This window comes from Aromatoleum evansii (genome assembly GCF_012910805.1).
GTDB lineage: Bacteria > Pseudomonadota > Gammaproteobacteria > Burkholderiales > Rhodocyclaceae > Aromatoleum > Aromatoleum evansii.
The window spans coordinates 1-111,659 of the sequence record NZ_WTVK01000001.1 but is presented as its reverse complement, the minus strand read 5'-3'; the positions used below and the strand labels follow the sequence as shown (position 1 = coordinate 111,659).

General features: G+C 65.3%; 112 protein-coding genes, 3 tRNA genes and 1 pseudogene (1 of these 116 running past the window's edge). 41 read left to right on the top strand and 75 right to left on the bottom strand.

Annotation, left to right across the window (positions count from 1 at the left end; translation table 11 throughout):
• Positions 1–1,390 carry the 5' portion of a mannose-1-phosphate guanylyltransferase/mannose-6-phosphate isomerase gene (locus GO615_RS00580; protein WP_169125097.1) on the bottom strand. 56 nt of this gene lie to the left of the window's left edge, so the window shows 1,390 of its 1,446 coding nt (coding positions 1–1,390); its start codon is at positions 1,388–1,390; its stop codon lies beyond the left edge, outside the window.
• A 234-nt stretch (positions 1,391–1,624) separates the two neighbouring features.
• Between GO615_RS00580 and GO615_RS00575 the strand changes: the two genes are divergently transcribed.
• The 6 genes and pseudogenes from GO615_RS00575 (at position 1,625) to GO615_RS00550 (ending at position 4,840) form a co-directional block, all read left to right on the top strand.
• Positions 1,625–2,845 (top strand): lytic murein transglycosylase, encoded by a 1,221-nt coding sequence (locus GO615_RS00575; protein WP_169125195.1) that lies wholly within the window; start codon positions 1,625–1,627, stop codon positions 2,843–2,845.
• Between the two features lie 22 nt (positions 2,846–2,867).
• Positions 2,868–3,704: an SIR2 family NAD-dependent protein deacylase gene (locus tag GO615_RS00570; protein WP_169125096.1), complete on the top strand. Its 837-nt coding sequence runs from the start codon at positions 2,868–2,870 to the stop codon at positions 3,702–3,704.
• A 43-nt stretch (positions 3,705–3,747) separates the two neighbouring features.
• On the top strand, positions 3,748–3,993 hold the full coding sequence (locus GO615_RS29490; RefSeq protein WP_369333961.1) for a carbonic anhydrase: 246 nt from the start codon (positions 3,748–3,750) through the stop codon (positions 3,991–3,993).
• A pseudogene (locus tag GO615_RS29155) lies at positions 3,960–4,235 on the top strand (carbonic anhydrase); the annotation flags it as partial. The gene GO615_RS29490 and the pseudogene GO615_RS29155, both read left to right, overlap by 34 nt.
• A gap of 14 nt (positions 4,236–4,249) precedes the next feature.
• Positions 4,250–4,444, top strand: coding sequence for a hypothetical protein (locus GO615_RS00555; protein WP_169125094.1), 195 nt, complete (start codon positions 4,250–4,252; stop codon positions 4,442–4,444).
• 189 nt (positions 4,445–4,633) lie between these two features.
• Positions 4,634–4,840, top strand: coding sequence for a hypothetical protein (locus GO615_RS00550; protein ID WP_169125093.1), 207 nt, complete (start codon positions 4,634–4,636; stop codon positions 4,838–4,840).
• Between the two features lie 107 nt (positions 4,841–4,947).
• Here the strand turns inward: GO615_RS00550 and GO615_RS00545 are convergent.
• The 4 genes from GO615_RS00545 to GO615_RS00530 form a co-directional block, all read right to left on the bottom strand.
• Positions 4,948–5,024, bottom strand: a tRNA-Arg gene (locus GO615_RS00545).
• 120 nt (positions 5,025–5,144) lie between these two features.
• Positions 5,145–5,221: transfer RNA gene (locus GO615_RS00540), tRNA-Arg, on the bottom strand.
• 38 nt (positions 5,222–5,259) lie between these two features.
• A tRNA-Ser gene (locus GO615_RS00535) sits at positions 5,260–5,349 on the bottom strand.
• Positions 5,350–5,451: 102 nt separating this feature from the next.
• Positions 5,452–5,817, bottom strand: a complete 366-nt coding sequence (locus GO615_RS00530) for a carboxymuconolactone decarboxylase family protein (RefSeq protein ID WP_169125092.1) — start codon at positions 5,815–5,817, stop codon at positions 5,452–5,454.
• A gap of 162 nt (positions 5,818–5,979) precedes the next feature.
• Between GO615_RS00530 and mltF the strand changes: the two genes are divergently transcribed.
• Positions 5,980–7,407 (top strand): membrane-bound lytic murein transglycosylase MltF, encoded by a 1,428-nt coding sequence (mltF, locus tag GO615_RS00525; protein ID WP_169125091.1) that lies wholly within the window; start codon positions 5,980–5,982, stop codon positions 7,405–7,407.
• Here the strand turns inward: mltF and serS are convergent.
• Entirely contained in the window at positions 7,404–8,687 is a 1,284-nt protein-coding gene (serS, locus tag GO615_RS00520; RefSeq protein WP_169125090.1) for a serine--tRNA ligase, read from the bottom strand. The two genes, mltF and serS, sit on opposite strands and share 4 nt — an antisense overlap.
• 265 nt (positions 8,688–8,952) lie before the next feature.
• Here serS and GO615_RS00515 point away from each other — a divergent pair, with 265 nt between their 5' ends.
• Positions 8,953–9,216 (top strand): hypothetical protein, encoded by a 264-nt coding sequence (locus GO615_RS00515; RefSeq protein WP_076601214.1) that lies wholly within the window; start codon positions 8,953–8,955, stop codon positions 9,214–9,216.
• 15 nt (positions 9,217–9,231) lie between these two features.
• Here GO615_RS00515 and GO615_RS00510 read toward each other — a convergent pair whose 3' ends face one another.
• From GO615_RS00510 to GO615_RS00495, 4 genes are all read right to left on the bottom strand, one after another.
• Entirely contained in the window at positions 9,232–10,575 is a 1,344-nt protein-coding gene (locus GO615_RS00510) for a replication-associated recombination protein A (protein WP_169125089.1), read from the bottom strand.
• 14 nt (positions 10,576–10,589) lie between these two features.
• Entirely contained in the window at positions 10,590–11,231 is a 642-nt protein-coding gene (lolA, locus tag GO615_RS00505) for an outer membrane lipoprotein periplasmic chaperone LolA (protein WP_479686201.1), read from the bottom strand.
• Positions 11,228–13,543, bottom strand: a complete 2,316-nt coding sequence (locus GO615_RS00500; RefSeq protein ID WP_169125088.1) for a DNA translocase FtsK — start codon at positions 13,541–13,543, stop codon at positions 11,228–11,230. The genes lolA and GO615_RS00500 overlap by 4 nt, the downstream gene beginning before the upstream one ends.
• 114 nt (positions 13,544–13,657) lie before the next feature.
• Positions 13,658–14,329, bottom strand: coding sequence for a Crp/Fnr family transcriptional regulator (locus GO615_RS00495; protein WP_169125087.1), 672 nt, complete (start codon positions 14,327–14,329; stop codon positions 13,658–13,660).
• A gap of 227 nt (positions 14,330–14,556) precedes the next feature.
• Between GO615_RS00495 and trxB the strand changes: the two genes are divergently transcribed.
• Together trxB and GO615_RS00485 are read left to right on the top strand one after the other, a co-directional pair.
• Positions 14,557–15,510, top strand: a complete 954-nt coding sequence (gene trxB, locus GO615_RS00490; protein ID WP_169125086.1) for a thioredoxin-disulfide reductase — start codon at positions 14,557–14,559, stop codon at positions 15,508–15,510.
• Between the two features lie 88 nt (positions 15,511–15,598).
• Complete coding sequence (locus GO615_RS00485; protein ID WP_169125085.1) at positions 15,599–16,582, top strand: Smr/MutS family protein; 984 nt, start codon at positions 15,599–15,601, stop codon at positions 16,580–16,582.
• 12 nt (positions 16,583–16,594) lie between these two features.
• Here GO615_RS00485 and GO615_RS00480 read toward each other — a convergent pair whose 3' ends face one another.
• Positions 16,595–16,933 (bottom strand): P-II family nitrogen regulator, encoded by a 339-nt coding sequence (locus GO615_RS00480; RefSeq protein ID WP_169125084.1) that lies wholly within the window; start codon positions 16,931–16,933, stop codon positions 16,595–16,597.
• 51 nt (positions 16,934–16,984) lie between these two features.
• Positions 16,985–18,610 carry an NAD+ synthase gene (locus GO615_RS00475; protein WP_169125083.1) on the bottom strand — a complete coding sequence of 542 codons (1,626 nt, stop codon included), beginning with the start codon at positions 18,608–18,610 and terminating at the stop codon, positions 16,985–16,987.
• A gap of 166 nt (positions 18,611–18,776) precedes the next feature.
• On the opposite strand from GO615_RS00475, the gene GO615_RS00470 reads away from it, so the two are divergent.
• Positions 18,777–19,175: an MliC family protein gene (locus GO615_RS00470; RefSeq protein WP_169125082.1), complete on the top strand. Its 399-nt coding sequence runs from the start codon at positions 18,777–18,779 to the stop codon at positions 19,173–19,175.
• Between the two features lie 75 nt (positions 19,176–19,250).
• Here the strand turns inward: GO615_RS00470 and ppa are convergent, their stop codons facing one another.
• Positions 19,251–19,781, bottom strand: coding sequence for an inorganic diphosphatase (ppa, locus tag GO615_RS00465; RefSeq protein ID WP_169125081.1), 531 nt, complete (start codon positions 19,779–19,781; stop codon positions 19,251–19,253).
• 166 nt (positions 19,782–19,947) lie between these two features.
• On the opposite strand from ppa, the gene GO615_RS00460 reads away from it, so the two are divergent.
• Positions 19,948–20,766, top strand: coding sequence for an energy transducer TonB (locus GO615_RS00460; RefSeq protein WP_169125080.1), 819 nt, complete (start codon positions 19,948–19,950; stop codon positions 20,764–20,766).
• 16 nt (positions 20,767–20,782) lie between these two features.
• Here the strand turns inward: GO615_RS00460 and GO615_RS00455 are convergent, their stop codons facing one another.
• The gene (locus tag GO615_RS00455) at positions 20,783–20,992 is read right to left on the bottom strand and encodes a heavy-metal-associated domain-containing protein (protein ID WP_169125079.1); all 210 of its coding nucleotides are present in this window, start codon (positions 20,990–20,992) and stop codon (positions 20,783–20,785) included.
• Between the two features lie 24 nt (positions 20,993–21,016).
• Complete coding sequence (locus GO615_RS00450) at positions 21,017–23,398, bottom strand: heavy metal translocating P-type ATPase (protein ID WP_211166892.1); 2,382 nt, start codon at positions 23,396–23,398, stop codon at positions 21,017–21,019.
• Positions 23,399–23,541: 143 nt separating this feature from the next.
• Here GO615_RS00450 and GO615_RS00445 point away from each other — a divergent pair, with 143 nt between their 5' ends.
• The gene (locus tag GO615_RS00445) at positions 23,542–23,970 is read left to right on the top strand and encodes a MerR family transcriptional regulator (RefSeq protein WP_211166884.1); all 429 of its coding nucleotides are present in this window, start codon (positions 23,542–23,544) and stop codon (positions 23,968–23,970) included.
• A gap of 42 nt (positions 23,971–24,012) precedes the next feature.
• On the opposite strand, the gene GO615_RS00440 is transcribed toward GO615_RS00445, so the two are convergent.
• Complete coding sequence (locus tag GO615_RS00440; RefSeq protein ID WP_169125077.1) at positions 24,013–24,720, bottom strand: sulfite exporter TauE/SafE family protein; 708 nt, start codon at positions 24,718–24,720, stop codon at positions 24,013–24,015.
• Between the two features lie 128 nt (positions 24,721–24,848).
• Positions 24,849–26,240, bottom strand: coding sequence for an oxygen-independent coproporphyrinogen III oxidase (gene hemN, locus GO615_RS00435; RefSeq protein WP_169125076.1), 1,392 nt, complete (start codon positions 26,238–26,240; stop codon positions 24,849–24,851).
• A gap of 133 nt (positions 26,241–26,373) precedes the next feature.
• Here hemN and fnr point away from each other — a divergent pair, with 133 nt between their 5' ends.
• On the top strand, positions 26,374–27,114 hold the full coding sequence (gene fnr / locus GO615_RS00430; protein WP_169125191.1) for a fumarate/nitrate reduction transcriptional regulator Fnr: 741 nt from the start codon (positions 26,374–26,376) through the stop codon (positions 27,112–27,114).
• A 39-nt stretch (positions 27,115–27,153) separates the two neighbouring features.
• Here fnr and GO615_RS00425 read toward each other — a convergent pair whose 3' ends face one another.
• Genes GO615_RS00425 through GO615_RS00415 form a run of 3 tightly spaced genes read right to left on the bottom strand, consistent with a single transcriptional unit; the run spans position 27,154 to position 29,271 of the window.
• Complete coding sequence (locus GO615_RS00425; protein ID WP_169125075.1) at positions 27,154–27,684, bottom strand: hemerythrin domain-containing protein; 531 nt, start codon at positions 27,682–27,684, stop codon at positions 27,154–27,156.
• Positions 27,681–28,079, bottom strand: coding sequence for a SirB2 family protein (locus GO615_RS00420; RefSeq protein ID WP_169125074.1), 399 nt, complete (start codon positions 28,077–28,079; stop codon positions 27,681–27,683). Before GO615_RS00420 ends, GO615_RS00425 begins: the two co-directional genes overlap by 4 nt.
• A 4-nt stretch (positions 28,080–28,083) precedes the next feature.
• A complete protein-coding gene (locus GO615_RS00415) occupies positions 28,084–29,271 on the bottom strand; it encodes an NnrS family protein (RefSeq protein ID WP_169125190.1) in 1,188 nt (395 codons plus the stop codon).
• Between the two features lie 139 nt (positions 29,272–29,410).
• Between GO615_RS00415 and GO615_RS00410 the strand changes: the two genes are divergently transcribed.
• On the top strand, positions 29,411–30,097 hold the full coding sequence (locus GO615_RS00410; RefSeq protein ID WP_169125073.1) for a Crp/Fnr family transcriptional regulator: 687 nt from the start codon (positions 29,411–29,413) through the stop codon (positions 30,095–30,097).
• Positions 30,098–30,211: 114 nt separating this feature from the next.
• Here the strand turns inward: GO615_RS00410 and GO615_RS00405 are convergent, their stop codons facing one another.
• Complete coding sequence (locus tag GO615_RS00405; RefSeq protein WP_169125072.1) at positions 30,212–31,849, bottom strand: PHA/PHB synthase family protein; 1,638 nt, start codon at positions 31,847–31,849, stop codon at positions 30,212–30,214.
• Positions 31,850–31,994: 145 nt separating this feature from the next.
• Positions 31,995–33,404 (bottom strand): MBL fold metallo-hydrolase RNA specificity domain-containing protein, encoded by a 1,410-nt coding sequence (locus GO615_RS00400; RefSeq protein ID WP_169125071.1) that lies wholly within the window; start codon positions 33,402–33,404, stop codon positions 31,995–31,997.
• A 144-nt stretch (positions 33,405–33,548) separates the two neighbouring features.
• Between GO615_RS00400 and GO615_RS00395 the strand changes: the two genes are divergently transcribed.
• Positions 33,549–33,992 carry a universal stress protein gene (locus GO615_RS00395; protein ID WP_169125070.1) on the top strand — a complete coding sequence of 148 codons (444 nt, stop codon included), beginning with the start codon at positions 33,549–33,551 and terminating at the stop codon, positions 33,990–33,992.
• 63 nt (positions 33,993–34,055) lie between these two features.
• Here the strand turns inward: GO615_RS00395 and GO615_RS00390 are convergent, their stop codons facing one another.
• From GO615_RS00390 to GO615_RS00325, 14 genes are all read right to left on the bottom strand, one after another.
• Positions 34,056–34,292, bottom strand: coding sequence for a hypothetical protein (locus tag GO615_RS00390; RefSeq protein WP_169125069.1), 237 nt, complete (start codon positions 34,290–34,292; stop codon positions 34,056–34,058).
• Positions 34,293–34,315: 23 nt separating this feature from the next.
• Positions 34,316–34,831, bottom strand: a complete 516-nt coding sequence (locus GO615_RS00385; protein WP_169125068.1) for a FixH family protein — start codon at positions 34,829–34,831, stop codon at positions 34,316–34,318.
• A 14-nt stretch (positions 34,832–34,845) separates the two neighbouring features.
• Positions 34,846–36,276, bottom strand: coding sequence for a cytochrome c oxidase accessory protein CcoG (gene ccoG, locus GO615_RS00380; protein ID WP_169125067.1), 1,431 nt, complete (start codon positions 36,274–36,276; stop codon positions 34,846–34,848).
• 98 nt (positions 36,277–36,374) lie between these two features.
• Entirely contained in the window at positions 36,375–37,280 is a 906-nt protein-coding gene (gene ccoP, locus GO615_RS00375; protein WP_169125066.1) for a cytochrome-c oxidase, cbb3-type subunit III, read from the bottom strand.
• Between the two features lie 2 nt (positions 37,281–37,282).
• Positions 37,283–37,462 (bottom strand): cbb3-type cytochrome oxidase subunit 3, encoded by a 180-nt coding sequence (locus GO615_RS00370; RefSeq protein ID WP_169125065.1) that lies wholly within the window; start codon positions 37,460–37,462, stop codon positions 37,283–37,285.
• Between the two features lie 17 nt (positions 37,463–37,479).
• Positions 37,480–38,112: a cytochrome-c oxidase, cbb3-type subunit II gene (ccoO, locus tag GO615_RS00365; protein WP_169125064.1), complete on the bottom strand. Its 633-nt coding sequence runs from the start codon at positions 38,110–38,112 to the stop codon at positions 37,480–37,482.
• 15 nt (positions 38,113–38,127) lie between these two features.
• Entirely contained in the window at positions 38,128–39,552 is a 1,425-nt protein-coding gene (ccoN, locus tag GO615_RS00360) for a cytochrome-c oxidase, cbb3-type subunit I (RefSeq protein ID WP_169125063.1), read from the bottom strand.
• 91 nt (positions 39,553–39,643) lie between these two features.
• Positions 39,644–39,973 carry a hypothetical protein gene (locus GO615_RS00355; protein WP_169125062.1) on the bottom strand — a complete coding sequence of 110 codons (330 nt, stop codon included), beginning with the start codon at positions 39,971–39,973 and terminating at the stop codon, positions 39,644–39,646.
• Positions 39,942–40,145, bottom strand: a complete 204-nt coding sequence (gene ccoS / locus GO615_RS00350; protein ID WP_169125061.1) for a cbb3-type cytochrome oxidase assembly protein CcoS — start codon at positions 40,143–40,145, stop codon at positions 39,942–39,944. The genes GO615_RS00355 and ccoS overlap by 32 nt, the downstream gene beginning before the upstream one ends.
• 6 nt (positions 40,146–40,151) lie before the next feature.
• The gene (locus GO615_RS00345; protein WP_169125060.1) at positions 40,152–42,632 is read right to left on the bottom strand and encodes a heavy metal translocating P-type ATPase; all 2,481 of its coding nucleotides are present in this window, start codon (positions 42,630–42,632) and stop codon (positions 40,152–40,154) included.
• A 181-nt stretch (positions 42,633–42,813) separates the two neighbouring features.
• Positions 42,814–43,581 (bottom strand): 3-hydroxyacyl-CoA dehydrogenase, encoded by a 768-nt coding sequence (locus GO615_RS00340; RefSeq protein WP_169125059.1) that lies wholly within the window; start codon positions 43,579–43,581, stop codon positions 42,814–42,816.
• A 94-nt stretch (positions 43,582–43,675) separates the two neighbouring features.
• Entirely contained in the window at positions 43,676–44,215 is a 540-nt protein-coding gene (locus GO615_RS00335; RefSeq protein ID WP_339380015.1) for a CoA pyrophosphatase, read from the bottom strand.
• A 90-nt stretch (positions 44,216–44,305) separates the two neighbouring features.
• The gene (locus GO615_RS00330; RefSeq protein WP_169125058.1) at positions 44,306–44,965 is read right to left on the bottom strand and encodes a retropepsin-like aspartic protease family protein; all 660 of its coding nucleotides are present in this window, start codon (positions 44,963–44,965) and stop codon (positions 44,306–44,308) included.
• A 102-nt stretch (positions 44,966–45,067) separates the two neighbouring features.
• On the bottom strand, positions 45,068–46,099 hold the full coding sequence (locus GO615_RS00325; RefSeq protein ID WP_169125057.1) for a sensor histidine kinase: 1,032 nt from the start codon (positions 46,097–46,099) through the stop codon (positions 45,068–45,070).
• A 234-nt stretch (positions 46,100–46,333) separates the two neighbouring features.
• On the opposite strand from GO615_RS00325, the gene GO615_RS29150 reads away from it, so the two are divergent.
• From GO615_RS29150 to GO615_RS00295, 6 genes are read left to right on the top strand one after another with little or no spacing between them, the layout of a single operon-like run.
• Positions 46,334–46,786, top strand: a complete 453-nt coding sequence (locus GO615_RS29150) for a type IV pilin protein (protein WP_169125056.1) — start codon at positions 46,334–46,336, stop codon at positions 46,784–46,786.
• Positions 46,787–46,788: 2 nt separating this feature from the next.
• The gene (locus tag GO615_RS29145) at positions 46,789–47,274 is read left to right on the top strand and encodes a GspH/FimT family pseudopilin (protein ID WP_169125188.1); all 486 of its coding nucleotides are present in this window, start codon (positions 46,789–46,791) and stop codon (positions 47,272–47,274) included.
• Positions 47,271–47,864, top strand: a complete 594-nt coding sequence (pilV, locus tag GO615_RS00310) for a type IV pilus modification protein PilV (protein ID WP_169125055.1) — start codon at positions 47,271–47,273, stop codon at positions 47,862–47,864. Before GO615_RS29145 ends, pilV begins: the two co-directional genes overlap by 4 nt.
• 6 nt (positions 47,865–47,870) lie before the next feature.
• Positions 47,871–48,887 carry a PilW family protein gene (locus tag GO615_RS00305; RefSeq protein WP_281358684.1) on the top strand — a complete coding sequence of 339 codons (1,017 nt, stop codon included), beginning with the start codon at positions 47,871–47,873 and terminating at the stop codon, positions 48,885–48,887.
• Positions 48,884–49,492, top strand: a complete 609-nt coding sequence (locus GO615_RS00300) for a hypothetical protein (protein ID WP_169125054.1) — start codon at positions 48,884–48,886, stop codon at positions 49,490–49,492. The genes GO615_RS00305 and GO615_RS00300 overlap by 4 nt, the downstream gene beginning before the upstream one ends.
• Positions 49,493–49,530: 38 nt before the next feature.
• Positions 49,531–52,914, top strand: coding sequence for a pilus assembly protein (locus GO615_RS00295; RefSeq protein ID WP_169125053.1), 3,384 nt, complete (start codon positions 49,531–49,533; stop codon positions 52,912–52,914).
• 100 nt (positions 52,915–53,014) lie between these two features.
• On the opposite strand, the gene GO615_RS00290 is transcribed toward GO615_RS00295, so the two are convergent.
• The 8 genes from GO615_RS00290 to GO615_RS00255 form a co-directional block, all read right to left on the bottom strand.
• Positions 53,015–53,611, bottom strand: a complete 597-nt coding sequence (locus tag GO615_RS00290) for a GspH/FimT family pseudopilin (RefSeq protein ID WP_169125052.1) — start codon at positions 53,609–53,611, stop codon at positions 53,015–53,017.
• A gap of 359 nt (positions 53,612–53,970) precedes the next feature.
• Positions 53,971–54,168 carry a YjfB family protein gene (locus GO615_RS00285; RefSeq protein ID WP_169125051.1) on the bottom strand — a complete coding sequence of 66 codons (198 nt, stop codon included), beginning with the start codon at positions 54,166–54,168 and terminating at the stop codon, positions 53,971–53,973.
• Positions 54,169–54,185: 17 nt separating this feature from the next.
• On the bottom strand, positions 54,186–54,671 hold the full coding sequence (locus GO615_RS00280; RefSeq protein WP_169125050.1) for a YajQ family cyclic di-GMP-binding protein: 486 nt from the start codon (positions 54,669–54,671) through the stop codon (positions 54,186–54,188).
• A 21-nt stretch (positions 54,672–54,692) separates the two neighbouring features.
• Positions 54,693–55,016, bottom strand: coding sequence for a pyrimidine/purine nucleoside phosphorylase (ppnP, locus tag GO615_RS00275; protein WP_169125049.1), 324 nt, complete (start codon positions 55,014–55,016; stop codon positions 54,693–54,695).
• Between the two features lie 14 nt (positions 55,017–55,030).
• Positions 55,031–55,261, bottom strand: a complete 231-nt coding sequence (locus GO615_RS00270) for a DUF2788 domain-containing protein (RefSeq protein ID WP_050416734.1) — start codon at positions 55,259–55,261, stop codon at positions 55,031–55,033.
• A gap of 12 nt (positions 55,262–55,273) precedes the next feature.
• Positions 55,274–56,503 carry an argininosuccinate synthase gene (locus GO615_RS00265; RefSeq protein ID WP_169125048.1) on the bottom strand — a complete coding sequence of 410 codons (1,230 nt, stop codon included), beginning with the start codon at positions 56,501–56,503 and terminating at the stop codon, positions 55,274–55,276.
• 142 nt (positions 56,504–56,645) lie between these two features.
• Positions 56,646–57,569: an ornithine carbamoyltransferase gene (gene argF / locus GO615_RS00260; RefSeq protein ID WP_169125047.1), complete on the bottom strand. Its 924-nt coding sequence runs from the start codon at positions 57,567–57,569 to the stop codon at positions 56,646–56,648.
• Between the two features lie 11 nt (positions 57,570–57,580).
• A complete protein-coding gene (locus GO615_RS00255; protein WP_169125046.1) occupies positions 57,581–58,753 on the bottom strand; it encodes an aspartate aminotransferase family protein in 1,173 nt (390 codons plus the stop codon).
• Positions 58,754–59,038: 285 nt separating this feature from the next.
• Here GO615_RS00255 and GO615_RS00250 point away from each other — a divergent pair, with 285 nt between their 5' ends.
• Positions 59,039–59,335, top strand: a complete 297-nt coding sequence (locus GO615_RS00250; RefSeq protein WP_169125045.1) for a DUF3579 domain-containing protein — start codon at positions 59,039–59,041, stop codon at positions 59,333–59,335.
• A gap of 92 nt (positions 59,336–59,427) precedes the next feature.
• Here the strand turns inward: GO615_RS00250 and rpsT are convergent, their stop codons facing one another.
• Positions 59,428–59,694, bottom strand: coding sequence for a 30S ribosomal protein S20 (rpsT, locus tag GO615_RS00245; protein ID WP_121427787.1), 267 nt, complete (start codon positions 59,692–59,694; stop codon positions 59,428–59,430).
• A 123-nt stretch (positions 59,695–59,817) separates the two neighbouring features.
• On the opposite strand from rpsT, the gene murJ reads away from it, so the two are divergent.
• Positions 59,818–61,353 (top strand): murein biosynthesis integral membrane protein MurJ, encoded by a 1,536-nt coding sequence (murJ, locus tag GO615_RS00240; protein ID WP_169125044.1) that lies wholly within the window; start codon positions 59,818–59,820, stop codon positions 61,351–61,353.
• A gap of 107 nt (positions 61,354–61,460) precedes the next feature.
• Complete coding sequence (locus tag GO615_RS00235; protein WP_169125043.1) at positions 61,461–62,090, top strand: YbhB/YbcL family Raf kinase inhibitor-like protein; 630 nt, start codon at positions 61,461–61,463, stop codon at positions 62,088–62,090.
• A gap of 42 nt (positions 62,091–62,132) precedes the next feature.
• On the opposite strand, the gene ggt is transcribed toward GO615_RS00235, so the two are convergent.
• From ggt to GO615_RS00195, 8 genes are all read right to left on the bottom strand, one after another.
• Positions 62,133–63,878: a gamma-glutamyltransferase gene (ggt, locus tag GO615_RS00230; protein WP_169125042.1), complete on the bottom strand. Its 1,746-nt coding sequence runs from the start codon at positions 63,876–63,878 to the stop codon at positions 62,133–62,135.
• A 95-nt stretch (positions 63,879–63,973) separates the two neighbouring features.
• Positions 63,974–65,230, bottom strand: a complete 1,257-nt coding sequence (locus GO615_RS00225) for a 6-phosphofructokinase (RefSeq protein ID WP_169125041.1) — start codon at positions 65,228–65,230, stop codon at positions 63,974–63,976.
• Between the two features lie 181 nt (positions 65,231–65,411).
• Positions 65,412–66,065, bottom strand: coding sequence for an adenylate kinase (gene adk / locus GO615_RS00220; RefSeq protein ID WP_169125040.1), 654 nt, complete (start codon positions 66,063–66,065; stop codon positions 65,412–65,414).
• Positions 66,066–66,133: 68 nt separating this feature from the next.
• Positions 66,134–66,910, bottom strand: a complete 777-nt coding sequence (gene kdsB / locus GO615_RS00215; RefSeq protein WP_169125039.1) for a 3-deoxy-manno-octulosonate cytidylyltransferase — start codon at positions 66,908–66,910, stop codon at positions 66,134–66,136.
• Positions 66,911–66,912: 2 nt separating this feature from the next.
• Positions 66,913–67,104, bottom strand: coding sequence for a Trm112 family protein (locus GO615_RS00210; RefSeq protein WP_169125038.1), 192 nt, complete (start codon positions 67,102–67,104; stop codon positions 66,913–66,915).
• Positions 67,085–68,098: a tetraacyldisaccharide 4'-kinase gene (lpxK, locus tag GO615_RS00205; RefSeq protein ID WP_169125037.1), complete on the bottom strand. Its 1,014-nt coding sequence runs from the start codon at positions 68,096–68,098 to the stop codon at positions 67,085–67,087. Before lpxK ends, GO615_RS00210 begins: the two co-directional genes overlap by 20 nt.
• Before the next feature lie 59 nt (positions 68,099–68,157).
• Entirely contained in the window at positions 68,158–68,577 is a 420-nt protein-coding gene (locus GO615_RS00200; RefSeq protein ID WP_169125036.1) for an ExbD/TolR family protein, read from the bottom strand.
• A 15-nt stretch (positions 68,578–68,592) separates the two neighbouring features.
• Positions 68,593–69,201 (bottom strand): MotA/TolQ/ExbB proton channel family protein, encoded by a 609-nt coding sequence (locus GO615_RS00195; RefSeq protein WP_169125035.1) that lies wholly within the window; start codon positions 69,199–69,201, stop codon positions 68,593–68,595.
• Between the two features lie 304 nt (positions 69,202–69,505).
• On the opposite strand from GO615_RS00195, the gene xseA reads away from it, so the two are divergent.
• The 11 genes from xseA to tal all read left to right on the top strand — a co-directional run bounded on the left by xseA (position 69,506) and on the right by tal (position 80,494).
• Positions 69,506–70,882 (top strand): exodeoxyribonuclease VII large subunit, encoded by a 1,377-nt coding sequence (gene xseA, locus GO615_RS00190; protein WP_169125034.1) that lies wholly within the window; start codon positions 69,506–69,508, stop codon positions 70,880–70,882.
• 139 nt (positions 70,883–71,021) lie between these two features.
• Positions 71,022–71,606, top strand: a complete 585-nt coding sequence (locus tag GO615_RS00185; protein ID WP_169125033.1) for a superoxide dismutase — start codon at positions 71,022–71,024, stop codon at positions 71,604–71,606.
• A gap of 173 nt (positions 71,607–71,779) precedes the next feature.
• Positions 71,780–72,790 carry a sulfate ABC transporter substrate-binding protein gene (locus GO615_RS00180; protein WP_169125032.1) on the top strand — a complete coding sequence of 337 codons (1,011 nt, stop codon included), beginning with the start codon at positions 71,780–71,782 and terminating at the stop codon, positions 72,788–72,790.
• 31 nt (positions 72,791–72,821) lie between these two features.
• Complete coding sequence (locus GO615_RS00175) at positions 72,822–73,523, top strand: RBBP9/YdeN family alpha/beta hydrolase (RefSeq protein ID WP_169125031.1); 702 nt, start codon at positions 72,822–72,824, stop codon at positions 73,521–73,523.
• A 167-nt stretch (positions 73,524–73,690) separates the two neighbouring features.
• Positions 73,691–74,527: a sulfate ABC transporter permease subunit CysT gene (gene cysT / locus GO615_RS00170; protein WP_169125030.1), complete on the top strand. Its 837-nt coding sequence runs from the start codon at positions 73,691–73,693 to the stop codon at positions 74,525–74,527.
• Positions 74,527–75,447 carry a sulfate ABC transporter permease subunit CysW gene (gene cysW, locus GO615_RS00165; RefSeq protein WP_169125029.1) on the top strand — a complete coding sequence of 307 codons (921 nt, stop codon included), beginning with the start codon at positions 74,527–74,529 and terminating at the stop codon, positions 75,445–75,447. The genes cysT and cysW overlap by 1 nt, the downstream gene beginning before the upstream one ends.
• The gene (locus GO615_RS00160) at positions 75,444–76,532 is read left to right on the top strand and encodes a sulfate/molybdate ABC transporter ATP-binding protein (RefSeq protein WP_169125028.1); all 1,089 of its coding nucleotides are present in this window, start codon (positions 75,444–75,446) and stop codon (positions 76,530–76,532) included. Before cysW ends, GO615_RS00160 begins: the two co-directional genes overlap by 4 nt.
• The gene (locus tag GO615_RS00155; RefSeq protein ID WP_169125027.1) at positions 76,529–77,473 is read left to right on the top strand and encodes a CysB family HTH-type transcriptional regulator; all 945 of its coding nucleotides are present in this window, start codon (positions 76,529–76,531) and stop codon (positions 77,471–77,473) included. Before GO615_RS00160 ends, GO615_RS00155 begins: the two co-directional genes overlap by 4 nt.
• A 60-nt stretch (positions 77,474–77,533) precedes the next feature.
• On the top strand, positions 77,534–78,511 hold the full coding sequence (gene cysK, locus GO615_RS00150) for a cysteine synthase A (protein ID WP_169125026.1): 978 nt from the start codon (positions 77,534–77,536) through the stop codon (positions 78,509–78,511).
• On the top strand, positions 78,508–79,305 hold the full coding sequence (locus GO615_RS00145; RefSeq protein ID WP_211166883.1) for a pseudouridine synthase: 798 nt from the start codon (positions 78,508–78,510) through the stop codon (positions 79,303–79,305). The genes cysK and GO615_RS00145 overlap by 4 nt, the downstream gene beginning before the upstream one ends.
• A 112-nt stretch (positions 79,306–79,417) precedes the next feature.
• Positions 79,418–80,494 (top strand): transaldolase, encoded by a 1,077-nt coding sequence (gene tal, locus GO615_RS00140; protein WP_169125025.1) that lies wholly within the window; start codon positions 79,418–79,420, stop codon positions 80,492–80,494.
• An 82-nt stretch (positions 80,495–80,576) separates the two neighbouring features.
• On the opposite strand, the gene GO615_RS00135 is transcribed toward tal, so the two are convergent.
• The 12 genes from GO615_RS00135 to GO615_RS00080 all read right to left on the bottom strand — a co-directional run bounded on the left by GO615_RS00135 (position 80,577) and on the right by GO615_RS00080 (position 93,067).
• Positions 80,577–82,460 (bottom strand): chemotaxis protein CheA, encoded by a 1,884-nt coding sequence (locus GO615_RS00135; protein ID WP_211166882.1) that lies wholly within the window; start codon positions 82,458–82,460, stop codon positions 80,577–80,579.
• A gap of 97 nt (positions 82,461–82,557) precedes the next feature.
• Positions 82,558–83,436, bottom strand: a complete 879-nt coding sequence (gene cheZ / locus GO615_RS00130; RefSeq protein ID WP_169125024.1) for a protein phosphatase CheZ — start codon at positions 83,434–83,436, stop codon at positions 82,558–82,560.
• Between the two features lie 34 nt (positions 83,437–83,470).
• Positions 83,471–83,872 (bottom strand): chemotaxis response regulator CheY, encoded by a 402-nt coding sequence (gene cheY, locus GO615_RS00125; RefSeq protein WP_018991156.1) that lies wholly within the window; start codon positions 83,870–83,872, stop codon positions 83,471–83,473.
• Between the two features lie 34 nt (positions 83,873–83,906).
• Positions 83,907–84,863 carry a chemotaxis protein gene (locus tag GO615_RS00120; RefSeq protein ID WP_169125023.1) on the bottom strand — a complete coding sequence of 319 codons (957 nt, stop codon included), beginning with the start codon at positions 84,861–84,863 and terminating at the stop codon, positions 83,907–83,909.
• Positions 84,864–84,875: 12 nt separating this feature from the next.
• A complete protein-coding gene (locus GO615_RS00115) occupies positions 84,876–85,844 on the bottom strand; it encodes a chemotaxis protein (RefSeq protein WP_169125022.1) in 969 nt (322 codons plus the stop codon).
• Between the two features lie 196 nt (positions 85,845–86,040).
• On the bottom strand, positions 86,041–86,673 hold the full coding sequence (locus tag GO615_RS00110; RefSeq protein WP_211166881.1) for a chemotaxis protein CheB: 633 nt from the start codon (positions 86,671–86,673) through the stop codon (positions 86,041–86,043).
• Positions 86,657–87,649: a CheR family methyltransferase gene (locus GO615_RS00105; protein ID WP_246262089.1), complete on the bottom strand. Its 993-nt coding sequence runs from the start codon at positions 87,647–87,649 to the stop codon at positions 86,657–86,659. The genes GO615_RS00110 and GO615_RS00105 overlap by 17 nt, the downstream gene beginning before the upstream one ends.
• Positions 87,650–87,706: 57 nt before the next feature.
• Positions 87,707–88,747 (bottom strand): flagellar motor protein MotB, encoded by a 1,041-nt coding sequence (gene motB / locus GO615_RS00100; protein WP_169125021.1) that lies wholly within the window; start codon positions 88,745–88,747, stop codon positions 87,707–87,709.
• 67 nt (positions 88,748–88,814) lie between these two features.
• Positions 88,815–89,669 carry a flagellar motor stator protein MotA gene (motA, locus tag GO615_RS00095; protein ID WP_169125020.1) on the bottom strand — a complete coding sequence of 285 codons (855 nt, stop codon included), beginning with the start codon at positions 89,667–89,669 and terminating at the stop codon, positions 88,815–88,817.
• A gap of 155 nt (positions 89,670–89,824) precedes the next feature.
• Positions 89,825–90,427: a flagellar transcriptional regulator FlhC gene (gene flhC, locus GO615_RS00090; protein WP_169125019.1), complete on the bottom strand. Its 603-nt coding sequence runs from the start codon at positions 90,425–90,427 to the stop codon at positions 89,825–89,827.
• Between the two features lie 112 nt (positions 90,428–90,539).
• Positions 90,540–90,854, bottom strand: a complete 315-nt coding sequence (gene flhD / locus GO615_RS00085) for a flagellar transcriptional regulator FlhD (protein ID WP_076603648.1) — start codon at positions 90,852–90,854, stop codon at positions 90,540–90,542.
• 176 nt (positions 90,855–91,030) lie between these two features.
• The gene (locus tag GO615_RS00080) at positions 91,031–93,067 is read right to left on the bottom strand and encodes a GGDEF domain-containing response regulator (protein ID WP_169125018.1); all 2,037 of its coding nucleotides are present in this window, start codon (positions 93,065–93,067) and stop codon (positions 91,031–91,033) included.
• A 190-nt stretch (positions 93,068–93,257) separates the two neighbouring features.
• Between GO615_RS00080 and GO615_RS00075 the strand changes: the two genes are divergently transcribed.
• Both GO615_RS00075 and guaD read left to right on the top strand, forming a co-directional pair.
• The gene (locus tag GO615_RS00075) at positions 93,258–93,809 is read left to right on the top strand and encodes an NUDIX hydrolase (RefSeq protein ID WP_169125017.1); all 552 of its coding nucleotides are present in this window, start codon (positions 93,258–93,260) and stop codon (positions 93,807–93,809) included.
• Positions 93,810–93,819: 10 nt separating this feature from the next.
• A complete protein-coding gene (gene guaD, locus GO615_RS00070) occupies positions 93,820–95,112 on the top strand; it encodes a guanine deaminase (protein ID WP_169125016.1) in 1,293 nt (430 codons plus the stop codon).
• Positions 95,113–95,380: 268 nt separating this feature from the next.
• On the opposite strand, the gene GO615_RS00065 is transcribed toward guaD, so the two are convergent.
• The 6 genes from GO615_RS00065 to GO615_RS00040 form a co-directional block, all read right to left on the bottom strand.
• Positions 95,381–97,381, bottom strand: coding sequence for an acetoacetate--CoA ligase (locus tag GO615_RS00065; RefSeq protein ID WP_169125015.1), 2,001 nt, complete (start codon positions 97,379–97,381; stop codon positions 95,381–95,383).
• A gap of 19 nt (positions 97,382–97,400) precedes the next feature.
• Positions 97,401–98,075: a glutathione S-transferase family protein gene (locus tag GO615_RS00060; RefSeq protein ID WP_169125014.1), complete on the bottom strand. Its 675-nt coding sequence runs from the start codon at positions 98,073–98,075 to the stop codon at positions 97,401–97,403.
• Positions 98,076–98,090: 15 nt separating this feature from the next.
• The gene (locus GO615_RS00055; RefSeq protein WP_169125013.1) at positions 98,091–99,779 is read right to left on the bottom strand and encodes an AMP-binding protein; all 1,689 of its coding nucleotides are present in this window, start codon (positions 99,777–99,779) and stop codon (positions 98,091–98,093) included.
• 191 nt (positions 99,780–99,970) lie between these two features.
• Positions 99,971–101,977: an acetyl/propionyl/methylcrotonyl-CoA carboxylase subunit alpha gene (locus GO615_RS00050; protein ID WP_169125012.1), complete on the bottom strand. Its 2,007-nt coding sequence runs from the start codon at positions 101,975–101,977 to the stop codon at positions 99,971–99,973.
• Positions 101,978–101,990: 13 nt separating this feature from the next.
• Positions 101,991–103,598 (bottom strand): carboxyl transferase domain-containing protein, encoded by a 1,608-nt coding sequence (locus tag GO615_RS00045; RefSeq protein ID WP_169125011.1) that lies wholly within the window; start codon positions 103,596–103,598, stop codon positions 101,991–101,993.
• Positions 103,598–104,770: an isovaleryl-CoA dehydrogenase gene (locus tag GO615_RS00040; RefSeq protein ID WP_169125010.1), complete on the bottom strand. Its 1,173-nt coding sequence runs from the start codon at positions 104,768–104,770 to the stop codon at positions 103,598–103,600. Before GO615_RS00040 ends, GO615_RS00045 begins: the two co-directional genes overlap by 1 nt.
• A gap of 164 nt (positions 104,771–104,934) precedes the next feature.
• Here GO615_RS00040 and GO615_RS00035 point away from each other — a divergent pair, with 164 nt between their 5' ends.
• Entirely contained in the window at positions 104,935–106,017 is a 1,083-nt protein-coding gene (locus GO615_RS00035; protein ID WP_169125009.1) for an AraC family transcriptional regulator, read from the top strand.
• A gap of 127 nt (positions 106,018–106,144) precedes the next feature.
• Here the strand turns inward: GO615_RS00035 and GO615_RS00030 are convergent, their stop codons facing one another.
• Both GO615_RS00030 and GO615_RS00025 read right to left on the bottom strand, forming a co-directional pair.
• Positions 106,145–107,479, bottom strand: a complete 1,335-nt coding sequence (locus tag GO615_RS00030; RefSeq protein WP_169125008.1) for a DUF3422 family protein — start codon at positions 107,477–107,479, stop codon at positions 106,145–106,147.
• A gap of 83 nt (positions 107,480–107,562) precedes the next feature.
• Positions 107,563–107,751, bottom strand: coding sequence for a hypothetical protein (locus GO615_RS00025; protein WP_169125007.1), 189 nt, complete (start codon positions 107,749–107,751; stop codon positions 107,563–107,565).
• 201 nt (positions 107,752–107,952) lie between these two features.
• Here GO615_RS00025 and gcvA point away from each other — a divergent pair, with 201 nt between their 5' ends.
• Entirely contained in the window at positions 107,953–108,879 is a 927-nt protein-coding gene (gcvA, locus tag GO615_RS00020) for a transcriptional regulator GcvA (protein WP_169125006.1), read from the top strand.
• A 119-nt stretch (positions 108,880–108,998) separates the two neighbouring features.
• Here the strand turns inward: gcvA and ocd are convergent, their stop codons facing one another.
• Positions 108,999–110,075, bottom strand: a complete 1,077-nt coding sequence (gene ocd / locus GO615_RS00015) for an ornithine cyclodeaminase (protein WP_169125005.1) — start codon at positions 110,073–110,075, stop codon at positions 108,999–109,001.
• Between the two features lie 136 nt (positions 110,076–110,211).
• Here ocd and GO615_RS00010 point away from each other — a divergent pair, with 136 nt between their 5' ends.
• A complete protein-coding gene (locus GO615_RS00010; RefSeq protein ID WP_169125004.1) occupies positions 110,212–110,643 on the top strand; it encodes an Lrp/AsnC family transcriptional regulator in 432 nt (143 codons plus the stop codon).
• A gap of 76 nt (positions 110,644–110,719) precedes the next feature.
• Here GO615_RS00010 and GO615_RS00005 read toward each other — a convergent pair whose 3' ends face one another.
• Complete coding sequence (locus tag GO615_RS00005; RefSeq protein ID WP_169125003.1) at positions 110,720–111,328, bottom strand: HutD/Ves family protein; 609 nt, start codon at positions 111,326–111,328, stop codon at positions 110,720–110,722.
• Positions 111,329–111,659: the final 331 nt, after the last annotated feature.

Genomic DNA, 111,659 nt, shown 5'->3' with positions numbered 1-111,659 from the left:
TCCCCGACTGGACCTCGATCATCTCGAGCATCAGCTTTCCGGGATTTTCTAGACGATGGGTAACGCCCAGCGGAATGTAGGTCGACTGGTTTTCGGTGAGCAGGAAGGTTTCGTCGCCGCGGGTGACCTTCGCTGTGCCGCTCACGACGATCCAGTGTTCGGCACGGTGGTGGTGCATCTGAAGACTGAGCGCCGCCCCGGGCTTGACCTGGATGTGCTTGACCTGGAAGCGCTGACCGTTGTCGATCGAATCGTAGCAGCCCCACGGCCTGTGAATTTTCCGATGGGCGTAGACCTGGCTGCGCTTGTCTGCCTTGAGGCGGGCAACGATCCTCTTGACGTCCTGCGTGCGGTCCTTGTGCGCGACCATGACAGCATCGGGCGTTTCGACGACGACGAGCCCATCCACACCGACGCAGGCGACCATGCGGCTGGTGGCATGAACAAGGCTGTCCGTGGTGTCCTCGAACACGACATCGCCGCGTGCAGCATTGCCGGTGCCGTCCTTCTCGGCAAGCGCCCATAGCGCATCCCAGGCGCCGACGTCGGACCAGCCGACGGACATCGGCACGACACGCGGCGCGATGCCCAGTTCGGGCGTTCCAGCAAGTTTCTCCATGACCGCATAGTCGATCGAATCGGACGGGCACGCCTCAAACGCGCCGCGCCCGATCCGCACGAAATCGATATCCCGGACGGCCGCATCCAGGCTCGCCTCGCAGGCGGCCAGCATGGCCGGATTGAAGTGGCCGATCGCCTTCAGCCATGCGCTCGCGCGCACCATGAAGAGGCCGCTGTTCCACAGATAGGCACCGCTCGCAACATACTCGGCTGCCGTTTCCGCGTCCGGCTTCTCGACGAAGGCGGCGATCTCGCACACGCCCGGACTACACTCGCTGCCGAAGCGGATGTACCCGTACCCCGTTTCCGCACGTTCGGGGACGATCCCGAAGGTGACCATAGCCCCCTCCTTCGCCGCCTCCAGCCCGACTGCCACGGAACGGTGGAAGGCCTCGCGGTCACGGACGACGTGGTCCGCGGGCATCACGAGCAGCACTCCGTCATCGCCCTCACGCACGACCGAAAGGGCGGCCAGCGTCAGCGCGGGCGCGGTGTTGCGACCGATCGGCTCGAGCAGGATGTGACGGGTCGGCCGGCCGATCGCACGCATCTGTTCGGCAGTGATGAAACGATATTCCTCGTTGCACACGACAATCGGCTCGACGGCGACGGGGAGGCTCCCCGAAAATCCGTCGAGCCGGGTCGCGGTCTGCTGCAGCATGGTATCGTCACCGATCAGCGCCAATAATTGCTTCGGATACTGCTCACGCGAAAGCGGCCACAATCGCGTACCGGAACCGCCGGAGAGGATTACGAGGTTAAGCTTCATTCGGGACCACCATGGAAGTTCAGGGGCACTGATCGGCTGCAAACGGAGCCCCGCTCCGATGCGCGACAGGAATGACCTCAGGATACGTCAAAACGTAAACTTCGGCCGTAACGCTTCGCAAGAATGGTCGGCGAACTCGCGAGGAATGCCATACGGATGCAATTCGATCGCCCCCGCAGCGCATTCTGCGCAAGCGGAGTACCATTCGCATGTTCGCTCCGAAGCCTCTCAGCAATGTTCCTCAAGCCCGCCGTCGCCTCCGGCACCCTGATTGCCACCCTGCTTTCGCTGCCCGCAGCAGCCGACGCCTCTTTCGAACGCTGCATGGGCGATCTGCGCTCGGAAGCGCAGAAACATGGCATCAAGCAGGAGACCTTCGATGCACTGACGCGCGCGCTCGAGCCTGATCGTTCAGTCCTCGGCCTCCTCGATTACCAACCGGAGTTCCAAACGCCGATCTGGGATTATCTGGCTGGACTCGTGGACGAGGAACGCGTCGCCGATGGCCGCGCGATGATGGAGCGATGGGCCGCAACCTTGCAGCAGGTCGAAACACAATACGGCGTCGACGCGGCCACCATCGTGGCTGTATGGGGAGTGGAAAGCAACTTCGGACGCAACTTCGGCAAACGGCCACTGCTGACCTCGCTCTCCACCCTGTCGTGCTTCGGTCGGCGGCAGAGTTTCTTCCGTGGCGAATTCTTCACCACGCTGAAGATCATCGAGAACGGCGATGTCGACGCTGCGCGCCTGACCGGCTCCTGGGCGGGCGCCTTCGGCCATACCCAGTTCATGCCCTCCACCTTCGCCCGCGTCGCCGTCGACTTCGATGGCGACGGGCGACGGGATCTCGTCGACAGCATTCCCGACGCCCTCGCCTCGACGGCGAACTTCCTGATCAAGGCTGGCTGGGTCAGCGGACAGCCGTGGGGTCATGAGATAACGCTGCCGGGCGACTTCGATTTTTCGCTTGCAGGCAGGCACAACAAGCGTTCGATCGCGGAATGGGTGCGGCTCGGGGTCCGGCGCATCGACGGCGTTCCGCTGGAAGCATCGACCACCGCCGCAGCCGTCCTCCTGCCCGCCGGCGAAGGCGGGCCGGCCTTCCTCGTGCAACGGAATTTCGACGCGCTGTATTCCTACAACACGGCTGAAACCTATGCCCTTGCGATCGCCCACCTGTCGGACCGCCTGCGCGGCAGCGGCGCCTTCGTCAGACCCTGGCCGACCGACGATCCGGGCCTGTCACGAGCCGAACGCCGCGAGGTGCAGTCACTGCTGGTGCGCCTCGGCTATGCGATCGGCGAGATCGACGGTCTGATCGGCAAGACCAGCCGCGAAGCCATCCAGGACGTCCAGAGAGCCAACGGACTGGAACCGGACGGGCGCGCCGGCCGCTACATGCTGGATGTGCTGCGTCGGCTCGCAGGGACGGCAGAGGGCGAAGAAAGCTGACACCAGCCCGGCGTTGCCCGCCATGAACACGGACCTCGCAGCGACACTGAAACGATGCGCGGCAGCCATTGCGGACGCCGAGGCTCTGCTCGTCACGGCCGGCGCCGGCATGGGCGTCGACTCGGGCCTACCCGACTTTCGCGGCAACGAAGGCTTCTGGAAGGCGTATCCAGCGCTCGCGCGCAGCGGCACATCGTTCACCGAAATCGCCTCGCCCGCGGCATTTCGTGCGGACGCCGCGCGCGCGTGGGGATTCTACGGACACCGATTGCGGCTGTATCGCGACACCGTCCCGCATGAGGGCTTCCGCCTCCTGCACGACTTTGCGGACGACATACCCCGCGGCGCGTTCGTCCTCACGAGCAATGTCGACGGCCAGTTCCAGAAAGCCGGGTTCGAGCCCGCGCGCGTCGCGGAGATCCATGGATCGATCCATCACCTGCAATGCCTGCAGCCGTGCCGAGATACGATCTGGGAAGCCGCCGGATTCACGCCCCGGGTCGACGAGTCTGCATGCCGCCTCGACTCGGAGCCGCCCCGCTGCCCCCACTGCGGCGGGATAGCACGCCCGAACATCTTGATGTTCGACGACTGGGACTGGATAGACACTCGCAGCGCGGCACAACGCGAAGCACTGGCGGCGTGGCTCGAACGCGTCAAACGCCTCGTCGTCATCGAGATCGGCGCCGGCGTCGACATCCCGACGATCCGCCTCTTCAGCGAGCGCATCGGGGGAAACCTGGTGCGGATCAATCCCCGTGCCCCTGACATTCCCGGCCACAAAGGCCTTTCCGTGCCCTTGGAAGGCCTCGCTGCGCTGCGCGAGATCCACAGGCACTGGAAGTTGCTGCGCGGCTGAACGTGACAGCCCGGCGCAACCGCCCATGTAGCAGCGCGCCGGCGTGATTTGCGCCGCCCCCCGCATCATTCCTCATGCCCTCACCCAGTGGGCGCCGGGCGACCTGTTCGTGATGCGCAACGTCGGCAACATGGTCCCCCTCACCGCCGCGGACAGGAGTGCAGTTCTGCCGGAGCCGGCATCGAATACGCCGCAGCGGTTCTCGGCGTCTCCGAAATCATCGTCTGCGGTCACTCGCACTGAGGCGCGTGCACCGCCCTGTACCCGGCCGAGACTCCGGAAGAACTGACGCCAACACGCAAATGGCTCGCACAGGGCGGCCGGGTGCGCGATCTCATCCTGGCGCGACGGGCACCTGGGTTATCCTCGGATCGCCCCCGTTTCGACGGCCACGCGGAAAGTGAAGATGTCATGCGCGCCACCGAAAAGGCGATGGTCGTCCGGCACCTCGCAAACCTGATGACTTATCCAGCGGTTGGGCGTCGCATCGCCGATGGCAGCCTCACTCTTCACGGCTGGTACTACGTCTGACGGTTTCGGTTCCGGTGCCGGTCGTCCTCGCCCGGATGCTCGCCGACCTGCTCGATCGCCATCCCCACCTGCAAGAGTGGGGGGCCGAACGCAACAAATGCGACAAACTCCAACGCGCCGGGGTCACCCGCCGGCGCATCGAATTCGTAGGCAACCGCGTCGTGAATGTTCCCGAGGTCTTTCAGCGCATCCAGACCGCCGCCGATTGAGCGAACATCCGAACTTCGGCGCTGTAACATCTCCTGCACAGGGGCCGCCAACTGCGTCCCCTTTCTTCCCTTCCCTACGGAGTTCCTTCGGCTCGGGAAGCCCGCAGCATGGATGTCTATACTAGAAATAGGTCGCCACCGGACGCGACCCGATACCAAGCAATAGATGTTCGGGAGGAGGAGTCCATCATGTCCGCCATCAACTACAACCCCGGCTCTGGTGCGCCGCCCGAGCTTTCCACCGAGGACCGTCGCACGCACGCGGTCGAACGTGAAGCCGCACCGAAACGGCGGCTCAACGACACCTGGTTCAACAAGGTACGGTGGCCGGCATTTCTCGTCTTCTGGTTCGTAATGGGACTCGTAGCGTTTGCGTACCTGTTCCAGGCGCTGTAACAGTAGTAGGGAAGCAATCCTGCACCGCTCGCGAGGCCGCAATTGAATGCAGAGGCGGTAAAATGCAAAAAGGCCCGTCTTTCGACAGGCCTTTTTACTTTCAAACTTGGCGCGCCCGGCAGGATTCGAACCCACGACCCCCTGGTTCGTAGCCAGGTACTCTATCCAACTGAGCTACGGGCGCTAAAGAAAAAAATTATAGCGTATTCTATAAATCAGTCAAGCTCGCAACGCGGGAGGAACTTCGCCCAAGCAGCGCCCGCAAATGAAATGGGCATCCGAAGATGCCCATTTCAATCAAACCTGGCGCGCCCGGCAGGATTCGAACCCACGACCCCCTGGTTCGTAGCCAGGTACTCTATCCAACTGAGCTACGGGCGCATTTGCTTGCACGATCCCATCGGGGACCTTGCAACGACTGGCGGAGAGGGTGGGATTCGAACCCACGGTAGGCTCGCACCTACGCCTGATTTCGAGTCAGGTACATTCGACCACTCTGCCACCTCTCCGACTCCCGCAAGGGCTAGCCTTGCGGGAGGCCGAATTATACGCAGAAAATTCCGCGCGGCAACAACAACGCAAAAATTTTTTTATGCGCGCGCTCGTCCAGGTCAGGCCGACACCTTCGCCCCCACTTCCTGAAACTCCTCGTACGCCCGCACCGCCTCCGCTGCATACATCAGGGTCGGCCCGCCGCCCATGTAGGTGCAGATCGCGAGGGTCTCCATCAACTGCTCACGGCTTACGCCGAGGCGGATCAACGCCTTGACGTGAAAGCCGATGCAGGCATCACAACGTGAGGCCACTCCGATCGCCAATGCGATCAGTTCCTTGTTCAGCGCGGAAAGCGCGCCATCGCGCAGCGCGCCGCGAGCCAATTGGCTGAATCCGCTCATTGCCTCGGGGGTTTCCGCCCGCAAGGTGTCGAGCGCCTTGGACACATCGCGCGTGATCTGGACGAAGGACTTCCCGGCCATGATGCTCTCCTGTTATTTCATCGTTTTCTAATATACCAGGATCGAACTACGCAGAAAAGCAGCGTTTCCGGAGCAAAATTCAGGACATCGGAATTTTGTCGGCATTGCCGAATCTGGCGCACTCCATCAGAATCATGCGGTTATGTCTAACGGTATGACTGCTTGCGCACCCTACTGATCATCGCCACTGCATTCCTTGTCGCCGGATGCGAGCCTGGCACAAGGCCAAAACTGGCCGACCTTCATTCACTTGCCGACTACCGGAGCGCAGGCGAACTGCGCGTCGCCACCCGAGTCGGCCCGGCGTCCTATCGCAGCGATGCCGAGGGGAAAGCCTCCGGGTTCGACCATGACCTCCTGCAAAAGCTGGGCGAGCGTCTGGGCGTTCCGGTCCGCTTCGTCCTGTTTCCCGACGCAACGCGAGCACTCGAGGCCGTCATCCGGGGACAGGTACATCTGGCCGCCGCGGGCGTCGGCCGCAATGACAGACTGCCGCTCAACTGGACCAGTCCGCTACGCGAGATCGACTACGTGCTCGTCGGCCGCTCCGACAATCCGGAATTGACGGAAGAAAAAGCCCTGGCCAGACGAATCGTGTCGGTGCGGCATGGTTCGTTGACCGCCGACTACCTGACCCAGGTTCGCAAACGGGTTCCGGACATGAACCTTCATTTCCCGTCGAACCCGGCCGATGAGCACCTGCTCAACGAACTCGCCCAAGGCCACCTGGATCTGGTTGCCACGGACCGCGTTCAATTCGCGCTGGCGGCGCAAACCTTGCCGAATCTGGCCATCATGTACGACCTGCCCGTGAGTTCGACAGTAGGCTGGGCGCTCCCCCCCGATGCGAAAGGCGGCCTGGCTGCCGAAGTCGAGGACTTCCTCGCCACCATCCGGAGCGACGACACGCTCGCTCGACTGTCCGACCGCTACTTCGGCCATATCCGCCGGCTCGACGATACAGCCGTCACCACCTTCCTCGCACGCATTCAGGCCAGGCTGCCGCGCTACCGCCTCCATTTCCTGGAAGCCCAGGCAAGGACGGGCATCGACTGGCGTTTTCTCGCCGCGCTTGCATATCAGGAATCGCACTGGGATCCGCTCGCCACCTCGTGGTCGGGCGTGCGGGGAATGATGATGCTGACTTCGGAAACGGCGGACCGATTGGGCGTGCGCGATCGTCTTGATGCGCGCGAAAGCATACTGGGCGGGGCGCGCTATTTCGCCATGCTGAAGGAACAACTGCCCGATGCGGTTCCGGAACCCGACCGATCGTGGATGGCGGCGGCAGCCTACAACCTGGGAATGGGGCACATGAACGGCGCCCGGACCATTGCGCAGCGGATGGGCAAGAACAACACCAGCTGGCTGGACATGAAGGCCGTGCTTCCCCTCATGTCGCGCCCCGAATACGCCAGCCGCCTAAAGGCCGGTGCGGCCAGGGGAGGCGAAGCCGTGATCATGGCGGAAAACATCCGCAACTACCACGACATATTGCTGCGCCTCGAAGGCGCCTACGTCCCTCCCCTTCAGCCCACGGGGCTGACGCTCGGGGCGGCCCCGAAAACGCCGCCCCCGGGCGACGGTTAGCCTCGCGGCTCGAGCACCTCGACACCGCCCATGTAGGGCACGAGTGCCTTCGGGACGACCACCGAACCATCTGCCTGCTGGTAGTTTTCCAGCACTGCCACCAGCGTACGGCCGACAGCGAGACCTGAACCATTGAGGGTATGCACGAGCTCGTTCTTGCCCTGCGCATTCTTGAACCGCGCCTGCATGCGACGCGCCTGGAAGGCCTCGAAGCAGGAGCACGACGAGATCTCGCGATAGGTGTTCTGCGCCGGCAGCCACACTTCGAGGTCGTAGGTCTTCGCCGACGAAAAGCCCATGTCGCCCGTGCATAGGACGATCTTGCGATAAGGCAGCTCCAGCTTGCGCAAGATGGCCTCCGCGTGGCCTGTCATTTCCTCCAGCGCCGCCCAGGAGTTATCCGGATGCTCGACCCGGACGAGTTCGACCTTGTCGAACTGGTGCTGCCGGATCATGCCGCGCGTATCGCGCCCGTAGCTGCCCGCCTCCGAGCGGAAACAGGGGGTGTGACTGACAAACTTGAGCGGCAAGGCGTCGCCTGCGAGCAGTTCGCCGCGAACGATGTTGGTGACCGGCACTTCGGCGGTCGGAATCAGGTAGAAGCGTCCGTCGTCCCACGGCACCGCGAACAGGTCGGCCTCGAACTTCGGCAGCTGGCCCGTCCCGAACATGCTTTCCGCATTGACGAGATACGGGACATACACTTCCGTGTAGCCGTGTTCGCGCGTATGCACGTCGAGCATCATCTGCGCCAGCGCGCGGTGCATGCGGGCCACTCCCCCGCGCATCACCGCAAAGCGCGAGCCCGTGATCTTCACCGCCGTCTCGAAATCCAGCCCCCCCAGTCCACTGCCGACGTCGACGTGGTCGCTGACCTTGAAGTCAAATTCGCGCGGAGTCCCCCAGCGGCTCACTTCGACGTTTGCAGCCTCGTCCGTGCCGACCGGCACACTCGCGTGCGGCAGGTTCGGCAAACCGGCAACCAGCGCCTCGATGCGCGCCAGCAGCGCGGAGAGAGCCAGTTCGTTGGCCTTGAGTTCGTCGCCGATACCGGTGACCTGGGCCATCACCGCCCCGGCGTCCTCCCCCTTGCCCTTCAGGATACCGATCTGCTTCGAGAGCGAATTGCGCTGCGCCTGAAGCTCCTGCGTACGGGTCTGCAGATTCTTGCGCTCGTTCTCGAGCGCCTGGAATTCCGCGGGGTCGAAACTCATGCCGCGCGCGGCCAATGCGCTGGTAACGACGTCGATCTGATTGCGTAGCAGTTGAATGTCAAGCATGGCTTTTCCGAAAGTCTTTCAATTCAATGAATAGGCGATGAATACTGCGACGGCACTTCGTGTTCCGCCGCCAACCCGTTCTGTTCCATGACATTTTAGGGCAAAATCGCCCCAATGCCGCATTGCACAATTATATTAGTAAAATCAACTATTTATCGACACATTTCGAGCAAACTCATTCTTGAATTCGGCGCCTCGTGGCTTATAGTGAATATTCGAAGGGAACGCCGCGCAGACGGTGCACCCCATATTTGAGGAGATGCCTATGCTGTCGATTCGTGACTGCCTTGATTACTGCGATTTGACCGACGACGAAGTTGCACTGATTGCCGAGCACGAGGGAATTCCAGACGGAGCCGCCGCACAGATCGTCTGCGGCATGGTCCAGACGACCGAGGGCGTTCTCGTACTTACTGGCTATATGCAGGACCTGATCGACCGGGCTACCGAACGCGGCGACCTCGCGCAGGCCGAACGCGCGAAGAGCGTCCAGGCGCGCTTCATGGCCGACCATCCCCTGCCTCACTGAGGACGCGGGAACACTTTATTCCGCTTTGCCGCGCGCGCCGGACCTTGGAACCGGCGTCGCAGCTGCCGCGTCGAGTTCGCGCAAGTGCTCCAGCTTGGCAGCAATGCGGGCTTCCATTCCGTAAGGCGTGGGACGATACCAGCCGGGCGGCGTCATGCCTTCCGGAAGGTAGGTTTCGCCCGCGGCATAGGCTTCCGGCTCATCATGGGCATAGCGGTAGGTCTTGCCGTAACCCAGTTCCTTCATCAGCCGCGTCGGCGCATTGCGCAGATGCAGCGGCACCGGGCGCGACACGTCGCTTGCCACGTGCTGCCGCGCAGCGTTGTAGGCTTTGTAGACGGCGTTCGACTTCGCGGCACAGGCGAGGAAGATCGTCGCCTGCGCGAGCGCCAGTTCGCCTTCGGGCGATCCGAGCCGCTCGTAGGTCGTGCAGGCATTCAGGGTGATTTCCAGCGCACGCGGATCGGCCAGACCGATATCCTCGACGGCCATGCGCACGAGCCGGCGGCCAAGGTATAGCGCGTCCGCACCGCCGTCGAGCATCCGGCACAGCCAGTACAGCGCGGCGTCCGGGTTGGAACCGCGCACCGACTTGTGCAGGGCCGAGATCTGATCGTAGAAAGCCTCGCCGCCCTTGTCGAAGCGCCTGAGCTTGCTCGACAAGGCCTCGTCGACGAATTCCGGCGTCACCGGATTGACGCCGGCGGTCTCGGCGGCGACCTGCACCTGCTCGATCAGGTTCATCAGCCGTCGGGCGTCCCCGTCGGCGAAGCCGATCATGCGTTCGCGCGCCGTCTCGTCGAAAACGAGTTGCGGGCATGCCATCGCCCGCCCCCGCTCGAACAATCCGCCCATCGCTTCGTTGTCCAGCGGCTCCAGCACGTACACCGCTGCACGCGACAGCAGCGCCGAGTTCACCTCGAAGGAGGGATTTTCCGTCGTCGCGCCGATGAAGGTCACCAGCCCCTGCTCGACATAGGGCAGGAAGGCATCCTGCTGCGCCTTGTTGAAGCGATGCACTTCGTCAACGAAGAGGATCGTGTGACGGCCCCGCGCCTTCGCGGCCTGCGCCTGACTGACCGCCTCGCGGATGTCCTTGACGCCGGAGAACACCGCCGACAGGGCGACGAACTCCGCATCGAAGACCTGCGCCATCAGGCGCGCGAGCGTGGTCTTGCCGACACCTGGCGGCCCCCACAGGATCATCGAATGCGGCTTGCCGGACTCGAAGGCGAGCCTTAGCGGCTTGCCCGGACCGACCAGATGGCGCTGGCCGGCGATCTCGTCGAGCCGTTTCGGTCGCATCCGCTCGGCGAGCGGCACGCGCGGCGGCTCCACCGAATCGAAGAGATCAGCCATCGCCGGCGCGAGCCTCAGTCGCCGATGACGTCGGCGCCGGGCGGCGGCACGAAACGGAACTGCGCGGCATCAGCACGTGCGCCGGCAACCAGCGAACGGAACTCGATCAGGGTCGTCTGGCCGAAGTTATCCTTCAGCTCCATGCGCTTGAGCACGCCGCCCGCGAAGCCCATGCGCATCGATTCGAAGCTGCTGTCGGCCTGGCGGGGTTTCGCGTGCACCCATTCCAGCCCGTCCGCGGCTCCGGCCTCGGCGAGCTCGAAATTGCGCTCGATTGCGTCATCCCCGGCGAGGATCGCAGCGGGCGTGCTGCCCAGCGCATCGCCGAGACGCTTCACCGTGACCTGGTTCAGATCGCGGTCCCAGGACCACAGCTTGTCGCCGTCGCTCACCAGCACCTGCGCGTACGGCTTGTCGTAGGTCCAGCGGAACTTGCCCGGGCGCGCGAAAATGAAACTGCCGCTGGCGCGCTGGGGTTTGCGTCCCGATGCGGCGAACACGGTCTGCTCGAATTCCCCCTGCGCGGTGCGTGCGCCATCGATGAACTGGCGCAACTGCGCAATTCCGCCGGCGGACGCGACAGCCGACGCACAAATCAGCATCAACGCCGCGCCGAGACGCAGCCCCGACCTGATGACACCTCCGCTACGACTCACTCGCCCTCCTTGGCCGGCACGATCACTTCACGGTTGCCATTCGTTCCCATCGCCGACACCAACCCGGCACGCTCCATCTGCTCGATTAGGCGCGCCGCACGGTTGTAGCCGATGCGCAGATGGCGCTGCACCAGCGAAATCGACGGCCGACGCGTTTTGATGACCACTTCGACTGCCTGATCGTACAAGGGATCCGCCTCGCCATCCCCCTCGCCGCCCCCGCCCGCGCCGAGAGCCGCATCAAGATCGTCGTCGGGCGAGGACAGGATCCCCTCCACGTAATCCGGCGGGCCGTTGCTGCGCTTGAGATGATCGACGACCTTGTGCACCTCCTCGTCGGCGACGAAGGCGCCGTGCACGCGCACGGGCAGGCCCGTGCCCGGGGCCAGGTACAGCATGTCGCCCATGCCCAGCAGCGTTTCCGCTCCCATCTGGTCGAGGATGGTGCGCGAATCGATCTTGCTCGAAACCTGGAAGGCGATGCGCGTCGGCACGTTGGCCTTGATCAGGCCGGTGATGACGTCGACCGAAGGACGCTGCGTCGCCAGGATCAGGTGGATGCCCGCCGCGCGCGCCTTCTGCGCGAGCCGTGCGATGAGCTCCTCGACCTTCTTGCCGACCACCATCATCATGTCGGCGAGCTCGTCGACGATCACGACGATATGCGGCAGTTGCTCAAGCGGCTCCGGATTGTCCGGATTGATCGCGAACGGGTTGGTGAGCGGCTTCTCGACCTTTTCCGCCTCGATGACGGCCTTGTTGAAACCGGCGAGGTTGCGCACGCCGACCGCCGCCATCAGCTTGTAGCGCTTGTCCATCTCGACCACGCACCAGTTGAGCGCGTTGGCGGCGTGCTTCATGTCCGTGACGACCGGAGCGAGCAGATGCGGGATGCCCTCGTAGATCGACAGCTCCAGCATCTTCGGGTCGACCATGATCATCCGGACCTTCTCCGGCCCGGCCTTGTACAGCAGCGACAGGATCATGGCATTGATCCCGACCGACTTGCCCGAACCGGTGGTACCGGCGACCAGCAGGTGCGGCATCTTGGCGAGGTCGGCGACGACCGGCTGTCCGCCGATGTCCTTGCCCAGCGCCACGGTCAGCGGCGAATGCATGTCGTGATACGCCTTCGAGCCGAGGATCTCGGACAGGCGCACGGTCTGGCGCTTCACGTTGGGGAGCTCGAGTGCCATGCAGGACTTGCCCGGCACCGTCTCGACGACGCGGATCGACACCAGCGACAGCGCGCGCGCAAGGTCCTTGCCGAGGTTCACGACCTGGCTGCCCTTCACGCCCGTCGCCGGCTCGATCTCGTAGCGCGTGACCACCGGCCCCGGGTAAGCGGCCAGTACCTTGACCTCCACACCGAAGTCACCAAGCTTGGTCTCGATCAGGCGCGACGTGAATTCCAGCGACTCGGCCGAGGGCGGCTCCACGTCGCCCGAGGGCTGGTCGAGCAGGCTCAGCGGCGGGATTGCCCCCGCCGACGTCGGCAAGTCGGCAAACAGCGACTGCTGCCGCTCCTGACGAAGCTCCTTCTCGACGCGCTCGGACTTCGGCACCTCGACGACCGCGGGCTCGATGCGCAGCTGCGGCGCGGGAGTAGCCACCGTCTTGCGGCGTTTCGTTTCGACGACCGCCTCGCGTTTCTGCGCGACCTGCTGACCGGCCTTGCGGTCCTGCCATCCGTGCCACGCGGCCTGCGTGCCTTGCCACGCCTGCTCCAGCGCCAGTCCGACACGCTCGATTACCGACAACCAGGAAATGCCCGAAAACAGGCTCAGGCCGGAGGCAAACAGCGCCAGCAGCATCAGCGTGCCGCCCGTGAAACCGAGATAGCGCTGCACCAGCTGGCCCATCTCGACGCCGACGAGTCCGCCCGGCGCCAGCGGCACACTGGCGCCGTGCGAGTAGAAGCGCAGCGACTCGAGCGCGCTGCTCGACAGCAGGACGACGAAGAAGCCCGTCAGGACGAAGAAGAAGGATCGGCGGTCCAGCCGCAGGTCATGGCGCAGGCGTCGGAAACCCCACACCAGCGCGTACCCCAGGAACACCACCCACCACCACGCGGAAAGGCCGAACAGGTAGTAGAGCAGATCGGCAAGCCAGGCACCGAAGCGCCCGCCGGGATTGCTCACGCGCGCAACTTCCGCGGCGTGCGACCAACCGGGATCGGACTTGCTGTAGCCGAGGAGGACCAGCCCGACATACAAGGACATCACGCCGAGGATCAGCCAGCGCGCTTCCTGCAGCAGGAGGGAAATCCGTTCCGGCAGAGGCTGGGAACGGGAAGACTGACGGGACGACATCGGCGCGGGAACGAGGGCCCTGGAAAATCGACAATTCGCGATTATATGCGATCAGCGACCCCGGCCGACGCGAAGCTGTTGCGAAGCGATACAGGCGCTCCCGCACCCCGCCCCTCAGACGTCGTTGAGGCGGTCGCGCAGGACGATGCCGTGATCGGTTTCCTCGATGAGCCCCTGCGCACCGAGATCCTTCATCACGCGGCTCACCATCTCGCGCGAGGCGCCGATCATCTTCGCGATGTCCTGCTTGGTGATCTTGCGCACGACGATCGCCTCGCCATCGATGTCTTCCGACATCTCCAGCAACAGCCGCGCGACCCGCCCATACACATCCATCAGCGCGAGCGACTCGATCTTGCGATCGGCATTGCGCAGCCGGTCGGCCAGGTTGCACATGATGCGCCAGGCCACCTCGAAGTTCTCCTGCATGATGCGCCGGAAGTCGTGCTTGGCGATCAGCACCAGGTCGGCCGGCGTCACCGCGACGACCGACGCCGAACGCGGCTGCTCGCCGAACATGCCCATCTCGCCGAAGAGCTCGCCCTGACCGAGGATGCTGAGGATCACTTCGCGCCCATCCTCGTCGCTGACGATCACCTTGAGACTGCCTGTGAGCACGAAATACACGAAGTCGCTGCGGTCGCCGGCGTGCAGCACGCCCTGGCCGCGCGGGATGCGCCGCATCACGGCCGAATGCGCCACCGCCAGCAAGGTCTCGTCGGACAGCCCCTGGAACAGCGGAAACGTCCTGAGTGCGGCTGTGGAAACTGCAGTAGCCTGTGTCATGGAACCTCCGGAAGCAGCAGTGCAATGAGGGTCGACGCAAGTCCGAGCGATGCGTCAAATGTTCATCGCATTATAGTGCCGACAAATACCGCCCGAATCCATACCCGGATTTGCTCGACCATCGAGATTGCGCGAACGATTGCCGGAACCTATCACGACCATTGGATCGGTCGCCCATGCCCCTCGGCTATAATTTGCGGATTGCCAACCAGAAAGAAGACATCGCCATGACGACCAAGCACGCCCGCCTGCTCATCCTCGGTTCCGGCCCGGCCGGCTACACCGCTGCCGTCTATGCTGCACGCGCGAACCTGAACCCGGTCCTCATCACTGGGCTGGCACAGGGCGGTCAGCTGATGACCACTACCGAGGTCGACAACTGGCCGGCCGATGCGGACGGCGTCATGGGGCCGGATCTGATGGCGCGCTTCCAGAAGCACGCCGAGCGCTTCAACACGGAAATGATCTTCGATCACATCCACACCGTGAAGCTCGGCGAGAAGCCGTTCCGGCTCGTCGGCGACGCCGGCGAATACACCTGCGACGCGCTGATCATTTCGACGGGCGCCACGGCCAAGTATCTTGGCCTGCCCTCGGAGGAGAAGTTCGCGGGCCGCGGCGTGTCCGCCTGCGCAACCTGCGACGGCTTCTTCTACAAGAACCAGGAAGTTGCGGTCATCGGCGGCGGCAACACGGCCGTGGAGGAGGCCCTGTACCTCGCGAACATCGCGAACAAGGTCACGGTGGTCCACCGCCGCGAGAAGTTCCGCGCCGAGAAGATCCTAATCGACAAGATGATGGAGAAGGTCGCCGCGGGCAAGATCGAACTGGTGCTGAACTCGACGCTTGATGAAGTGCTCGGCGACAATACCGGCGTGACGGGCATGCGCGTGAAGGACATCAACACCGGCGCGACGAAGGACGTCGCACTGAAGGGGGTGTTCGTCGCGATCGGCCACAAGCCGAATACCGACATCTTCGAAGGACAACTGGAGATGGAAGGCGGCTACATCGTCACCAAGGGTGGTCGCGAGGGCGACGCGACGGCGACCAGCGTGCGCGGCGTGTTCGCCGCCGGCGACGTGCAGGACCACATCTACCGTCAGGCCGTCACCTCGGCTGGCACCGGCTGCATGGCGGCCCTCGACGCCGAGCGCTACCTCGACGCCCTCGGCGGCTAATCCCGTGCCACGCCCGCCCCGCCCGGCCTCGTCCCGCCCGGCAGAACCGCGCGGGCGATCGGCCAGCCCGTTCGAGGGGCTGGCCTCCTTGCGGGGCGGGCTGCGCGAGGAGCGGGTGTTCGGTCGCCGTATCGAGCGCCCCGCCATCGCCAGCGATACGGGCAAGACTCCGGCCACCGATACGGACGCGGCGGACGCCGGCCTGCTCCGCGCAGCGCTTCAGGGCGTGACGCCGCTGCCGCAATCGGCGCGCAGGGCCGAACTGGAAACGCCGAAACCTGCCCCGGTTCGCCGGCCGCAAACTCCGGAGGCCGATGACGACTCGCCTGCAGCGGCACCGCGGCGAAGCACACCCCGTGACGACGGCGAGCTCTTCCGCTTCGCGATGGAAGACGTCATCCCGCTCGATCGCGGCAACCGTGCCGAGGTCGGCATCGATCACCGCCACGCGCGACATCGCGCCGCCCACTCTCCCTCTGCGCCGGACCTTGGCGAGCGCGATTTTCTTTTGCTGCCTGCGGATGCGGACAGCACAAATCCGGCCGACCTCTTCCGCTACGCGGTGCGCGGAGCCAGACCCGTGGACACGCGCAATCGCGCCGAGGTCGAAGCGCCCCGGCCCCAGCCCCACCCGCTGAAGCACGTCGAGGACGAGCGCGAAGCGCTGCGAGAGTCGATGGAAGCACCGATGACGCTGGAAGACCGGCTGGAAACCGGCGAAGAAGCGGCGTTCCTGCGGCCGGGACTGCCGCGCCGCGTACTCACCGACCTGCGCCGCGGCCGCTGGGTGTTGCAGGCCCAGCTGGACCTGCATGGCTGCAATCGCGACGAGGCACGGGAAGAACTCGCTCATTTTCTTGCCGCGAGCCTGCAGCAGGGCCGGCGCTGCGTGCGCGTGATCCACGGCAAGGGCCACGGCTCGCCGGGCAAGCAGTCCATCCTGAAACACCTGTCACGCGGCTGGCTCGCGCAACGCGAGGAGATCCTGGCGTTCTGCCAGGCAGGCCCCCACGACGGCGGCTCGGGGGCCCTGCTGGTGCTGCTCAGGGCAGGCAACGCGGCCCGCCCCTGATACGGGCGCCGCTCAGATCGCGGCTTCGTTGGTCTCGCCCGTGCGGATGCGCACGACCTGCTCGACGGGCATCACGAAGATCTTGCCGTCGCCGATCTTGCCCGTATGGGCGGCCTTGATGATCGCCTCGACCGCCTGATCGACCAGATCGTCGCCGATGACGATCTCGACCTTGATCTTCGGCAGGAAGTCCACGACGTACTCAGCGCCGCGATACAGCTCGGTATGCCCCTTCTGGCGGCCGAAGCCCTTCACTTCGGACACCGTCAGGCCGGCAATGCCGACTTCCGAGAGCGCCTCGCGGACTTCGTCGAGCTTGAACGGCTTGATGATGGCTTCAATCTTCTTCATTGGGATCTCCTCGGCGGGATGGCGCCACGCGGCCCACCGCCCGCGGCATGGTCAATATTCGTCCTGATAGCGCGATGTTATCGGATAACGCCAGTCTCTGCCGAATCCTCTCTTGGTTACGCGGATTCCGACCGGCGCCTGACGGCGCTTGTACTCGTTGCGCTTGAGCATCGCCACCGTGCGGCGCACATCGGCTTCCGGATAGCCCGCGGCGATGATGTCCCGCGGCGACTCGTCGCGCTCCATGTACGCTTCGATGATCGCATCGAGCACCTCATACGGCGGCAGCGAATCCTGGTCCTTCTGGTCGGGCTTGAGCTCCGCCGAAGGCGGCCGCGTGATGATGTTTTCCGGGATCACCGGGCTGACGGTGTTGCGCCAGCGCGCGAGTCTGAACACGAAGGTCTTGTAGAGATCCTTGAGCACAGCGAAGCCGCCCGCCATGTCACCGTACAGCGTCGCGTAGCCGGTCGCCATCTCGCTCTTGTTGCCGGTCGTGAGCACGATCGCGCCGGTCTTGTTCGACAGCGCCATGAGGATCATGCCGCGGATGCGGCTCTGCAGGTTCTCCTCGGTGGTGTCCGCCGCCAAGCCGCGGAACTGGTCCGCAAGCATGCCTGCGAAGGTCTCCATCGCCGGCTCGATCGGGATCTCGTCATAACGGACACCAAGGTTCGCCACCAGTTCGCGCGAGTCGTCGAGGCTCATCTGTGCGGTGTAGGGCGATTGCATCATCACCGCCCGCACCTTGTCGGCGCCGAGGGCATCGACCGCGATGCACAGCGTCAGGGCCGAATCGATACCGCCGGAGAGTCCGATCAGGGCGCCCGGAAAACCATTCTTGCCCAGATAGTCACGCACGCCCACCTTGAGCGCCTCATACACCTCGGCTTCGATCGGACGCCCATCGATCTGCTCGCCATCCACCCAGCGATCGCCCTGCAGGCGAACGATGTCGAGGCGCTCATCGAACGCGGACGTCTGCCAGGCGAGCGATCCGTCCGGATTGAGCGCAAACGAGGCGCCATCGAACACCAGTTCGTCCTGTCCGCCCACCATGTTGCAGTAAACCACCGGCAAACCGGTGCCGCCCACCCGCTCGCGCAACACCTCATAACGGCGCTGCAACTTGTTCATGTGGTAGGGAGAGGCGTTGAGACCGAGCAGCACCTGCGCCCCCTCGACGCGGGCGAGCTCAGCCGGACCGGGCTCCCACAGGTCCGCGCAGATATTCACGCCAAGCTTCACACCCTTCAGTTCGAAAACGCACGCCGCCCGTCCGTGGTCGAAATAGCGCTCCTCGTCGAACACCTCGTAGTTCGGCAGGTGATGCTTGTGATACGTGGTCAGGATCCGTCCGTCGCGAATCACCGAGGCCGCGTTGTAGCGCTTGGCCTGACGTGCCTCCGGATGGCCGAGCACGAGCGTTATGCCCTGCGTATGCTCGGCGATGCGCGCCACTTCGCGCGCGCAGGCGCGGTAGAAGTCAGGGCGGAGCAGCAGGTCCTCGGGCGGGTAGCCCGACAACGCGAGCTCTGGGGTCAGGACGAGGTCGGCGCCGAGCGTGCGGGCCTGTTCGACGGCGCGGATGATCCGGTCGGCGTTCGCCTTCAGGTCGCCCACCGTGCAATTCAGTTGGGCAACGGCGATGGAGAGCGATTGAGCATGCGGTTTCATGGGCGCAACTATACCGCGTCGGGTCGCGTCCCGGCAGCCGCCCACCTGCGCGAACAGCCCACCTTACGCGGGAAACCTTCTGTTACGCTTGACTGCCGGCAGCCGGCACGACGCCCGACAGCGGGGAACTAGAATGCAATCATCAAGTACCCCAACGGATCATTCGATGCCAGTCCGGTTCGCGCTCCTCGCTTCGCTTCTCGCCCTCGCCGCATGTTCGAGCACGCCGCCTGCGCCCTCCGCAGGCGCGGGAACGGAGCCCGGCGTCCTCGATACCCCGGCGAGCACGGATAATCAGCAGCTGGAATTCCAGCTTGCGAGCGGCACATATCGCTGCGACATGGGGCGGCGCGTCGACGTGCAGCGTACGGCCGGCAATGCCAGCCAGGTTCACATCGGCTGGAGCGGAAAACGCTACCAGCTCGCGCGCAATCCGTCGCACTCGGGGCTGCCGCGCTTCGAGGACGAACGCAGCGGCCTGGTATGGATCGACCTGCCGTGGAAGAGCATCCTGCTCGACCGCGACACGAACAAGCCGCTCGCCAGCGACTGCAAGCTCGGCTAGCGCTTTCACCTTCCCCTGAAAAGCAGATGGCCCGCGCTCTGGCGGGCCATCCTCATCCTGCAGACGGTGCCGTGATTACTTGCCGGCAGCGTTGTTCAGGCCGTCGAGGATTTCCTTCTTGGCATCTTCGACCGAACCCCAGCCCAGCACCTTGACCCACTTGCCCGGCTCGAGATCCTTGTAGTGCTCGAAGAAGTGCACGGTCTGCTTCATCAGCAGTTCGGGCAGGTCGTCGGTGGTCTGCACCTTGTCGTACAGCGGGGTCAGCTTGGAGACGGGAACCGCGACGACCTTCGCGTCCTGGCCCGACTCATCTTCCATCTTCAGCACGCCGACGGGACGGCAGCGGATCACCACGCCCGGCAGCAGCGGGAAGGGCGTCACGACCAGCACGTCGACCGGGTCGCCATCACCGGCGATCGTGTGCGGAACGTAGCCGTAGTTGATCGGGTAGCGCATCGAGGTGCCCATGAAGCGGTCGACGAACACCGCGCCGCTATCCTTGTCCACCTCGAACTTGATCGGATCGGCCTGAGCCGGAATCTCGATGATGACGTTGATATCGTTCGGCACGTCCTTGCCGGCCTTCACCTGATCGAAACCCATACTTCCCTCCCGTGAAAATTTTGTGGGGCGAATTATATGTGGAAATAACCCCTGTCGTCGGCAGCTTGAAACATTCGGCGACCAGCCGGCGAAGCAGGGCGCCCCGGGCATTCCGCCCGGCACGCTATAATCGCGCGCCCTGATTGCACGAATACGCCTGCTCCGGATGCCCGCACCGCCTCCCACGGCCTCGCCACCATCGCGCCGCCCGAAGCAAGGGCTGCGAGCGGTCCATTGGGGCTGGCTGGCCGCGGTCGCCGGCGCGCACGCGGCCGGACTGGCCGCACTCTCCGGGCTGGGAGGCGAGCCCCAGCGGGAACCGCAGCTGGCCGAAGCGGCGGCCATCAGCGTCCGCCTGCTTGCCGCAGACGCGCAGCCCCGATCGGGGACGCACCTCGCCTCGCCCGATCCGCACGCTGCGCCCGTCACGCATCTCTCGGTTCCGGCCCGGAAATTAGCCGCTCCGCCCCCCGCAAAGCCCCACGGACGCCGGGCGGACTCTGCCGCCTCCCCCCCACCCTCCGCGGAGCTGACCGCCGCTTCCGCCGGACGTGCCGAGCCTGACACACACTCGCCACAGCTGCAGGCAGAGCCGGAGCCCGGCGGAGACCCGCACACCCCCACGACCCGCAACACATCGGCGCCCGCCGGGATCACGGACGCTGCGCCGGCCCGGAGCGCGACGGCAGCCGGTGCGTCGTTCCATGCGCCGAGGTACGACGCCGCCTATCTCGAAAACCCCGCGCCCCAGTATCCGAAGCTGTCGCGGCGGCGCGGCGAACAGGGAAAGGTCACGCTGCGCGTGCGCGTGCGCCCCGACGGGCGCGCCGAAGCGGTGGAAGTCGCGCACAGCAGCGGGCATCCGAGGCTGGACGACGCCGCCCGGGAGACCGTGCAGTCATGGCGATTCGTGCCGGCTCGCCAAGGCGAAACAGCCATCGAAAGCTCGCTCCTGGTGCCCATCGTCTTCAAACTGGACGACTGAGCCCCGCAGTGCCTCGTCAGGCGGGACTGCCGAAGCCGGCATCCTCGACCGCCGCGCGCATCGCCTCGACCGACACTTTTGCCGGATCGTACTGGATCACGGCCTGGGCCGCTTCGAGCGACACCTGGGCATCGCTCACGCCCGGCAGCGCCTTGAGGACCGTCGTCACGTTGCGCACGCAGCCGCCGCAGCTCATGTCCTCGACCTTGATCGTCACTTCCGCCATATCAGTTTCTCCCGAGAAGTCGGCTCATCGGTCCGGCGCCCAACGCCGCAGCAGCAGCGAATTGGTGACTACCGAAACCGAACTCATCGCCATCGCCGCAGCGGCAATCACCGGATTGAGGAGACCCAGCGCCGCCAGCGGGATGCCCAGCACGTTGTAGATGAAGGCAAAGAACAGATTCTGCCGGATCTTGGACAGCGTCGCGCGCGACAGATCGATCGCATCCGCCACCCCGTGCAGGCTGTTCCTCACCAGCGTGATGTCCGCAGCCTCGACCGCGACGTCGGCGCCGACACCGATTGCAAACGATACGTCGGCAGCCGCTAATGCGGGGGCGTCGTTGATGCCGTCGCCCGCCATGCCGACCCGTCCGTGGCCGGCGAGGGCCTTCACCGCAGCGGCCTTATCTCCCGGCAGCACGCCCGCGCGCCAGTCCTCGATGCCCGTCTGCGCCGCAATCGCGGCGGCCGTGGCCGGGTGATCGCCGGTCAGCATCACCACCCGCAGACCGCGCGCCTTGAGGCGCGCGACCGCCGCGGCCGAATCGGCGCGGACGCGGTCCGCCACGCCGATGACACCCGCGAACACGCCATCGACGGCCACGGCCACGAGGGTCTTGCCCCCCGCCGCCATCCGCTCGCAAACCGCGGCATCCACCGAGGCCTGCCGCTCGTCGAGGAAACCCGGCGTGCCGATGAGCACCTCACGCCCCTCGACGCGCCCCGCAAGTCCCTTGCCCCCTACAGCCACCACCTCTTCCGCCGAAGCACGCTGCGCCCCGGATTCGCGCGCGGCACGGACGATCGCCGCGGCGATCGGGTGGGCGCTCGTCGCCTCCAGTGCGCCCGCGATCGCAAGCAAGTCCTCGCGACTCCACCCGGCGGCGGGAATCACGTCGCTCACCTCCGGCGCCCCCTCCGTCAGCGTGCCGGTCTTGTCCACCGCGAGCACCCTGATCCTTTCCGCCAGCTCGAGCGCCTCGGCATTTTTCACCAGCATGCCCGCACGGGCCCCTTGCCCCGTTCCGACCATGATCGCGGTGGGGGTCGCCAGCCCGAGCGCACAGGGACATGCGATCACCAACACCGCAACGGCGCTGATCAATGCCTGGGCGAAGTCCCCCGCCAGCCACCACCAGCCGACGAAAGTAAGCGCCGCTATCGCCACGACGACAGGAACGAAAACGGCCGCGATGCGGTCCGCGAGCCGCTGCACGGGCGCCTTCGAGCCCTGCGCCTGCTCGACCATGCGAATGATTCCCGCCAGCAGCGTATGCGCCCCGACACCGGTCGCCCGGCAGCGCAAGACCCCCTGTCCATTCAGGGTGGCCGCAAACACCTTGTCGCCCGGGCGCTTGTCGACCGGCATGCTTTCCCCCGTCAGCATTGCCTCGTTGATCGCCGACTCACCCGACTCGACCTCGCCATCCACCGGGATCGCATCGCCGGGGCGCACCACGAAGCGGTCTTCGGGCTGCAGGGTCTCCACGGGAACGGAAACGATCTCGCCGTCGCGCTCGACGAACGCGAGCTTGGGCTGCAGGCGCAGCAAGGCATCGAGCGCCGCCGTCGTGCGCGCCTTGGCACGCGCCTCGAGCAACTTGCCGAGCAGGATCAGCGTGATGATCGTCGCCGACGCCTCGAAATACACGTGCAGGTCGTGACGACCGAGCAGCGTCACCGCCGTGCTGTAGATCCACGCCATCGACGTTCCGAGCACCACCAGCACATCCATGTTGGCCCCGCCCCCGCGCAGGGCGGACCACGCGCCGCGGTAGAAGCGCGCGCCGATCCAGAACTGCACCGGTGTGGCGAGCAGCAGCTGCAGCCAGCGGGGAACGAGTTCGTGCGCGCCCGCCAATTGCCCGCCGAACATCAGGGGCATCTGTGCCAGCAGCGGCAAGGTGAGCAGCGCGGCGATCCAGAAGCGCCGCATGTCCGACTTCCACGCCTGCGCCTGCTGCAGGCGCTGCTGCTCGCGCGCGGCGATGCCCGTTTCCACCCCTTCGAAGCCCGCGCGACGCACGGCCTCGCGAATGGCCTCGGGAACGACAAGCCCCGGCTGGAAGCGCAGCGTCGCGCGTTCGGTCGCGAAATTCACCGCAGCATCGACGCCCGGCAGCCGGTTAAGCACCTTTTCCAACCGAGTCGCGCACGCTGCACAGGTCATGCCCGTGACGGCGAGTTCCATCGTCGCCTGCGGCACATCGAATCCGGCCTTGCGGATCGCCGCAATCACCTGCTCGGGTCCGCTGGCCGGATCGCTGAAACTCACGCGCGCCTTTTCCGCGGCGAGATTGACCGAGGCGTCCACCCCCGGCAAACGTTTCAGCACCTTTTCGATCCGCGCCGCACACGCGGCGCAGGTCATACCGGACACCGGCAACTCCAGTGTCGGGCTCTTCATTGTCGTTTCGGGAGCACTCATCTGCACCACTCCATTCGCCAGGTTCCGGATCCTCCCCGGATCCGCACGGCCCGTTCGGCGCTTGCGGAACGGAACGTCTGGTGGCAGTCTAAACCCTGTACCGAAGTACGGAGTCAACCCCCATGAACACCCCCATCAGTACCCTCACCATCGGTGCGCTGGCGAAATCCGCCGGAGTCGGCGTCGAAACCGTGCGCTATTACCAGCGTCGCGGCCTGCTCGCGGCGAACGGCGCCCACCGGGGCGCGTTCCGCGTCTACGGAATGGACGAAGTCGCTCGCCTGCGCTTCATCCGCCGTGCCCAAGCGCTCGGCTTCAGCCTCGACGAGGTCTCGGAGCTGCTCGCGCTGGACGAAGAAACAGACCGCGAACGGGCACGCGCGTTCGCCCAGGCGAAGATCGCGGATGTCGAGTCGCGCATCCGCCAGTTGGAGGAGATGCGCGGCGCGCTGCAGGGGCTCGTGTCCTGTTGCGAGCATACGGAGGCGCCCGCCCCCTGCCCGATCCTCCACGCCCTCGCGAACGCCGCCGAGCCCCCTGCACGCGAGTGAAGGCTCGCGCCCGGCCACCACACCAACGGCCTGGCTGAGCCCTCACACCTCGCACACGACGCCGCGCCAGAGCGCGCCGCCGAGGCTGGGGGCATGGAACAGCCCGAACACGCCGAAACCGAGGACGAGCATTCCGGCGACGAAACGGACGCGGCGGTTGCGCGTGATGTCGCGGAAGCGCTTGAACACCATCCCCGCAAGCATCAGGTTGGGCAGCGTACCGAGCCCGAAGGCCAGCATCAGCCCCGCCCCGCGCCCTGCCGAGCCGGTCACCAGGGCAGTCGTCAGCACGCTATAGACGAGGCCGCAGGGCAGGAATCCCCACAGCAGCCCTAGCGGCAAGGCCTGGCCGACCGAACGGGCGGGGATGAAGCGTGCAGTGAAAGGTTGCACGCGTTTCCACAGCACGAGGCCCGCGCGTTCGACGGGCGCGAGCAGGCGTGTGAAGCCGGTCAAGTACAAGCCCAGGGCGACGAGCATCAGGTTCGCGAGCACGTACAGGCCCATCTGCACCGGCAGGCTGTCCGAGAACAGCATGCCTACCGTGCCGAGGGCACCGAGGGCACCGCCCAGCGCGGTGTAGGTGGCAATCCGGCCGAGGTTGTAGGCGAGGTGCACCTGCCACTGGCGACCGGCCCGGCCGGGCATGTTCACGGTGAGCGCACCGACGATGCCGCCACACATGCTGACGCAGTGCGTGCCTCCCAGAAGGCCGGTCAGGAAGGCTGCGATGTAACCGGTTTCAGGCATGGCGACGATGGGAAAGACAGAAGAAGCCCGCGGCCGCAGCGCAAAAAGAAACGGGCGCCCGAGGACGCCCGCACTGTATCACCTTCTCCTGCCCTGCACAGCCCGCGCCCGCGGGCAGTGCGCTCGGTTCAGATGACCTTCGAATAGCGCGCGCGCTCGCGGTCTGCGCGCAGGTAGCGGTCGAACACCATTGCGATACCCCGCACCAGAAGACGCCCCGGGGGCAGCACGCTGATCCACTTGTCGCTGACCTTCAGCAGCCCGGCCTCCTCCATCGCCTTGAGATCCTCGAGCTCGTCGGCGAAATATTCGTCGAACTTGATCAAGTGCGCGATCTCTATCGAGTCGATCGACAGCTCGAAATGGCACATCAGCGCCTGGATGATCGAGCGGCGCAGCAGGTCGTCGGCAGTAAGCTCGATGCCGCGCAGGACGGGGAGTTCGTCGCGATCGAGGGCATCGTAGTACTCGTCGAGCGTCTTCACGTTCTGCGAATACACCGGACCGATCTTGCCGATCGCCGAGACGCCGAAGGCCAGCAGGTCGCACTCGGCCTGCGTCGAATAGCCCTGGAAATTCCGGTGCAGGCGCCCCTGGCGCTGCGCGATCGTCAGCTCGTCGTCCGGCTTCGCGAAGTGGTCCATGCCGATATAGACATAGCCCGCCTCGGTCAGGCGGCGGATCGCCAGCTGCAGGATCTGCAGCTTGGTGTCGGACGTCGGCATGTCGTTGATCGCGATGCGCCGCTGCGGCTTGAACAGACCCGGCAGGTGGGCGTAGCTGTACAGCGAGATGCGATCGGGCGACAGCTCCAGCACCTGCTCGAGCGTGCGGTTGAAGCTGATGATGTTCTGGCGCGGCAGGCCGTAGATCAGGTCCATGCTGATCGACTTGAAGCCGGTGGCACGGGCGGCATCGATCACGAGCTTGGTTTCGTCGTAGCTCTGGATGCGGTTGACCGCCTCCTGCACGTCCTCGTTGAAGTCCTGCACACCGACGCTCATGCGGTTGAAGCCAAGGTCGGCGAGCAGTTTGACCGTGTCGAAATCGACCTTGCGCGGATCGACTTCGATCGAGTATTCGCCGTTCGGCACCAGCGTGAAGCGTTTGCGCACCGAGTCCATGAGCTGGCGCAGCTCGTCGTGCGACAGGAAGGTCGGCGTGCCGCCGCCCAGGTGCAGCTGCGTGACCTGATGGCTTCCGCCCAGCGCGGCTGCCTGCATCTCGATTTCCTTATCGAGATATTTCAGGTACTTGGCCGAGCGCGCATGATCCTTGGTGATGATCTTGTTGCAGGCGCAGTAATAGCAGATCGTGTTACAGAAGGGGATGTGGAAGTATAATGAGAGCGGTTTACTCACGCCGCCCACACCGCGTTGCGCCAGCCAGTCCCGCAATGCACGGGCATCGAACGCTTCGACGAAGCGATCGGCCGTCGGGTAGGACGTGTAACGCGGCCCGTTGATGTCGAACCGACGAATCAACTGCTGGTCGAAAACAAGATCTTTCTGACTGGTCATGGTTGTATCGCTTGAGTGCATTCCGTACGATCTCAAAAAGCCGCAGTTTCGTGGTTGACGTGGATCAACGGTACATTCCGACAGGCGCCTGCCACTTCTCGGTCGATGTAGAAGGAACAATATTATCGTGCAAATGAAGGCGACGGTGCCGATTACAGTTGCGAGTCTGAAGGTCGCATGCTCCCAGTGCAATCTGGTCGAGCTGTGCCTGCCGTTCGGGATGTCGGAATCGGAAATCGACCGTCTCGACGAACTCGTCGGCGCACGTCGCAAGATCAAGCGCCAGCAGCACCTGTATCGCGCGGGCGATCCCTTCGAGGCAATCTACGCGATCCGCGCCGGCTCGTTCAAGACCGACGTGCTGCTTGAGGACGGGCGCGAACAGGTCACCGGCTTCCAGATGACAGGGGAGATGCTCGGACTCGACGGCATCAGCACCGAAGCCCATTCCTGCAACGCGATCGCGCTGGAAGACAGCGAGGTGTGCGTCATCGCATACAGCAAGCTCGAGGAGCTTTCGCGCGTGGTCGAGGGGCTGCAACTGCAGTTCCACAAGGTGATGAGCCGCGAAATCGTGCGCGACCATGGCGTGATGACCCTCCTCGGCTCGATGCGTGCGGAAGAGCGCCTGGCGGCCTTCCTGCTCAACATGTCCCAGCGTTTCACGGCGCGCGGCTTTTCTCCGGCGGAGTTCCACCTGCGCATGACCCGCGAGGAGATCGGCTCCTATCTCGGCCTAAAGCTGGAGACTGTGTCACGCGCCTTTTCGAAGTTCCAGGACGAAGGGCTGATCGCAGTTCAGCAGAAACACATCCGCATTCTGGACATCGTCGGCCTGAAGCGGCTGATCCAGCACCCCACGCCGCGCCCCTGAAGGGGCTTTCCCTCTTCATACGCCCGTCGCCCTCGGCCGTTATTGACGCCGTCGCGCAGTCATCGTGCCGGACAGGGCGGCGATGTCTTCTTCGGACAGCAGATTGCGCGCAATCGGCAACAGCTCGCCCTCCTCGCGCTGAATGTGGCGGCGATAGGCATCCGCGAACGCGTCGACGTCCGCCGGTGTGAGATCGGTCGCTTCTCCGGCGGCAATGCGCTCAAGACGCGTGCGCATCCGCGCCCAGCCGGCAAAGAGCTTCTGGTGATCCGCCAGGATCCAGTCGATGAGCGCGCCGAGTTCGGCACGCCGGGCCTCATCGGCACGCGCGCGCAGGACGGGGAAAAGGTCGTCCTCCTCGTCCTGATGATGCTTGACGGCAGCGACGTCGAAGTAACGCATCACGTTGGCGGCAGCCTGCTGCGCCTGCTTGTCCGGACCATGCTCCGGCAGCCATGCGGCGAGCCGTGCCAGGGTCGCAAGCTGCGCCTGCAGGCGCTCATGGCAGGCCTCGAGCATCTCGAGAGGCGTCTCGAAACCGGGCGAGGAAGGGATCAGCGAATCGGTCATTGGAACACTCCGGCATACGCGAGGAATCCTGCCGGGTGCTTGCTCAGTGCCACCGACACGATCCATGAAAAAACAAGCAGGGCCGCCAGCAGCGCCATTACCCGGACGCGCATGGTGCGTCCCCAGCGCAGCGCGGTCGCGCCAAGAAGAATATAGACGACAAGCGCGACGACCTTGGCGGTGACCCACGGCGCGACGAAGGGGTACTGGCCGCTCATCGTCGCCAGCGTGATCGCGCTGCCGAGAAACACCGTGTCGATCACATGCGGCAGAGTGCGCGTGACGCGGTGATCCACCAGGGGGCTGCGCAGCAGCATCCACATGCCCTGCAGCAGGAAGCCGCTGATGCTCAGGATCGCACACAGGATGTGCAGGTGCTTGATCGCCGGGTACATGCGCTCAACCCGGACGCCCGTCGCTGCGCGGGCGCCAGTAGATCGGCAGATAGCGCGTTGCCCAGGCGCCGAACACGCCCAGCCAACCGAGCACAGCCAGCAGCATGACGAGCGCCGACCAGCCTGCGGGGACGAGCTCAGCCGTGATCCGCACGACGACGACGAGTTCGAGACCGAGGAAAAGTCCCCAAGTCAGGCGATCTGCTGCGAGCTTGCGACCCGAATGCCCGAGGGTGACCCGCGACACCATCGCCATCAGGACGGACCCGAAGAATCCGACACCCAGCGCATGCAGCGGGGCCATGCCCAGCATGTTGTACCCGAGCAGCGAGGCCGCGCTCTGGATCGCGAAGAGGGTCAGCGCGATTCCCAGCCACAGAAAGCCGATGTGGAGCATCCCCAGCAGGGGCACCTTCATCGCCGGCACCGGCCGCCACTGCCGCGACAGCCACAGGGCCGCGACCGCGGCGGGTGCATCCGCGATCCAGCGCAGCGACAACCATCCCGCGACGTCGAACACGGCATGCATGACGCTGCCCCCGACGACCAGCACCAGAACCCACAGCGGACGCACCATGACGTAGGACGGGATCACGCCGCTGGAAAAGAAGGGCACCATGCGATGGCACACACTGAAGAACACCGGCAACAGCGAGCAGAACACCGCAAGCTCGATCGCAATACGCGCCCAGACCGGATCGCCGCTCAGCGCAAAACCGAGCCAGGCAATTACGGCAAGCATTCCGGCGATCATCGCGTAGCACACCACGCGAGCATGCAGGGCCTCCAGATCGCCATGATGCGCGACCTGCCACAGGATGCGCTGCATCCCGCCCCATCCGGCAAGCACGAGCACCAAGCCCGCCATGGCAACGCCCGGCGCGATCATCCCCACCGTAACGAGGGCCCACCCGGCCGCGAGCAGGCGCCACGACCAGAGCCAGCGTCCCGCCGCAATCTCGTCGTATCCCTGCCAGCGTGGCATGGCGGTGAGGAGAAATCCGAACATGAACAGGGGGAAGACGCCGCCCGTCACGAGCAGGGCGTGCATCCACCCCGGGGGGAACACCCAGCCGATCGCAGGCAGCAGCCCCGCGCGGGCGCCGAGCTCGATGGCCCACAGCGCAAAGCTCACGAGAAGCATCACGGCGCCGGAAAGGAACAGTGTCCTGTGCGGCGCGACAAACAGCATCAAGGAGCCCGAAGCCGGCTTTGCTCGAGCCTGCGCCTTGTCCGTTGTCGCGCCCAACGGAGACAGTCGCCGAGGCACAGGATCGCGGCCCGTATTGGGTTGCGGGTTAGAATGCACGAGTTTCCCCACGGAGTCCGAAATGCCCAACCGCCCAGTCGATATCCCCGCCGCTCTGCGCCAGGTTTCTTTCTTCGGCGAACTGACCGCAGAGGAGATCGACCGTGTCGCCCGCTTCACCCGCGAACGCCATCTCGAAAAGGGCGAAATCCTGTTCCAGCGCGGCGATCCCGTGCACGGCTTCTACTACGTCGTTTCGGGTCAGATGAAGCTCGCCGTGTCGTCCGCGCAGGGCAACGAAAAAGTTGTCGAAATCATCAGCCCCATGCACACCTTCGGCGAGGCCGTGATGTTCCTCAACCGCCCGTACCCGGTGTTCGCCGAAGCCCTCACCACGACGCAGCTGCTGCACATCGGCCAGGCGGTGGTATCGGAACTGATCGACCAGGATCCGGGATTCGCACGCAAACTCCTCGCCGGCATGGCGATCCGCCTGCACGGCATGATCCAGGACGTCGAGACCTACTCCCTGCGCTCGAGCATGCAGCGGGTGATCGGCTACCTGCTGCAGCAGGTCGACGGCGAAAGCGACGGCGCCTGCGACATCGCCCTGCCGACAAGCAAGCAGGTCATCGCCTCGCGGCTCAATCTGACGCCCGAAACGCTGTCGCGGATTTTTCACGACCTGTCCGAAGCCGGACTCATCACGGTACACGGTAAACACATCTCCCTGCTGGACCCCGCCCGCCTGGCCCGCCATCAGGGCTGACCGGCACCCGCTGGCGGGGCTTTCGGGGGATTCTCTGTGCGCAGGCCGCGAGTCACCTTGACAGGGGTCAATCGGGGGTAGCGCCCCCGGCTCAGCCGTCGAGCCAGGATCGGATCAGCGCTCGAGCACGTATTGCCCCGGAGCCCGGGCAATCTCGGGAAAGGCCGCGGACGCGGCAGGGCGGGCGTCGACAAGCTCGCCGCAGCGCGGCTTGAGCCAGGCGACCCAGTCGTTCCACCAGCTGCCCTCATGCTCCTCGGCGTGCTTGCGCCAGTCGTCCGCCTTGTCCGTGCGTCGGGCCGCCGCGACCCAGTACTTGCGCCTGGGCGGATTCACCGGCGGGTTGACGATGCCAAGGATGTGGCCCGAGCTCGACAGCACGAAACGCCGCGGCCCGGTGACGAGATTATTGACGCGATACGCCTGCGCCCACGGCGCGATGTGGTCGTCCTCGGCTCCCACGGCATATAGCGGCTGGACGATGCGGGACAGATCGATCGGCTGCCCCGAAATCGTCAGGCCATCCACCTCGATGAGGCGATTCTCGAGATAGAGCTCGCGCAGGTACCACGAATGCATCGCATAGGGCATGCGCGTGGCGTCCATGTTCCAGTACAACACGTCGAAGGGGGCGGGCGCCTCGCCGTACAGCCAGCCGTGCACGACGTAGTGCCAGATCAGGCTGTTGGAACGGAGCAGGCGGAAGGCGGAGGCCATTTCCTTGCCTTCGAGGAAGCCCTTGCGCGCCATGTTCTCGGAGAGGTAGCGGACACTCGCCTCATCGATGAATACCTCGATATCCCCGGGCCGATGGAAGTCGACCAGCGTCGTGAACAGGGTCCAGTCGGCCACCGGCACCTCGTTCGGGGGGAAGCGGCGATTCGCCCACGCCATGTACATCGCCAGCGCCGTGCCGCCGATACAGTAGCCGACCGCATGCACCTTGGCTGCGCCGGTGAAGCTGCGCGCCGTTTCGACGATCGCCTGGACGCCCTCCTCCAGATAGGCATCGAAGGTGACGTCGCGCATCGACTGATCGGGGTTCTTCCAGCTCGTGATGAACACGTCCAGGCCCTGATCCAGCAGATAGCGGACCATGCTCTTCTTCGGCGTCAGATCGAGAATGTAGAACTTGTTGATCCATGGCGTGACGATCACGACCGGCTCGGCATGCACCTTCGGCTGCGTCGGCGCATAGTGGATCACTTCGAGCAGCCGATTGCGGAACACGACCGATCCCGCGCTCGTGCCCAGCGTGACCCCCACCTTGAAATCGCCCGGACTGCTCAGGCGGATTTCACCCGCCTCGAGGTCCGCGAGCATGTTGCGTACGCCCTCGGCGAGGCTCTCGCCCTTCGTCTCCATGGCCTTGCGTATGGCGACCGGATTGGTCCAGAAGAAATTGGTCGGCGCAACCGCGTTCAACCACTTCCGCCACCAGAACGCGGCCCGACGGCGCTCCTTGCTCGACAGCCCCGGCGTGTCGAAGAGCATGTCCTGCATGTGGTGCGTGAACGCGAGGTACCACTCCTTGGTCAGATCCCAGGTTGCGGAATCGGTCCACACCGGATCGGCAAACCGCTCATCGTCAGCATTGGGAAGGACAGGATCCTTGCTGGCCAGCCCCATCGCACGGCAGGCGGAATGCCATTGCAGGCGCCACAGGTCGCTCGAGAGCTCGACCATCCGTTCGGCAAGTTCCTGGGGGTGAGCAAGCCAGGCAAGCTGTGCATGCATGATCGGAGCAGCCATCCCGAGCGGATCGAGAGTCCCTTCGACGCTGTCGTGGATATCGCGAAGTGCGCGCCGCACGGCTCGCTGAGGATCTCCCGCACCACGCTTCCTGTTCGCAGTTCCGTTCTTCATGGCCCGACGCTCCCGCACGTCGCGATGACGCTCAAGTCAGACTATAACAGTGCCCCGCGGCCGGAACCGTGACATGCGGCCAGCCGAACCGCTCATCCACTGCATCCGCCAGCGCAGTTGCCGCCTGCAGCTCGCCATGCACGACAAACGTATGGCGTGGCGGCTGCTTGAAATTCGCCAGCCATTCCAGCAACGCCGGCTGGTCGGCGTGGGCCGACAGCCCCCCTATGGTATGGACTGCGGCCCGCACCGGGATCCGCTCGCCAAACAGGGTGACCGCGCGGGCACCGTCAACCAGGCGCCTGCCCAGCGTGCCTGCCGCCTGGAAACCGCAGATCACGATGCTGCACTCGCTGCGGTCGATGTTGTAGCGCAGGTGATGCTTGATCCGCCCCGCCTCGCACATCCCGCTTGCCGAAATGATCACAAGCCCGGACCGTTCGTCATTCAGCGCCTTCGACTCTTCCACATCCTGAACGAACCTCAGGCGCATGCGCTCGCCGTGGGCACGGATCCAGCCAAGCAGCTCGCGCGTTTCGTCGTCCCACAGCTCGTCGTAACGCAGCGTGAGCTCGGTCACTGCCGCCGCCATCGGCGAATCGACGACCACATCCAGCCCGTCCAGTTTGCCCTGACGCACCAGCCCCGCCAGCACGAACAGCATTTCCTGCGTGCGCCCTACCGCAAACGCCGGGATGATGACATTGCCCTTCCGGCGCTCGAGCGTGTCCTTGAGTATGGCTACAAGCTCCCGTTCGGTTTCCGCCATCGCGCGGTGAGCGCGATTGCCGTAAGTAGACTCCACAACAAGGAAGTCCGCCTCCGGAATCGGCGTAGGGTCGCGCAACACCGGCCTCGTCGGCTGCCCGAGGTCACCGCTGAAAACCACCTTGCGCACAGCGCTGCCGGATTCGATGTCGAGCTCGATCACCGCCGATCCCAGGATGTGGCCCGCGTCATGAAAGCGGCAACGGACCCCCGGGTGCGGCGTAAACTCTTCGCCGTATGCGACCTTGCGCAGGCTCGCCAGGCTCGCTCGTGCCTGATTGACGGTATACAGCGGAGCCGCCTCGTAGCCGCGGCGCAGGTTCCGCTCGCGCTTGCCACGGTTGATCCACTCCGCCTCCTTTTCCATGATGTGCGCAGAATCGAGCAACATCACGCCGAGCAGGTCGACGGTGGCAGCCGTGGCGTAGATCTTTCCCCGGTAACCGAGCGACACCAGCCGCGGAATGAGGCCCGAATGATCGAGGTGGGCATGCGTCAGGAGTACGAAATCGATCCCGCGCAGATCGAAATCGAGGGCCCGCAGGTTCTTGCGGTCCGCGTCCCGTCCTCCCTGGAACAGGCCGCAGTCCACAAGGAACGTGCCGCCGTCGTAGCGCAGGCGTGCGCAAGAGCCGGTCACTTCCCCGGCGGCGCCGAAAAATGTCAGTTCCATGCTGCCTCCCACGTGACATTGAATATCGGGAGCGACAGCGACGAAGATTGACGGGAATCAACCACCCGCAAGCTTTATCGTCGCTTTCACACGAGCGGGGTCGCTATAATCGATCTGTCCTCGCAAAACCTTGGGAGATGCACGATGTTCAAGCACATACTGGTCCCCACGGACGGCTCCCCGCTGTCCGAGAGCACCATCGCCCGCGCCGTTTCCTTCGCCAAGGACGCCGGGGCTCGCATCACGTTCTTCTATGCGCAACCCGACTTCCCGATGCCGATTTACGGTGAGGGGGCGTTGATCGATCCCACCACTCCGGAACAGTTCGGCAAGGCGGCAGCCGACGAGGCAAAACGCATCCTCGACGCGGCGAAGAGCGCAGCGGACGGAGCCGGCGTCACCGCGGACACCGACACAATCGTCAATGAAGTCCCCTATGAAGCGATCATCGACGCGGCCGAGCGTCACGGCTGCGACCTGATCTTCATGGCGTCGCACGGGCGCCGCGGCATCGCCGGCCTGCTTCTGGGCAGCGAGACGCAAAAAGTTCTCACCCACAGCAAGACCCCCGTCCTCGTTTACCGCTGACCTGCAGCTGGTCACTTGCGCCACGCGCATCGGGCGGCGCTACTTCGCCGCCCGATGCCGATCTTACGCCTTACGGTTAAGCTCCGCGGCACCACGCTGAAAGAACAGCGTCAGCAGGCTGGACGCCGCGCCGACCAGCCAGAAACCGAAGAATCCGATCGAGTATGTGGCCGTCAGCGAGTAGTGCACCGGTTCGCCGAAGAGATAGAGCTCCTGTGGATCGATCACCGTGAAAAAGACGGCTTCGGCAAGCCCCGCCACCAGAAACGACGGCCACAACACCTGTATCCATTTCAGCATCGCGTTCCCCTGGGCGGCAGCAATCAGGACTTCGCCGGAGCGATGTGGATCACGGACTCGGCGGGAATGTTCACCGACCCGTTCATGCGCCAGTTGCGCGACTCGTCCTCCACCTGCAGCAGCCACCGTCCCGCCGACAGCGGAGACAGCGGCGCCGCAAACACGCCGCCGTCTCGGCGCTTGAGCAAGACCACCTGATCCATCCCGCCGCGCGTCGGGTGGGAAATGGTCAACACCACCGTAGGGGGCAACGGGACGTTGGCGGAGCTCGTGAGATCGAGCGTCACCTCCTCGGCGCGCAGGCGGACATCGGCCAGCAGCCCCAGTTCGGCCGCCTTGAGCGAACGCGCAATCGTTTTCTCGATCGCCTTGCCCTCCTGGTAATAGTCGTCGACGACGAGACCATCCCAGGTGCTGACGGCAAGCCACAGCGTGATCATTCCCGCAATCACGGCAACCGCAGGAATGGCGATCAGGAACCAGGGCCAGCCCTGCCGATACCAGGGCTCGAGTGTCTTGTGCATGTTTGCACTGCGCATGCGTGTACTCCTGATTAGCGCGGAAGGAGGAAAGTGGTGCGTTCCCGGACGGCAACTGCGGAGTCGCCGGGAACACCGAACTCGAAAACGATCTCGTGGCTGCCGGGCGCCGCAGCCTCGGGCGGCACCTGGACCTGCACGGTCACCGACTCGGTCATCGCCGGCTTGATCTCGAACTGCTGCGGACCTTCCAGCCGGATTCCCTCGAGCCCCGAGACACGCACGACGACCGGACGCGTGATCTCCTGCATGTTCATGATGCGCAGCTGATACACGTTCTCGATCAGCCCGCCCGCGACTTCGCGTGCCAGTGTTGCGCGGTCGCGGATCACGTCAACGCGCAGATCCGACCGCGTCGCAAGACTCCACATCGTCGCCAGCAGAATCAGAACGAGAACACCGCCGTAGATCAGCGTGCGGGGACGCATCACGTGCCGCAGGATCTCGCTCCGCCCCCAATGACGCCGCACGGCATTCTCCGTCGAATAGCGGATCAGACCGCGCGGATACCCCATCTTGTCCATCACCTGATCGCAGCCGTCGATACAGGCGCCGCATCCGATGCACTCGTACTGGAGCCCCTGGCGGATATCGATACCTGTGGGGCACACCTGAACACAGATGCCGCAGTCGATACAGTCGCCAACACCGGCACTGCGGGGCTCCACACCCTTGCGACGGCTTCCGCGCGGCTCACCCCGCTCCTCGTCATAGGTCACGACGAGCGTATCCGGATCGAACATCACGCTCTGGAAACGGGCATAGGGGCACATGTACTTGCACACCTGCTCGCGCAATACGCCCGCGAACAGGTAGGTGAAGCCGCCGTAGAACAGGATCCAGAAGATTTCCCACGGACCGAAGCCGAAGGTCGCGGCAGACTGCAACAACTCGTCTACCGGAGTGAAATAGGCGACGAGCGTGAACCCGGTCCACAGCGAGAACAGCCCCCAGACGGAAAATTTCGCCGCGCGCAGACCGATCTTCCGCGCGTCCATCGGAGCCGCCTCGAGCTTGCGGCGTTTGTTGTGGTCGCCTTCGATCTTCTCCTCGATCCACATGAAGATTTCCGTGTAGACCGTCTGCGGACAGGCGTATCCGCACCACAGGCGTCCCGCGATCGCGGTGAAGAAGAACAGGGCGTAGGCCGAGATGATGAGCAGGATCGCCAGATAGAACACGTCCTGCGGCCAGAAGACCCCGCCGAAGATGTAGAACTTGCGTTCGGTGAGATGAAACAGGACCGCCTGGCGGTCATTCCAGGTCAGCCACGGCAGTCCGTAATAGATGATCTGGGTCAGCCAGACGAGGGCCCAACGCCAGTTCGCGAAGACGCCCTTCACCGACCGGACGTGAATTTTCTGCCTGGCCGCATACAGATCGTCGCCTTGCTCGTCCCGAAGCTGCGATTTCGGGACCACGCGCACCCGTACCGGATCGCTCATTATCGCTATATCCGTATTTTCTGATTTACTGATTAGAATTTTCCCCGGGGCGAACCCCGGGGACTTGAGCAGCGGTGCAGCTAATTCAGGACTTCGACTTACTTAGCGGCAGCTTGGTTCGAGAGGCCATACACATACGAGGCCAACAGGTGGACCTTGGCCTCGCCGAGGAACTCGCCGAATCCGGGCATGCGGTTGGTGCGACCGTTTTGCACCGTTTCCGTCATGACGGCCTCGGTCGAACCATACAGCCAGTCACCGTCGGTCAGGTTCGGAGCCCCCATCGCCTGGGTACCCTTCCCCTCGGGGCCGTGGCAGGCAACGCAGTTCTGCTGGAACAGCTCCGCCCCGCGCTGGGCGCGCAGCGAATCATGCGCCAGCCCCGACAACGAACGCACGTAGTTCACCACGTCCTTGACCCCTTCGGCGCCCAGCACGGGCCCGAACGGCGGCATCATGCCCATGCGCCCGCCGGTGATCGTGGTCTTGATCGTCTCGGCCTCGCCCCCCCAGTTCCATGCCTTGTCGGTCAGGTTCGGGAAACCCTTCGCACCGCGGGCGTCCGCGCCGTGACACTGCGCACAGTAGGTCACGAACAGGCGCTTGCCCGCGCCGCGCGCCTCCTCGTCGGCGGCGACCGCCGCCACGTCCATGCCCTGGTACTTGGCAAAGATCGGGGCGTAACGCTCCTCGGCCTGGCGCATCTCGGTCTCGTACTGACCGACCGCGCTCCAGCCGAGCACGCCCTTGGTATTGCCGAAGCCCGGATACATCGCCAGATAAGCCACGGCAAAGATCAGGGTGATCCAGAAAAGGTACAACCACCAACGCGGCAGCGGGTTGTTGTACTCGGCGAGGTTTTCGTCCCAAACGTGACCGTGCAGTTCGACCGGCCCGGTTTCCCGCTTGTTGTTCGACATGAGCACGAACAGGCAGAACAGCAGGCTCAGGCCCACCAGGCCCATCACATACGCGTTCCAGAAGCCGCTAATAAAGTCAGCCATTTTTATCCTTCCTTGCTGTGCCGGCCCCCGGGGAGGGCCGGCGCATCGTCATCGGTGAAGGGAAGTCGCGCCGCCTCCTCGAAGCCAGCCCGTGCGCTCCTGCTGTATGCCCATACGCAGATGGCGACGAAACACGCCAGGCCGAGCACGGTGACCAGTGACCGGAGATCGTTGATATCCACGGCGCTTCTCCTTTTCCTTACTTGAAGTTCGACAGTGCGATGCCCAGCCCCTGGAGGTAGGCAACGATGGCGTCCATTTCCGACTTGCCCTCGAGCGCGGCGCGCGCACCGGCGATTTGCTCGGCGGTGTAGGGGTGTCCCAGCGTCTGCAGCGCGCGCATCTTGTCCTCGATGTCGTCTGCCTTGACCGGACGCTGCAGCCACGGGAATGCGGGCATGTTCGACTCCGGCACGACATCGCGCGGATTGATCAGGTGCACCCGATGCCATTCATCCGAATAACGGCCGCCGACACGCGCGAGATCCGGACCGGTGCGCTTGGAGCCCCACTGGAACGGACGGTCGTAGATGTATTCGCCCGCGACCGAGTAGTGGCCGTAACGTTCGGTTTCCGCGCGGAAGGGGCGGATCATCTGCGAATGGCAGTTGTAGCAGCCTTCGCGCACGTAGATGTCGCGTCCCACCAGGCGCAGCGGTTCGTAGGGCTTCACGTCGAGCGGCTTGCCGGTACGGTCGATCGCCGTCGTCGTGGTCTTCTGGAAGAACAGCGGAACGATCTCGACGAGACCGCCGACGCTGACCGTCAGAAGGGTCAGCACGATCAGCCAGCCGACGCTGCGCTCGATGAATTCATGTTTCGATTGAGCCATGTTCTGTCTCTCCGATTAAGCGTGAGCGGCAGCGGGGGCGACCACGGGCGCCTCGTACGCCTTCTCGCCTGCCATCGTCTTGACCATGTTGTAGAACATGATGAGCATGCCGGTCAGGAACATCACCCCGCCTGCGAGGCGGATCGCCCAGAAGGGATAGCTCGCCTTCACGCTCTCGACAAAGGAATAGGTCAGCGTGCCGTCCGGGTTCGTCGCGCGCCACATCAGCCCCTGCATCACGCCGGCGATCCACATCGAGGCGATGTAGAGAACGATGCCGATCGTCGCGATCCAGAAGTGCGTGTTGATCAGCCCGACCGAGTACATCTGGGTCTTGCCGTACATGCGCGGGATCAGGTAGTACATCGAACCGATAGAGATCATCGCGACCCAGCCGAGCGCGCCCGAATGCACGTGACCGACGGTCCAGTCGGTGTAGTGCGACAGGGCATTGACCGTCTTGATCGACATCATCGGACCTTCGAAGGTCGACATGCCGTAGAAGGACAGCGCGGTGATCAGGAACTTGAGGATCGGATCGGTACGCAGCTTGTGCCATGCGCCCGAAAGCGTCATCACGCCGTTGATCATGCCACCCCACGACGGCGCCAGCAGGATCAGCGAGAAGATCATGCCCACCGACTGGGTCCAGTCGGGCAGCGCCGTGTAGTGCAGGTGGTGCGGACCCGCCCACATGTAGGTGAAGATCAGCGCCCAGAAGTGCACCACCGACAGGCGATAGGAATACACCGGACGCTCGGCCTGCTTCGGCACGAAGTAGTACATCATGCCGAGGAAGCCCGCAGTCAGGAAGAAGCCCACTGCGTTGTGGCCGTACCACCACTGGATCATCGCGTCCTGCACGCCGGCGTAGGCCGAGTAGGACTTCGTCAGACTGACCGGCAGCGCGGCGCTATTGACGATGTGCAGCAGCGCGACCGTGAGGATGAAGCCGCCGAAGAACCAGTTCGCTACGTAGATGTGGCTGGTCTTGCGCTTGGCGATCGTGCCGAAGAACACGATTGCATACGACACCCACACCACTGCGATCAGGATGTCGATCGGCCATTCGAGCTCGGCATATTCCTTGCCGGACGTGAAGCCCAGCGGCAGGGAGATCGCCGCCAGCACGATCACCAGCTGCCAGCCCCAGAAGGTGAAGCTTGCGAGCCAGGGTGCGAACAGCGGCGTATGACAGGTCCGCTGGACCACGAAATACGAGGTCGCGAACAGCGCACAACCGCCAAATGCAAAGATCACGGCGTTCGTATGGAGCGGACGCAGCCTGCCGAAATGCAGCCACTCGCCCAGATTGAGCTCGGGCCAGACAAGCTGCGCTGCGACGATCACCCCCACCAGCATGCCCACCACGCCCCACACCACTGTCATGATGGAGAACTGGCGGACGACGTTGTAGTTATAAGTCGCCTGCGATTGCATGGAACTCCCCTTGAGATGAAGAAAACTTCAGCACCAGTCCGGGAGAGCATGTGCAACGGCTCGCCACGGGCTCGTGACAACGGCCGACATTCTATTGCACTGCAGTAGTGGGTGAAAATACCCAATTACAAAAAAAACCTGTTGCCAGCATGGTTTTAATTACTGCATCATAGCCCATGCTTTCGGGCAAAAAAAAAGGGTGCGCATCAAGCGCACCCCCAACCCCAACAGAGAGACAAAAATTCCTTACGTGATTGGCGCGATCGAATCGCGACGCGCCAATCTCGAAAACCGTTGGAAAAGTATGCCAATCCTCCTTCTCCGGGGCGTTGACGTAGGTCAACAAACCCCGCTCGATGAGCGGAGGACGTGTTTCCCCACCATGGGGATCACTGTTTTCCGACCTGCGCGGGAGGGTCATCGGACTGTTCCGGTTTACGGCCTTCGGGCTGGTCGCGGTCGTCCATGAGCATGCGATAGGCGGGGCCTTCCATGTCATCGTACTGACCCGAGCGCAACGACCACCAGAAGATTACGCCGATCACGAACACCAGCACCACCGAAAGCGGCACGAGGATGTAAAGACTTTCCATATACGTTCAATTTACCCGGCGTTGATTCTGCAGGCGCAGGGCATTTAGCACGACAAGCAGCGAACTTCCCGCCATGCCTATACCGGCCATCCAGGGCGTGACCAGGCCCGCCATCGCGAGCGGGACCGAAGTGAAATTGTAGGCAAACGACCACCACAGGTTCTGGCGGATGACCCTGAGAGTGCGCCGGGCCAGATCCACGCCACGCCCCAGCCCCGCAAGGTTCTCGCTGAGCAGCACGATGTCGCCCTGGTTGCGGGCGAGTTCGGTCCCTCCGCCCATCGCCACCGAAACATGTGCCTGCGCGAGGACCGGCGCATCATTCACGCCGTCGCCGACCATGGCGACAATGGCTGACGGATCGGCCTGCAGTCCTGCGATGAAGTCCCGCTTACCCTGAGGCGTCATCCCGCCGTGCGCTTCATCCAGCCCCAGGCGTGCGGCGACCGCGGCCGCAACGGTTTGTGTGTCGCCGCTCAGCACGGTAGTGCGGACGCCTTCCGCGGCCAGCTTCGCGCACAGCTCGCCGGCCTCCGGACGCGGAGTGTCGGCCAGACGGAAAAGCCCCAGCCAGCCCCCCCGCCCGCCGAGCGCGACGACGGAACCGCCGCGACCCGACATCGCATCGAGACTCGGAGGCAGATCGCCGCCGAGATGCGCCGCCACGTAGTCGGGACGCCCCAGCCAGAAGCGCTCGCCCTCCACCGTTCCGGTGACCCCCTGCCCCGTCTCGGAAACGAGATCCCGGGCAACGGGGAGATCCGCGTCATCGACGGGACCGCGCAACGCCCGCGCAACCGGATGCTCGGAAGACTGCTCCAGCGCCGCGGCTATGGCCAGCAGCGGCCGGGCGTCGAGCTCGGCGAGCGGCAGCGTCTCCTCAAGCGTCAGCAGGCCCAGCGTCAGGGTGCCGGTCTTGTCGAAGACGAAATGATTTGCGTTGGCAAGCGTCTCGATCGCATGGCCGCGGGTCACGAGCACCCCCATCCGCGCCAGCGCATCGGTCGCAACGGTGAGCGCAACGGGCGTTGCGAGCGACAGTGCGCACGGACATGCCACCACCAGCACCGACACGAACACCCATAGGGCACGTGACGGATCGACGAAATACCACACCACGCCGGTAATGCACGCGAGCACCAGCAAGGCGACGATGAACACGACGGCAACCCTGTCGGACTGCTGCGCGATCGCCGGCTTCTCGCTCGCAGCACGCTCCATCAGTCGCTGGATGGCCGCGAGACGGGTCGAATCGCCGGTCTGCTCCACCCGGATGGCCAGCGGGCTGGAGATGTTGATGCTCCCCCCCGTCACCTCGCTGCCGACCGACTTGAGCACCGGCAGGCTCTCCCCGGTGAGGAGCGCCTCGTTCGCATCGCTGCGGCCGTCGATCACGACACCGTCGGCAGGTACAACCTCGCCGGGACGAACGCGCAAGACGTCGCCCACCGCGAGTTGCGACACGGGAACGCGCTCGCCGGTCAGAGACGGCCAGCCGGGAAGGCGCTCGGCGAAGGCAGGCAGCACCTTCCCCAGCTCCTCCACGCCGCGCACGGCCCGCTGCCGCGCAATCATTTCGAGATAGCGCCCGCACAGCAGGAAGAACACGAACATCGTCACCGAGTCGAAATAGACTTCGCCCCCGCTGGTCAGGGTTGCCCAGACACTCGCGATGAACGCGCTGCCCACCCCCAGCGCCACCGGGACGTCCATGCCCAAACGACGCAACCTGATATCACGCAGTGCACGCCGGAAGAACGGCGCAGCCGAGTACAGGACCACAGGCAGGGTCAGCACCAGGCTCGCCCAGCGCATCAGCAATTCGATGTCGGGCGTCAGGTCGCCTTCACCGGCGATGTACGCCGGGAAGGCATACATCATCACCTGCATCATGCCAAAGCCTGCAACGAACAGGCGCCACAGCATCGAGCGGCGTTCGCGTTGCGCGATCTGCTCGGAACGCTCCGCATCATAGGGATAGGCTCGGTAACCGATCGCCTGGATCGCCGCGAGGATGTCCGACAGCCGCGTCCGGCGCTCGTCCCAGCGCACTCGCGCACGCCGCGTCGCGTAATTGATATCGACCAGCGAAACACCCGGCTGACGTGACACATGCTGCTCGTTCAGCCAGACGCAGGCTGCACAGGTGATCCCCTCGAGGATCAGCGACGCCTCACGCTCATGCTCGCCGACGGGCTCGACGAAGCTCTTCTGGAAGTCCGGATGGTCGAACAGCCCGAGCTCCTGCAATTCCGCAGGCAGCGCCTCCTTCTGCGGCTCGGGCATCGCGTCGCGGTGCCGGTAGTAGTCGCTGAGCCCGTTATCGACGATCGATCGTGCGACCGCTTCGCAGCCCACGCAACACATCCGCCGCTCGACGCCGTCGATCGCGACGTAGTGGCTGGATTGCGAGGGGACGGGCAGGCCGCAGTGGTAGCACTCCTCGACAGGAGATGCAGCAGGGAGAGCGTTTTCGGACGAAGTCATCGGGACGGGCGGAAGGGAGCCGGACAGGCAGCCGCTGCAGCGCAGCATGAAGCCGGGAGGATCGCACTTTTAGCACACTTACCCGATCCCGACCAAGACCATCCCAGTTGGCCACAAAAACGCGGGGGGCGGCCGGAATCGGCTCGCCCCCCGGCCCCGGTCGCGAGGCCGGAACGTAAAATTACTTCGCCGTCATTCGGATCGCGCCGTCCAGGCGGATCGTCTCGCCGTTCAGGTAGGCGTTCTCGACGATGTGGCGTACGAGCGCCGCATACTCCGACGGACGCCCCATGCGCGACGGGAACGGCACGGTCTTGCCGAGCGAGTCCTGCACCTCCTGCGGCATTCCCATCAGCATCGGCGTCTCCATGATGCCCGGCGCGATCGTCATCACCCGGATGCCGAATCGTGCGAGCTCGCGCGCGACCGGCAGCGTCAGCCCGACGACGCCGGCCTTGGATGCCGCATAGGCGGCCTGCCCGATCTGACCGTCGTAGGCCGCAACCGAGGCGGTGCTGACGATCACGCCACGCTCGCCCTCTTCGTTCGGAGCCGCCTTGCTCATCACGTCCGCAGCCAACCGCATCATGTTGAAGCTGCCGATCAGGTTGACGTTGATCGTACGGGCGAAGGTCTCCAGGCGGTGCGGGGCGTCGCGTCCGACCACCTTCTCTGCAGGGGCGATGCCGGCGCAATTCACGAGTCCGTGCAGCCCGCCGAACTCACCTACCGCGCGCTCGATCGCCGCCTTGGCGCTCTCCTCGCTGGTCACGTCGGTCTGCGCAAACACCACGTTTGCGCCGAGTTCCTTCGCGAGCGCTTCCCCTCCCTCGCGGTTGACGTCGGCAAGAACCACCTTGCCGCCTGCCGCCACGAGCATGCGCGCCGTTGCCGCGCCAAGACCGGAACCGCCGCCGGTCACCACGAATACGCTGTTTTCGATCTTCATGCCGAACTCCTCTCCATCGCCGTCCACATGCGGCGACACGGAGGCGCAAAATAATTGCAGTTGACGTCAACGTCAACTACCGCCGCCGGTCGCCCTACTCCCTCTCGCCCAGAAATCTGTACAGGGATACGAGGATTCCTGCCGTCGCACCCCAGATGAAGTACTCGCCATAGGGCATCGCGTAATACTCGCGCATCCTTCCCTGGTACTCCGCCCTGTGCTTCTGATGCCTGGCCGGATCGAGAAAATGTGCGAGGGGCACCTCGAACGCCTCGGCAACCTCGAAACTATCGAGCCTCAGATCAAAGGGCGGATGCACCAACCCGACCACCGGCGTGATGCGGAACCCCGTGCCGGTGCGGTATTCCGGGAGCTCCCCGAGCAACTCGACACAATCGGGGTCCAGACCGATCTCCTCCTCCGTCTCGCGTAGCGCCGTCATCACCGCCGAAACGTCGGTCTCCTCCACCCTTCCGCCGGGAAAACTGATCTGCCCGGGATGATGGTGCAGGTGATCCGTGCGGCGCGTCAGCAGCACTGTCAGGGCCTCCGCGCGCGCGACGACCGGCACGAGCACCGCCGCCGGCCTCAGGTTCGTCACCGGCGGGCTGCCATCCTCGTGCACCGGTTCGATCGGCCGCGCCTCGGTGAATTGCCGACGCAACCACTCCGCATCCCGGAATTCACCCGAACGCACGCCTTCCCTCTCTGTCACGCCCACCTCTCAGAACCGTTTGCGCAGCGTCAGGCGATCGCCTTCGCGCTGCATGTCCATGCGACTGAGGAAACTCATCCCGAGCAGCACGAACGGAAGGTCGTTCTCGTGAATCAGCCCGTCGACGCCGTGCAAGGTGACGTCGCCGACGCGCACGGTATCCAGCCTCACCTTCCACACGCGCGCCGGGCCGCTGGCCGTCTGGCTCACACCTCCCGTACCCTTGCGATAGTCGATTCCGGCACGACGCGCGTCCGATGCGCCCATCGAAACCATGCTCGCGCCCGTATCCACGAGGAAGCGGACCGATGCACCGTTGATGCTACCGCTGGAAAAATGGTGCCCACGCGCATCCGCAACGAGACTGACCGCCGCCGCACCGCTCTGGTCGCCGGCACCGCTGCGGACCGGGCCAGCGCCCAGCGCCACCCTCTGCCTCTTTCCTCCGATCTCGACGACCGCCGCACCCTCGGCCACCTCGATCAGCCGCAGTCCGTCGCGGGTCTGCTCGCCCACCGCCAGCGTACGGGGAGCACCACCATCCACGACCAGCACCGCCTTCCTGCCGAAAAGGCCGACCAGCTCCACATCCGCCGCCAGCGCCACGTGCGACGCCACAATGGCGACGACCATGAACGACATCCGAAACAACATGACCAGTCCGACCATCTTCCACCTACCGGATTTGACCCCCACCCGTGCGCCCTATTGCGCGCACGCCTCGACCGACCAGCCTACCTTTTCGCCTCCCGACTGCCAAATCGCGAAGCCTCACGCCACCTGAGCGGCTGTGCGCGCGCCCCGCAACGGCACGCACACCTTGACGACGAACAGGTTGTCGCGTGCCGAGATATGCAGGGTTCCCTCCGCATCGAAATACAGGCCGAGTCGCTCCTCGATGTTGGCAAGCGCAATCCTGTTTCCCGAAGGCACCGGCGACTCGCCGCCACAGGTCGAGTTGGTGACCTCGATGACGAGCTCGCTTGCGCCCGCACGGATCTCTACATGTACATCGCCACCGGCGGCAAATGGCTCGACGCCGTAACGGACTGCGTTCTCGAGCAGGGGTTGCAGGACCAGGATCGGGACATTCACCGACACAGGCGCATCTTCGCGGGCCCAATGCACCCGCAGGCGCTCCCCCAGCCGCAGCTGCTCGATCTGCAGATAGGCCTCGGCGAGGCGGATCTCGTCGGCGAGCGGAACGAGGGAGCGACTGTCCTTGAGCAGGGCACGGAAGAGGTCCGACATGTCGAGCAGCACCTGTTCGGCCAGACGCGGATCCTGCCTCACCAGCGAAACCGCCGTATTCAGACTGTTGAACAGGAAATGCGGCCGGATGCGCGACTGCAGCGCGATCAGGCGCGCCTTCGCGAGGGCCGGAGAGAGAACGCGCTGACGCCAGTTGAAGTAGCCCAGGATCACCCCCGCGAGAAGACCCGCGATCGCCGCAGACTTCAGCACCGCCCCCCAGGGGACCACGCCCACCCAGGCATGGAAGGCGAGGTCCAGCCCGCCGGAGACGATCGCAGTGACGGCCACGACAGCACCGACGCCACGCCGGTACGGAATTCGTGCGAGAAGGGGCGAAAACAGGAACAACAACAGCACGATCGCCAGCAGGGCCAACTCGAACGGCAGTGCCGCCCCCCCGATCCCCTTCAGAGCCTCGATCACATCCGGGGAGTGGGCCGCAAGCGCTACGAGATTTGCGGCCTCGGCAATGACGAGGATGCGCAACAGCACGCCCAGATTGCGAAAATCCGGAAGGGTCACGACGTCGTGCGATGGTGGGCTGTCCAACGAAATCAAGCTCCTCAAGAACGAAACCAGCTGCCGCCGCGTCGGCCACGCTGCCGAGTTATCGTGCCCGCGCGCTTCTCGCCACCGCCGCAAGCGATGCCTGGGGATGCTACGTCGCCACTCATACGCAGAAAACAGACGCTCATCGGACGCTACTTCTGCTTTGACCTGACTTTGACTAGCCTCTACCCAGGATGCAGTTCCGACCATACCATCCACGTACCCCTTAATGCCATGGACCTGATCGTGAACGCAAAACAACCCGCACACCAGCCGATCCGCAACGGCTTCACGCTGATCGAAGTGATGATCGTCGTCGCGATCATCGGCATTCTCGCCGCCGTTGCCTATCCCGCCTACACGTCCTACCTCGTGAGAGCGAATCGCAGCGTCACCACGGCGTACCTTCTCGACATTGCGACGCGGCAGCAGCAATACCGCCTCGACGCACGCACATTCGGCTCGCTGAGCGACATCGGCATGAGCACACCGCCGTCCGAAGTCAGCAAGCACTATGCGATCAGCCTGGACGGAGCCCCGACCGCGACCGCTTTCACCGTTCAAGCGGTACCGACGGGCGCCCAACTTGCACAGGACGCAAAATGCGGCACCCTGAGCATCAACCAGGCCGGAAACAAGGGGATTTCCGGTTCCGGTAGCGCAGCGGACTGCTGGGGCGGTCGGTAATCATGAACACGACGACTGTAAGCGGCCACCTGAAGACGCCGGCCCGCGCGACGGGTTTCTCGCTCATCGAACTGATGGTCGTCGTGGCGATACTGGGAATTGTCGCCGCGATCGGTTACCCATCGTTCCAGGAGCTGCTCGCGTCACAGCGCGTTCGCGCGGCATCGTCGGCGCTCTACGACTCGATGCTCGTCGCCCGAAGCGAAGCACTGAAGAGCAACGCGACTGCCAGTTTCGCGCTAACCGGGAGCGATCTTGCAAAGGGCTGGACGATCCAGGTCGGCGGTCAGGCCGTACATTCGCAATCGGCGCTCGCGGGGCTGAGCTTCAGTCCGGCAAACCCCACGATCGTCTTCGGCGCTACCGGCCGACTGACGAGCGGCGCAAATACCGCGATTACCGTGTCAACCAGCGGAACGAACGTAAAGCGCTGCATCCGCCTCGATACCACCGGCAGACCGCGACTGACCGAGGGAGCATGTTCATGAACCGTAGCCATCCCTACAACGGGCGGGGACATCCGCAGAAAGGTTTCAGCCTGCTCGAAGTGCTCGTTTCGATCGTAATCCTGGCAATCGGGCTTCTCGGACTCGCAGGCCTGCAGACCAAGGCGAACGAAGTCGAAATGGAGGCCTATCAGCGCTCGGTGGCGCTGATGCTGGTGCAGGACATGGCGGACCGTGTTTCCGCAGGACGCAAATACGTGGATACGTTCAAGACGCAAAGTCTGGTCACCTACGGCGTTGGCGACGGCCAGCCCACCGCGTGCGCGGACACTGCCGACGTCAGCGCGCAGCTCTGCGAATGGAGCAATGCGATGAAGGGCGCGGCAGAAGCGACAGCGAAAGGGAACATCGGAGCTCCGATCGGCATGCGTGGCTGCCTGATCTCGGTCCCGCCCACGGACGATGCACTCGGCGAATTTTTCGTTGTCGGCGTCTGGCAAGGGCTGATGCCCACGGCCTCACCACCGGCCAATACGCCTGGAGCTCAGTGCGCCGCAGACATCGACTTCGGCGCCGGCCTGCGGCGGGCAGTCGTCACGCGTGTCCTCATTCCCAAACAAGTTGCCGGGTAAGCCATCATGCACGCAGCTGGATTTCTCGCACTACCCCGCATCCGAGTTTTCCGATCGCGCGAGAGGGGCATCTCGCTCATCGAAATGATGATCGCCATGACCTTAGGGTTACTGGTGATCGGTGCGATGACGACCATCTTCATCAACAACAGCCAAGCTCGGCGTGAACTGGACAAAGCCGCCCAGCAGCTTGAGAACGGCCGCTACGCAATCCAGCTCCTGCGCGACGAGATCTCGATGGGGGGATTTTACGACGCCATCGCCAGCCTTCAGGGCACACCGGCATCCACGACTGCCAACCCGTGCTCGACCGATGTGGATGTCTGGAAAGGGTCGATGGATATCGCTGTGCAAGGTTTTACCCCGGAGACTTTCCCATGCCCGATTTCGGCAAAGAGCGGAACCGGGTTGCTGTTTGTGCAGCGTGCATCCACCGCGATTACTGCACCCGACGCGCTCAACCCGGACAACGGCTATCTGCAAGTATCCCTGTGCGGCGACGAGTATGTCAGTGCAGTGACCGACAAACCGTTCCGGGTGAAGAACGGGTCAGGCACTTTCGATCTCATGCAGATCGACTGCAAGACGACAAATCGGGCTCCGATTCGCCAGTACTTGCGCAGGGCGTTCTTCATCGCCAGCAACAACGTTGCGGGTGACAGCATCCCCACCCTGAAACGGGCCGATTTTCGTGCCGTGGCGCTCGGAAGCACCAATCCCGACGTCCAGGCCATGGTCGAAGGCATCGAGGACATCCACTTCGAATACGCGATCGATACCAGCGGAGACGGATCACCCGATCTCTTCAGCGACACCCCGACCGCGGTTCAGCTCCCCCACATCGTCGGCGTCCGCCTGTGGTTGCTCGCTCGCGCGCTCGAGCCAACTCCCGGTTACGACGCCAGCACCAAGACCTTCACGCTCGGTCCGAAGGCCCCCGTCACGTTCGCCGACAACTACAAACGGCACGTCTTCAGCACTTATGTCGAACTGATCCATCCCGTGGCGCGGAGAACGAAATGATGCATCCACGAGCGCGCGCACCGCAGCGGGGCGCGGTACTTTTCGTTGGCCTGATCATGCTCATCCTGATCACCCTGCTGGCCGTGTCGGCAATCCGCCTTGCGAACACGAACCTCCTCGTCGTGGGGAACGAGCAGTTCCAAAAGGAGGCGGAGGACGCAGCGAATTACCACCTCGACGTGGCCCTCAACTCGAATGAATTCACGGCGCGGAATGTTTCCCGCGACGTGCAGCTCCCCGCTTTTGATGGTGCGGCCGTTACACCCGAAACCAGCTACAAAGTTACCGTGCCGCCACCGACGTGCAAACGCTACCGGTACATCAAGCAAGGCGAACTGATTGCGAAGCGGACGGTGATCATCGATGGTGAAGAGAAGGAAGAGCAATATGTTCCGCCTGACAACGTCGCCTGCTTTGGCGGAAAACCGACCGACATCTTGATTATCGACCCGACAACCAACATCTCCGGCAATTCGCTGTGCGCGACATCGCTTTGGGAAATGACCGCGAACGTCGATCTTCCAGGGACCGGCGCCAAGGCGCAGGTCATTCAGGGGGTGGAGATGAGGATCGACTATGCGGAAGCCAAGGACGCCTGCGAATAACCCGCTGCGCCGAACAGAGAAGTGAACGGAGCATTAAGATGAACAGGAAACTCTCCCTCTCGATTGCACTGGCCTGCATAGGCATCAACAGCGCCATGCCGGTTTTCGGCGAGGACATCGACATTTATACGATGCCGCCAACTCCGCAGGCCGCCCCGAATGTCCTCTTGCTGCTCGACAATTCCTCGAACTGGTCGGCAGCCGACCAAGCCTGGGATAGGGAAGCGGTCAAGGCAAATTGCAATGCCAACAAGGATTGTGAGCGCTACGTAGGACTCGTCTTCGGCGACAATCTCAAGCTTGTTCAAGGCCAGGTCGAGGTTAGGGCGCTGAAGGTGGTTCTGAACGAACTCGCGTGCACGGTTACCACCGGCTATCGGCCGACGAACGTCGGTCTCATGCTGTTCAACGACGCCGGCACCGCCGACAGCACAAGCGGCGTAGCGGGATACATACGTCAACGCATTCAGCTGCTTGCCCCCTCATCCTACGGATGTACGGATCCCAAGGGAGTAATCGCAGATCTCGCGACGATCGATAGCGAACTGAGAAGCCCTGACTACAAGGTGCCCTCGTCCATCGATTACGGAAGTGCTTACTACGAGGCGTTCAAGTATTTCGGCGGCTACGCGAACACCAATGGCACTGAAGCAACCAAAATGGGGTCTCCCCCAGGGGCCACGGGCTTCGGCCCAAAGCCGTATTCGAAGCGAACCACGCTTGAAGACGTTACGGCCTTCACGTCGACAGACAAGACCGAATACGCGAGCCCGATTCCGTTGGAATCCTGCGCAAACAACTACATCGTGCTGGTGGGCAACCAATTCCCGAATCTCGAACCGAATACGGACACGAGAACCAGCCCGCCGACGCACCTAATGATGACCCGCCTCGGCTTACGCCCGACCCAACTATCAAGCGCAGCGACCTCAGGAAGGGAGATGCGCTTCGCCGATGAATGGGCGCAATTCCTCGCGCGCACCGACGTAAGTGCCGTCGCAGGTCATCAACCCGTCAAGACCTTCACGATCAATGTATTCAACCGAAAGGGCGAGGACCCCGCGCAGACCGCGCTGCTCATCAGCATGGCCACGAACGGCGGTTCTGGCGTCGGCGGTGCCTACAAGGTTAATGGCGATCTCATGGCCCTGGTCGAAGGGCTGAAGAGCATCTTTCTACAAATCAATGCCGTCAATAGTTCCTTCGCCTCCGCGTCCCTCCCGATCAGCGTCAATACGCAAGGGACGTATTTGAACCAGGTGTTCATCGGCATGTTCCGGCCCGACGTGGGGTCGCGACCGCGGTGGGCCGGCAACCTCAAGCAGTACCAATTCGCGCTGCAGCAGGTCCCCGTCGGAGAGGTCATCAAGCGTTCGCTGTTCCTCGCCGACGCAAATGGCGACCCAGCCATTGACAACGCAAACACGGGCTTCCTCCAGGCCTGCGCACGCAGTTTCTGGACGAGCGATTCAAGCAATTACTGGGAACCCATCACCGAACCGAAATCGGACACTCCGAATTTCGGCATTCCGGAAGGTAGTTGTACCAATTTCGAGGCCAACGACAGTCCTGACGGAAGAGTCGTCGAGCGCGGCGGCGCAGGACAAAAGATCCGGAAGATCTCCCCAGCAACTAGCCGACAGATTGCGACCTGCGCAGCAGCACCCAGCAATTGCACGACCAGCACCAGCTTCGCCGTATCCACCGACATGGAAAAGTGGATCCGTGGCGACAATGTCGGTGATGGGTATAACACCAAGACCGAGACTTTCTATACGAAGTATGACCCCTTCGCCGGAGCGATCAGACCAACGGCCCACGGCGGGGTGGTTCATTCCAGGCCTCTCGCCATCAATTACGGCAGCAGCGATAGCGACGACGTTGTTGTCTTCTACGGCGCAGACGACGGTCTGTTCCGAGCTATCGACGGCAGCAAGAACGAGGCGGATAGTGTCAGTGGAACGGAGCTCTGGGCATTCCTGGCACCCGAGTTCGAGGAAAGATTGACGCGCGCGCGGGACAATTACCCGTTCGTCACTTTCAAGGATGATCCGACGTCGCCAAAGGATTTCTTCTTCGACGGATCGATCGGCGCCTATATCGGCCCCAAGAACGCGGATGGCACAGGCGTACGGGTGACCTATATCCTCCCCTCGATGCGTCGGGGGGGGAAGATGATCTACGCTTTCGACGCCACGGATCACCCTGCAAAACAGGCACCGAAGCCGCTGTGGCGTTTCGGTTGCGACCAGTCCGGAAACTGCTTTGGCGGCGACAGCGCCAGGCTCGGGCAGACATGGTCAACGCCCCGAGTCGTGCGCGTCAAGAACCAGACCGCACTGTACGCAGTGTTCGGCGCCGGCTACGACGCTTGCGAAGATAGCGAACCGAGGGATTGCAGCGCGTCCACGACTGGCCGCGGCATCTTCGTCCTGGACGCCACGACCGGCGAAAGACTGCGCTATATCTCCTTCGGTGAGGCAGCCGGGCGGATTGTGGCCGACGTGGTTCCCGTGGATACCAACGATGACGGTTTCTCGGACGTCCTGTATGCCGCCGACACCTCCGGAAATCTGTGGCGCGTCAACCTGTCGAATCCCACGAAGGTGGGCACGCAATCGCCTGCCGACTGGACGGTCACCCGGGTTGCGACCATTGGTGATTGGTCCAGCGCCAATAACCGTAATCGCAAGTTCCTTTATGCACCCGATGTTGTGCGCTTCGGCATCTACAACATCATCCTGATCGGATCCGGAAATCGTGAAAAACCGCTCTATGACCCTCTTGTCGATTCGTCGAAGACATATATCGCCGCCAAGACACTGAACAGGTTCTACGGATTCTGGGACGAGTTCGCCCGCACCAGTGACTTTGTGATCATCAACGACCAGAATGATTGTGATGCCTCCGGAGACACCGCGCTAAGTACGCCGTCGTGCCAATTGATGAATACGACCGATACTACAAAAGACTACATGCCGGTGTTCCAGTCGATTGTTACTCGGCCGCGGGGATGGGTCATTGATCTCACGGATACGACAACAGCCGGCCCGAACGAACAGGTCGTGACGACACCGGCGACTGTCGGTGGGCTGGTGAATTTCAGTACATTTCAGGCAAAAAACAAGAGCAAATGCTCGTCGCTCGGAACAGCACGGGGTTACGCCGCATGCTTCCTGCATGGCGGAGCATCATGCGACACGCCGTCACCCGAAGGCACGATACGATCCGAGGAATTCGTCGGGGGTGGCCTGCCACCGTCGCCTGTGACAGGCACGGTCCTCGTTGACGGCAAGATTGTTCCCTTCATCATAGGAGGGAAGCCCGACGCCGGTGGCGGTTCCGCACTCGAAGTGAAATTGCCGCCCATCCCGATTCGCAAAGATCGCACCAAGGTGTATCGATACAAAAAGATCGACTGATCACTCGCGATGACACTTGGCGCGGGCCGTGACGATGCGGGCCGCGCCTTTCTTTTCCTGCGGGTGGCGCCGCACAGCGCGCCCCCTGTACTGGCCCTTCTCAACACGTCGCACGCGCCATGCGTGGCCGGCCAACACTGTTGATGATGATCTTGCGCGCGATACCTTCGCCGCACACAGTCAGTGTGCCAGCCTGCCAGGCGCTCGTAGCGAGTTGCTGCGAGCGTCCGGTTGCAACATAGGACACGTAGCGACCGACGCTGCCATCGCCGGTGATCCTGATTTTTCTTTGCCGCACCTCCCCGATACGCAGCAGGGCTTCGTCGGCCTCGCGCCGGCCGTTGTCGTTCGCGTCCTCGAACATGATCCATCCACGATCCCAACCTGCGACATCGGCGCAATCTTGCGCATCTTCGCTCGGACATAGGATCACCCGATGACGCCGCTTGAGCGCCTCCGAACGGGTCTGAATCACCGCGGAGAACAAATCGCTCGATGCATCGCCCACGCTCGTGTCCGTCAGGAGTCGCGCAAACGAGGGCACCGCGATCGCGGACACAATTCCAAGGATGGCCACGACCACCGCCAGTTCTACGAGCGTATATCCCCTCGATGCCCCCCGACGGCGAACCCTGAAGTCTTGCTGCACCTCCTGCCGCGTGCCCCGGGCAACGCTCATCCCCGCTTCGAAACCCATTGCGCTTCTCCCGAATTGGAATCGGCCACAATTCTATTGTCATTTTCTGAAGAAATGACAATAGAATTTACATGAATGCATTTGTCTTTCATGACAAGCTCGACGACTCAAGCAGAGAAGGAGGAGCGCAGAGGCAGGAATACGCCCCACGACTGCACGGCAGGATGCGCTGCGCGGTTGGCGCGCTACGCCAGCCAATCGTGCCCTTGGACAGGCTCGGGGCAAACGGACGCGTGCGATGCTCGATTCAAAAATTCGGGAGGAGGTGCGCAGCGTGAAGGGGTCGCAAATTCGGGCATCCGAATTTGCCCGGCCGCCACGTGACGAGCACGGCGGCCATCAACCGAGCCCGAACACGCTCAGACGAAGACGTCTATGGTGCCGCCGATGACCGCCCCCGGCGTCGGGCCGGAGGGAGGAGGAAGGGCCAGCAGGAGCTGCGCCGCATTCAGCTCCTGCAGCTCCATTGCCTTCTTGAGGACAAGCACCGAGGCCTCGGCCTTGAGGGAGGTCGATGCGTTGGCGGAAGCGATCGAAGCGACGGTCGAGATGTCCATGTCGCCTCTGACCGGCATCAATCGCGGAAGTTGCCGAACTGCAGCGGAAAGTCGGTGATGTCCTTCTTCACCAGCGCAATGGCGTCCTGCAGCACGTCGCGCTTGGCGCCTGAAACGCGAACCACGTCCCCCTGGATCGCTGCCTGGACCTTCATCTTGCTGTCCTTGAGGAGCTTGACGACCTTCTTGGCCAGATCCTGGTCGACACCGACGCGAACCTTCACTTCCTGCTTGACCTTGTTGCCCGAGATCTTCTGCACGTCACCGTAATCGAGGCAGCGCACGTCGACCTTCTTCTTGGTCATTTCGGGCAGCAGGATGGTCTTCATCTGGTCGAGCTGGAAGTCGGTGTCGCCGAACATCGTGATCAGCTTGTCGCCGAGCTCGAGCTTCGCGCTGGTGCCCTTGAAGTCGTGGCGCCCGGCAATCTTGCTGTTGGCGACATCGACGGCGTTCTTCAGCGAGGGCTGGTCGACCTCGGACATGATGTCGAAAGACGGCATGTTCGGCTCCCTGCGCGACGATCAGCCGAAGTGGCAGATGTAGTGGTAGGGCTCGCCGCTGACTTCGATATCGAAGCTCGAATTGCCCGGAACGTCGAACGACTGACCAGCGCCCCAGGTCTTCCACTCGGTCTCACCCTTCAGGCGGACGCGGCAGCTGCCACCGACACCTTCCATGATTTCGGGTGCGCCGGTATTGAAGGTCAGCGCCGCGGGCATGATGACGCCCACCGACTTGCGCGTGCCGTCGGCGAAGGTGATGGTGTGCGAGACACACTTGCCGTCGAAGTAGACGTTGGCCTTGGTCGTGACGGCGACGCCGTCGATTTTCTCGGTAGTGCTCATGAAACGAGGCTTCCTTATTCGATACCCATGAATTTCTGGATGAAGCTCTTGGCGATGAAGCCGATGAAACCGAGGCCGAGCGCGACAAATAGCCAGATCGTTCCGTAGCGCCCTGCCTTCGATTGCTTCGCGAGGTTGCCGATGATGAACAGCATGTACACGATCAGCGCGGAAACGAGGATCTTGAGCGACCAGTCCTCGAATTCCGCCACCGTCAGCCCGAATATGATCGGGTCACCCTCCATCCAGACTGCTCCTTAACCGCGCTTGTTGCGCGCGTTGGCGGCGATGCGCATGCGCAGGGCGTTGAGGCGGATGAAGCCGTGCGCATCCTTCTGGTTGTACGCACCCTGGTCGTCCTCGAAGGTCGCAATCGTCGGGTCGAACAGCGAGTCGGTCTTCGAGTCGCGGCCGGTGACGATGACGTTGCCCTTGTAGAGCTTGAGGCGGACCCAGCCGTTAACGGTCTGCTGGGTGTGGTCGATGAGCGCCTGCATGGCCTGGCGCTCGGGGCTCCACCAGTAGCCGTTGTAGATCAGGCTGGCGTAACGGGCGAGCAGATCGTCCTTGAGGTGGGCGACTTCGCGGTCGAGCGTGACGGATTCGATCGCACGATGCGCACGCAGCAGGATGGTACCCCCCGGGGTTTCATAGCAGCCGCGCGACTTCATGCCAACGTAGCGGTTCTCGACGAGGTCGAGGCGCCCGATGCCATGCTTGCCACCGAGGGCGTTCAGCTCGGCCAGCAGCTCGTGCGCCTTCATGCGCTTGCCGTTGATCGCGACGAGGTCGCCCTTCTCGAACTCGAGGTCGACGTATTCGGCGGCGTCCGGCGCGGCCTCCGGCGACACGGTCCAGCGCCACATCGACTCCTCCGCCTCGGCTGCGGGGTTCTCGAGATGGCGACCTTCGAAGGAGATGTGCAGCAGGTTGGCGTCCATCGAGTAGGGCGAGCCGCCCTGCTTGTGCTTCATCTCGATGGGAATGCCGTGCTTCTCTGCATAGGCGAGCAGCTTCTCGCGCGACAGCAGGTCCCATTCGCGCCACGGGGCGATGACCTTCACGCCGGGCATGAGCGCGTAGTAGCCGAGCTCGAAACGGACCTGGTCGTTGCCCTTGCCGGTCGCACCGTGCGACACGGCGTCGGCGCCGGTGGCGCGCGCGATCTCGATCTGGCGCTTGGCGATCAGCGGGCGGGCGATCGAGGTGCCGAGCAGGTACTCGCCTTCGTAGATGGTGTTGCAGCGGAACATCGGGAAGACGAAGTCGCGCACGAACTCTTCGCGCAGGTCGTCGATGAAGATGTTTTCCGGCTTGATGCCGAACTTCAGTGCCTTCTGGCGCGCGGGTTCAAGTTCCTCGCCCTGGCCGAGATCGGCCGTGAAGGTGACCACTTCGCACTTGTAGGTGTCCTGCAGCCACTTGAGGATGACTGAGGTATCGAGTCCGCCCGAATAGGCGAGGACAACTTTCTTGACGTCGCTCATGTGGATTTCCGCTCTTTTCTTGCCGCTTGACTGAAGGCCGTGTCGCCACGACCGCCTTTCGCTCCGTGGCCGGCGAAGCTTTCCGTCCGGCCAATCGCTGTTTGTCCTGCCGCCCTGCTCACGCGTGCGCAGGGCGATTCCGTTAGCTCTCGACCTTGCCGAGCACCAGATACTCCATCAAAGCCTTCTGCACGTGCAGGCGGTTCTCGGCCTCGTCCCACACCACGGACTGGGGGCCGTCGATCACTTCTGCCGTGACCTCCTCGCCGCGGTGCGCGGGCAGGCAGTGCATGAACAGGGCGCCGGGACCGGCCGCCGCCATCATGTCCGCATCGACACACCAGTCGGCAAAGGCCTTCATGCGCGCCTCGTTCTCGGCCTCGTAGCCCATCGACGTCCATACGTCGGTGGTAACGAGGTCGGCGCCGCGGCAGGCCTCCATCGGGTCGTCGAACACTTCGAAGTGCCTGCCCCCGGCAAGACCAGCTCGCGCGGGGTCGATCGCGTAGCCCGGCGGCGTCGACACGCGGACCTTGAAGTCTAGAACCTCCGCCGCCTGCAGCCAGGTGTAGGACATGTTGTTGGCATCCCCCACCCAGGCGACGGTCCTGCCCTGGATCGAGCCGCGATGCTCGATGAAGGTGAAGATGTCGGCCAGGATCTGGCAGGGGTGATATTCGTTGGTCAGCCCGTTGATCACCGGCACGCGCGAATTCGCCGCGAAACGGTCGATGATGTCCTGCTCGAAGGTGCGGATCATCACGACGTCGCTCATGCGCGAGATCACCTGCGCCGCATCCTCGACGGGTTCGCCGCGACCGAGCTGGGAGTCGCGCGTGTTCAGGTAGATCGCCGAGCCGCCGAGCTGCTGCATGCCGGCCTCGAAGGACAGGCGCGTGCGGGTGCTGGCCTTCTCGAAGATCATGACCAGCGTACGGTCGAACAGCGGGTGGTAGGGTTCGTAGCGCTTGAACTTGTCCTTGATCCAGCGCACACGACCGAACAGGTAGTCGTATTCCTCGCGCGTGAAGTCCTTGAACTGCAGATAGTGCCGCGGCGTGTTCATCGCGTGCCTCCTTATTGCCCGAGGAACTTGCGCACCAGTGGCGCGAGCGCCGAGACGAGGGCGCCGGCGTCCTGCTCGGTGAACACGAGCGCAGGCAGCAACCGGATGACGCGATCGGCCGTGACGTTGATCAACAGGCCCGCCTCGAGCGCCTGGCGCACGAGATCCCCGCAGGGGCGATCGAGTTCGATGCCGATCATGAGCCCGCGGCCGCGGATATCGACCACGCCGCTCACCCCGGCCAACGCTTCGCGCATGCCATTGCGGATCGCTTCGCCGACACGCACGGCATTGTCGCGCAGCGCCTTGTCCTCGATCTCGGCGATCGTCGCCAGGCCCGCGGCGCACGCGAGCGGATTGCCGCCGAAGGTCGAGCCGTGGTTGCCCGGCCCGAACAGGCCGGCCGCACGGCCCGCCGTGACGCACGCACCGATCGGCACGCCCGAGCCGAGACCTTTTGCCAGCGTCATGATGTCCGGCTTGATCCCCGATTGCTGGAAACCGAACCAGGGGCCGGTGCGCCCAATGCCGCACTGCACTTCGTCGCAGATCAGCAGCCAGCCGCGCTCGTCGCAAATGGCGCGCAGCTCGCGCTGGAAGTCGTCGTCGGCGATGTTGATGCCGCCTTCGCCCTGAACCATCTCGAGCATGACGGCCACGACGTTGTGGTTATGCTCGCCCACCGCGCGGATCGCGGAGATGTCCTTGTACGGGACGCGCACGAAGCCCGTCACCAGCGGTTCGAAGCCAGCCTGGGTCTTGCGGTTGCCGGTGGCGGAGAGGGTCGCGAGCGTGCGTCCATGGAAAGCGTTCTCCATGACGATGATCTCGGGATGATCGATGTGCTTCTTGTGCCCGTAGAAGCGCGCGAGCTTGATCGCCGCCTCGTTGGCCTCGCATCCGGAATTGCAGAAGAACACTTCGTCCATGCCGGACAGGGCGGCGATGCGGTCGCCCAGCTCCTCCTGGCGGGGAATGCGGTACAGATTGGAGGTATGCAGCACGCTCGCGGCCTGCTCGGAAATGGCGCGCACGAGCCGCGGGTGGTTGTGACCGAGCGTGGACACGGCAATGCCCGAGAGCGCGTCAAGATAGCGCTTGCCGGTCTCATCGAAGAGCCAGACGCCCTCCCCATGCGTGAAAGCAACGGGCAATCTGGCGTAGGTGTTCATGAGATGCGACATGGGGGACCCCGTTCAGGATGTAGCAGAAACGCACACGGCGGCACATGCCGCCGTGAAAAGGTTGAAGGACGATGTTAAGCGAAAACCGCGGGCCTTGTACAGGTTCGGGATCGGACACGCCAGCCCGCCCGGCGGGGTCCGCATCCCGGGATGATCCGTCGCATCGCGGGATAATGCCGGGGTTTTTCTGCTAGAATCCGCCCCGTCTTTCGCGGTGCCAGCAGTCCCGGCCACCAGCCGGCGCACCGTCCTCCGGAAATTCCCGCAGCCGCCGAATCTCACCCTATGAGCCAATCGATCGAAAGCTTCGTCATCATCGGTGTCACGCGCGAAGGGAAGACCTTCCGCCCGAGCGACTGGGCTGATCGGTTGTGCGGAATCATGTCGGCCTTCGGCGCCGACAACCGGATGATGTATTCGCCCTACGTTCGACCGGGGTGCACGCTCAAGGGCCACAAGGCCGTGCTGGTGGATGCCCGGCTTTACGACATCGAGCCGCTGGCCTACAAATTCCTGATCAATTTTGCCAAGGACAATGATCTGGTGGTCGACAACATCGACGACGAACACATGAAGATCTGAGCAACGCGCCGAAGCGCAGCTTCGCAACGGCGGCAACAGAAATGAAAACGGCGACCGAGGTCGCCGTTTTCATTATCCCGCGAACGCGAGGATCAGGCGGCCATCGCCTTGATCGCTGCGGACAGCCGGCTCTTGTGGCGGGCAGCCTTGTTCTTGTGGATGATCTTCTTGTCGGCGATGCTGTCGATGGTGCTCATCGAGGTGCGGAACACCGCCTGGGCAGCAGCCTTGTCGCCACCGACGACGGCCTTTTGCACAGCCTTGATCGCGGTACGCAGACGAGAACGGAGGCTGCCATTGTGAGCGCGGGCCACGACCGCCTGACGGGCGCGCTTGCGGGCTTGTGCCGAGTTGGCCATATCTATGTTCTTCCGTTGAGTGGTTCTTGAAAACGCGCGAGTTTAACCGTTCGACAGGCAAGGTGCAAGTGCACCGCCGGGCAACAGCGGCTATCATCGCGTCTTTTGCCACGGCAACCACCGATGAACCTGTTGCGCGCCCTTGCCACCGTCAGCAGCATGACCCTGTTGTCGCGGATCCTCGGCTTCGTCCGGGACTTCGTGATCGCGCGCACCTTCGGCGCCGGCATGGCGACCGACGCCTTCTTTGTCGCGTTCCGGCTGCCCAACCTGCTGCGACGCATGTTTGCGGAGGGTGCGTTCTCGCAGGCCTTCGTTCCCATTCTCGCCGAATACAAGAACCGCCAGGGACCTGAGGAGACGCACAAGCTGGTGGGCCGCGTGGCCACGGCCCTCGCGCTGGCGGTGGCCGTGGTGACCGCCATCGGCATCGTCGCCGCACCGCTGATCATCTGGGCATCCGCGCCGGGTTTCGCTGACGAACCGGACAAGTTCGCACTCACCGTCGAACTGACCCGCATCACCTTCCCTTACATCCTGTTCATGGCACTGGTGGCGCTTGCCGGCGGCATCCTCAACACCTGGAGCCGCTTCGCCATTCCGGCGTTCACGCCGGTACTGCTGAACCTCTCCTTCATCGGCATGGCGCTGTTCGCCGCCCCCTGGTTCGATCCGCCCGTCCTCGCGCTGGCGTGGGCGGTATTCATCGGCGGCATCCTGCAACTGGCGCTGCAATTGCGCCCGCTCGCGCGCATCGGCTTGCTACCGCGCTTCGATCTGAACCTGTCCGATCCCGGCGTGCGACGCATCGCAAAACTGATGCTGCCCGCGATGCTGGGGGTGTCGGTGAGCCAGGTGTCGCTGATCATCAACACCATCTTCGCGTCCTTCCTCGAGAGCGGCAGCGTGTCGTGGCTGTATTACGCCGATCGGCTGATGGAGTTCCCGGCAGGCCTGCTCGGCGCCGCGTTGGGGACGATCCTGCTGCCCAGCTTGTCGAAACTGCACGCGGACGAGCAGCCGGAAGCCTTCTCGTCTCTGCTCGACTGGGGGCTGCGCCTGACGCTGATGCTCACGCTGCCGGCCGCGCTCGCGCTGGCGCTGCTGGCCGTGCCGCTGCTGTCGACGCTGTTCCAGCACGGAGCCTTCACGGCGACGGACGTGCAGCAGACACGCCTCGCCCTGGTCGCCTACAGCGTCGGGCTGAGCGGCCTGATCCTGGTGAAGATCCTCGCGCCCGGGTTCTATGCGCGACAGGACATCCGCACGCCGGTCAAGATCGCCCTGATCACGCTGGTCGCGACGCAACTGATGAACCTCGCGTTCATCGTGCCGCTCAAGCATGCCGGCCTCGCGCTGTCGATCGGGCTCGCCTCGCTGCTGAATGCGGCGCTGCTGTTTCGCGGCTTGCGCCGGCGCGGAGTCTATCGGCCGCAACCGCGCTGGGGCATATTTTCGCTGCGCCTGCTGGCCGCACTGGGAGTACTGGGGGTCGCACTTTGGTTCGGCATGGGCGACGAGCAGTGGTGGTACGCGCAGGATGCAGCAACGCGTGTCCTGCGCCTGTCCGCAGTCGTACTGGGCGGAATCGGTGCGTATTTCCTCACCCTGTTCACCGTGGGAGTGCGCCCGCGGGATTTCCGCCGGCGCGCGGCATGACCGGCCGGCGCGGGCACCCCGCGCCGCAGTGCAGCGTTACGGAAGGATTCGGCGGCACTAGAATGGGACGAATGTTATCCCGATCGACATGTAAGGAGTTCCCTGGCATGAGACTCAGCAGCCAAAGCTTCGCCGACGGCGCGCGCATCCCCGGCGAATTCTCGTTCTGCATTCCGGCCGCTGAAGGCCACGTCTGCCTCGGCAGCAATCGCAACCCGCACCTGGCCTGGAGCGGGGTGCCGACGGAAACGCGCTCCTTCGTGCTGATCTGCCACGACCCGGATGTACCGAGCAGCGGTGACGACGTCAACCAGGAAGGTCGCGTTGTGCCGGCAAGCCTGCCGCGTGTGGATTTCTTCCACTGGGTCGTCATCGACCTGCCGGCGGACCTGCGGGAAATCGCGGCCGGCAGCTTTTCGGACGGCGTGACGCCGGGCGGAAAGAACGGCCCGGAAGGTCCGCTCGGCTCGCGCCAGGGCATCAACGATTACACCGCCTGGTTTGCCGGTGACGAAGCCATGCGCGGGAATTACCACGGCTACGACGGTCCCTGCCCGCCGTGGAACGACGAGCTGGTGCACCGCTACGTGTTCACGCTGTATGCGCTGGACAAGGAATGCTGCAACGTCGACGGGAGCTTCGGCGGAGCCCAGGTGCGCAACGCGATCGCGGGTCACGTGCTGGCCGAGGCGAAGCTCACCGGCACGTACACCCTGAATCCGTCACTGTCCGACTGAGCTTTCAGCAGAATCCGGAGCGCCCAGGCCGGTTCGCGCGACTCAGAATCCGGCGGCAGTGCCTTCCCGGCGCGGGTCGGCAGCGCCGACCCATTCCTTGCCTCGCCTGACGACCACACCCAACCCGCTGGTCAGGTCGCGCACTACGGTTTCGTGACCGAAGGCGGCAAGACCGTCGGCCAGCGGTCGCACGTCGCCGCGATCCTCGATCTCGGTGGGGCCATTGCGGCTGCCGACATGAGGACGGGCGAGCAAGGCGTCGGGCGGCATGTTCCAGTCGAGCAGGCCGACGAGGCTTTCGGCGACATAGTTGATGATCTGGCTGCCACCCGGCGAGCCCGTCACGGCGTGGAGTTTTCCACCCGCGTCGAACACCAGGGTCGGCGACATCGAACTGCGCGGACGCTTGCCGGGGCCGACACGGTTCGGGTGGGGACCGCGCTCGTCGGCCGGGGCAAAGGAGAAGTCGGTCAATTGGTTGTTGAGCAGGAAGCCCCGCGCCACGCGCCGGCTGCCGAAGGCATCCTCGATCGAGGCGGTCATGGAGACGGCATTGCCGGCCGGATCGACAATCGACACGTGGGAGGTCGCGGGCTGCTCGACGTTCACCGCCCGCGGCGCTGGCGCAGCGCCGGGAGTGCCGGGCCGAGCACGATCAAGACTGTCGTCGAGCCGGATCAGTTGCGCGCGCGCGCCGAGGTAGTCCCTCGCAAGCAGCCTTGAGGGCGCGAGCGGCATCGCGACGGGATCGCCATACCATGCGTCGCGATCGGCGAACGCGAGCCGCCCCGCTTCGCTGAACAGGTGGGCGGCAAACGCCGAGTCGGGCGCGATGTCGGCAAGGCGGAAACGTTCGAGGATGCCGAGCATCGCCAGCACGGTGGCCGCGCCCGAGCTGGGCGGAGGCATGCCGCAGACACGGTAGGTGCGGTAGCGTCCGCACAAGGGGGCGCGCTCGACCGCACGGTAGCCGGACAGATCCTCGAGCGAGAGCGCACCCGGGTTTGGACCGGCAGCGACCGCAGCAACGATGGCGCGCGCGATAGGCCCTGCATAGAACGCGTCAGCGCCCTGCTCCGCCACCGCAGCCAGCACCTCGGCCAGTTCGGGATTGCGCAGCGTCGCCCCCTCCGCCAACGGCCGCCCGTCGGCATCGAAGAAGAGCTGGCGCGCGGCTGGATCACGACTCAGGAAGCGGTCCTGCGCGATCAGTTTGTGCAGGCGCGGCGACACCGGAAAACCCTCGGTGGCGAGGCGGATCGCGGGCTGGAACAGGCTCGGCCAGGGCAGCCGCCCGTAACGCGCATGGACAGCGGCAAACATGCGCAGCAGCCCCGGCACTCCGACCGAGCGCCCGCCCACGACGGCGTCGTGGAAGGCCATCTTGTCGCCTTGCGGAGTGAGAAAGAGACGCTCATCCACGCCTCCCGGCGCAGTCTCGCGCCCATCCCAGGCGCTCGTCCTGCCCATTTGCGCGTCGTGATGGACGAGGAATCCACCTCCGCCAATGCCGGAGGACTGCGGTTCGACGACGTTGAGCACCAGCGCGGCGGCGATGGCGGCATCGACCGCGCTACCGCCTGCGTGCAACACCCCCACGGCTGCATCGGTCGCGTGCGGGTTGGCGGTGACGACCATCGCCCGCGATGCAACGACGGCCGGCTTCCTGCTGAAGCCTGTCGCCGCTTCAGGCTGACCGGGCGCTTGGCCAAAAGCTGGCCGGGCTGCGGGTAGCGCCGCCAGCCCGAGGATCACGATTGCGGCGAGCAGGGTCCGCGATGCATTCATATCCCCTCCCGAAGTTCACCTGCCGGCAGATTGATGTGCGGAAACGATACGCGGGCCCGCGGCATGCCGGGTCGCGCGCAGTGTATCGCAACGTTTCAGGGGACGTAGGCAGCGAGTCGACGCGCAACGGAAGCAAAGCTCGGCCGACGGTAGTCCGGGACGCCCCCGGCGTATGCGGGATATACCTCGCCTTCGATGAGCGGACGAAGGTAGCGCTTTGCCGCGTCGGTGACGTGCAGGCCGTCACCACGGATGAACCCGGCGGGCACCCGGCGCTCGAGGTTGGCGATCGCAGCCACGTCCTGGAGCACGACATCCCAGCGGTAGGGGGCGTCGGCGAGTCGCCGGATCGCCGGCATGACGCAGTCGCGCCCGGCGATGGCGGCTGCGACCGCGGCGCGACCGACGGCGCAGGCCTGGGCATGATCGACGGCCGACACGAGGTGGCCGGCAGCGCGCTGCAGGTAATCGGGAATGGCCCAGTGGTGCTTGTGACCGAGCCGCGCATGGATCAGCCGCGCGAGGCACTGGCCCGCGCCACCGAGCTGCACGTGCCCCTTGCGATCGTGATCCTGCTCCATGACGAGCGTGCCGTCGGCACGACGGATCCCCTCCGACACCGTCACGGCGCAATAACCGAGTCGCTTCACCGTGGCGTCGACGGCGCCCAGGAAGGCCTCCTCGTCGAAAGGCACCTCGGGCATCAGGATGATGTGCGGCGGTTCATCCTCCGTGCGCGCAGCGAGCGCGCTCGCCGCGGCGATCCAGCCGGCGTTGCGCCCCATCACCTCGAGCACGAAGACGCGCCCGGCGCTGCTGGCCATCGACGCGATGTCGAGGCCGGCTTCCAGCATGGCCACCGCTGCATACTTGGCAGCAGAACCGAAGCCGGGCGAACAGTCGGTGCCTTCGAGGTCGTTGTCGACCGTCTTCGGCACGCCCACGCATACCAGCGGGTAGCCGCGCACACGGGCGGCGGCCGAGATCTTGGCAACGGTATCCATCGAACCGTTGCCGCCGTTGTAGAGGAAATAACCGACGCCGTGCGCAGCGAAGACCGCGAACAGGCGGTCGTACTGGGCGGGATTCCGCTCGGGGGGATCGAGATCGAAGCGACAGGAGCCGAAGGCACCGCCCGGCAGGTGCGAGAGCGCCTCGAGATCGCCCGCGCCAAGCGTCGACGTGTCGATCAGATCCTCGCCGAGGGCGCCGAGAATGCCGTGGCGGGCGGCAAGCACGGTGCCGATGGCGTCGCTGCGTTCGCGCGACGCGGCGATGACCGCCGCCGCGGTGGCGTTGATGACCGCGGTAACGCCGCCCGACTGCGCATACAGGAGATTCGTCTTGTTCATCGCGCTCTCGTAGCGTGCTTTCAAGGCGGCAGCCCTATACCGCCGTTCCTATCGCAAGACATGGGCAGGGCTTCGCCAGGCTCAGCCCGAACGGGCATGTCGTTGCCGGCTTACCAATGCAAACGCGGCGAGAAACGGGATGGCTCCCGCCGCTCGCCGCGCCTGTGCCGGAGACGTCCGCTTACTTCAGAGCTTCGAACGCGTTCGCGGTGATCGCCTCGACCGCGCCGAGACCGGAGATCTTGCGGACTTTCGGGGCGGCAGCCGCACCGGAAGCGGCCCACTGGGAATAGTACTCGACCAGCGGCTTGGTCTGGGCGTGATAGACCTCGAGGCGCTTCTTCACGGTTTCCTCGCGATCGTCGTCGCGCTGGATGAGATCCTCGCCGGTCACGTCGTCCTTGCCCGCAACCTTGGGCGGGTTGAACTTGACGTGGTAGGTGCGGCCCGAGGCGACGTGCACACGGCGCCCGCTCATGCGCTCGACGATCTCGCTGTCGGGAACGTCGATCTCGAGGACGAAGTCGATCGGCACGCCGGCTTCCTTCATCGCGTCAGCCTGCGGAATCGTGCGCGGGAAGCCGTCGAACATGTAGCCGGCCTTGCAATCGTCCTGCTGCAGGCGGTCCTTCACCAGGCCGATGATGATGTCGTCGGAGACGAGGCCGCCCGCATCCATCACCTTCTTGGCCTCGATACCCAGCGGAGTGCCCGCCTTGACCGCGGCGCGCAGCATGTCGCCGGTGGAAATCTGCGGAATGCCGAACTTCTCCTTGATGAAGTTCGCCTGCGTGCCCTTGCCTGCGCCCGGGGGTCCCAACAGAATCAAACGCATGAATCCTCTCCTCCCTGTCATGCGGCGCCAGTCCGGCCGCATGGTTCCCAAAAAATGAAGCCCGAAACTTACTCGACTCGACCTGCGCGGTCAAACGCGGCCCGGACGCGCTCAAGGTCTTCGGGCGTATCCACGCCCGCCGCCGGCGCGCGTTCGACGGAAAGTACCCGAATGCGGTAACCGTGCCACAGCACCCGGAGCTGCTCGAGCGCCTCCCAGTTTTCCAGCGGCGACGCTGACAGCCCTGCGTAGCGGCGCAGGAAGTCGACACGATAAGCGTAGATGCCCACGTGGCGCTGCACCGGAAGGCCCGCGGGGATCGCCTCGCGGGATTTGGCGAAATCGTCGCGCGCCCAGGGAATCGGGGCACGTGAGAAATACAGCGCACGATCGTTCGCGTCGCACACGACCTTGACCACGTTCGGATTGAAGAATTCGGCGGCGTCGTGCAGCGGGTGCGCGGCCGTCGCGATGGCGGCGTCAGGCGCATCGGCCAGGGCGCGCGCGACATCGGCAATCAGGGCGGGGTCGATCAGCGGTTCGTCCCCCTGCACATTCACGACGATCTGGTCATCGCTCCAGCCACGGGCGGCGACGACCTCGGCGAGGCGGTCGGTGCCGCTGGGATGATCGGCGCGTGTCATCAGCACGTCGCCGCCGGCCGACTGCACGGCTTCGACGACGCGTGCATCGTCGGTCGCGACCCACGCGGACAGCGGCCCGGCCTTGCGTGCCTGTTCGAGCACGCGCACCACCATGGGCTTGCCGCCGATGTCAGCGAGCGGCTTGCCCGGCAGGCGCGTCGAGGCGTAGCGCGCCGGAATGACGACGTGGAAGCCGGCCATGCTCAGCGGCGCATGGCGTCGACTTCTTCGGCCGGCAGCTGGCGCGCCTCTTCCTCGAGCATCACCGGAATGCCGTCTCGGATCGGGAACGCGAGGCGGTCGGCCTTGCAGACGAGCTCCTGCTTGTCCTTGACGAAGTCGAGAGGACCCTTGCAGACGGGGCACACGAGGATTTCAAGCAGTCTGGCGTCCATGCGACAGTTTCTCCAGGATATGTTCGGCGGCGCCCGCCGGGATCTGTGCCCTGACCGGGAATTCCCAAGTGTCGGCAGACGCGAAAGCCGAGCATTTTACCGCATCCTTGCTGGTCAGGACTTTCGCCTCGCCGGGCGCGAACGCCAGGTCGGCGGCGGTGAATGGGTGATGGTCCGGAAAGGGATGGGGCACGACGTCGAGCCCCATCGCGCGCAATTGATCGAAGAAACGCTCCGGGCGACCTATGCCGGCGACCGCGTGCACACGACGCCCCATGAATGTATCGGGCCGGCATCGATGCGCCGCATCCTGGAGGGAGATGAAATCATCGCCCTCGAGTCGCATCGGGAATACCGGGGTGTCGCCGATCGCCCGCCTGACCACGGCCGAAAGGGGACCGTGGGCAATCACCATGTCGACTTCGCGCAGCCGGGTCAGCGGTTCGCGCAGAGGACCCGCGGGCAGCAGCCAGCGGTTGCCGAGCGTGCGCTCGTCCACAACCGCGAGTTCGACGTCGCGTGCGAGGCGGTAATGCTGCAAGCCGTCGTCGGAAACAATGACGTCGCACTCGGGATGCCGGGCCAGAAGCGCATTCGCCGCGGCCGGACGGTCCGCACCGACGGCGACGGGACAACCGGTCAGACGCGCGAGGAGCACGGGTTCGTCGCCGTAAAGGGACGTAGCGCCGTCGGCAGGAACCAGGGCGACGCCGCCGACATGGCCGCCATATCCGCGACTGACGACGCCGGGAGTCCAGCCCGCCGCGCGCAACTCGCGCACGAGCCAATCCACGACCGGGGTCTTGCCGCTGCCGCCGACAGCGATGTTGCCGACGATGATGACCGGGACGGGGAGGCGCTCGACGCGCCGCGGGTCACTGCGATAACGGCGACGACGCGTCGCGGCGAGGGCGCCGAACAGCGTCGACAAGGGGCGCAGCAGGTGCGCGAGGAGAGAGCGGCGGCGCCACCACTCCGGACTGCTGCGCGCCATGGATCAGGTGCACGGCATCGGCGACAGGGTCGCCGATGCCGCCCCGGCGGCAAGACCGCTCACGGGGCGGACTGGGTGGCGAAGGTGATGTGCGGCAGGCCCGCACGCTGCGCCGCCTGCATCACGTCGATGACGCTCTGGTGCGCGGCCTTGGCGTCCGCCGTGATGACCACGACCGGATCCTTGCCCCCGGCAGGAACGGCGCGACCGAGCGCCGCGGCGATCGCATTGATGCTCTTGTCGCCGACCGGCTGGCGATTGACGAGAACGTCTCCGGCGGCATTCACCGCGACAACGATCTCGTTGGGCGTGACCTCGGCGGCCTTGGTGTCGGCCGTCGGGAGGTTGATCTCGAGTCCCGATACCTTGGAGTAGGTCGTCGTGAGGACGAGGAAGATGATCAGGACCAGCAGGACATCGATCAGCGGGATCAGGTTGATGTCCGGTGCTTCGTGCTTGCGTCCGCGCTGGAAGTTCATGCGCTGCATTCCCGCTCAGGGGCGACGGTCGCCGTGCACGACCTCGACCAGCTTGATCGCCTGCTGCTCCATGTCGACGACGAAGCCATCGACGACCGCGCGGTAATGGCGCCAGAAGATGATCGAAGGAATCGCGATCATCAGGCCCAGGCCCGTGGCGTAGAGCGCGGTGGAGATACCCTGCGCGAGCTGCTGCGGGTTGGTCGTGGCCGCCCCCTGGGCGGCGAAGATGTCGATCATGCCGACGATGGTGCCGAACAGGCCCATCAGCGGGGCGATCGACGCGATGGTGCCGAGCGTGTTGAGGAAGCGCTCGAGTTCGTGCGCGACGGCGCGGCCGGTTTCCTCGATCGCCTCCTTCATGACCTCGCGCGAGCTGCTGACGTTGCGCAGGCCCGCGGCAAGGACGCGACCGAGCGGCGAATGGGCGGCGACGCGGTTGGCCATCTCGGACGTGGCGCCTTTCTGGCGCAGGTCGGAAAGCACCTTGTCGAGCAGGCCGTCGGGCACGATGCGCGAGCGACGCAGGGTGACGCCGCGTTCGATGATGAGGGCGACGGCAACGATGGATACCAGCAGGAGGGGCCAGACGGGCCAGCCCGCGGACTGGATGAGCGCGAACACGCAGGAACTCCGGAAACTCGAAAAAAGAAGAACTGTAAACCCCAGCCGCGAACACGGCAAGGGCGCACCCTTTTGTCATGGACGCAGGAAGAATCCACAAATCCTGTGGATAAGTTTGTGGATTCTTCGAGAATTAGTCGGCAAATAGCTGTCGCGACAAGCGTTTTCTTACTGCGCTGAAAAATTAAGCAACAATTTTATTGTTTAAAAACAGTGGCTTGCAAATATCCTTAAATACTTCGCGGATTCGTAGATTCACCATTGACAGAACGGGAGCCTTGTGGATTCCGTTACAATCGCGGCCATGCAAAACACCTTGATCCCTCCCTTCGGCGGCCCCGGCGACACGAATGGCGCGGGCCGGGTTCTCAGCGTTTCAGCGCTCAACCGCATGGCCCGCGAGACGCTCGAAGCCCGCTTTCCCCTGATGTGGGTGAGCGGCGAGATCTCCAATCTCACCAGGGCGCCCTCGGGCCACTTGTATTTCACCCTGAAGGACGCCGAGGCGCAGGTTCGCTGCACGATGTGGCGCAATCGCGCCCAGCTGCTGCCCTTCCGCCCGGAGAACGGGATGCGGGTGGATGCCCGCTCGCTCGTAACCCTGTACGAGGCGCGCGGCGACTTCCAGCTCAATGTCGAGGCACTGCGGCAGACCGGACAGGGGAACCTGTTCGAGGCCTTCCTGCGCCTCAAGGAAAAGCTCGCGTCAGAAGGCCTGTTCGACCCGGCCGCGAAACGGGTGCTTCCACATTACCCGCGGCGCATCGGCGTCGTGACGTCACCGACGGCCGCCGCATGGAGGGATGTGCTGGCCGCGTTGCAGCGGCGTGCCCCGCATCTCGAGGTGGTCCTCTACCCGTCGCCGGTGCAGGGCGCTGACGCCGGCGCAAGGCTCGCCGAAGCGGTGCGGACGGCGGACGCGCGCCGTGCGGAAGATGCCATCGACCTGCTCCTGGTGGTGCGCGGCGGCGGCAGCATCGAGGATCTGTGGGCCTTCAACGACGAGGCGCTGGCACGCGCGATCCGCGGGTGCCGGGTGCCGGTGGTGAGCGGCGTGGGTCACGAGACCGACTTTACGATCGCGGATTTCGCAGCCGACGTGCGCGCGGCGACGCCGACCGGTGCCGCCGAACTGGCGAGCGCGGGCTACCACGCCGCGCGGGCGCGCGTGAGCGACTTGGGACGTTTCCTGTCCGCCGGCATGGAGCGGCGTCTGCACGGGCTGGCACAAAGGCTCGACCGGGCTGCGCTGCGGCTCGTGCATCCACGCGAACGGCTCGGGCTCGCACGAGAGCGCAGCGAACGGCTCGCCACACGCCTGGGCGCGGCGATGGCGCGCCGTCTGGAACGCATGGAAGGGACACGCCGCGTCCTGGAATTGCGCCTCGTCGCCCGCAAGCCCGACCTGCGCCGGGAGATGGAGCGCTGTGCCCGCGCGGCGCAAAGGCTCGGCGCAGCAGGTGGACAGCTCATGCAGCGCCGTGCGGAACGACTCTCCGCGCTGGCGACCCACTTGCAGCATCTGGCGCCGCAGGCGGTGCTCGCGCGCGGCTACAGCATCACGCGCGACGCGGAGGGGCGAATCCTGAGGGACGCCGACGAGACGACGGCAGGCGAGAAAATCTCGGTGGAACTCGCAAACGGGCGCCTGCGTGCTATCGTGAATAGCACGGAAGCATGACGAGCGCGCCACCGCGCGTTGCAGGATCCTCCCGCGGACAGGCTGCACGGCCCGCAGGATTGCCAGCGGGGTTCAATCCCGACTAGAATAGTCAGGCTTTGACCCCGACAACCCTGAAACCAAACAGGAAGGAGAACAAATGGAACATACCCTGCCCCCCCTGCCCTACGCGAAGGACGCCCTGGCTCCGCACATTTCGGCCGAGACCATGGAGTTCCACTACGGCAAGCACCACCAGGCCTATGTGACCAACCTCAATAACCTGATCAAGGGCACCGAGTACGAGAACCTCGACCTCGAGGCGATCGTCAAGAAGGCTCCCGCCGGCGGCGTGTATAACAACGCCGCCCAGGTGTGGAACCACACCTTCTTCTGGAACGGCATGAAGCCGAACGGCGGCGGCGAGCCGACGGGCGCGCTGGCCGAAGCGATCAAGGCCAAGTGGGGCAGCTTCGAGGACTTCAAGAAGGCCTTCACGACCTCGGCCGTGGGCAACTTCGGTTCGGGCTGGACCTGGCTGGTGAAGAAGGCCGACGGCAGCGTCGACATCGTCAACATGGGCGCAGCCGGCACCCCGCTGACGACCGCCGACAAGGCCCTGCTCTGTATCGACGTGTGGGAACACGCCTACTACATCGACTACCGCAACCGTCGCCCGGACTTCGTCGCGACCTTCCTGAACAGCCTCGCCAACTGGGACTTCGCCGCGAAGAACTTCGCCTGATCCCCCTGCGGACCTTGCCGGCCCCCGCGTGAGGCCGGCCGCGTGGCCTCCCCTGTCGTGCAGGTGGAGGCCACGCCATTTCTGAATATACTTTTCTGATTTTCTTCGTTCAGGTTATAAGCGCGCGACGTTAGATTTTCTCCATCGAATTCCCTTCCACGGAGAAAATCATCATGACGGTCAACATCCTCCGGCGCAGCCTGCTGGCCCTGGCACTCACCGCAAGCCTGGTCGGCACCGCACAGGCGCAGACGACGCTGCTCAACGTTTCCTACGATCCGACGCGCGAGCTGTACCAGGCGTTCAACCCCGAATTCGCGAAGTACTGGAAGGTGAAGACCGGCCAGGACGTGACGATCAAGCAGTCGCACGGAGGCTCCGGCAAGCAGGCGCGGGCGGTGATCGACGGCCTCGAGGCGGACGTGGTGACGCTGGCGCTGGCCTATGACATCGACGTCATCGCGGCGAAGACGAACAAGTTCCCCGCCGACTGGCAGAAGCGCCTGCCGCACAACAGCTCGCCCTACACCTCGACGATCGTCTTCCTCGTGCGCAAGGGCAATCCGAAGGGGATCAAGGACTGGGGCGACCTGGTGAAGCCGGACGTCCAGGTGATCACGCCGAATCCGAAGACTTCGGGCGGCGCGCGCTGGAATTACCTTGCGGCGTGGGGCTATGCGCTGCAGCAGCCGGGCGGCAGCGAGGCGAAGGCGAAGGAGTTCGTGACCGAGCTGTTCAAGCATGTGCCGGTGCTCGATTCGGGCGCGCGCGGTGCGACCAATACCTTCGTGCAGCGCGGCATCGGCGATGTGCTGCTGGCGTGGGAGAACGAGGCCTTCCTGTCGGTGAACGAGCTGGGCCCGGACAAGTTCGAGATCGTGGTGCCGTCGGTGTCGATCCTGGCCGAACCGCCGGTGACGGTGGTCGACGGGGTCGCGGCGAAGCGGGGGACGACCGAGGTCGCAAAGGCTTACGTGGAATATCTGTACTCGCCCGCCGGGCAGAAGATCGCCGCGCAGCATTACTACCGCCCGGCGAAGCCGGAGCTGGCCGACCCGAAGGACGTGGCGCGTTTCCCGAACCTGAAGACCTTCACGATCGACGGCCTGTTCGGCGGCTGGGCGAAGACGCAGAAGGCGCACTTCGACGACGGCGGCGTGTTCGACCAGATCTTCACGCGCTGAACCGCGCGTCACGACACACGGAGCGCCGCGCATGCGACACACGAGTTTGATCGTGCCGGGCATCCACGGCAGCGGGCCGCAGCACTGGCAGACCTGGCTGGAACAGCGCCTACCGGACGCGCGGCGGGTGCGCGGGATCGACTGGGAGGCGCCCGTGCTGGCGCGCTGGGCGGCGGCGGTGCGGCGCGAGATCGACGAGTCGCCGCACGCGGTGTGGCTCGTGGCGCACAGCTTCGGCTGCCTGGCGAGCGTGGTCGCGGCGGCCGACCGCCCCGAACGGGTGGCGGGGGCGCTGTTCGTCGCGCCGGCCGATCCGGCACGCTTCGGTCCGCTCGGTCTGCTGGAGGAGGCGCCGGCGCCCGCCGACGACCTCGGCCCCTGGCTGCCCCAGCGACAGCTCGGCTTTCCCTGCGCGGTGATCGCGAGCACCAACGATCCCTGGGTGCGGCTGACCGTGGCGGCCTACTGGGCGGACCGCTGGGGTGCGCGCTTCATCAACATCGGCGCGGGGGGCCACATCAACGTCGACGCCGGCTTCGGCGCGTGGCCCTTCTGCCACGACCTGCTCGACGGCATGCAGCAGGCGCACGAGGACCTGCCGCTGGGGGCGATCTCCGGCCGGCAGGAATCGCACAAGGGGCGGCGCAGTGCGCTGGCACGCCTGCGCCATCACACCCGCAGCTCGCTCGAATTGCGGACCGGCGCTCCGGATCCGTCCCCGCGCAAGGCTTAGCTGCAGCCCCTGACGGGCACGGACTGCGGTCCGGCCGTGCACGACGGGCGCCCCCGCCCCTGACGTCCTTAGCAGGAAATCGAATAACCAGCCCGCTTTTTATTATTTAACGGGCACAAGCAGCACGCATAGACTGGAATCATGAAATGCATTGGGAACGCCAAGATATGAGCGCCAGCCGGACCTTCCGGGTGCTGCCGGGCTTCCGCCTGACGCTCGGCTACACCCTCGCCTACCTCTCGTTGATCGTGCTGCTGCCGCTCGCGGCGGTCTTCCTCAAGACGGCCAGCCTGAGCATCGCGGAATTCTGGAACGTGATCAGCGCACCGCGCGTCGTCGCAAGCTACAAGCTGTCCTTCGGCATGTCGCTCGCGGCCGCCGCCATCAACGCCATGTTCGGCCTGCTGCTGGCGTGGTCGCTCGTGCGCTACAGCTTTCCGGGCAAGCGCGTCATCGACGCACTCGTGGACCTGCCCTTCGCGCTGCCCACCGCGGTCGCCGGCATCGCGCTGACCGCGCTGTACGCGAAGAACGGCAGGATCGGACAGTACCTCGATCCGCTGGGGATCCAGGTTGCGTTCAAGCCCCTTGGCGTGCTCGTCGCGCTGGTCTTCATCGGCCTGCCCTTCGTCGTGCGGACCGTGCAGCCCATCCTCGAGGACCTCGACACCGAGTTGGAGGAAGCCGCCGCGAGCCTGGGGGCCCGGCGCTGGCAGATCTTCCGCCACGTGATCCTGCCGGTGCTGCTGCCGGCACTGCTGACGGGCTTTGCGCTGGCCTTCGCGCGCGCCGTGGGCGAATACGGCTCGGTGATCTTCATCGCCGGCAACATCCCGATGGTGTCGGAGATCACGCCGCTGATGATCATCACCAAACTCGAACAATACGATTACGCCGGCGCCACCGCGATCGCGGTGGTGATGCTGGTGGTGTCGTTCGCGCTGCTGCTGCTGATCAACGGCCTGCAGGCGTGGACGGCCAGCAGAACCGGGAGGGAGCGCTGATGGCCGGCGCGACGACACTCAACTGGGCCGGCGCCATGCAGGCCGATGCCGCGGTCCGCTTCGAGTCCCGCGAGGCCACACGCGAAGCCCCATGGGTCAAATGGACCATACTTGGAATTTCGCTCACCTTCTTCGCGGTTTTCCTGCTGTTGCCTCTGGTGGCCGTCTTCATCGAAGCGCTGCGCAAGGGCTGGGGAACCTACGGGAGCGCGCTCGTCCATGAGGATGCGCTGTGGGCAATCAAGCTCACGCTCACCGCCGCGGTGATCGCGGTGCCGCTCAACCTGGTGTTCGGCGTTTGCGCCGCGTGGGCGATCGCGAAGTTCGAGTTCCGCGGCAAGCACTTCCTCATCACGCTGATCGACCTGCCGTTCTCGGTGTCGCCCGTGATCGCCGGCCTGATCTACGTGCTGATCTTCGGCGCGCAGGGCTGGCTCGGGCCATGGCTCGCGGATCACGACATCAGGATCATCTTCGCCGTTCCCGGCATCGTGCTGGCGACGGTGTTCGTGACCTTCCCCTTCGTCGCGCGCGAGCTCATTCCGCTGATGCAGGCGCAGGGCCGGGAGGAGGAGGAAGCCGCGATCGTGCTCGGCGCCAACGGCTGGCAGACCTTCTGGTACGTGACGCTGCCGAACATCAAGTGGGGACTGCTGTATGGCGTGATCCTGTGCAATGCCCGCGCGATGGGCGAGTTCGGCGCGGTGTCGGTCGTCTCCGGCCACATCCGCGGGCAGACCAACACCCTGCCGTTGCACGTCGAGATCCTCTACAACGAGTACCAGTTCGCCGCCGCCTTCGCGGTGGCCTCGCTGCTGGCACTGCTGGCGCTCGTGACCCTGGCGATAAAGACCTGGGTCGAGCACCGCGCCGGCGGCGGGAATCGATCACGAGAAGCCCATCAGGACGCCGCATCATGAGCATTCAGGTCAGAAACATCCGCAAGACGTTCGGCGACTTCGTCGCGCTCGACGACGTCTCGCTCGACTTCCCGACCGGCGAGCTGGTGGCGCTGCTGGGCCCGTCCGGCTGCGGCAAGACCACGCTCCTGCGCATCATCGCCGGTCTTGAGCAGGCCGAATCCGGACAGGTGCTGCTGGACGGGGACGACGCCTCGGGCACCCACGTGCGCGAGCGCCAGGTCGGTTTCGTGTTCCAGCATTACGCACTGTTCCGCCACATGAGCGTGTTCGACAACGTCGCCTTCGGCATGCGCATGAAACCGCGCGGGCAACGTCCGTCGGAACGGCAGATCCGCGACAAGGTGCATGAACTCCTCGACCTCGTGCAGCTCGACTGGCTCGCCGACCGCTTCCCGGCGCAACTGTCCGGCGGCCAGCGCCAGCGCATTGCGCTCGCCCGTGCACTCGCGGTGGAGCCGCGCGTGTTGCTGCTCGACGAACCTTTCGGGGCGCTCGATGCCAAGGTGCGCAAGGAGCTGCGCCGCTGGCTGCGCAAGCTGCACGACGAACTGCATATCACCTCGATCTTTGTCACCCACGACCAGGAGGAGGCGCTCGAGGTCGCCGATCGCGTCGTGCTGATGGACCGCGGCCATGTCGAGCAGATCGGCACGCCCGAAGAGGTCTACCGCCAGCCCGCGACGCCCTTCGTGTATGGTTTCCTCGGCTCGGTGAACTTCTTCCACGGCCGAGTGGAAGACAACGCGCTGCGCGTCGGCGACGACGTGCTGCCGAGCGCGCAGCAGGAATTCGATGCAGGATCGGAAGTGATCGCGTTCGCGCGTCCGCACGAACTGGACCTGCTTGCAGACGCTCACGCCAACACTGGCGTCGCGGCACGCGTCACCCGCATCCTCGCTTTCGGCGTCACCGCCCGCATCGAGCTCGACGGGCTGAACGGCGCCAGCGGCCAGCATTTCGAGGTCGAGCTGACGCAGCAACGCGTCGCCGAGCTGAATCTCGCCGAAGGCCAGGCCGTGCGCCTGATACCCTCGCACCTCAAGGTCTTCGAGCGCAACGGCATCACTGGAGCAACTGCATGAATTTCCAGCAGCTACGCATCATCCGCGAGACGGTGCGCCGCAACTTCAATCTCACGGAGGTCGCCAACGCGCTGTTCACGTCGCAATCTGGCGTCTCCAAGCACATCAAGGACCTCGAGGACGAACTCGGCGTCGAGCTCTTCGTGCGCAAGGGCAAGCGCCTGCTGGGCCTCACCGACCCCGGCAAGGAACTGGTCGTGATGGTCGAGCGCATGCTCCTCGACGCGGGCAACATCAAGCGTCTGGCCGAGCAGTACAGCAACCGCGACGAAGGCCGCCTGACCGTCGTCACCACGCACACGCAGGCACGCTACGCCCTTCCCCGCGTCGTGACGGAGTTCAAGAAGGTCTATCCGAAGGTGTATCTCAAGCTGCACCAGGGCAGCCCCGAGGAGATCGTGTCCATGCTGCTGGACGGCCAGGCGGATATTGGCATCGCGACCGAAGCGCTCGCCGGGGTCGCCGAGCTCGCGTCATTCCCCTATTACTCCTGGCACCACTCGGTGATCGTGCCGGCCGGCCATCCGCTGGAGGCGGCCCGGCCGCTGACGCTCGAGGCGATCGCCGAATACCCGCTGATCACCTACCACGAAGGCTTCACCGGGCGCTCCCTGATCGACCGCGCGTTCGCCGCGGCGGGACTCTCGCCGGACGTCGCGATGTCGGCGATGGACGCGGACGTCATCAAGACCTACGTCGAACTGGGGCTGGGCGTCGGCATCGTCGCGTCGATGGCCTTCCAGCCCGGGCGCGAGGGCGAACTGCGCCTGCTCGACACCAGCCACCTCTTTCCGGCGAACACGACGCGCATCGCAGTGCGGCGTGGGCATTACCTGCGCGGATTCGCCTACCGCTTCATCGAAATGTGCTCGCCGACGCTCGGCGAAGCGACGGTGCGCCACAGCGTCACCCCCGCCGGCAACGGCCACGCCGAAGAATGAAGCAGCGCGCCGCGCGCCGGCGCCTGCTATTCTCCGATTTCCGCACCATGGAGCCCACAAATGTCGAATTGGTACGCTGACAACGCCGAATCCATCGGCAAGACCCCGCTGATCAAACTGAATCGCATCACCGATGGCGCCCCCGCGATCGTGCTGGGCAAGATCGAAGGCCGCAACCCAGCCTATTCGGTGAAGTGCCGCATCGGCGCGGCGATGATCTGGGACGCCGAAAAGCGCGGCCTGCTCGGCCCGGGCAAGGAGATCGTCGAGCCCACGAGCGGCAACACCGGCATCGCGCTGGCCTTCGTCGCCGCCGCACGCGGCATTCCCATCACCCTGACGATGCCCGACACGATGAGCGTCGAACGGCGCAAACTGCTGGTCGCCTACGGCGCCAAGCTGGTGCTCACCGAAGGCGCGAAAGGCATGAACGGCGCGATCGCGAAGGCGGAGGAGATCGCCGCCTCCGACCCGGACAAGTACGTGCTGCTGCAACAGTTCAAAAACCCGGCGAACCCGGCGATCCACGAGGCGACGACCGGCCCCGAGATCTGGAACGACACCGACGGCAAGATCGACATCCTCGTCTCGGGCGTCGGCACCGGCGGCACGATCACCGGCGTGTCGCGCTACATCAAGCAGACGCAGGGCAAGGCGATCCTGTCGGTGGCCGTCGAACCGGCCGCGAGCCCGGTGCTGACGCAGACCCGCGCGGGCGAACCGCTGAAACCGTCCCCGCACAAGATCCAGGGCATCGGTGCCGGCTTCGTGCCGCAGGTGCTGGACATGTCGCTGATCGACGCCGTGGAAACCGTCAGCAACGAAGACGCGATCCTTTACGCCCGTCGCCTCGCGCGCGAGGAAGGCATCCTGTCGGGCATCTCGTGCGGCGCAGCGGCGGCCGTCGCGGCACGTCTCGCGCAGCGGCCGGAGAACGCGGGAAAGACCATCGTCGCCATCCTGCCGGATTCGGGCGAGCGCTACCTCAGCTCCATCCTGTTCGAAGGTCTGTTCGACGCGACCGGCGCGGCGCTTTGAGCGGCGCCCTTGCGGCCACGAGCGCAGGGGCTAGCGCCCCCGCGGTACAGCCAACGGAAACCCTGCCCATCCTGCACCGCGACGACTTCCTCGTCGCGGTGCACAAGCCCTCCGGGCTGCTGGTCCATCGCTCCGTCCTCGACGTGCACGAGGAACGCTTCGCGGTGCAGATCCTGCGCGACCAGCTCGGCCGCCACGTGCATCCCGTGCATCGCCTCGACAAGGGCACCTCGGGCGTGCTGCTGTTCGCGCTCGACCGCGAGACGGCCGCCCTGGTGTCGTCGGCATTCGAACGGCAGGCCGTGCGCAAGACCTATCTCGCCGTCGTGCGCGGCCATCCGCCCGCGGAGGGCGTCATCGACCACCCGCTGACGCGCCGCTTCGACGACGCCGAGCGCCGCCCCGAAACCGCTGCGGAGGCCCCTGCGCAGGACGCCGTGACGCACTTCCGACGCCTTGCCATTACCGAACTACCGTATCAGGTCGACCGCTACCCGACGAGCCGCTACGCGCTGGTCGAACTCAGCCCGGACACCGGCCGCCGCCACCAGATCCGGCGCCACCTGAAACACATCTCCCATCCCATCATCGGCGACGCGACCTTCGGCAAGGGACGACACAATCGGCTGTTCGGCGAGCTCTTCGGCGTCTCGCGCCTGCTCCTCGCCTGCACCCGCATGCAGCTCGCGCATCCACACACCGGCGCAGCGCTCGACCTGGGCACGCCCCTCGCGGAAGACTTCGCCCACGTGCTCGACGCGCTGGGCTGGACCGACGCCGCGAAGGCGGCCTGAGCGGCGACGGACACGCCCGGCAACACCCTCGCGCACGCGGAGTCTTCTTGTCGTCACCGATTCGTTGCACAATGAATCTCCACGACTACAAACCTGACACCGGCTCCAGCTCATGAATCCCCTGCTCCAGGTCCGCGCCCAGGGCCAGCAAGTCTGGCTCGACAACCTCTCCCGCACCCTCCTCAACGAAGGTCAGCTCGCAAAGATGATCGCCGAGGACGGCGTTGACGGCGTCACGACGAACCCGGCCATCTTCCACAAGGCCATCGCGGGCGGGCGCTATTACGAGGACGACCTCGCAGCCCTGAAGCAGCAAGCGCTCGACGCCGAGGCACGCTATGAAGGGCTGGTCATCCCCGACGTGCAGCGCGCCTGCGACCTGCTGCGCCGTACCTGGGAGCGCAGCGGCGGCAACGCCGGCTATGTGAGCCTGGAGGTGTCGCCCGCCCTCGCCCATGACGCGGCCGGCACGCTTGCCGCCGGCCTGCGCCTGAAGCAGGCCGTGGCACGCGACAACCTGCTGATCAAGGTGCCCGCAACCACTGCGGGTCTGGATGCGATCGAACTGCTGATCGGACGCGGCGTGAGCGTCAACGTCACGCTGATGTTCTCGCTCGCCCACGTCGATGCCGTCGCCGACGCCTACATCCAGGGCCTGCAGCGCCTGCGCCAGGCCGGCGGCGACGTGCGCAAGGTGATGTCGGTCGCGAGCCTGTTCCTTTCGCGCGTCGACACCCTCATCGACAAGCAGCTCGAAGAGCTCGGCGGCGATGCGCTCGCCCTGCGCGGCAAGGCGGCGGTGGCGATGGCGAAGCTCGCCTACCAACGCTACCAGGAACGCTTCCACGGCGCGGCCTTCGCCGACCTGCGCGCCGCGGGCGCCCGCCCGCAGTACATGCTGTGGGCGAGCACCGGCACCAAGAACCCCGCCTACAGCGACCTGCTCTACGCCGAGCCGCTGATCGGTCCGGAAACCGTGAATACGCTACCCGACGCCACGCTCGCGGCGTTGCGCGACCACGGCAAGGTCGCTGCGACGCTCGCCGAGGATGTCAGCGCCGCGCGCGCGACCTTCGACGCACTGAACGACCTGGGCATCGACATGACGGCTGCAGGCGAACGCCTGCAGCGAGAAGGGCTGGCGCAATTCGAGGACGCCTTCGCGCAGCTGCTGCAGCTCACGGCCTGACGCGCGCACGCCCCGAACAAGACAAAGCCCGGCGGAGGCTGTCCCTCCCGCCGGGCTTTTCGTTTCCTGCGTCCTCCGCTGATCAGGCGGTCGCGACCTGCTTGGCCATCATCGTCATGCGACTCAGCCAGCGCTGGTCGCCGGCGCTGCCGAGCAACTCCTTCATGTCGAGGATCAGCACGATCTGGCCGTTCGACAGGGTCGTCACCCCGGCAACGCCCTTCGGGCGGAAGTCGTCGAGCGACTTGATCACCGCGTCCTCGCGGCCCGCGAAAGTGTCGATGCCGAGGATGAAGGACATCTCCGCCGTCTGCATCAGCACGCCGTAGCACGGCGCGTGCTCCAGCGGCCAGCCCAGCAGCCCCGCCAGCGGCAGGATCGGCAGCACCTCGCCACGCACGACCATCGTCGCACGCCCGCCGACTTCCTGCACCTCCTTCGCCTCGATCGGCAGGATCTCGCGCACCATCGACAGCGGCACCGCGAACGGCTGCTCGCCCAGACGCACCAGCAGCACCGGCAGGATCGCCAGCGTCAGCGGCAGGCTGATCACGAAGGTCGTGCCCTTGCCGAGTTGCGACTGGATCTCGATGCTGCCGTTGAGCTTCTGGATGTTGGTGCGCACGACGTCCATGCCGACGCCGCGGCCCGACACGTCCGACACCTGCGCCGCCATCGAGAAGCCAGGCAGGAACACCAGGTTGAAGCTCTGGCGCTCGTCCATCGCATTGGACTCTTCGTCGGTGATGAGCCCCTTCTCGACCGCCTTCGCGCGCAGCCGCTCGGCGTTCATGCCGCGGCCGTCGTCGGCGACGAGGATCACGATGTGATCGCCCTCCTGGCGCGCCTCGAGGCGGACGATGGATTTCTCCGGCTTGCCGCTTGCGATCCGCCCCGCCACATCCTCGACGCCGTGATCGACCGCGTTGCGGATCAGGTGGATGATTGGATCGGCGAGATCCTCGATCATCGTCTTGTCGATCTCGGTTTCCTCGCCCGCGAGCACCAGCTCGACGTCCTTGCCCATGTTGCGCGCGAGATCGCGCGCGATGCGCGGGTACTTCTGGAACAGGCGCCCGATCGGCTGCATGCGCGTCTTCATGACCGCGTTCTGCAGGTCCGATACGAGCAGGTCGAGCTGGCTGACCGCGATATCCAGCGAATGCAGCGTCTCGGTGTCGTTGCGACCGGAGAGGATGTCGCTGCGCAGGGCGTTGAGGCGGTTCTTCGTCAGGCCGATCTCGCCCGAGAGGTTGAGCACCTGGTCGAGGCGCGTCGTATCGACGCGGATCGAGTTGTCGCGCTGCTTCTCGCCCTCGCGACGGCCCGTGCTGATCTGCGAACCGGGTTTGTCGCTCGCGCGGCGGCCCACCGCCGCCTTGATGACTTCCTCGGGCGGAAGCGTCGGGGCGGCAGGAACGACCGCCGCCACCGGCCCGGCTTCACGCACCGGCTGCACCACACGCGCCACGCCGGTCACGACGCCATGCAGCAGCTCCCAGTCGGGCGCGCCGCCAGCGGCCAACGGGCTGGCCGCCGCAGCAGGCGCCGGCGCGGCAGGAGCAGCGGCGAGTTCACCCGCGATCGCCTGCCTGAGGCGCGCGATCAGATCCGGATCGGCCGCGGCCGGCTGCATGCCCTGCTCCAGGCTCGCGAACATGTCGCGCACCGTCGCCGTCGCGGCGAGGATCACATCCATGATCTCCGGCGTCACGGCAAGCTCGCCGTTGCGCAGGTTGTCGAACAGGTTCTCGGTCAGGTGGCACAGCGTGACCAGTTCCGTCGCGTTGAGGAAGCCGGCACCGCCCTTGATCGTATGGAAGCCGCGGAAGATCTCGTTGAGCAGGCCGCGGTCGTCGGGCGAGCGCTCGAGATCCACGAGCTTGTTGTCGACCCCGGAGAGCAAGTCTCCCGCCTCGATCAGGAAATCCTGAAGAAGGTCTTCCATTCCGGCGAAGTCACTCATCGCATTCTCGCTATCTTTGTTGCGGGCCGGCGGCCCCTTGCATTGATCGGCCCGGTCATCCGGGCTGTCCTGCCCGGCGGCCCCGGGCACCGACCGTTCAGAAGCCCAGGCTGTCGAGCAGGTCGTCCACCTGCTCCTGCGTCGTCACCACGTCGTCGCGGCCCTCGGTGCTCACGACCGGTCCGTTCATCAGCCCGCTGTGCTTCTCGCCGCGCTTTTCCGCCGGCGTCACCTCGAGCAGCACCTGCAGGAGTTCGGTCTCCAGCTTCTGCGCGAGATCGACAACTTTCTTGATCACCTGCCCGGTCAGGTCCTGGAAATCCTGCGCCATCATGATTTCCATCAGCTGCGCGTTGGTCGCGCGGCTCCCCTCCACCACCTCGCCGAGGAAGCTGCGCGTTTCAGCCGACAGCGCCTTGAACTCCTCGACCGACAGCTGGTTCGCGAACAGCCGGTCCCAACGCGAGTGCAGGTCGGAAGCACCCGACTGGATGCGATTCTGGATCGGCTGGGCAATGTCGGTCGCATTAAGCACGCGGCTCGCCGCCTGCTCGGTCATCTGCGCGATGTAGGTCAGGCGCTGGCGTGCATCCGGAATCGCCTGCACGGCATCCTGCAGGCCGTCGTCGGAGCCCAGCTCGCGCAGGGTGTTGTGCACTTGTCGTGTCATCTGTCCGATCCGCGTGAACACCGCGTCGCAACTGTGTTCGGGCTGCACGCTCGACGCAGCCGCTGCATCGGGCGCGGCAGTCTCTGCCTCGGCGCAACCGGCATCGAAGTCCGCCGCGACGGCATCGAACAGGGCCTGCAGTTCGGCATCATCGCCGCCGGAATCGCCCGCCGCAGAGGGGGCGGGAGCAGGCGCTGGCCGCACTGCCGCCGGCGCCGGCTGCGCCTGAGTGTTCGCGATGCTGTCGAACAGGGCCTGGAGTTCGTCCGAATCCCCGACCTCGTCCTGTTTCAGCTTCTTCGCCATTATCGGCCTCCCTGATCGTTTCTTTTCCCGCCCCTCAGGCGGTGGCCTTCTTGCCCATTTTTTCGAAGATCTTTTCCAGCTTTTCCGACATCGTCGCCGCAGTGAAGGGCTTGACGATGTAGCCGCTGGCGCCGGCCTGAGCCGCAGCGATGATGTTTTCCTTCTTCGCCTCGGCAGTGACCATCAGCACCGGCAGGTGGCGCAGATGCGGAGTCTGGCGGATCGTCTGCAGCAGCGTCAGCCCGTCCATGTTGGGCATGTTCCAGTCGGTCACGACGAAGTCGAACGGCGCGCTGTTGAGCTTCTGCAGCGCGACCGCGCCGTCCTCGGCCTCGTCGACGTTGGTGAAGCCCAGCTCCTTGAGCAGGTTGCGCACGATGCGGCGCATGGTCGAGAAATCGTCGACGACGAGGAATTTCATCTTGGGGTCGGACATTCTTGTATCTCCGTAATCTTGCGCACGACCCGGGTCAGCCTTGATGACCCCGGGTCAGCAGCGGACGCAGGGTGTCTGCGAGCGCATCGGCGTCGAATTTTGCCACGTAGGCGTCCACACCGACCCGCTTTCCCATCGCCCGGTTTGCTTCCGACGACAGCGAGGAGTGCATCACGACCGGGATGCCGTCGAAGCGGCTGTCGGCCTTGATGTTGCGCGTCAACACGTACCCGTCCATCTCCGGCATCTCGGCATCGACGAGGATCAGGTCGAGCTCGTCGCTCACCCGGTGGCCGATCTGCTGCGCATGGCTGGCCATGCCCTGCAGGCGCGTCCAGGCCTCCAGGCCATTGACCGCATGCTTGTGCCTGACCCCCAGCTTGTCGAGCACTTCGGCGATCTTGCGTCGCGCGACGCCCGAGTCGTCGACGTAGAAGACCTCATAGTCCTCGCCGTCCGGGATCGGCGCGATGTTGCCGACCACCGCATCGCCGAAGGTCGTCGCCAGCACCGTCTCTACATCGACGATGGACACCAGCTTGCCGTCGGGCAGCTCGGTGATCGCGGTAATGTAGTTGTGCACGTTGCTCGAGACGTTGTCCGGAGCACGCACCTTGTCCCAGTCGACGCGGATGATGCGGTCGACCCCGGCCACGAGGAAACCGAGGGTGCGCTTGCTGTATTCGGTGACCATCATCGAACCGCCGAGCGGTTCGCCCGGCCGCGCGAGACCGAGGATCTTGGCCAGCGAGAGCACCGGGATGACGTTGCCGCGCAGCGAGATCAACCCCTCCACGCCCGCCGGCATGTTGGGCGCGCGCGTGATGAAGGGCGTTGCCGATACCTCGCGCACCTTGAACACGTTGATGCCGAAGGTTTCCGTGGTTCCGAGCGAGAACAGCAGGATCTCCATGCGGTTCGAGCCGGCCAGGCTGGTGCGGCCATCGACGACGTTGAGCACGCCGTTTTCTTCGGTCTGGTAACTGGACATGGCGAGGATTCCTCAGGATGCGCGGACTTGCTGCTCGGTGCAGTTGAGCAGGCGGCGCAGCGTCTCGGCGAGACGCTGAGGTTCAAACTTGGGAACGTATTCATCGACACCGACCGACTTGCCGAGCTGCTGGTTCGACATGCCGGACAGCGACGAGTGCATGATCACGGGGATGCCCGCAAAACGCGGGTCGGACTTGATCGACTTGGTCAGGATGTAGCCGTCCATCTCGGGCATCTCGACGTCGGTGAGCACCAGGCTGACCACGTCACTGACCTTGCGCCCGGTGGATTCGGCGAAGCGTGCCGCCTTCTGCAGCTCTTCCCACGCCATGCGGCCGTTGATCGACCCCACGTAGGGCACACCCAGGACATCGAGCGTGCGTTCGATCTGACGGCGCGCCACCGAGGAGTCGTCGGCGAAATACACCGTGTGCGTACTTCCCTCGATCGGCTCGATCCCCTTGAAGAGATACTGGTCGTCCTGGGTCGTCGTCTCGGCGAGGACCTTCTCGACATCCAGCATCATGACCAGCTTGTTGTCCTTGAGCTCGGTGACCGCCGTGACCAGCCCGCCCATGTTGGCCGTGAGCATGTCCGGGGGCACGCGCATCTGCGCCCAGTCGAGGCGCAGGATCGTGTCGACTGCCTCGACCAGGAAGCCCTGCGTGTGGCCGTTGTATTCGGTGACGATCATGATGTCGCGCCGGGCGTCTGCCCCGACGCCGACGTAGCGGCCGAGATCGACGACGGGCACCAGCACGCCGCGCAGGCTGACCATCCCTTCGACCGACGACGGCATCTCCGGTGCCGCGGTGATGGCTGGCGTACGCATCACCTCGCGCACCTTGAACACGTTGATGCCGAAGGTTTCACGACGTCCCGTGCGCTGATCCACGCCGAGCGTGAACAGCAGTATCTCCAGCTTGTTCGTTCCGGCCAGGCGCGTGCGTGCCTCGATATTCTTGAACAGTTCGGACATTTCACTCTCCGCGTTACGCGGCAATATGATCGGAGCGGCGTCCCTGCGCCGTGATTACAATCAAGATAACGTCAGTGACCTGAAATACTTGAGGCGCGGCATCAGAGATTTTCCGCCGCTTTCCTGCCAGTCGCCCATTCTCGCACTATGGTCGCCGTCCCGGTGGCTCGCGTCCGCCCGCAACCCCGATTCAAGCCTAGACATCTCGCACACCCCCGGGCATCGTCTGCCGCAGTGCATGATGCGCGATTTCGTCGAGCGGGACGACCTCGCACGCGGCTCCGATCATCGCCGCCTCGCGCGGCATGCCGTACACGACGCAGGTGCCGGCATCCTGGGCGATGGTCCACGCCCCCGCTCGCCGCATCTCGAGCAGGCCCCGCGCGCCGTCCTTACCCATTCCCGTGAGCAGGACCCCCACCGCCGCCGCCCCCACCTGCGCGGCCGCCGACGAGAACAGCGCATCGACCGAAGGCCGGTGTCGATTCACGGGATCGGCGCGCGACAGCTCACACTGCAGACCGCCTGTCGGCCCGCGCCGCACCAGCAGGTGCGAATGCCCCGGCGCGATGTAGGCCGTGCCCGGCAACACCGACTCACCGTGCTCGGCCTCCTTGACCCTCACCGCGCAGAGTCCGTCGAGGCGTCGCGCAAAGGCGCCGGTGAACATTTCGGGCATGTGCTGCACGATCAGGATCGGCGGCGAATTCTGCGGCACGCCGAGCAGGACCTGCTTGATCGCCTCGGTGCCGCCGGTCGACGCCCCGATGAAGATGACGCGGCCGGAGGGCACATGCCCCGCGGACAGCGGTCTAGTTGCCGTCTGCATCGGTGCGCTGATAGACGGTGCGCCCGGTCGAACGGAACAGGTCCGCCGCATGCATGAAGCTCTCGGAATGGCCGGCGAACAGCGCGCCGTCCTTGCGCAGCAAGGGCACGAAACGCTTGAGAATGCCGTACTGGGTCGTCTTGTCGAAGTAGATCATGACGTTGCGACAGAAGATCGCATCCAGCGGCCCCTGCACCGGCCATACCGGATCGAGGAGGTTGATGCGCCTGAAACTCAACAGTCGCTTCAGCTCCGGGCGCACGCGATGCTCGCCGGCCCCTGTCCCCTGTTCGAAATAGCGCCGCAGCATGTCAGGCGCCATGCGCGCCACGCGGTCGTCGCGATAGACGCCGCGCTCGGCATGCGCGAGGACGCTGGTATCGATGTCGCTGGCGAGGATGTGCACCGGCGGATTGAGCGAATTGAACGCCTCGCACGCCGTGATCGCGAGCGAGTACGGCTCCTCGCCGGTGGACGCCGCATTGCACCAGATGCGAATCGTGCGGCGTTCGGCAATGCGCCGCATGCGCTCGGCGAGGATGTCGAAATGGTGCGACTCGCGGAAGAACGAGGTGAGATTGGTCGTCAGTGAATTGACGAAGGTCTCCCATTCGGTGCGATCGCGCTCGAGGCGGCCGATGTACTGGGCAAAGCTGCGGTCGCCGCATGCGCGCAAGCGGCGCGCGAGCCGGCTGTACACCATGTCCAGCTTCGCCGGGGACAGGACGATGCCCGCATGGTCGTAGATCAGTTTGCGGATGCGTTCGAAATCGGCCTGCGTCAGTTCGAATTCGCGCTCGCCGGCCGCCGACAAAGCCGACGCGGCGGCCGCAGCCGCCAGCGCGGCGAGCCCCGGCGCGGACATCGACGCGGACATCGTCGCAGCACTCGGCCGGACCGGACCGTCCGCCGCCGGGCGACCCGCAATGACGGGCGTTGCCGGCTTGCGGCCGAAGGGAGAGTCACCAGCAGGCATCTTCAGATCACCTCGAGGCCCGCTTCGGGGCGGCAGCGCATTGCATGAACCCTCGCATCAGGGCGACTTGACGGGCGGCAAGGGGAGCGGCAACGCACTGCGCCCCCTCGGCGGCGTCGCGGGCGCCTGGCTCCTGCTCTCGATATTCTCGCGCAACTCCGTGCCGTCGAGCGGCGCGGACGAACCGATGTCGAGCGCGCCGGCCTGGTTGCGCACGGCCTCCTCCGTCCTCTTGTTCATCACGATGATGCTTATGCGACGGTTCATTGGATGGAGCAGGTCGTCCTTGAGCAGCGGCACCATGTCTGCGAGCCCCACGACGCGGATCACCTTGCCCGCCTCGAGGCCCCCGGCGACCAGTTCGCGGCGCGAGGCATTGGCGCGGTTGCTCGACAGCTCCCAGTTCGAGAAGCCGCGCTCGCCGCCGGCGTAGCGCGCCGCATCGGTATGCCCCGAAAGGCTCAGACGGTTGGAAACATCGTTGAGCGCGCGCCCGATCGCGCGCAGCAGCTCGCGCGTGTAAGGCAACAGTTCGTCGCTCGCAGTGTTGAACATCGGGCGGTTCTGCGCATCGACGATCTGGATGCGCAGGCCTTCGGACGTGATGTCGAGCAGGATCTGGTTGCGGAAGGAGCGCAGCTTGGGATCGGCCTCGACGAGCGCCTCGATGCGCCCTTTCAGGTCCTCGAGACGGGCCCGTTCGCGCGTCGCTTCCACGCCTTCGTCGTCGCCTTCGACGCGATACACCTCGCGCCCCTTGGCCGCATCGAGGTTGATCGAGCGCCGCCCTTCGACTTCGCCGCGCTTGCGCTGCCCGAGCGAGCGGGTGAGATCCTCTCCGCCCCCCTGGATGACGCTGGAGCTGTCGCCCGCACCGCTGCCGCCCTGCAGCGACACCTTGAGCGGGTTCATGAAATGGTCGGCAATGCCCTCGAGGTCGCCCTGGGCGGTCGAGCCGAGCAGCCACATGAGCAGGAAGAAGGCCATCATCGCCGTGACGAAGTCGGCGTAGGCGATCTTCCACGCACCGCCGTGCGCCGCGGCTGCGACCTTGTTGATGCGCCGGACGACGATGGGCTGCTGGGTATCGTCGCTCATGGGCGCCCCATGCCGCGGCGGCAGTCAGCGTTGAACGTAAGCGGGGCGACGGCGATCATCGCGGGTCTCACCCCTTGCGGGCCTTGATGTCCTGCTCGAGCTCGGCGAAGGTCGGTCGCTCGCTGGAATACAGCGCCTTGCGGCCGAACTCGACGGCGACCTGGGGAGCGTAGCCGTTCATGCTGGCGAGCAGCACCAGCTTGATGCATTCGAACATCTTGCCGCTTTCCTCGACGCGCTGCTCGAGCTGGCTCGCAATCGGCTGCACGAAGCCGTACGAGAGCAGGATGCCGAGGAAGGTGCCGACCAGCGCGCCGCCGATCATCTTGCCCAGCACGGCCGGCGGCTGGCCGACCGAGCCCATGACGTTCACGACGCCCATCACCGCGACGACGATGCCGAAGGCCGGCAACGCGTCGCCGAGCTTGGCCATGACGTGCGGGGCGATGTGCGTTTCCTGGTGGTGCGTCTCGATTTCCTTGTCCATCAGGCCCTCGATCTCGAAGGCGTTGAGGTTGCCGCCGACCATCATGCGCAGGTAGTCGGTGAGGAACTCGACCGCATGATGGTGAGCCATGATGGTGGGGTACTTGGTGAAGATCGGGCTCGACTCGGGATTATCTACGTCGTTCTCGATCGACATCAGGCCTTCCTTGCGCACCTTCGCCAGCACCTCGTACAGCAGGCCGAGCAGGTCGAGATACATGGCCTTGGTGTAGGGCGAGCCCTTGAACACGCCCGGCAGGGCCTTCAAGGTCGCCCTGAAGGCCTTCGGGCCGTTGCTGCCGACGAAGCCGCCGATCATCAGGCCGACGATGGCGAGATATTCCATCGGCACCCACAGCGCCATGAGGCTGCCATGGACGGAATACGTGCCGACCGACGCTGCGAGGATGAGCAGATAACCAATGATGAGGAACACCGGGAAGCCCCCGTGGATTCGACACGCGCGACGACGCCGCCGCACGCCGGAAAAGTTATTGCGATTTTAACGTCACTCGGCGCGCAAACTTGAACCCGGAAATGAAAAGGCCGCCGGCATGTGCGGCGGCCCCTTGCGCGAACGGACGCCGCCGTTCAGTCGGCGGTGGCGAGCGCCTTGGTCTTGGCGACGCGGCGCGTGGCCGTGGCGCGCTTGGTGCCGGTGGCCCGGGCGGCCTCGGCGGCACGCTTGGTCTTGCCGGCGCGCGAGGGCATGTTGCACAGGCCGCACACGAATTCGTGCGTCGGGTCGTAGGCGTGGGCGACGAAGTGGCCGCCGCAGCTGGTGCACGAGGCCATCTGCAGGAGGTCGGCATCGAAGAAGCGCACCAGCGTCCAGGCGCGGGTGAGGCTCAGCGCCGGCTCGATCACTTCAGCCTCGATGTGGTCGAGGTAGAGGTGATAGGCCTTCAGGATCGCGTCCAGCCCCTTGAGGCCGGTGTTGTCCTGGAAGAAGCGGAAGAAATTCATGAACAGCGAGGCATGCACGTTGGGCTGCCAGGTCATGAACCAGTCGGTGGAAAACGGCAGCATGCCCTTCGGAGGCGACATGCCGCGGATTTCCTTGTAGATCTTGAGCAGACGCTCGCGACTGAGCTTGGTTTCGGCTTCCAGCATCTGCATGCGGGCACCGAGGCGGACCATTTCGGCTGCGCGCTGGATGTCCTCAGCCTCTTCGATGATGCTCTTGTTCTTCATCGTGTTCTCCTTGCCGCCCCACCCGGGGGCGCTCCGCCGCGGATCCTGCAGTGGCAGGCGGCATCCCCTGCCGCCCTTGCGCCCTGCACGTCCCGCAGCGCCGTGTCGGCGCCTATCCCGCCAACCGCTTCACCGGCTTGCCCGCGGCGAGGATCGCCGCATGCAGACTGGAACTCGTCTCGTCGCGCCCCTTGCCCGCGAGCAGCCCGGCAAGCAGCGCGTCGTCGAAGCGGAACAGCAGCATCTGGCTGCTGGCCATCTTGACGAGCTTCGCGCTCGAAAGCCCCTCGACGAGATCGGCGACGTCCTTGTCGATACCCAGGCGGAACATCGCGGTCTCCCGGTCGCTGCGCAGCATCTGCTGGGCCAGCATCAGGTACGCGAGGTTCAGTTCCTTGATTTCCGCCTGAAAATCAGGACGTTTCATTTCCGCTCCCTTTCAGGGACAAGCGCCATAAAGTTAAAGTGAATTGTGAGCAATTGCAAGAAAATAGCCCTATTGGCATGTTGCAGATAAGCCACAGGTGATATCCACAATACGCCCAATCGATTGTATTGAAAGGGAAATATGGAAGGAGCGCAGCGCTTTCGGAGATCCGGGGTTCAGTCGGCAGCGGCGTCGACGCCGCCCGCATCGCCGGTCTTCTGGACCGTCGCGACACGGTTGCGCCCCTTCTGTTTGGCAAGATAGGCGCCGAGGTCGGCCTGCTTCATCAGCGCATCGACGTCGGGCATCCAGTGTTCGCGCATTGCGACGCCGATGCTGGCGCTGATCGCCACGCGCGCATCGCCGGCCTGCAGCGACAGCTTGTCGAGCGCGTTGCGCAGGCGCTCGGCGCAGCTCAGGGCATGCGGCAGATCGGTTTCCGGGCAGATTGCAAGGAACTCGTCGCCGCCCGTGCGGCAGACGACGTCCTGGCCCCGCAGTGCGCCCCTCAGCGCGTCGGCCGCGCTGCGCAGGACTTCGTCGCCGACGTCGTGGCCGTGGGTGTCGTTGATCTGCTTGAAGTTGTCGAGATCGATGATCATGCACGACAAGGGGCGCCCCCAGCGCTGTGCGGCGGACCATTCCTGCTGGATGCGGTCGATGGCGTAACGGCGGTTGGGGAAGCCCGTCAGTGCATCGGTGAGGGCCGCCTCGTGCAGGCGGCGGTTGGTGACCGCCAGCTGCGACGCGAAATGGCGGATTTCCTCGTGCTCGCGCTCGACTTCCTGCTGCAGGCGCACGACACGCTGGCCGGCCCTGAGGCGCGCGGCGAGCACGCGCGGACGCAAGGGCTTGGCGATGAAGTCGTCGGCCCCGGCCTCGAAGGCGGCGACCAGGTGTTCGTCGTCATCGCTGCGGGTGAGCAGGATCATGTAGATCGCCTGGCCGATGCGTGTCTGGCGCAGCGCCCGGACGAGGTCCGGGCCGTCGAGTTCGGGCAGCTTCCAGTCGAGGATCATGATCTGGGGTTGCAACTCGAGGGCGAGCTCCATGCCCTCGCGGCCATCACCCGCCTCATGCACTTCGTAGTGCACCTGCTCGAGCACGGCGCGCAATCCCGCGCGGGTGCGCGGCTCGTCGTCGACGATCAGCGCGCGTTGGGGATGCGCGCCCCCTTCGCCCGACGCGGCCTCTGCCTGACTGGGCGTCACCGGCAACTGTACCGGGTTGCGCGGGCGCACCGCCGGAGCGGCGCGCGCTCCTGCCGCCGCAGCGCTTCCCGGACCGGCCTCGACCTGCTCGAACAGTTCGGCGAAGCGCGGGGCGCGCGGCTGCTGCAGCTGGAGCATGCCGCCCCATTCAACCCACAGGGAGCTGATGCGTTCGCAGTCGGCGACGATGCACTCGCGCTCGATCCCCAGGCGCGGAGCGTCGGCGAAGAGCCTGGCCGCAAGCATGGTCCGCGCAGCCTTGTCGTCGGAAACGCAGATTTCCGCCACACCCCGCGCCGCGGCGAGAACCTGGAGGATCCTTCGCGACCGTGATCCCTCGGCCAGATGGGTTCCTTCCGGATCGCGGGCCTGTGCGACGGCATCGATGAAGATCCGCGGCAGGCCCCAGTCCTCGAGCATCGCGCCGGTCAGCTCGCATTGGTCCATCGCGAACCGTTCCTGCTCCAGTTCGAGCAGCGATGCGGCGCCGGGCTTGCTTGCCGCCTCGAGCACCGCAGCGTAATCGGCGGGATAGAGCGTCGCGAGCGCGAGCTCGCCGACGCTGCCGAGCAGGCCGACGGCGAAGAGCTCATCGGCCGGGGCGGCGCGGGTGCGTTCGGCAAAGACCTGGGCGGCAAGCGCGCGGGCGAGCGAGCTGCTCCAGAAGCGGTTGTAGTCGAACGCCTGGCAGGCTCCGCGCCGGTAATGCGACAGCAGCGAGAAGCCGAGCACCATGGTGCGCACGGCAGGCAGGCCGAGGACCATGAGCGCCTCGTGCACCGAGGCGACCGGGCGCCGGTTCAAGGCGACGAGGCCGTTGGCCGCCTTGATGAGCCGGCCGACGAAGGCCGGGTCGGCACCGATCACCCGCGCGAGTTCGGCGGTGGACACGTCCTGCTGGCGCGTCAGGCGGATCACCGCGAGCGCGGTTCCCTTCGGCGAGGGGAGATCGCCGGATGCGCGGATCTGTTCGAAGCGGGTCGAATCCAACGGGGGGGACATCGGTGGCGGTATGCGGGAGGCTGGATTGTCGCCGCGGCGCAGCCTCGCTGCGGACGGCGTTCGGGTCGGGCGAACTGTACCGTGCCGGACAGGCGGCTGTCACGAAGGACGATAGGCGAGACATCGCCGGGAGGCTTCGCAGGCGGGTTAGGGGCTAGAATTTGTCCGAACGAACAGGTCGGCGAACACGATGAAATATTGCTCAGATTGCGGCGCAAGCGTCACGCTGCGCATCCCTCCCGGAGACACCCTGCCGCGCCACGTGTGTGCGAGCTGCGGGACGATCCATTACCAGAATCCGAAGATCGTCGTCGGCGCGATTCCCGAGTGGGGCGAGCGCATCCTGCTGTGTCGCCGTGCGATCGAGCCGCGCCATGGCTTCTGGACGCTCCCGGCCGGGTTCATGGAGAACGCCGAGAGCACGGCAGAGGCCGCAGCGCGCGAGACGCTCGAGGAGGCGTGCGCGCGCATCGAGGTCGGCGACCTATTCACGCTGATCAGCGTGCCGCACATCAACCAGGTGCATATCGTGTATCGCGCAACCCTGCTGGACCTCGACTTCGGGCCGGGCGAGGAGTCGCTGGAGGTGGCACTGTTCGAGGAGAAGGACATCCCCTGGGACGACATCGCCTTCCGCACGATCGCGCTGACGCTGCGCCACTATTTCGAGGACCGGCGCCGCGGCAGCTTCGGCACGCACAACGCGAGCATCGCGCTGCCGCCGGCGGCAACTGTTCCCTGAGGAGAGGCCCATGCGAGCGGTCCGCGGCGAGATCCTGCACTTCACCAGCGATCCGGCTGTTGGGGGTACGGAGGCGCTGCGGCATTTCGCGGACGGCTTGCTGATCGTGCGCGAGGGGCTGGTCGCGGAAGCCGGGCCGGCGGATGCGCTCCTCGCGAAGCTGCCCGCAGACGCCCGCGTCGAGGACCGGCGCGGACGGATGATCGTGCCGGGATTCATCGACACGCACATCCACTTCGCCCAGACGGACATCATCGCCAGCCCGGGCGGGCAGCTGCTCGAATGGCTCGAACGCTACACCTGGCCGGTCGAGCAGGCCTTCGCCGACCCCGCCCATGCCGCCACCGTGGCGGAATTCTTTTGCGACGAGCTGCTGCGGAACGGCACGACAAGCGCAGCGGTGTTCCCGACGGTGCACCGCGCCTCCGTCGACGCGCTGTTCGAGGCCGCCCTGCGGCGGCGCATGCGCATCATCTCGGGCAAGGTGCTGATGGATCGCAACTGCCCCAAATTCCTGTGTGAAAGCTGCGAGGGCGGCTACGTCGCATCGAAGGAGCTGATCGAGCGCTGGCACGGGCGCGGGCGACTGCTGTATGCGGTGACGCCCCGTTTCGCGGCGACCTCGACGCCGCAGCAGATGCGGCTCGCGGGCCGGCTGTTCGCCGAGCATCCGGGCGTCTATCTGCAGTCGCATCTTGCGGAGAATCGCGCGGAGGTCGCGTGGATCCATGAGCTGTATCCGGAAGCGCGCAGTTATCTGGACGTCTATGAGCGCTTCGGGCAACTCGGGCCGCGCAGCGTGTTCGCGCACTGCGTGTGGCTGGACGATGCGGACCGCGCGCGCATGGCGGCGACCGGGGCGGCGATCAGTTTCTGCCCGACCTCGAACCTGTTCCTGGGGTCGGGGCTGTTCGACCTCGCCAAGGCGGACGCCGCGGGACTGCGGGTGGGCATCGGCACCGATGTGGGCGCCGGGACGAGCTTCTCGATGCTGCAGACGCTGGGCGAGGCGTACAAGGTGCTGCAGCTGAACGGGCAGTCGCTGTCGCCGGAACGGGCCTTCTATCTGGCGACCTTGGGCGGGGCGCGCAGCCTGTATCTCGACGATCGGATCGGAAGTTTCGCGCCAGGGTGCGAGGGGGATTTCGTCGTGCTGGATCCGGCGGCAACGCCCCTGCTCGCGCGGCGCAGCGCGGCGTGCACGACGCTCGCGGAGCGGCTCTTCGTGTTGATGATGCTGGGCGACGACCGGGCTGTAGCCGAGACCTGGGTGATGGGCGAGCCGGCTTGGCGCCGGCCGTGAAGCGCGGCTCCCGGGCAAACGGGGCATATGGTGGAAGCCCTCGCGGGCGATGGGTGGCTCGCGCGGCCGAATGCGCTCCGCATGCCGGCCCCTGCCTGCAGTGGGAGCGGCTTCAGCCGCGAATGGGCGCCGATTCGCGGCTGAAGCCGCTCCCACTCACCAGATCCCACTCACCAGATCCCACTCACCAGATCCCACTCACCAGATCCCACTCACCAGATCCCACTCATCCGCCCCCGCGCTCCGCGGCCGTGGGGCGGCGTACTCGTCAGCCTGCGAGCTCCGGGCGGTTGTCGAACTGGGCGAGCGCTTCCGGGTTCGCCAGCGCCTCGATGTTCTTCACCGCGCGGTGATGCACGACGTTGCGTACCGCGAGCTCGACCAACTTGCCGCTCTTGGTGCGCGGCACGTCGTTGACCTGGACGATCTTCGCGGGCACGTGGCGCGGCGTGGCGTTGTCGCGGATTGCCTGCTTGATCCGCGCGACGAGTGGGTCATCGAGCACGAGGCCTTCGCGCAGGCGCACGAAGAGCACGACGCGCACGTCGGTCGGGTCCTGCGGCGGCCAGTCCTGGCCGATCACGATGGATTCGAGGATCTCGGGCAGCTTCTCGACTTGGCGGTAGATCTCGGCAGTGCCAATACGCACGCCACCAGGGTTGAGCGTCGCGTCCGAGCGGCCGTGGATAACGAGCCCCCCGTGCGCGGTGACCTCGCAGAAGTCACCGTGGCACCACACGTTGTCGAAGCGCTCGAAGTAGGCCGCGCGGTATTTCGCGCCGTCGGGGTCGTTCCAGAAGCCGATCGGCATCGAGGGAAAGGGTTTCGTGCACACCAGTTCGCCCTTCTCGCCGGCCATCGGGCGGCCCTCGTCGTCCCATACCTCGACCGCCATGCCGAGGCCGCGACACTGGATCTCGCCGCGCCACACCGGCAGGGTCGGGCTGCCGAGGACGAAGCAGGAGACGATGTCGGTGCCGCCGGAGATCGACGCGAGCTGCACGTCGCGCTTGATCGAATCGTAGACGAAGTCGAAGCCCTGCGGCGCGAGCGGGCTGCCGGTGGACAGCACGACGCGCAGCGCAGAGAGGTCGTACGATTCGGCCGGGCGCAGCGCGCTCTTGCCGAGGGTCTCGATGTACTTCGCGGAGGTGCCGAAGTGGGTGATGCGCTCCTGCTCGGCGTAGTCCCACAGGACCGCGCCCTCGGTTCCGTTAACTGCCACGAAGGGATTGCCGTCGTAGAGCATCAGCGTCGCACCGGCGGCGAGGCCGGACACGAGCCAGTTCCACATCATCCAGCCGCAGGTGGTGAAGTAGAACAGGCGGTCGCCTTCGCGCACGTCGGCGTGCAGCTTGTGTTCCTTGAGGTGCTGCAGCAGCGTGCCGCCCGCGCCGTGCACGATGCACTTGGGCACACCGGTGGTGCCGGACGAGTACATCACGTAGAGCGGGTGGTTGAACGGCAGGCGCTCGTATTGCGGTTCGGTTGCCTCCGCGTGCGGCGCGAGGAAGTCGGCGTAGGTCACGGCACCCGGCACGGCCGAGAGGTCGGGCACCGCCTCACCTGCGAGGTAGGGCACGACGACCACCCGATGCGCGGACGGCAGCTGGCGCACGATGTCGCCGAGCTTGCCGAGGACGTCGATGGGCTTGCCGTTGTACCAGTAGCCGTCGCAGGCAATCAGCACCTTGGGCTCGGTCTGGCCGAAGCGGTCGAGCACGCCCTGCACGCCGAAGTCGGGCGAAGCGGACGTGAAGGTGGCGCCGAGGCTCGCCGTCGCGAGCATCGCGACCAGCGTTTCGGGCAGATTCGGCATGTAGGCCGCGACGCGGTCATGCGGGCGCACGCCGGCTTCGCGCAGTGCGGCGGCGAAGCGCGCGACTTCGGCGCTGAGCTCCGCACGGGTCATCGTGCGCTTGACCTTGTCTTCGCCCCAGAACACCAGCGCCTTTTCGTTGCTGCTATCGCGCAGCAGGTTCTCGGCGAAGTTCAAACGTGCATCCGGAAACCATTGCGCCCCCGGCATGCGCGAGCCGTCGATCAGCTCACGCGCGCCGCGCTCGCCGATCACGCCGCCGAAATCCCAGATTTCACGCCAGAAATCGGTCGAATGACGCACCGACCAGTCGTGCAAGGCGTCGTAGTCGGCAAGCTGCAGGCCCGAGGCGCTGCGGATGCGCTGGGTGAAGGCGGCCATGCCGGTCGCCGCGATCTGTTCGGGTCGCGGGGTCCACAGGGGGCGAGCGTCGAAATCCTTGTTCGTCATTTCTTGTGTGTCTCCTCGTTCAGAACGGGCCGGTGGCAAAGGCGACCGAGTGCGGCGGCACGCCCTGCTCCACCGCGGCGCGCTGTTGCGCCGCAAGCGCCCGCTGATAACCTTCACGTTGCTGCAGACGCTGCCAGTAGGCGAGCACCGCCGGCTTGAAGCGCTCCCTGAGCCCGATGTCGTCGGCGAGCATCAGCGCGTAGCCGACCGACACGTCGGCGGCCGTGAAACGCCCGGCGCAGATGAAGTCCTGCTTTTCCAGCAGCGGTTCGAGGGTACGCAGGCGCGACAGGAACCAGCGCGCGTAGTCCTCGGCGACCTGGGGCTGGCGCCGCTCGGCCGGCTCGAAGCGCGAATAGCGCAGGACCAGCGTCTGCGGGAAGGTCAGCGTCGCCTCGCCGAAGTGCAGGAAGTTGAGGTAGGCGCCGAAATCGGGCTCATCGGTCTCGACATTGAGCGTGCGGGGCGAGTGCCGGGCGGCAAGGTAGTGGCAGATCGCCGCGGACTCGGTCATGCGCGTCGCGCCGTCGTGGAACGCGGGGATCGTGCCGAGGGGATTGATCTCCAGGTACTGCGGCGCGTCGAGGCGCGGCGGGAACGGCAGCACTTTCAGCGCGTAGGGCAGACCGAGCTCCTCAAGCATCCACAGCGGCCGGAACGAGCGCGCGTTGACGCAGTGGTACAGGGTGATCATGTGCCCTCCCCGCACTCAGGCGGTCTTCGCTTCGGCCAGCCCCAGTTCACGCTTCATCTGCTCGCGGATCTGGAATTTCTGGATCTTGCCGGTAACCGTCATCGGGAAGCTGTCGACGAAGCGGATGTAGCGCGGCACCTTGTAGTGGGCGATCTGGCCCTGGCAGAAGTCGCGCACCTCAGCTTCGGTGAGCGTCTGGCCTTCGCGCACGATGACCCACGCGCACAGTTCCTCGCCGTATTTCTGGTCGGGGACGCCGACGACCTGCACGTCGAGGATCTTCGGGTGGCGGTAGAGGAATTCCTCGATCTCGCGCGGGTAGAGGTTCTCGCCGCCGCGGATGACCATGTCCTTGATGCGGCCGACGATGTTGCAGAAGCCTTCGTCGTCGATCGTCGCCAGGTCGCCGGTGTGCATCCAGCCGCCGGCGTCGATCGCTTCGCGCGTCTTGGCCTCGTCTTCCCAGTAGCCGAGCATCACCGAGTAGCCGCGCGTGCACAGTTCGCCCGGCGTCCCGCGCGGGACGATGCGGCCTTCGTTGTCGACGATCTTCACTTCGAGGTGCGGCTGGATACGGCCGACGGTGGAGACGCGGCGGTCGAGCGGATCGTCGGTGCCACTCTGGAAGCTGACCGGCGAGGTCTCGGTCATGCCGTAGGCGATGGTGACTTCGCGCATGTTCATCTTGTCGATGACGCGCTTCATCACTTCGATCGGGCACGGGCTGCCGGCCATGATGCCGGTGCGCAGGCGGGAGAGGTCGAATTCGGCGAAGCGCGGATGGTCGAGCATCGCGATGAACATCGTCGGCACGCCGTAGTTCGCGGTGCAGCGCTCCTCGGCGAGCGTTTCAAGGGTCGCGAGCGGCTCGAAGGACTCGGCCGGGTAGATCATCGTCGCGCCGTGCGTGAGGCAGCCGAGGTTGCCCATCACCATGCCGAAGCAGTGGTAGAGCGGCACCGGGATGCACACGCGGTCGCCTTCGACGAGGCGGATCGCTTCGCCGACGAAGAAGCCGTTGTTGAGGATGTTGTGGTGCGACAGGGTCGCGCCCTTGGGCTGGCCGGTGGTGCCGGAGGTGAACTGGATGTTGATCGGGTCGTCGAACTGGAGCTCGTCGCCGAGGGTTTCGAGGGCGTCGAGTTCGTCGCCGGAGGGGGCGTGCAGCAGGTCGTCGAAATTGAGCATGCCGTGGGTCCTGTCGGCGCCCATGCGGATGACGATTTCGAGCGTCGGTAGCTTCGCCGATTTCAGCTGGCCGGCTTCGGACTGCGCGAGTTCGGGCGCGAGGTCGCCGAGCATTTCGAGGTAGTTGCTGGTCTTGAAGGCGGGCGACAGGATCAGCGCGCGGCAGCCGACCTTGTTCAGCGCGTATTCGAGTTCGGCGCGGCGGTAGGCGGGGTTGATGTTGACCAGCACGAGGCCGGCCTTCGCGGTCGCGAACTGGGTCAGCGCCCATTCGGTGTTGTTCTGCGACCAGATGCCGACGCGCTCGCCGCGCTTGAGGCCGAGGCGCATCAGGCTGCACGCGAGCGCATCGACGCGCTGCTTGAGCGCGGCGTAGGTGAGGCGCACGTTCTGATGGTGCACGACAAGGGCTTCCCGCGCGGCGTGGCGCGCGCAGGCCTCGTCGAAGAAGCAGCCGATGGTCTGGCCGATGAGGCGCTTTTCGGACGCGCCGTGGACGTAGCTCGACTGGGTCATGTGTCTCTCTCCAATGTCCCCGGTTTCGGATGTTTTTTGAGGCGATCTGTACGGCGGGAGGAGCGAAGCGCATCCCGCCACGCGGCGATCGCGATGGCGCAACGACTGGATTGGCGGGATACGCCTTCGGCTCCTCCCGCCCTACGATGATGCGAGCGGGCGGGAAAGCGGGACGCGCATCCCGCCGCTCCTCACTTCTTCGCCGGCTCGAACTCGACGAGTTCAGCGCCGTCGCCCACCTGGTCGCCGACCGCGAAGCGGAAGGCCTTGAGCAGGCCCGACGCCGGCGCGGTGATGGTGTGCTCCATCTTCATCGCCTCGAGGATCAGCAACGGCGCCCCCTTCTCGACCGTGGCGCCGGCCTCGGCGAGCAGCGCGATGACCTTGCCCGGCATCGGCGCGAGCAGCCCGCCTTCGGCGCCGCCGCCCTCGCCCGCGTGGTGCAGCGGATCGACGTTGGCAAGCTGCCAGGTGCGACCGTGCAGGAAGACGTGCCGCTTCTCGCCTGCGACGATTACCGTCGCATCCATGCGCATCCCGTCGAACTCGACGCGCATGTGTCCACGCTCGTCCAGTCGCCCGCGGGCTTCGGCGGTTCGGCCATCCACGGTCAGCGTGTAACGATTACGCCCGCGGTAGGCGACGGTCACCGCCTTCTGCGTCTCGCCGAAGCGGAAGAGCAGCTCACGGCTTGCGGTTGCGTTGAGCCGCCAACCGTCGCGCGCATGCCAGGGCGATCCGGGATCGTTGCCGCGCTCGGCCTCCTCCTCGGCCCAGGCAGTTTCGCGCCGCAGTTCGCCGAGCGCAGCGACGAAATACACTTCGGCGGGCGGCTGCTCGCCCTCCGGGAAGAGGTAGGCCTTTTCGCGTTCGATGAGGCCGGTGTCGAGATCGGCGTTCGAGAAGGCCGGGCAATTCGTCAGACGCGACAGGAACTCGATGTTGTTCGCCACACCCACCACGCGGTAGTCGGCGAGCGCCTGCAGCATGCGCGCGAGCGCCTGGTCGCGGCTCTCGTCCCACACGATCAGCTTGGCAATCATCGGGTCGTAGAAGGGACTGATCTCGTCGCCCTCCTCGACGCCAGTGTCGACGCGCACATGCAGGCCTTCGGCCGGCGGCGCGAGGTGCAGCAGCTTCCCGGTCGAGGGCAGGAAGCCCTTCGCGGGATCTTCGGCGTAGATGCGCGCTTCGAGCGCGTGGCCGCGGATCTGGAGCTGTTCCTGCGCGAGCGGCAGCGGTTCGCCCGAGGCGACGCGCAGTTGCCATTCGACGAGGTCGAGGCCGGTGATCATCTCGGTGACCGGATGCTCGACCTGCAGCCGCGTGTTCATCTCCATGAAGTAGAACGAGCCGTCCTGGTTCGCGATGAACTCGACGGTGCCGGCGCCGACATAGCCGACGGCCTTCGCGGCCTCGACCGCGGCCTTGCCCATCGCGGCGCGGCGCTCGGGCGTCATGCCGGGCGCGGGCGCTTCTTCCAGCACCTTCTGGTGGCGGCGCTGCACCGAGCAATCGCGTTCGAAGAGGTACACGCAGTTGCCGTGCGTGTCGCCGAAGACCTGGATCTCGATGTGGCGCGGGCGGGTGATGTATTTCTCGACCAGCACGTGCTCGTCGCCGAAGGACGACGCCGCTTCGCGCTTGCAGGAGGCGAGCGACGCGATGAAGTCGTCGGACTTCTCGACCAGGCGCATGCCCTTGCCGCCGCCGCCGGCCGCGGCCTTGATCAGCACGGGGTAGCCAATCTGATCGGCCTGCTGGTGGAGGTAATCCGGCTCCTGGTTGTCGCCGTGGTAGCCGGGCGTCAGCGGCACGCGCGCCGCTTCCATCAGTTTCTTCGCCTCGGACTTCGAGCCCATCGCACGGATTGCCGACACCGGAGGTCCGATGAAGACGATGCCTTCGCGCTCGCAGGCGTCGCAGAAGTCCTCGTTCTCGGACAGGAAGCCGTAGCCGGGGTGGATCGCCTGCGCGCCGGTCTGCTTGGCGGCGGCGATGATGCGGTCTATGACGAGATAGCTTTCCTTGACGGCCGCCGGGCCGATCAGCACGGCCTCGTCGGCGAGGCGCACATGGCGGGCGTTGGCGTCGGCTTCGGAATAGACGGCGACGGTCTTGATGCCCATGCGGCGGGCGGTCTTGATCACCCGACACGCGATCTCGCCTCTATTGGCGATCAGGATCTTTTCGAACATTCTTGTCTCCCCCTTACATCCGGAACAGGCCGAACTTCGTCTGCGGGATCGGCGCGTTGAGCGTCGCGGACAGCGACAGGCCCAGCACGCGGCGGCTCTGCGCCGGGTCGATCACGCCGTCGTCCCACAGGCGCGCGGTGGCGTAGTAGGGGTGGCCCTGCACTTCGTACTGTTCGCGGATCGGCGCCTTGAACGCCTCCTCGTCTTCCTTGCTCCACGTGCCGCCCTTGGCTTCGATGCCGTCGCGGCGCACGGTCGACAGCACGCTCGCGGCCTGCTCGCCGCCCATCACCGAGACGCGCGCGTTGGGCCACATCCACAGGAACCGCGGCGAGTACGCGCGGCCGCACATGCCGTAGTTACCGGCGCCGAAGGAGCCGCCCATGATCATCGTGAGCTTGGGCACCTGGGCGGTCGCGACGGCCGTCACCATCTTCGCGCCGTCCTTGGCGATGCCGCCGTTCTCATACTTGCGCCCGACCATGAAGCCGGTGATGTTCTGCAGGAACAGCAGCGGGATGCCGCGCTGCGCGCACAGCTCGACGAAGTGCGCGCCCTTCTGCGCCGATTCGCCGAACAGGATGCCGTTGTTCGCGACGATGCCGACCGGGTAGCCGTAGAGCTGGGCGAAGCCGGTGACGAGCGTCGTGCCGTAGCGCGACTTGAACTCGTCGAAACGCGAGCCGTCGACGATGCGGGCGATGACTTCGCGCACGTCGTAGGGTTTGCGCGGGTCGGCGGGGATGATGCCGTAGATCTCCTCGGGGTCGTACAGCGGCTCCTCGCCGGCGCCGACCTTCAGCGACACCGGCTTCTGGCGATTGAGGTTCGATACGATGCGGCGCGCGATGTAGAGCGCGTGCGCGTCGTTCTCGGCGAGGTGGTCGGCGACGCCGGAGATGCGCGTGTGCACGTCGCCGCCGCCGAGGTCCTCGGCGCTGACGACTTCGCCGGTCGCGGCTTTCACCAGCGGGGGGCCGCCGAGGAAGATCGTGCCCTGGTTCTTGACGATCACCGCCTCGTCGCTCATCGCCGGCACGTACGCGCCGCCAGCGGTGCAGGAGCCCATCACGACCGCGATCTGCGGGATGCCCTGCGCGCTCATGTTGGCCTGGTTGAAGAAGATGCGGCCGAAGTGATCGCGGTCGGGAAAGACTTCGTCCTGCGTCGGCAGGTTGGCGCCGCCCGAGTCGACGAGATAGACACAGGGCAGGTTGTTCATCTGCGCGATTTCCTGCGCGCGCAGGTGCTTCTTCACCGTCATCGGGAAGTAGCTGCCGCCCTTCACCGTCGCGTCGTTGGCGACGATCATGCACTCGACGCCCTTCACGCGGCCGATGCCGGCGATCACGCCGGCCGACGGCGCGTCGCCGTCATACATGCCGTACGCGGCCATCTGGCCCACTTCGAGGAAGGGCGTACCCGGGTCAAGCAGATGATTGACGCGGTCACGCGGCAGCAGCTTGCCGCGCGCCGTGTGCTTCTGCCGCGCCGACTCGCCGCCGCCGAGGGCGACTTCCGCTGCCTTGTCGCGCAGGTCGCTGACGAGCTTGCGCATCGCCTCGGCGTTGCCCGCGAAGTCCGGGCTGCGCGTGTTGATGGAGGACTTGATGACGCTCATCACATCGTCTCCGCGAAGAGTTCGCGACCGATCAGCATGCGGCGAATCTCGCTCGTGCCGGCGCCGATCTCATAGAGTTTCGCGTCGCGCCACAGGCGGCCGGTCGCGTATTCGTTGGTGTAGCCGACGCCGCCCAGGGTCTGGATCGACTCGCCCGCCATCCAGGTCGCCTTCTCGGCCGAGTACAGGATCGCGCCCGCGGCATCCTTGCGCAGCGTGCGGGCGTGGTCCGCGCGGTCGCAGGCCTGGCCGACGGCATACACATAGGCGCGCGTCGCGCTCCACACCGAGTACATGTCGGCGATCTTGCCCTGCATCAGCTGGAATTCGCCGATCGACTGGCCGAACTGCTTGCGCTCGTGCAGGTAGGGCACGACGACGTCCATGCACGCCGCCATGATGCCGAGCGGGCCGCCGCACAACACGGTGCGCTCGTAGTCGAGGCCGCTCATCAGCACCTTCACGCCGCCGCCGACCTGGCCCAGCACGTTCTCTTCCGGCACTTCGACGTCGTCGAAGAACAGCGGAAAGGTGTTCGAGCCGCGCATGCCAAGCTTGTCGAGATGGGTGCCGTGGCTGAAGCCCTTCATGCCCTTTTCGATGATGAAGGCGGTGATGCCCTTCGGGCCGGCGTTGGTGTCGGTCTTGGCGTAGACGACCAGCGTGTCGGCGTCGCCGCCATTGGTGATCCACATCTTCGAGCCGTTCAGCACGTAACGGTCGCCCTTCTTGTCGGCGCGCAGCTTCATGCTGACGACGTCCGAACCCGCGTTCGGCTCGCTCATCGCCAGCGCGCCGACGTGCTCGCCCGAGATCAGCTTGGGCAGGTACTTGTCCTTCTGCGCGGCGTTGCCGTTGCGGCGGATCTGGTTCACGCACAGGTTCGAGTGCGCGCCGTAGGACAGACCCACCGACGCGGACGCGCGCGAGATCTCTTCCATCGCGATGATGTGCGCGAGGTAGCCCATGTCGGTGCCGCCGAACTCCTCCTCGACGGTCATCCCCAGCAGGCCCATGTCGCCGAACTTCTTCCACAGGTCGGCAGGGAATTCGTTCTCGCGGTCGATCTCGGCGGCGCGCGGGGCGATCTCGGCCTCGGCGAACTGGCGCACCGCGTCGCGCAGCGCCTCGATGGTTTCGCCGTGGTGGAAGTTCAGGCTGGGAATGTTCATGGGGGTCTCCTCGTTCCTTTGATCGCGTTGGTATCCGGGACGTGTACCGATGAAGCTTAGACGCGCATCGGCAAAACGTCGTGACCGCGTAAGAGTAGGTCGCCGGGCGACGCATCGGGCGCCAAGATGGTTGCAAATCCTGCCAAGGCACTTATGATGCGCCGATGGCAACCGTAATCCCTTCCGTCGGCGACCCCACACGCGGCCCAGCAGCGACGCCTGTCGCCTTCATCCGCGCGATCGTCGCGGCCTACCGCCGCTACGGGATCAATCCTGCCAACGCCTTGCGCGAGGCGCAGATTCCGCCGGCCGCGCTCGAAAACCCCGCCGCACGCGTCACTGCCGGGCAGATGGAGATCATGTCGGCGGTGGCGATGCAGGAGCTCGACGACGAGGCGCTGGGCTGGTTCTCGCGCCGCCTGCCATGGGGTAGCTACGGCATGCTGTGCCGCGCTTCGCTGACCTCGCCGGACCTCGGCGTCGCGCTCAAGCGCTGGTGCCGCCACCACCGCCTGCTCACCGACGACATCCTGCTGCACCTCGGCGAGGACCGCGACGTCGCGCGCATCCGCCTCGAAGTGCGGCGCTACCTCGGCGACATGCACGAGTTCTGCATCGTCACGCTGCTGCGCTACCTGCTGGGCTACGCCTGCTGGGCAATCGACTCGCGCATCCCGCTGCACGCGGCGCGCTTCCCCTTTCCCGCGCCGCCGCACAAGGGCGTCTATCCGCTGCTGTTCCAGGGGCCGGTGCATTTCGATGCGGAGCAGGCCGAAATCAGCTTCGACGCGCAGTACCTGCGGCTGCCCCTACGGCGTGACGAGACGGCGCTGCAGCAGATGCTGCGCCGCGCCCTGCCGCTCACGGTGCTGCAATACCGTCGCGACCGCCTGCTGGTGCAGCGCGTGCGCCACCTGCTGCGCGAACGGCTCGACGAGGGCGCGACCGCCGAGACGCTGGCCGAGCGCCTGCACCTGTCGCCGCGCACGCTGCACCGCCAGCTCGACGAGGAAGGCGCGTCCCTTCAGCAGTTGAAGGACGAGGCACGGCGCGAGCGGGCGATCGAGCTGCTGCGACGGACCAACCGCACCGTGAAGCAGATCGCGTTGTCTGTCGGGTTCCGCAACGAGAAGAGTTTTGCCCGGGCCTTCCGGCAGTGGACCGGGGAGCCGCCCAGTGCGTTTCGGGAGCGGTCCGTCGCAATGGCGCCGGGTTCCCCCCGAACACATGACGAAGCACGAAGCTAGAGCGGGAGGAGCCAAAGGCGTATCCCGCGATGCGGTGGTCGGGTGGCTCTCTGCGCTTCGAATGGCGGGATGTGCTGCGCTCCTCCCGCCCTGCGATATAGACCGACATCCCTCCCCGGCGTCGATGCTATCTCACCGCAGCGGCCCGCTGCTCACCGAGTCGGTGCAACTTCCCATGCAGCCGCCGCGTGCCGAACCACGTCGCCGCGCACACCAGCGGTAGCGCCAGACCGATCGCCTGATCCACCGGCACCTCCACGCCCCAGCCCTTCAGCGCCTTCAGCGCATAGGCCGCGAGCCCGATGCCGTAATAGGAAATTGCGACCACCGACAAGCCTTCCACCGCCTGCTGCAGCTTCAGCTGCAGGCGCGCGCTGCGGCTCAGGCTCTCCAGGACGCTTTGGTTCTGCCGCTCCTGCGCAAGATTGACGCGCGTGCGCAGCATGTCGTTGGCGCGACTCACCTTGTGCGCGAGCGCGTCCTGGCGCTCGGCCACCGAAACGCAGGTGTCCATTGCCGGCGCAAGACGCCGCTCCATGAACTCGCCTATCGTCGGCACACCCTCGATCCGCTGTTCGCGCAATTCGCCGATGCGCGCCTGCACGATGCGGTAGTAGGCCTGGGCAGCGCTGAAGCGGTAACCGGTGGCATGCGACATCGCGCGCATGCGCGCGTCCAGGCGCGAGATCTCGCGCAGCAGCTGCTCGGCGTCGCCGTCGATCTCGAGTTCGCACAGCCGGGTGCCGACATCGCTCAGATCCTCCTCGATGCGATCGAGGCGCAAGATGCCCTCGCGCGCGAGCGGCAGCGCGAGCAGCGCCATCATCAGGTAGGTCTCGATCTCGCAGATGCGCTGCACGAGCCGGCCCATCTGTGCCTCGCGCAGGCCAGTGTCGCGCACCAGATAGCGCGAGAAGCCGTCGGGGCCGACCTGGAAGTCAGTCCAAATCTCGCCGCCCGAGAGCACGCGGCTGCCGACCCGCGGCGGCATCGGGAACAGCGCGTGCAGCCGTTCGTCGGCGAGGTCCAGCGGCTCGCCCTGCTCTGCGTGGATGTGTGAGGCGACGACGACCGAGGCGCCGAGCGATTCGAGCCAGTCCATCGGCACGTGGCGCATCGCAGTCTGTGCGAAGTCCGCGCCGCCGCGCCCGGGCTCGACGAAAGTGTAGGTGGCGAATTCGGTGTGCCGCTCCCACTTGATGCGGAAGTGGCCGAAGTCGTGAAAGAAATGCTGCGCGCCGGCCTTCGGTCCGGAGACGCCGAAGCGTGCGCACAGGGCCTGCAGCGTGCGTTCGTGCCAATCGCCACTCAGGCCGCCCTCGCCGCCCCCGTTGCCGTCCTCGCAATGGATCGCGAGGTGCGACACGCGCGCCGGCGCGGCGATGACCATGAAGGGCCGGGAGTGGATCTCGCTCGCGAGCGCGAGGCGCTGCGGGTGATTCAGACTGCGGGGAAGATTCATCGCGGAATGCCGCGGCGGGCGCGCTGTGCGTGGTCCCGCGCAGAGCCCAAGGGACCGATAAGCTCCGCGCGCCCGCCTGCCGGTCAGTTGTAGCCGAGCACGACCACCGCGGCGAGGTCGCGGCGCTCCACCTCGACCTGGGTGTCGTAGTCCTCGCAGCGCGGATCGACGCGGCGCTTCAGGCGGCTCGCGAGCTCGCTGCCGACCTTCGCACCGGCCTTGCCGGCGATCAATCCGAATTCCTTGATGGATGCCTGTTGCTGGGGAATCATTTCTTGCTGTCTCCAATTAGAGCGTATTGAAAAGAAGGAAAACAATCGGCTTTCCCGGAGCGATGCTCCGCCTTCCCTGCACGCACGCTGGCGTCGTTTGTCGTTATTGGGGTGCCGACTGGCCGAGGCGAATTCTTGTTCAAGCGCCGGGCGGGCTCAAACGAAATAAACTACGAAGATCGTGACTCGGAGGAAGTATTCATGCGCCGGCGCATTCCCAGCATCGAGGCGCTCGTTGCATTCGAGGCGGCCGCGCGCCACCTGAGTTTCACGCGCGCCGCCGACGCGCTGTCGCTCACGCAGAGCGCCGTGTGCAAGCAGATCGCCTCGCTGGAGGATTACCTCGGCGTGCCGCTGTTCAACCGCATCAAGAAGCGCATTTCGCTGACCGAGGCCGGCGCGATCTACGCGAAGCGCGTCGCAGAGGATCTCGATCGTCTCGAGCGACATACGGTCTCGCTGATGTCGCACCGCGGCGAGCGCAATGTGCTGGAACTGGCGGTGATCCCGACCTTCGGTTCGCGCTGGCTGATCCCGCGGCTCGCACAGTTCCACGCGGCGAATCCCGGGATCACGGTGAATCTGAGGACATACTCCGACCCCTTCGTGTTCACCGAAACGTCGTTCGACGCGGCGATCCATTTCGGCTCGCCGGCATGGGCGGGCGCAATCTCGCATCCGCTGTTCGGCGAGGAGATGGTGCCGGTGTGCAGCCCCCAGCTGCTGCGCGAGCAGCCCTGCCGCGAACCGCGCGACCTCGCGAGCCTGCCGCTGCTCCATCAGGTGAATCGCCACGCCGCGTGGCAACGCTGGTTCGAGGCGGCGGGCGTGAAGGACGTGGACGCGATGGGCGGTCCGCGCTTCGACCTGTTCTCGATGCTCGTGGAAGCCGCCTGCGCGGGACTGGGCGTGGCGCTCGTGCCGCGCTTCCTGGCACTCAGCGAACTGGAGTCGGGGCAGCTGGCCATTCCCTTCGACCTGCCGCTGCGCTCCGAGATGGGCTACCACCTCGTCTACCCCGACCCGCCGAGCACCAACCCGGCACTGAAGCGCTTTACCGAATGGCTGCTGGCCGAAGCCGCGGCCTACCGCGACGCCTCGAGGCCCGCCGCGGAGCGGGCGGCGTAGGGGCGGAGAAGCGTTCGCGCCGACGATGTTTCGTCGGCCGGGACCAGACCCGCACACGCCCGCAGCGGAGGCGGGCGCGGGATTGCCGGGCCCGCCGCAAACGGCGGACCCGGTACGGCTCAGGCCGCCTGCAACTCGCGCACCGCAGCACGCGGGGCGGCGCTCACCGGCACCGAACCGAACAGGTTCTTCGGGTCGGCGAGATCGGGGATCAGCGAGATCTCTTCGTCGACACCCAGCTCGATCGCGAGATCGCGCATGAAGCGCAGCGCCGAGAAATCCTCCAACGCGAAGCCGACCGAGTCGAACACCGTCACTTCGTCGGCCGCCTGACGGCCCGGCGCCTTGCCGGCGAGCACGCTCCACAGTTCCGTCACCGCGAAGTCGGCCGGCATCTGCTGCATGTCGCCCTCGACGCGCGACTGCGGCTCGAACTCGCAGAACACGCGCCCCATTCGCAGTACATCGGCGTGCAGCTCGGTCTTGCCCGGGCAGTCGCCGCCGACGCCGTTGATGTGCATGCCCGGCTCGATCATGTCGGGGGTCAGGATCGTCGCGTTGGTCTTGTCGGCCGTCACGGTGGTGACGATGTCGCAGCCCTTCACGGCTTCCCGCGTGCTGCTGAAGCGCTTGGCCGTGAGGCCCATGCGGTCGAGGTTGCGCATCAGCTTGTCGGTTGCCGCGGAATCCACGTCGTACAGGTGGAACTCGGTGATGCCCAGCAGGTGATGGAAGGCCAGCGCCTGAAACTCGCTCTGCGCGCCGTTTCCGATCAGTGCCATGCGCTTGCTGTCCGGACGGGCCAACGCACGGGCAGCCACCGCGGAAGTCGCGGCAGTGCGCAGTGCGGTGGTCAGCGTCAGCTCGCTGACCAGGGTCGGCGCGCCGGTATCGACGTCCGCGAGCACACCGAAGGCCATCACCGTGCTCAGGCCGAAGCGATGGTTCTTCGGGTGGCCATTCACGTACTTGAACGAGTACAGCGAGTCGTCCGAGATCGGCATCAGCTCGATCACGCCGTCGTCGGAATGATTGGCGACGCGGGCGGTCTTCTCGAAGTCGTTCCAGCGCAGAAAGTCCTGGCGGATGTACTCGGCCATGCCCGCGAGGCAGTGCGCGAAGCCTTTCCCGGCAACCAGTTCGGCGGCGCGCTCGGCGCTCAGGAAACGGGTGGGGATACGGTTGCTGGTTTTCATGGTCTCGCTCCTCGTTGTGTCTTGCGATTCAGTGAGGACATGATCGACGAGTTCCGCGTCAATAAAAATGACACCAACTGTGCTATTTTGATAAAAAGTTGATCAATTCGATAACCATTACTGACAGTTCGACAAAATGGACAGCCTGGACCAGCAACTGATCAGCCTCCTGCGCAACGACGCGCGGATGAGCGTCGCGCATCTCGCACACAAGTTGAAGGTGTCGCGCGGCACCGTCACGAACCGCATCACCAAGCTGGAGAACGACGGGATCATCGTCGGCTACACGGTGAAGCTGCGGCCCGACTCGCAGCCCAACGAGATCCGCGCGTGGATGAGCATCGTCGTCGCCGGCAACGAGACGCGTTCTGTGATCGCCAGCCTGCTCGGCGAGCCGGGCGTCGCGTCGCTGCACGACACCAACGGTCGCTGGGACCTGCTCGCGGAGCTGCGCGCGGAAAACCTCACCGAGCTGTCGAACGTGCTCGAACGCATCCGGCTGATCCGCAGCATCCAGCACACCGAGACCAGCATCCACCTCGCCAGCTACCGTGGCGAAAGCTCCTGACGGCGCAGCGCCGCTCAGAGCGAAGGCGGGAGGAAGAACGCGGCGCGGATGTCCGCGATCAGCCTCTGCACCGCCGTCATCGCGAGCACGCAGTCCGTGCGCTGCGCCATAACTCGACAACGAGCAACGAAGCGGCGCCGGAGGGTGCGAGCAGCACGGCGAGCGGCGCCGCGCCCTCGACCTGCAGCGCGTCGTCGGCCTCCAGTACACACGCCCCATGCCCCTCGGCGCGCACGATCAGACGACCCGAAGCGCAGTAGAGCAAGGCTACATCAGCGTCGAACTGCAGCTCACGGGCGGCATCGAGGCGCATGCGCGTCAGCCGATGCGTCCAGCGGCCGCGACGGCTCATCACGTTGAAGTCCGTCACCGGCCCCACCGGCAGTTCCGCCCGGGCCGCGGCGCCCCCGTCGAAGGCGAACACCGGCCCGTCCTGCGCGAGGGCTGTGCTACGCCTGCCCACGACGAGATCCATCCCCGCGCCGCCGAGTAGCGCCAGGCTGCGATCGACCCCGGGAAAGTTGGAGAACGGCCCCGCCACTTCGACGTGTGCGCTGCTGACGCGCCAGTCGAAGTCATCGAGCCCTGCGCCGGCAGGTGCGACAGCGATCTCCAGCGTCACGCCCCCACCGTTCTTCCACGGCATCCGGCGATACGCCTCGGCCGCCAATTTCACCATCCTCATGCCTCTCCCTGCGATCGGTTGGTCGATAGCGGCACTTTCAGCCGCCCGACTATCTGTATATACATTACATCCTGGAGCTCGGATCCGGCAAACATCCGCACGCACGAGCCGCCGCTCCGGCCAGCTCCCATCCGGAGCACGCGGCACTCAAGCCTGCTCCGTACCTGCAGAATTCGGGGAGACGAAGCCGACGCGCGCATCGGCCGGACGCGCCGGAATCGCGATCGCCCGATCGGAAAGAAATCCCTTGACGCCTCACCGCGGCGACTCTATTGTATATACAACACAACCGACACGGAGATACCGCGATGCCCGCCCCCCACCCCCGCCT

Excerpts from the sequence above, each read along its gene's own strand:
- GO615_RS00575 (WP_169125195.1), top strand. The coding sequence starts at position 1,625 with ATGTTCCTCAAGCCCGCCGTCGCCTCCGGCACCCTGATTGCCACCCTG.
- GO615_RS00570 (WP_169125096.1), top strand. The coding sequence starts at position 2,868 with ATGAACACGGACCTCGCAGCGACACTGAAACGATGCGCGGCAGCCATT.
- GO615_RS00550 (WP_169125093.1), top strand. The coding sequence starts at position 4,634 with ATGTCCGCCATCAACTACAACCCCGGCTCTGGTGCGCCGCCCGAGCTT.
- GO615_RS00530 (WP_169125092.1), bottom strand. The coding sequence starts at position 5,817 with ATGGCCGGGAAGTCCTTCGTCCAGATCACGCGCGATGTGTCCAAGGCG.
- serS (WP_169125090.1), bottom strand. The coding sequence starts at position 8,687 with ATGCTTGACATTCAACTGCTACGCAATCAGATCGACGTCGTTACCAGC.
- GO615_RS00515 (WP_076601214.1), top strand. The coding sequence starts at position 8,953 with ATGCTGTCGATTCGTGACTGCCTTGATTACTGCGATTTGACCGACGAC.
- GO615_RS00510 (WP_169125089.1), bottom strand. The coding sequence starts at position 10,575 with ATGGCTGATCTCTTCGATTCGGTGGAGCCGCCGCGCGTGCCGCTCGCC.
- GO615_RS00500 (WP_169125088.1), bottom strand. The coding sequence starts at position 13,543 with ATGTCGTCCCGTCAGTCTTCCCGTTCCCAGCCTCTGCCGGAACGGATT.
- GO615_RS00495 (WP_169125087.1), bottom strand. The coding sequence starts at position 14,329 with ATGACACAGGCTACTGCAGTTTCCACAGCCGCACTCAGGACGTTTCCG.
- trxB (WP_169125086.1), top strand. The coding sequence starts at position 14,557 with ATGACGACCAAGCACGCCCGCCTGCTCATCCTCGGTTCCGGCCCGGCC.
- GO615_RS00480 (WP_169125084.1), bottom strand. The coding sequence starts at position 16,933 with ATGAAGAAGATTGAAGCCATCATCAAGCCGTTCAAGCTCGACGAAGTC.
- GO615_RS00475 (WP_169125083.1), bottom strand. The coding sequence starts at position 18,610 with ATGAAACCGCATGCTCAATCGCTCTCCATCGCCGTTGCCCAACTGAAT.
- GO615_RS00470 (WP_169125082.1), top strand. The coding sequence starts at position 18,777 with ATGCCAGTCCGGTTCGCGCTCCTCGCTTCGCTTCTCGCCCTCGCCGCA.
- ppa (WP_169125081.1), bottom strand. The coding sequence starts at position 19,781 with ATGGGTTTCGATCAGGTGAAGGCCGGCAAGGACGTGCCGAACGATATC.
- GO615_RS00460 (WP_169125080.1), top strand. The coding sequence starts at position 19,948 with ATGCCCGCACCGCCTCCCACGGCCTCGCCACCATCGCGCCGCCCGAAG.
- GO615_RS00455 (WP_169125079.1), bottom strand. The coding sequence starts at position 20,992 with ATGGCGGAAGTGACGATCAAGGTCGAGGACATGAGCTGCGGCGGCTGC.
- GO615_RS00450 (WP_211166892.1), bottom strand. The coding sequence starts at position 23,398 with ATGAAGAGCCCGACACTGGAGTTGCCGGTGTCCGGTATGACCTGCGCC.
- GO615_RS00445 (WP_211166884.1), top strand. The coding sequence starts at position 23,542 with ATGAACACCCCCATCAGTACCCTCACCATCGGTGCGCTGGCGAAATCC.
- GO615_RS00440 (WP_169125077.1), bottom strand. The coding sequence starts at position 24,720 with ATGCCTGAAACCGGTTACATCGCAGCCTTCCTGACCGGCCTTCTGGGA.
- hemN (WP_169125076.1), bottom strand. The coding sequence starts at position 26,240 with ATGACCAGTCAGAAAGATCTTGTTTTCGACCAGCAGTTGATTCGTCGG.
- fnr (WP_169125191.1), top strand. The coding sequence starts at position 26,374 with ATGAAGGCGACGGTGCCGATTACAGTTGCGAGTCTGAAGGTCGCATGC.
- GO615_RS00425 (WP_169125075.1), bottom strand. The coding sequence starts at position 27,684 with ATGACCGATTCGCTGATCCCTTCCTCGCCCGGTTTCGAGACGCCTCTC.
- GO615_RS00420 (WP_169125074.1), bottom strand. The coding sequence starts at position 28,079 with ATGTACCCGGCGATCAAGCACCTGCACATCCTGTGTGCGATCCTGAGC.
- GO615_RS00415 (WP_169125190.1), bottom strand. The coding sequence starts at position 29,271 with ATGCTGTTTGTCGCGCCGCACAGGACACTGTTCCTTTCCGGCGCCGTG.
- GO615_RS00410 (WP_169125073.1), top strand. The coding sequence starts at position 29,411 with ATGCCCAACCGCCCAGTCGATATCCCCGCCGCTCTGCGCCAGGTTTCT.
- GO615_RS00405 (WP_169125072.1), bottom strand. The coding sequence starts at position 31,849 with ATGGCTGCTCCGATCATGCATGCACAGCTTGCCTGGCTTGCTCACCCC.
- GO615_RS00400 (WP_169125071.1), bottom strand. The coding sequence starts at position 33,404 with ATGGAACTGACATTTTTCGGCGCCGCCGGGGAAGTGACCGGCTCTTGC.
- GO615_RS00395 (WP_169125070.1), top strand. The coding sequence starts at position 33,549 with ATGTTCAAGCACATACTGGTCCCCACGGACGGCTCCCCGCTGTCCGAG.
- GO615_RS00390 (WP_169125069.1), bottom strand. The coding sequence starts at position 34,292 with ATGCTGAAATGGATACAGGTGTTGTGGCCGTCGTTTCTGGTGGCGGGG.
- GO615_RS00385 (WP_169125068.1), bottom strand. The coding sequence starts at position 34,831 with ATGCGCAGTGCAAACATGCACAAGACACTCGAGCCCTGGTATCGGCAG.
- ccoG (WP_169125067.1), bottom strand. The coding sequence starts at position 36,276 with ATGAGCGATCCGGTACGGGTGCGCGTGGTCCCGAAATCGCAGCTTCGG.
- ccoP (WP_169125066.1), bottom strand. The coding sequence starts at position 37,280 with ATGGCTGACTTTATTAGCGGCTTCTGGAACGCGTATGTGATGGGCCTG.
- ccoO (WP_169125064.1), bottom strand. The coding sequence starts at position 38,112 with ATGGCTCAATCGAAACATGAATTCATCGAGCGCAGCGTCGGCTGGCTG.
- ccoN (WP_169125063.1), bottom strand. The coding sequence starts at position 39,552 with ATGCAATCGCAGGCGACTTATAACTACAACGTCGTCCGCCAGTTCTCC.
- GO615_RS00355 (WP_169125062.1), bottom strand. The coding sequence starts at position 39,973 with ATGACCCTCCCGCGCAGGTCGGAAAACAGTGATCCCCATGGTGGGGAA.
- ccoS (WP_169125061.1), bottom strand. The coding sequence starts at position 40,145 with ATGGAAAGTCTTTACATCCTCGTGCCGCTTTCGGTGGTGCTGGTGTTC.
- GO615_RS00345 (WP_169125060.1), bottom strand. The coding sequence starts at position 42,632 with ATGACTTCGTCCGAAAACGCTCTCCCTGCTGCATCTCCTGTCGAGGAG.
- GO615_RS00340 (WP_169125059.1), bottom strand. The coding sequence starts at position 43,581 with ATGAAGATCGAAAACAGCGTATTCGTGGTGACCGGCGGCGGTTCCGGT.
- GO615_RS00330 (WP_169125058.1), bottom strand. The coding sequence starts at position 44,965 with ATGGTCGGACTGGTCATGTTGTTTCGGATGTCGTTCATGGTCGTCGCC.
- GO615_RS29150 (WP_169125056.1), top strand. The coding sequence starts at position 46,334 with ATGGACCTGATCGTGAACGCAAAACAACCCGCACACCAGCCGATCCGC.
- GO615_RS29145 (WP_169125188.1), top strand. The coding sequence starts at position 46,789 with ATGAACACGACGACTGTAAGCGGCCACCTGAAGACGCCGGCCCGCGCG.
- pilV (WP_169125055.1), top strand. The coding sequence starts at position 47,271 with ATGAACCGTAGCCATCCCTACAACGGGCGGGGACATCCGCAGAAAGGT.
- GO615_RS00305 (WP_281358684.1), top strand. The coding sequence starts at position 47,871 with ATGCACGCAGCTGGATTTCTCGCACTACCCCGCATCCGAGTTTTCCGA.
- GO615_RS00300 (WP_169125054.1), top strand. The coding sequence starts at position 48,884 with ATGATGCATCCACGAGCGCGCGCACCGCAGCGGGGCGCGGTACTTTTC.
- GO615_RS00295 (WP_169125053.1), top strand. The coding sequence starts at position 49,531 with ATGAACAGGAAACTCTCCCTCTCGATTGCACTGGCCTGCATAGGCATC.
- GO615_RS00290 (WP_169125052.1), bottom strand. The coding sequence starts at position 53,611 with ATGGGTTTCGAAGCGGGGATGAGCGTTGCCCGGGGCACGCGGCAGGAG.
- GO615_RS00285 (WP_169125051.1), bottom strand. The coding sequence starts at position 54,168 with ATGGACATCTCGACCGTCGCTTCGATCGCTTCCGCCAACGCATCGACC.
- GO615_RS00280 (WP_169125050.1), bottom strand. The coding sequence starts at position 54,671 with ATGCCGTCTTTCGACATCATGTCCGAGGTCGACCAGCCCTCGCTGAAG.
- ppnP (WP_169125049.1), bottom strand. The coding sequence starts at position 55,016 with ATGAGCACTACCGAGAAAATCGACGGCGTCGCCGTCACGACCAAGGCC.
- GO615_RS00270 (WP_050416734.1), bottom strand. The coding sequence starts at position 55,261 with ATGGAGGGTGACCCGATCATATTCGGGCTGACGGTGGCGGAATTCGAG.
- GO615_RS00265 (WP_169125048.1), bottom strand. The coding sequence starts at position 56,503 with ATGAGCGACGTCAAGAAAGTTGTCCTCGCCTATTCGGGCGGACTCGAT.
- argF (WP_169125047.1), bottom strand. The coding sequence starts at position 57,569 with ATGAACACGCCGCGGCACTATCTGCAGTTCAAGGACTTCACGCGCGAG.
- GO615_RS00255 (WP_169125046.1), bottom strand. The coding sequence starts at position 58,753 with ATGTCGCATCTCATGAACACCTACGCCAGATTGCCCGTTGCTTTCACG.
- GO615_RS00250 (WP_169125045.1), top strand. The coding sequence starts at position 59,039 with ATGAGCCAATCGATCGAAAGCTTCGTCATCATCGGTGTCACGCGCGAA.
- rpsT (WP_121427787.1), bottom strand. The coding sequence starts at position 59,694 with ATGGCCAACTCGGCACAAGCCCGCAAGCGCGCCCGTCAGGCGGTCGTG.
- murJ (WP_169125044.1), top strand. The coding sequence starts at position 59,818 with ATGAACCTGTTGCGCGCCCTTGCCACCGTCAGCAGCATGACCCTGTTG.
- GO615_RS00235 (WP_169125043.1), top strand. The coding sequence starts at position 61,461 with ATGAGACTCAGCAGCCAAAGCTTCGCCGACGGCGCGCGCATCCCCGGC.
- ggt (WP_169125042.1), bottom strand. The coding sequence starts at position 63,878 with ATGAATGCATCGCGGACCCTGCTCGCCGCAATCGTGATCCTCGGGCTG.
- GO615_RS00225 (WP_169125041.1), bottom strand. The coding sequence starts at position 65,230 with ATGAACAAGACGAATCTCCTGTATGCGCAGTCGGGCGGCGTTACCGCG.
- adk (WP_169125040.1), bottom strand. The coding sequence starts at position 66,065 with ATGCGTTTGATTCTGTTGGGACCCCCGGGCGCAGGCAAGGGCACGCAG.
- kdsB (WP_169125039.1), bottom strand. The coding sequence starts at position 66,910 with ATGGCCGGCTTCCACGTCGTCATTCCGGCGCGCTACGCCTCGACGCGC.
- GO615_RS00210 (WP_169125038.1), bottom strand. The coding sequence starts at position 67,104 with ATGGACGCCAGACTGCTTGAAATCCTCGTGTGCCCCGTCTGCAAGGGT.
- lpxK (WP_169125037.1), bottom strand. The coding sequence starts at position 68,098 with ATGGCGCGCAGCAGTCCGGAGTGGTGGCGCCGCCGCTCTCTCCTCGCG.
- GO615_RS00200 (WP_169125036.1), bottom strand. The coding sequence starts at position 68,577 with ATGAACTTCCAGCGCGGACGCAAGCACGAAGCACCGGACATCAACCTG.
- xseA (WP_169125034.1), top strand. The coding sequence starts at position 69,506 with ATGCAAAACACCTTGATCCCTCCCTTCGGCGGCCCCGGCGACACGAAT.
- GO615_RS00185 (WP_169125033.1), top strand. The coding sequence starts at position 71,022 with ATGGAACATACCCTGCCCCCCCTGCCCTACGCGAAGGACGCCCTGGCT.
- GO615_RS00180 (WP_169125032.1), top strand. The coding sequence starts at position 71,780 with ATGACGGTCAACATCCTCCGGCGCAGCCTGCTGGCCCTGGCACTCACC.
- GO615_RS00175 (WP_169125031.1), top strand. The coding sequence starts at position 72,822 with ATGCGACACACGAGTTTGATCGTGCCGGGCATCCACGGCAGCGGGCCG.
- cysT (WP_169125030.1), top strand. The coding sequence starts at position 73,691 with ATGAGCGCCAGCCGGACCTTCCGGGTGCTGCCGGGCTTCCGCCTGACG.
- cysW (WP_169125029.1), top strand. The coding sequence starts at position 74,527 with ATGGCCGGCGCGACGACACTCAACTGGGCCGGCGCCATGCAGGCCGAT.
- GO615_RS00160 (WP_169125028.1), top strand. The coding sequence starts at position 75,444 with ATGAGCATTCAGGTCAGAAACATCCGCAAGACGTTCGGCGACTTCGTC.
- GO615_RS00155 (WP_169125027.1), top strand. The coding sequence starts at position 76,529 with ATGAATTTCCAGCAGCTACGCATCATCCGCGAGACGGTGCGCCGCAAC.
- cysK (WP_169125026.1), top strand. The coding sequence starts at position 77,534 with ATGTCGAATTGGTACGCTGACAACGCCGAATCCATCGGCAAGACCCCG.
- tal (WP_169125025.1), top strand. The coding sequence starts at position 79,418 with ATGAATCCCCTGCTCCAGGTCCGCGCCCAGGGCCAGCAAGTCTGGCTC.
- GO615_RS00135 (WP_211166882.1), bottom strand. The coding sequence starts at position 82,460 with ATGAGTGACTTCGCCGGAATGGAAGACCTTCTTCAGGATTTCCTGATC.
- cheZ (WP_169125024.1), bottom strand. The coding sequence starts at position 83,436 with ATGGCGAAGAAGCTGAAACAGGACGAGGTCGGGGATTCGGACGAACTC.
- cheY (WP_018991156.1), bottom strand. The coding sequence starts at position 83,872 with ATGTCCGACCCCAAGATGAAATTCCTCGTCGTCGACGATTTCTCGACC.
- GO615_RS00120 (WP_169125023.1), bottom strand. The coding sequence starts at position 84,863 with ATGTCCAGTTACCAGACCGAAGAAAACGGCGTGCTCAACGTCGTCGAT.
- GO615_RS00115 (WP_169125022.1), bottom strand. The coding sequence starts at position 85,844 with ATGTCCGAACTGTTCAAGAATATCGAGGCACGCACGCGCCTGGCCGGA.
- GO615_RS00110 (WP_211166881.1), bottom strand. The coding sequence starts at position 86,673 with ATGCAGACGGCAACTAGACCGCTGTCCGCGGGGCATGTGCCCTCCGGC.
- GO615_RS00105 (WP_246262089.1), bottom strand. The coding sequence starts at position 87,649 with ATGCCTGCTGGTGACTCTCCCTTCGGCCGCAAGCCGGCAACGCCCGTC.
- motB (WP_169125021.1), bottom strand. The coding sequence starts at position 88,747 with ATGAGCGACGATACCCAGCAGCCCATCGTCGTCCGGCGCATCAACAAG.
- flhC (WP_169125019.1), bottom strand. The coding sequence starts at position 90,427 with ATGAAGAACAAGAGCATCATCGAAGAGGCTGAGGACATCCAGCGCGCA.
- flhD (WP_076603648.1), bottom strand. The coding sequence starts at position 90,854 with ATGAAACGTCCTGATTTTCAGGCGGAAATCAAGGAACTGAACCTCGCG.
- GO615_RS00080 (WP_169125018.1), bottom strand. The coding sequence starts at position 93,067 with ATGTCCCCCCCGTTGGATTCGACCCGCTTCGAACAGATCCGCGCATCC.
- GO615_RS00075 (WP_169125017.1), top strand. The coding sequence starts at position 93,258 with ATGAAATATTGCTCAGATTGCGGCGCAAGCGTCACGCTGCGCATCCCT.
- guaD (WP_169125016.1), top strand. The coding sequence starts at position 93,820 with ATGCGAGCGGTCCGCGGCGAGATCCTGCACTTCACCAGCGATCCGGCT.
- GO615_RS00065 (WP_169125015.1), bottom strand. The coding sequence starts at position 97,381 with ATGACGAACAAGGATTTCGACGCTCGCCCCCTGTGGACCCCGCGACCC.
- GO615_RS00060 (WP_169125014.1), bottom strand. The coding sequence starts at position 98,075 with ATGATCACCCTGTACCACTGCGTCAACGCGCGCTCGTTCCGGCCGCTG.
- GO615_RS00055 (WP_169125013.1), bottom strand. The coding sequence starts at position 99,779 with ATGACCCAGTCGAGCTACGTCCACGGCGCGTCCGAAAAGCGCCTCATC.
- GO615_RS00050 (WP_169125012.1), bottom strand. The coding sequence starts at position 101,977 with ATGTTCGAAAAGATCCTGATCGCCAATAGAGGCGAGATCGCGTGTCGG.
- GO615_RS00045 (WP_169125011.1), bottom strand. The coding sequence starts at position 103,598 with ATGAGCGTCATCAAGTCCTCCATCAACACGCGCAGCCCGGACTTCGCG.
- GO615_RS00040 (WP_169125010.1), bottom strand. The coding sequence starts at position 104,770 with ATGAACATTCCCAGCCTGAACTTCCACCACGGCGAAACCATCGAGGCG.
- GO615_RS00035 (WP_169125009.1), top strand. The coding sequence starts at position 104,935 with ATGGCAACCGTAATCCCTTCCGTCGGCGACCCCACACGCGGCCCAGCA.
- GO615_RS00030 (WP_169125008.1), bottom strand. The coding sequence starts at position 107,479 with ATGAATCTTCCCCGCAGTCTGAATCACCCGCAGCGCCTCGCGCTCGCG.
- GO615_RS00025 (WP_169125007.1), bottom strand. The coding sequence starts at position 107,751 with ATGATTCCCCAGCAACAGGCATCCATCAAGGAATTCGGATTGATCGCC.
- gcvA (WP_169125006.1), top strand. The coding sequence starts at position 107,953 with ATGCGCCGGCGCATTCCCAGCATCGAGGCGCTCGTTGCATTCGAGGCG.
- ocd (WP_169125005.1), bottom strand. The coding sequence starts at position 110,075 with ATGAAAACCAGCAACCGTATCCCCACCCGTTTCCTGAGCGCCGAGCGC.
- GO615_RS00010 (WP_169125004.1), top strand. The coding sequence starts at position 110,212 with ATGGACAGCCTGGACCAGCAACTGATCAGCCTCCTGCGCAACGACGCG.
- GO615_RS00005 (WP_169125003.1), bottom strand. The coding sequence starts at position 111,328 with ATGAGGATGGTGAAATTGGCGGCCGAGGCGTATCGCCGGATGCCGTGG.